Origin of the sequence: Serratia sp. NFX21, from assembly GCF_048517035.1 — a bacterium.
Taxonomy (GTDB): Bacteria; Pseudomonadota; Gammaproteobacteria; order Enterobacterales; family Enterobacteriaceae; genus Serratia; species Serratia quinivorans.
In genome coordinates this window covers 2,115,770-2,231,112 of the sequence record NZ_CP183196.1, presented here as the reverse complement: position 1 = coordinate 2,231,112, position 115,343 = coordinate 2,115,770, and the positions used below count along the sequence as shown (strand labels likewise).

Annotated in this window: 102 protein-coding genes, 3 pseudogenes and 1 other annotated feature (2 of these 106 running past the window's edge); of the genes and pseudogenes, 53 read left to right on the top strand and 52 right to left on the bottom strand. The window is 52.9% G+C overall.

The window, feature by feature from the left end; all coding sequences use genetic code 11:
- On the bottom strand, positions 1 to 123 hold the 5' portion of the coding sequence (gene lrp / locus ACNT1W_RS10550; protein WP_004928318.1) for a leucine-responsive transcriptional regulator Lrp. Its footprint begins 372 nt before the window's first position; 123 of the gene's 495 nt are visible here — the first part of the coding sequence; the start codon lies at positions 121 to 123; its stop codon lies off the left edge, out of view.
- Positions 124 to 789: 666 nt separating this feature from the next.
- Here lrp and trxB point away from each other — a divergent pair.
- From trxB to infA, 7 genes are all read left to right on the top strand, one after another.
- Positions 790 to 1,761, top strand: a complete 972-nt coding sequence (gene trxB, locus ACNT1W_RS10545) for a thioredoxin-disulfide reductase (RefSeq protein ID WP_012006112.1) — start codon at positions 790 to 792, stop codon at positions 1,759 to 1,761.
- A 77-nt stretch (positions 1,762 to 1,838) separates the two neighbouring features.
- Complete coding sequence (locus tag ACNT1W_RS10540) at positions 1,839 to 2,720, top strand: LysR family transcriptional regulator (RefSeq protein ID WP_218215981.1); 882 nt, start codon at positions 1,839 to 1,841, stop codon at positions 2,718 to 2,720.
- 96 nt (positions 2,721 to 2,816) lie between these two features.
- Positions 2,817 to 3,434: a glutathione transferase GstA gene (gene gstA, locus ACNT1W_RS10535; protein ID WP_218215979.1), complete on the top strand. Its 618-nt coding sequence runs from the start codon at positions 2,817 to 2,819 to the stop codon at positions 3,432 to 3,434.
- 176 nt (positions 3,435 to 3,610) lie between these two features.
- On the top strand, positions 3,611 to 5,377 hold the full coding sequence (cydD, locus tag ACNT1W_RS10530; protein ID WP_419246747.1) for a heme ABC transporter permease/ATP-binding protein CydD: 1,767 nt from the start codon (positions 3,611 to 3,613) through the stop codon (positions 5,375 to 5,377).
- A gap of 2 nt (positions 5,378 to 5,379) precedes the next feature.
- Complete coding sequence (gene cydC, locus ACNT1W_RS10525) at positions 5,380 to 7,116, top strand: heme ABC transporter ATP-binding protein/permease CydC (RefSeq protein ID WP_012006108.1); 1,737 nt, start codon at positions 5,380 to 5,382, stop codon at positions 7,114 to 7,116.
- A gap of 30 nt (positions 7,117 to 7,146) precedes the next feature.
- Positions 7,147 to 7,872, top strand: a complete 726-nt coding sequence (gene aat / locus ACNT1W_RS10520) for a leucyl/phenylalanyl-tRNA--protein transferase (protein WP_012006107.1) — start codon at positions 7,147 to 7,149, stop codon at positions 7,870 to 7,872.
- Positions 7,873 to 7,978: 106 nt separating this feature from the next.
- Positions 7,979 to 8,197, top strand: a complete 219-nt coding sequence (gene infA, locus ACNT1W_RS10515) for a translation initiation factor IF-1 (protein WP_002211347.1) — start codon at positions 7,979 to 7,981, stop codon at positions 8,195 to 8,197.
- 212 nt (positions 8,198 to 8,409) lie between these two features.
- On the opposite strand, the gene clpA is transcribed toward infA, so the two are convergent.
- Positions 8,410 to 10,689, bottom strand: coding sequence for an ATP-dependent Clp protease ATP-binding subunit ClpA (gene clpA / locus ACNT1W_RS10510; RefSeq protein WP_012006106.1), 2,280 nt, complete (start codon positions 10,687 to 10,689; stop codon positions 8,410 to 8,412).
- Between the two features lie 27 nt (positions 10,690 to 10,716).
- A complete protein-coding gene (gene clpS / locus ACNT1W_RS10505; RefSeq protein ID WP_004928347.1) occupies positions 10,717 to 11,037 on the bottom strand; it encodes an ATP-dependent Clp protease adapter ClpS in 321 nt (106 codons plus the stop codon).
- A gap of 359 nt (positions 11,038 to 11,396) precedes the next feature.
- Here clpS and cspD point away from each other — a divergent pair, with 359 nt between their 5' ends.
- Positions 11,397 to 11,618: a cold shock-like protein CspD gene (cspD, locus tag ACNT1W_RS10500; RefSeq protein WP_012006105.1), complete on the top strand. Its 222-nt coding sequence runs from the start codon at positions 11,397 to 11,399 to the stop codon at positions 11,616 to 11,618.
- Between the two features lie 76 nt (positions 11,619 to 11,694).
- On the opposite strand, the gene macB is transcribed toward cspD, so the two are convergent.
- The gene (gene macB, locus ACNT1W_RS10495) at positions 11,695 to 13,641 is read right to left on the bottom strand and encodes a macrolide ABC transporter ATP-binding protein/permease MacB (RefSeq protein ID WP_112363528.1); all 1,947 of its coding nucleotides are present in this window, start codon (positions 13,639 to 13,641) and stop codon (positions 11,695 to 11,697) included.
- On the bottom strand, positions 13,641 to 14,756 hold the full coding sequence (macA, locus tag ACNT1W_RS10490; RefSeq protein WP_223272857.1) for a macrolide transporter subunit MacA: 1,116 nt from the start codon (positions 14,754 to 14,756) through the stop codon (positions 13,641 to 13,643). The genes macB and macA overlap by 1 nt, the downstream gene beginning before the upstream one ends.
- A gap of 191 nt (positions 14,757 to 14,947) precedes the next feature.
- On the opposite strand from macA, the gene ACNT1W_RS10485 reads away from it, so the two are divergent.
- Entirely contained in the window at positions 14,948 to 15,916 is a 969-nt protein-coding gene (locus ACNT1W_RS10485; protein WP_419246746.1) for a VirK/YbjX family protein, read from the top strand.
- Here the strand turns inward: ACNT1W_RS10485 and ACNT1W_RS10480 are convergent.
- Positions 15,913 to 17,577, bottom strand: coding sequence for an ATP-dependent endonuclease (locus ACNT1W_RS10480; protein ID WP_419246745.1), 1,665 nt, complete (start codon positions 17,575 to 17,577; stop codon positions 15,913 to 15,915). The genes ACNT1W_RS10485 and ACNT1W_RS10480 overlap by 4 nt on opposite strands.
- Before the next feature lie 192 nt (positions 17,578 to 17,769).
- Between ACNT1W_RS10480 and ACNT1W_RS10475 the strand changes: the two genes are divergently transcribed.
- The 5 genes from ACNT1W_RS10475 (at position 17,770) to ltaE (ending at position 24,586) form a co-directional block, all read left to right on the top strand.
- Entirely contained in the window at positions 17,770 to 18,666 is an 897-nt protein-coding gene (locus ACNT1W_RS10475; RefSeq protein ID WP_012006100.1) for a lysine exporter LysO family protein, read from the top strand.
- 171 nt (positions 18,667 to 18,837) lie between these two features.
- Entirely contained in the window at positions 18,838 to 20,487 is a 1,650-nt protein-coding gene (gene hcp, locus ACNT1W_RS10470) for a hydroxylamine reductase (RefSeq protein ID WP_017892245.1), read from the top strand.
- Positions 20,488 to 20,541: 54 nt separating this feature from the next.
- Positions 20,542 to 21,546, top strand: a complete 1,005-nt coding sequence (hcr, locus tag ACNT1W_RS10465; RefSeq protein ID WP_135344452.1) for an NADH oxidoreductase — start codon at positions 20,542 to 20,544, stop codon at positions 21,544 to 21,546.
- 205 nt (positions 21,547 to 21,751) lie between these two features.
- Positions 21,752 to 23,473 (top strand): ubiquinone-dependent pyruvate dehydrogenase, encoded by a 1,722-nt coding sequence (gene poxB, locus ACNT1W_RS10460; protein ID WP_017892243.1) that lies wholly within the window; start codon positions 21,752 to 21,754, stop codon positions 23,471 to 23,473.
- Between the two features lie 96 nt (positions 23,474 to 23,569).
- On the top strand, positions 23,570 to 24,586 hold the full coding sequence (gene ltaE / locus ACNT1W_RS10455; protein ID WP_419246744.1) for a low-specificity L-threonine aldolase: 1,017 nt from the start codon (positions 23,570 to 23,572) through the stop codon (positions 24,584 to 24,586).
- A 36-nt stretch (positions 24,587 to 24,622) separates the two neighbouring features.
- Here the strand turns inward: ltaE and ACNT1W_RS10450 are convergent, their stop codons facing one another.
- Positions 24,623 to 24,970: a DUF1294 domain-containing protein gene (locus ACNT1W_RS10450; RefSeq protein WP_017892241.1), complete on the bottom strand. Its 348-nt coding sequence runs from the start codon at positions 24,968 to 24,970 to the stop codon at positions 24,623 to 24,625.
- A 153-nt stretch (positions 24,971 to 25,123) separates the two neighbouring features.
- Here ACNT1W_RS10450 and ACNT1W_RS10445 point away from each other — a divergent pair, with 153 nt between their 5' ends.
- Both ACNT1W_RS10445 and ACNT1W_RS10440 read left to right on the top strand, forming a co-directional pair.
- Positions 25,124 to 26,563 (top strand): DUF2867 domain-containing protein, encoded by a 1,440-nt coding sequence (locus ACNT1W_RS10445; protein ID WP_419246743.1) that lies wholly within the window; start codon positions 25,124 to 25,126, stop codon positions 26,561 to 26,563.
- Between the two features lie 157 nt (positions 26,564 to 26,720).
- Positions 26,721 to 27,731 carry an NAD-dependent epimerase/dehydratase family protein gene (locus tag ACNT1W_RS10440; protein ID WP_419246742.1) on the top strand — a complete coding sequence of 337 codons (1,011 nt, stop codon included), beginning with the start codon at positions 26,721 to 26,723 and terminating at the stop codon, positions 27,729 to 27,731.
- Here ACNT1W_RS10440 and ACNT1W_RS10435 read toward each other — a convergent pair whose 3' ends face one another.
- On the bottom strand, positions 27,732 to 28,568 hold the full coding sequence (locus tag ACNT1W_RS10435) for an N-acetylmuramoyl-L-alanine amidase (protein ID WP_419246741.1): 837 nt from the start codon (positions 28,566 to 28,568) through the stop codon (positions 27,732 to 27,734).
- A 153-nt stretch (positions 28,569 to 28,721) separates the two neighbouring features.
- Positions 28,722 to 29,045 (bottom strand): heavy metal-binding domain-containing protein, encoded by a 324-nt coding sequence (locus tag ACNT1W_RS10430; RefSeq protein WP_012006091.1) that lies wholly within the window; start codon positions 29,043 to 29,045, stop codon positions 28,722 to 28,724.
- A 160-nt stretch (positions 29,046 to 29,205) separates the two neighbouring features.
- On the opposite strand from ACNT1W_RS10430, the gene ACNT1W_RS10425 reads away from it, so the two are divergent.
- From ACNT1W_RS10425 to ACNT1W_RS10395, 7 genes are all read left to right on the top strand, one after another.
- Positions 29,206 to 29,754 carry a lipoprotein gene (locus tag ACNT1W_RS10425; protein WP_012006090.1) on the top strand — a complete coding sequence of 183 codons (549 nt, stop codon included), beginning with the start codon at positions 29,206 to 29,208 and terminating at the stop codon, positions 29,752 to 29,754.
- Between the two features lie 261 nt (positions 29,755 to 30,015).
- A complete protein-coding gene (gene artP, locus ACNT1W_RS10420; RefSeq protein ID WP_012006089.1) occupies positions 30,016 to 30,744 on the top strand; it encodes an arginine ABC transporter ATP-binding protein ArtP in 729 nt (242 codons plus the stop codon).
- A gap of 33 nt (positions 30,745 to 30,777) precedes the next feature.
- Entirely contained in the window at positions 30,778 to 31,509 is a 732-nt protein-coding gene (gene artJ / locus ACNT1W_RS10415; RefSeq protein WP_012006088.1) for an arginine ABC transporter substrate-binding protein, read from the top strand.
- Positions 31,510 to 31,517: 8 nt separating this feature from the next.
- Positions 31,518 to 32,234, top strand: coding sequence for an arginine ABC transporter permease ArtQ (gene artQ, locus ACNT1W_RS10410; protein ID WP_017892234.1), 717 nt, complete (start codon positions 31,518 to 31,520; stop codon positions 32,232 to 32,234).
- Positions 32,234 to 32,902: an arginine ABC transporter permease ArtM gene (artM, locus tag ACNT1W_RS10405; protein ID WP_012006086.1), complete on the top strand. Its 669-nt coding sequence runs from the start codon at positions 32,234 to 32,236 to the stop codon at positions 32,900 to 32,902. Before artQ ends, artM begins: the two co-directional genes overlap by 1 nt.
- A gap of 208 nt (positions 32,903 to 33,110) precedes the next feature.
- Positions 33,111 to 33,845 (top strand): arginine ABC transporter substrate-binding protein, encoded by a 735-nt coding sequence (gene artJ / locus ACNT1W_RS10400; protein ID WP_218215966.1) that lies wholly within the window; start codon positions 33,111 to 33,113, stop codon positions 33,843 to 33,845.
- 109 nt (positions 33,846 to 33,954) lie between these two features.
- Positions 33,955 to 34,206: a prevent-host-death protein gene (locus ACNT1W_RS10395; RefSeq protein ID WP_012006084.1), complete on the top strand. Its 252-nt coding sequence runs from the start codon at positions 33,955 to 33,957 to the stop codon at positions 34,204 to 34,206.
- A gap of 3 nt (positions 34,207 to 34,209) precedes the next feature.
- Here ACNT1W_RS10395 and rlmC read toward each other — a convergent pair whose 3' ends face one another.
- The 9 genes from rlmC to ACNT1W_RS10350 form a co-directional block, all read right to left on the bottom strand.
- A complete protein-coding gene (gene rlmC / locus ACNT1W_RS10390; protein ID WP_115182857.1) occupies positions 34,210 to 35,337 on the bottom strand; it encodes a 23S rRNA (uracil(747)-C(5))-methyltransferase RlmC in 1,128 nt (375 codons plus the stop codon).
- 68 nt (positions 35,338 to 35,405) lie between these two features.
- On the bottom strand, positions 35,406 to 35,885 hold the full coding sequence (locus ACNT1W_RS10385) for a YbjO family protein (RefSeq protein ID WP_041418514.1): 480 nt from the start codon (positions 35,883 to 35,885) through the stop codon (positions 35,406 to 35,408).
- Positions 35,886 to 36,081: 196 nt separating this feature from the next.
- Complete coding sequence (gene potI / locus ACNT1W_RS10380) at positions 36,082 to 36,927, bottom strand: putrescine ABC transporter permease PotI (protein WP_012006081.1); 846 nt, start codon at positions 36,925 to 36,927, stop codon at positions 36,082 to 36,084.
- A complete protein-coding gene (gene potH, locus ACNT1W_RS10375; protein ID WP_012006080.1) occupies positions 36,924 to 37,889 on the bottom strand; it encodes a putrescine ABC transporter permease PotH in 966 nt (321 codons plus the stop codon). Before potH ends, potI begins: the two co-directional genes overlap by 4 nt.
- A gap of 25 nt (positions 37,890 to 37,914) precedes the next feature.
- Positions 37,915 to 39,048: a putrescine ABC transporter ATP-binding subunit PotG gene (gene potG, locus ACNT1W_RS10370; protein WP_012006079.1), complete on the bottom strand. Its 1,134-nt coding sequence runs from the start codon at positions 39,046 to 39,048 to the stop codon at positions 37,915 to 37,917.
- Between the two features lie 135 nt (positions 39,049 to 39,183).
- The gene (gene potF, locus ACNT1W_RS10365; protein ID WP_261408174.1) at positions 39,184 to 40,293 is read right to left on the bottom strand and encodes a spermidine/putrescine ABC transporter substrate-binding protein PotF; all 1,110 of its coding nucleotides are present in this window, start codon (positions 40,291 to 40,293) and stop codon (positions 39,184 to 39,186) included.
- A 408-nt stretch (positions 40,294 to 40,701) separates the two neighbouring features.
- Positions 40,702 to 41,181, bottom strand: a complete 480-nt coding sequence (locus ACNT1W_RS10360) for a YbjN domain-containing protein (protein WP_012006077.1) — start codon at positions 41,179 to 41,181, stop codon at positions 40,702 to 40,704.
- Between the two features lie 161 nt (positions 41,182 to 41,342).
- Positions 41,343 to 42,245: a 30S ribosomal protein S6--L-glutamate ligase gene (gene rimK / locus ACNT1W_RS10355; RefSeq protein ID WP_012006076.1), complete on the bottom strand. Its 903-nt coding sequence runs from the start codon at positions 42,243 to 42,245 to the stop codon at positions 41,343 to 41,345.
- A gap of 57 nt (positions 42,246 to 42,302) precedes the next feature.
- Positions 42,303 to 42,608: a YbjC family protein gene (locus tag ACNT1W_RS10350; RefSeq protein WP_017892227.1), complete on the bottom strand. Its 306-nt coding sequence runs from the start codon at positions 42,606 to 42,608 to the stop codon at positions 42,303 to 42,305.
- 241 nt (positions 42,609 to 42,849) lie between these two features.
- Here ACNT1W_RS10350 and ACNT1W_RS10345 point away from each other — a divergent pair, with 241 nt between their 5' ends.
- Positions 42,850 to 43,113 carry a GrxA family glutaredoxin gene (locus ACNT1W_RS10345; RefSeq protein WP_012006074.1) on the top strand — a complete coding sequence of 88 codons (264 nt, stop codon included), beginning with the start codon at positions 42,850 to 42,852 and terminating at the stop codon, positions 43,111 to 43,113.
- Positions 43,114 to 43,164: 51 nt separating this feature from the next.
- Here ACNT1W_RS10345 and ACNT1W_RS10340 read toward each other — a convergent pair whose 3' ends face one another.
- On the bottom strand, positions 43,165 to 43,545 hold the full coding sequence (locus ACNT1W_RS10340) for an inner membrane protein YbjM (protein WP_012006073.1): 381 nt from the start codon (positions 43,543 to 43,545) through the stop codon (positions 43,165 to 43,167).
- A 315-nt stretch (positions 43,546 to 43,860) separates the two neighbouring features.
- Between ACNT1W_RS10340 and ACNT1W_RS10335 the strand changes: the two genes are divergently transcribed.
- Entirely contained in the window at positions 43,861 to 45,549 is a 1,689-nt protein-coding gene (locus tag ACNT1W_RS10335) for an aspartate:alanine antiporter (RefSeq protein ID WP_012006072.1), read from the top strand.
- 203 nt (positions 45,550 to 45,752) lie between these two features.
- On the opposite strand, the gene ACNT1W_RS10330 is transcribed toward ACNT1W_RS10335, so the two are convergent.
- The 3 genes from ACNT1W_RS10330 to ACNT1W_RS10320 form a co-directional block, all read right to left on the bottom strand.
- The gene (locus ACNT1W_RS10330; protein ID WP_419246740.1) at positions 45,753 to 46,721 is read right to left on the bottom strand and encodes a threonine ammonia-lyase; all 969 of its coding nucleotides are present in this window, start codon (positions 46,719 to 46,721) and stop codon (positions 45,753 to 45,755) included.
- A gap of 242 nt (positions 46,722 to 46,963) precedes the next feature.
- Positions 46,964 to 47,476 (bottom strand): serine protease inhibitor ecotin, encoded by a 513-nt coding sequence (gene eco, locus ACNT1W_RS10325; protein ID WP_012006070.1) that lies wholly within the window; start codon positions 47,474 to 47,476, stop codon positions 46,964 to 46,966.
- Between the two features lie 141 nt (positions 47,477 to 47,617).
- Complete coding sequence (locus ACNT1W_RS10320) at positions 47,618 to 48,457, bottom strand: 5'-methylthioadenosine/S-adenosylhomocysteine nucleosidase (protein WP_026142286.1); 840 nt, start codon at positions 48,455 to 48,457, stop codon at positions 47,618 to 47,620.
- Positions 48,458 to 48,593: 136 nt separating this feature from the next.
- On the opposite strand from ACNT1W_RS10320, the gene ACNT1W_RS10315 reads away from it, so the two are divergent.
- Entirely contained in the window at positions 48,594 to 49,346 is a 753-nt protein-coding gene (locus ACNT1W_RS10315; protein ID WP_371257884.1) for a phosphatase PAP2 family protein, read from the top strand.
- 5 nt (positions 49,347 to 49,351) lie between these two features.
- Positions 49,352 to 49,957 (top strand): undecaprenyl-diphosphate phosphatase, encoded by a 606-nt coding sequence (ybjG, locus tag ACNT1W_RS10310; protein WP_419246739.1) that lies wholly within the window; start codon positions 49,352 to 49,354, stop codon positions 49,955 to 49,957.
- 36 nt (positions 49,958 to 49,993) lie between these two features.
- Here the strand turns inward: ybjG and ACNT1W_RS10305 are convergent, their stop codons facing one another.
- On the bottom strand, positions 49,994 to 50,836 hold the full coding sequence (locus ACNT1W_RS10305) for a hypothetical protein (protein WP_115182865.1): 843 nt from the start codon (positions 50,834 to 50,836) through the stop codon (positions 49,994 to 49,996).
- A 215-nt stretch (positions 50,837 to 51,051) separates the two neighbouring features.
- On the opposite strand from ACNT1W_RS10305, the gene deoC reads away from it, so the two are divergent.
- The 4 genes from deoC to ACNT1W_RS10285 all read left to right on the top strand — a co-directional run bounded on the left by deoC (position 51,052) and on the right by ACNT1W_RS10285 (position 56,365).
- Complete coding sequence (gene deoC / locus ACNT1W_RS10300) at positions 51,052 to 51,732, top strand: deoxyribose-phosphate aldolase (protein WP_012006065.1); 681 nt, start codon at positions 51,052 to 51,054, stop codon at positions 51,730 to 51,732.
- A gap of 145 nt (positions 51,733 to 51,877) precedes the next feature.
- Positions 51,878 to 52,642, top strand: a complete 765-nt coding sequence (gene deoR, locus ACNT1W_RS10295) for a DNA-binding transcriptional repressor DeoR (protein WP_041418513.1) — start codon at positions 51,878 to 51,880, stop codon at positions 52,640 to 52,642.
- Between the two features lie 968 nt (positions 52,643 to 53,610).
- Positions 53,611 to 54,906 carry an HAAAP family serine/threonine permease gene (locus tag ACNT1W_RS10290; RefSeq protein WP_012006063.1) on the top strand — a complete coding sequence of 432 codons (1,296 nt, stop codon included), beginning with the start codon at positions 53,611 to 53,613 and terminating at the stop codon, positions 54,904 to 54,906.
- Between the two features lie 91 nt (positions 54,907 to 54,997).
- Positions 54,998 to 56,365, top strand: coding sequence for an L-serine ammonia-lyase (locus ACNT1W_RS10285; protein WP_012006062.1), 1,368 nt, complete (start codon positions 54,998 to 55,000; stop codon positions 56,363 to 56,365).
- A gap of 63 nt (positions 56,366 to 56,428) precedes the next feature.
- Here ACNT1W_RS10285 and ACNT1W_RS10280 read toward each other — a convergent pair whose 3' ends face one another.
- Positions 56,429 to 57,634 carry a serine hydrolase gene (locus ACNT1W_RS10280; protein ID WP_012006061.1) on the bottom strand — a complete coding sequence of 402 codons (1,206 nt, stop codon included), beginning with the start codon at positions 57,632 to 57,634 and terminating at the stop codon, positions 56,429 to 56,431.
- A 465-nt stretch (positions 57,635 to 58,099) separates the two neighbouring features.
- Between ACNT1W_RS10280 and ACNT1W_RS10275 the strand changes: the two genes are divergently transcribed.
- Positions 58,100 to 59,467: a pyridoxal-phosphate dependent enzyme gene (locus tag ACNT1W_RS10275; protein WP_135344463.1), complete on the top strand. Its 1,368-nt coding sequence runs from the start codon at positions 58,100 to 58,102 to the stop codon at positions 59,465 to 59,467.
- A 13-nt stretch (positions 59,468 to 59,480) separates the two neighbouring features.
- Complete coding sequence (locus ACNT1W_RS10270; protein WP_012006059.1) at positions 59,481 to 60,626, top strand: trans-sulfuration enzyme family protein; 1,146 nt, start codon at positions 59,481 to 59,483, stop codon at positions 60,624 to 60,626.
- Between the two features lie 84 nt (positions 60,627 to 60,710).
- On the opposite strand, the gene ACNT1W_RS10265 is transcribed toward ACNT1W_RS10270, so the two are convergent.
- Positions 60,711 to 61,730 carry an isopenicillin N synthase family dioxygenase gene (locus tag ACNT1W_RS10265; protein WP_017892218.1) on the bottom strand — a complete coding sequence of 340 codons (1,020 nt, stop codon included), beginning with the start codon at positions 61,728 to 61,730 and terminating at the stop codon, positions 60,711 to 60,713.
- On the bottom strand, positions 61,675 to 61,911 hold the full coding sequence (locus ACNT1W_RS10260) for a hypothetical protein (RefSeq protein WP_071821351.1): 237 nt from the start codon (positions 61,909 to 61,911) through the stop codon (positions 61,675 to 61,677). The genes ACNT1W_RS10265 and ACNT1W_RS10260 overlap by 56 nt, the downstream gene beginning before the upstream one ends.
- 112 nt (positions 61,912 to 62,023) lie before the next feature.
- Between ACNT1W_RS10260 and ACNT1W_RS10255 the strand changes: the two genes are divergently transcribed.
- The 4 genes from ACNT1W_RS10255 (at position 62,024) to ACNT1W_RS10240 (ending at position 65,000) form a co-directional block, all read left to right on the top strand.
- On the top strand, positions 62,024 to 62,680 hold the full coding sequence (locus tag ACNT1W_RS10255; protein ID WP_012006057.1) for an HAD family hydrolase: 657 nt from the start codon (positions 62,024 to 62,026) through the stop codon (positions 62,678 to 62,680).
- Positions 62,681 to 62,785: 105 nt separating this feature from the next.
- Positions 62,786 to 63,406 carry a glutathione S-transferase family protein gene (locus ACNT1W_RS10250; RefSeq protein ID WP_012006056.1) on the top strand — a complete coding sequence of 207 codons (621 nt, stop codon included), beginning with the start codon at positions 62,786 to 62,788 and terminating at the stop codon, positions 63,404 to 63,406.
- A gap of 182 nt (positions 63,407 to 63,588) precedes the next feature.
- A complete protein-coding gene (locus tag ACNT1W_RS10245; protein ID WP_017892216.1) occupies positions 63,589 to 64,008 on the top strand; it encodes a GNAT family N-acetyltransferase in 420 nt (139 codons plus the stop codon).
- Between the two features lie 11 nt (positions 64,009 to 64,019).
- On the top strand, positions 64,020 to 65,000 hold the full coding sequence (locus tag ACNT1W_RS10240; RefSeq protein ID WP_012006054.1) for a magnesium and cobalt transport protein CorA: 981 nt from the start codon (positions 64,020 to 64,022) through the stop codon (positions 64,998 to 65,000).
- Between the two features lie 40 nt (positions 65,001 to 65,040).
- On the opposite strand, the gene ACNT1W_RS10235 is transcribed toward ACNT1W_RS10240, so the two are convergent.
- Complete coding sequence (locus tag ACNT1W_RS10235; RefSeq protein ID WP_112362344.1) at positions 65,041 to 66,423, bottom strand: sodium:solute symporter; 1,383 nt, start codon at positions 66,421 to 66,423, stop codon at positions 65,041 to 65,043.
- Positions 66,424 to 66,494: 71 nt separating this feature from the next.
- Positions 66,495 to 67,427 (bottom strand): agmatinase, encoded by a 933-nt coding sequence (speB, locus tag ACNT1W_RS10230; protein WP_012006052.1) that lies wholly within the window; start codon positions 67,425 to 67,427, stop codon positions 66,495 to 66,497.
- A 248-nt stretch (positions 67,428 to 67,675) separates the two neighbouring features.
- Between speB and ACNT1W_RS10225 the strand changes: the two genes are divergently transcribed.
- A complete protein-coding gene (locus tag ACNT1W_RS10225; RefSeq protein WP_112362345.1) occupies positions 67,676 to 68,593 on the top strand; it encodes a LysR family transcriptional regulator in 918 nt (305 codons plus the stop codon).
- Between the two features lie 55 nt (positions 68,594 to 68,648).
- Here the strand turns inward: ACNT1W_RS10225 and ACNT1W_RS10220 are convergent, their stop codons facing one another.
- Positions 68,649 to 69,473 carry an SDR family oxidoreductase gene (locus ACNT1W_RS10220; RefSeq protein WP_112362346.1) on the bottom strand — a complete coding sequence of 275 codons (825 nt, stop codon included), beginning with the start codon at positions 69,471 to 69,473 and terminating at the stop codon, positions 68,649 to 68,651.
- 229 nt (positions 69,474 to 69,702) lie between these two features.
- On the opposite strand from ACNT1W_RS10220, the gene hisL reads away from it, so the two are divergent.
- From hisL to hisIE, 9 genes are all read left to right on the top strand, one after another.
- Positions 69,703 to 69,750 carry a his operon leader peptide gene (gene hisL / locus ACNT1W_RS10215; protein WP_101495319.1) on the top strand — a complete coding sequence of 16 codons (48 nt, stop codon included), beginning with the start codon at positions 69,703 to 69,705 and terminating at the stop codon, positions 69,748 to 69,750.
- Positions 69,726 to 69,852, top strand: a sequence feature (His leader region). It overlaps the preceding gene by 25 nt.
- A 70-nt stretch (positions 69,853 to 69,922) precedes the next feature.
- Complete coding sequence (gene hisG / locus ACNT1W_RS10210; RefSeq protein ID WP_012006049.1) at positions 69,923 to 70,822, top strand: ATP phosphoribosyltransferase; 900 nt, start codon at positions 69,923 to 69,925, stop codon at positions 70,820 to 70,822.
- A gap of 4 nt (positions 70,823 to 70,826) precedes the next feature.
- On the top strand, positions 70,827 to 72,134 hold the full coding sequence (hisD, locus tag ACNT1W_RS10205; RefSeq protein WP_261422813.1) for a histidinol dehydrogenase: 1,308 nt from the start codon (positions 70,827 to 70,829) through the stop codon (positions 72,132 to 72,134).
- Complete coding sequence (gene hisC / locus ACNT1W_RS10200) at positions 72,131 to 73,219, top strand: histidinol-phosphate transaminase (RefSeq protein ID WP_112362348.1); 1,089 nt, start codon at positions 72,131 to 72,133, stop codon at positions 73,217 to 73,219. The genes hisD and hisC overlap by 4 nt, the downstream gene beginning before the upstream one ends.
- Positions 73,216 to 74,283, top strand: coding sequence for a bifunctional histidinol-phosphatase/imidazoleglycerol-phosphate dehydratase HisB (hisB, locus tag ACNT1W_RS10195; protein WP_112362349.1), 1,068 nt, complete (start codon positions 73,216 to 73,218; stop codon positions 74,281 to 74,283). Before hisC ends, hisB begins: the two co-directional genes overlap by 4 nt.
- Positions 74,283 to 74,873: an imidazole glycerol phosphate synthase subunit HisH gene (gene hisH / locus ACNT1W_RS10190; protein ID WP_012006045.1), complete on the top strand. Its 591-nt coding sequence runs from the start codon at positions 74,283 to 74,285 to the stop codon at positions 74,871 to 74,873. The genes hisB and hisH overlap by 1 nt, the downstream gene beginning before the upstream one ends.
- Positions 74,874 to 74,878: 5 nt before the next feature.
- Positions 74,879 to 75,616: a 1-(5-phosphoribosyl)-5-[(5-phosphoribosylamino)methylideneamino]imidazole-4-carboxamide isomerase gene (gene hisA, locus ACNT1W_RS10185; RefSeq protein WP_012006044.1), complete on the top strand. Its 738-nt coding sequence runs from the start codon at positions 74,879 to 74,881 to the stop codon at positions 75,614 to 75,616.
- Positions 75,598 to 76,374 (top strand): imidazole glycerol phosphate synthase subunit HisF, encoded by a 777-nt coding sequence (hisF, locus tag ACNT1W_RS10180; protein WP_012006043.1) that lies wholly within the window; start codon positions 75,598 to 75,600, stop codon positions 76,372 to 76,374. The genes hisA and hisF overlap by 19 nt, the downstream gene beginning before the upstream one ends.
- A complete protein-coding gene (gene hisIE / locus ACNT1W_RS10175) occupies positions 76,368 to 76,982 on the top strand; it encodes a bifunctional phosphoribosyl-AMP cyclohydrolase/phosphoribosyl-ATP diphosphatase HisIE (protein WP_112362351.1) in 615 nt (204 codons plus the stop codon). The genes hisF and hisIE overlap by 7 nt, the downstream gene beginning before the upstream one ends.
- A 72-nt stretch (positions 76,983 to 77,054) precedes the next feature.
- Here the strand turns inward: hisIE and gndA are convergent, their stop codons facing one another.
- The gene (gndA, locus tag ACNT1W_RS10170; RefSeq protein WP_012006041.1) at positions 77,055 to 78,461 is read right to left on the bottom strand and encodes an NADP-dependent phosphogluconate dehydrogenase; all 1,407 of its coding nucleotides are present in this window, start codon (positions 78,459 to 78,461) and stop codon (positions 77,055 to 77,057) included.
- A 380-nt stretch (positions 78,462 to 78,841) separates the two neighbouring features.
- Here gndA and ACNT1W_RS10165 point away from each other — a divergent pair, with 380 nt between their 5' ends.
- Genes ACNT1W_RS10165 through ACNT1W_RS10150 form a run of 4 tightly spaced genes read left to right on the top strand, consistent with a single transcriptional unit; the run spans position 78,842 to position 83,335 of the window.
- Complete coding sequence (locus ACNT1W_RS10165) at positions 78,842 to 79,774, top strand: glycosyltransferase family 2 protein (RefSeq protein ID WP_198642267.1); 933 nt, start codon at positions 78,842 to 78,844, stop codon at positions 79,772 to 79,774.
- Positions 79,771 to 80,616, top strand: coding sequence for a glycosyltransferase (locus ACNT1W_RS10160; protein WP_419246738.1), 846 nt, complete (start codon positions 79,771 to 79,773; stop codon positions 80,614 to 80,616). Before ACNT1W_RS10165 ends, ACNT1W_RS10160 begins: the two co-directional genes overlap by 4 nt.
- 3 nt (positions 80,617 to 80,619) lie before the next feature.
- The gene (locus tag ACNT1W_RS10155) at positions 80,620 to 82,086 is read left to right on the top strand and encodes a hypothetical protein (RefSeq protein WP_261129991.1); all 1,467 of its coding nucleotides are present in this window, start codon (positions 80,620 to 80,622) and stop codon (positions 82,084 to 82,086) included.
- Complete coding sequence (locus ACNT1W_RS10150) at positions 82,079 to 83,335, top strand: oligosaccharide flippase family protein (RefSeq protein ID WP_261130001.1); 1,257 nt, start codon at positions 82,079 to 82,081, stop codon at positions 83,333 to 83,335. The genes ACNT1W_RS10155 and ACNT1W_RS10150 overlap by 8 nt, the downstream gene beginning before the upstream one ends.
- Before the next feature lie 82 nt (positions 83,336 to 83,417).
- Here ACNT1W_RS10150 and rfbD (ACNT1W_RS10145) read toward each other — a convergent pair whose 3' ends face one another.
- From rfbD (ACNT1W_RS10145) to ACNT1W_RS10120, 6 genes and pseudogenes are all read right to left on the bottom strand, one after another.
- Positions 83,418 to 84,275, bottom strand: a complete 858-nt coding sequence (rfbD, locus tag ACNT1W_RS10145) for a dTDP-4-dehydrorhamnose reductase (protein WP_261130004.1) — start codon at positions 84,273 to 84,275, stop codon at positions 83,418 to 83,420.
- A complete protein-coding gene (gene rfbC, locus ACNT1W_RS10140; protein WP_413477376.1) occupies positions 84,272 to 84,808 on the bottom strand; it encodes a dTDP-4-dehydrorhamnose 3,5-epimerase in 537 nt (178 codons plus the stop codon). Before rfbC (ACNT1W_RS10140) ends, rfbD (ACNT1W_RS10145) begins: the two co-directional genes overlap by 4 nt.
- A gap of 1 nt (position 84,809) precedes the next feature.
- A complete protein-coding gene (gene rfbA / locus ACNT1W_RS10135) occupies positions 84,810 to 85,679 on the bottom strand; it encodes a glucose-1-phosphate thymidylyltransferase RfbA (RefSeq protein ID WP_261130019.1) in 870 nt (289 codons plus the stop codon).
- Between the two features lie 19 nt (positions 85,680 to 85,698).
- Positions 85,699 to 86,763, bottom strand: a complete 1,065-nt coding sequence (gene rffG / locus ACNT1W_RS10130) for a dTDP-glucose 4,6-dehydratase (RefSeq protein WP_413477377.1) — start codon at positions 86,761 to 86,763, stop codon at positions 85,699 to 85,701.
- A gap of 750 nt (positions 86,764 to 87,513) precedes the next feature.
- Positions 87,514 to 88,551, bottom strand: coding sequence for a UDP-N-acetylglucosamine--undecaprenyl-phosphate N-acetylglucosaminephosphotransferase (wecA, locus tag ACNT1W_RS10125; protein ID WP_419246737.1), 1,038 nt, complete (start codon positions 88,549 to 88,551; stop codon positions 87,514 to 87,516).
- 501 nt (positions 88,552 to 89,052) lie between these two features.
- Positions 89,053 to 89,247: pseudogene (locus ACNT1W_RS10120) on the bottom strand (UDP-glucose 4-epimerase); the annotation flags it as partial.
- Between the two features lie 59 nt (positions 89,248 to 89,306).
- Between ACNT1W_RS10120 and ACNT1W_RS10115 the strand changes: the two are divergent.
- Positions 89,307 to 90,798 (top strand): annotated as a pseudogene (locus tag ACNT1W_RS10115) (IS3 family transposase).
- Positions 90,799 to 91,408: 610 nt separating this feature from the next.
- Here the strand turns inward: ACNT1W_RS10115 and ACNT1W_RS10110 are convergent.
- The 14 genes from ACNT1W_RS10110 to ACNT1W_RS10045 form a co-directional block, all read right to left on the bottom strand.
- The gene (locus tag ACNT1W_RS10110) at positions 91,409 to 92,272 is read right to left on the bottom strand and encodes a glycosyl transferase (protein WP_419246736.1); all 864 of its coding nucleotides are present in this window, start codon (positions 92,270 to 92,272) and stop codon (positions 91,409 to 91,411) included.
- Between the two features lie 128 nt (positions 92,273 to 92,400).
- Positions 92,401 to 93,264, bottom strand: a complete 864-nt coding sequence (gene rfbD / locus ACNT1W_RS10105) for a dTDP-4-dehydrorhamnose reductase (protein ID WP_261130037.1) — start codon at positions 93,262 to 93,264, stop codon at positions 92,401 to 92,403.
- Positions 93,264 to 93,797, bottom strand: a complete 534-nt coding sequence (gene rfbC, locus ACNT1W_RS10100; RefSeq protein ID WP_419246735.1) for a dTDP-4-dehydrorhamnose 3,5-epimerase — start codon at positions 93,795 to 93,797, stop codon at positions 93,264 to 93,266. The genes rfbD (ACNT1W_RS10105) and rfbC (ACNT1W_RS10100) overlap by 1 nt, the downstream gene beginning before the upstream one ends.
- Position 93,798: 1 nt before the next feature.
- Complete coding sequence (gene rfbA / locus ACNT1W_RS10095) at positions 93,799 to 94,668, bottom strand: glucose-1-phosphate thymidylyltransferase RfbA (RefSeq protein WP_261130050.1); 870 nt, start codon at positions 94,666 to 94,668, stop codon at positions 93,799 to 93,801.
- 20 nt (positions 94,669 to 94,688) lie between these two features.
- The gene (gene rfbB, locus ACNT1W_RS10090) at positions 94,689 to 95,753 is read right to left on the bottom strand and encodes a dTDP-glucose 4,6-dehydratase (RefSeq protein WP_419246734.1); all 1,065 of its coding nucleotides are present in this window, start codon (positions 95,751 to 95,753) and stop codon (positions 94,689 to 94,691) included.
- 141 nt (positions 95,754 to 95,894) lie between these two features.
- Complete coding sequence (gene galE / locus ACNT1W_RS10085) at positions 95,895 to 96,908, bottom strand: UDP-glucose 4-epimerase GalE (protein ID WP_419246733.1); 1,014 nt, start codon at positions 96,906 to 96,908, stop codon at positions 95,895 to 95,897.
- A 121-nt stretch (positions 96,909 to 97,029) separates the two neighbouring features.
- The gene (gene cpsG, locus ACNT1W_RS10080; protein WP_419246864.1) at positions 97,030 to 98,439 is read right to left on the bottom strand and encodes a phosphomannomutase CpsG; all 1,410 of its coding nucleotides are present in this window, start codon (positions 98,437 to 98,439) and stop codon (positions 97,030 to 97,032) included.
- 15 nt (positions 98,440 to 98,454) lie between these two features.
- Positions 98,455 to 99,879, bottom strand: coding sequence for a mannose-1-phosphate guanylyltransferase/mannose-6-phosphate isomerase (locus ACNT1W_RS10075; protein ID WP_261130057.1), 1,425 nt, complete (start codon positions 99,877 to 99,879; stop codon positions 98,455 to 98,457).
- A 151-nt stretch (positions 99,880 to 100,030) separates the two neighbouring features.
- Complete coding sequence (locus ACNT1W_RS10070) at positions 100,031 to 101,212, bottom strand: polysaccharide pyruvyl transferase family protein (RefSeq protein ID WP_419246732.1); 1,182 nt, start codon at positions 101,210 to 101,212, stop codon at positions 100,031 to 100,033.
- Between the two features lie 8 nt (positions 101,213 to 101,220).
- Positions 101,221 to 102,537, bottom strand: coding sequence for a flippase (locus tag ACNT1W_RS10065; RefSeq protein WP_419246731.1), 1,317 nt, complete (start codon positions 102,535 to 102,537; stop codon positions 101,221 to 101,223).
- A gap of 414 nt (positions 102,538 to 102,951) precedes the next feature.
- Positions 102,952 to 104,331 (bottom strand): TolC family outer membrane protein, encoded by a 1,380-nt coding sequence (locus tag ACNT1W_RS10060; protein ID WP_419246730.1) that lies wholly within the window; start codon positions 104,329 to 104,331, stop codon positions 102,952 to 102,954.
- A 2-nt stretch (positions 104,332 to 104,333) separates the two neighbouring features.
- Complete coding sequence (locus ACNT1W_RS10055) at positions 104,334 to 105,665, bottom strand: HlyD family type I secretion periplasmic adaptor subunit (protein WP_012006030.1); 1,332 nt, start codon at positions 105,663 to 105,665, stop codon at positions 104,334 to 104,336.
- A 54-nt stretch (positions 105,666 to 105,719) separates the two neighbouring features.
- Entirely contained in the window at positions 105,720 to 107,486 is a 1,767-nt protein-coding gene (locus ACNT1W_RS10050; RefSeq protein WP_012006029.1) for a type I secretion system permease/ATPase, read from the bottom strand.
- A 385-nt stretch (positions 107,487 to 107,871) separates the two neighbouring features.
- A complete protein-coding gene (locus ACNT1W_RS10045; RefSeq protein WP_419246729.1) occupies positions 107,872 to 110,850 on the bottom strand; it encodes a beta strand repeat-containing protein in 2,979 nt (992 codons plus the stop codon).
- A 1,046-nt stretch (positions 110,851 to 111,896) separates the two neighbouring features.
- Between ACNT1W_RS10045 and ACNT1W_RS10040 the strand changes: the two are divergent.
- A pseudogene (locus tag ACNT1W_RS10040) lies at positions 111,897 to 113,105 on the top strand (IS256 family transposase).
- A 42-nt stretch (positions 113,106 to 113,147) separates the two neighbouring features.
- Here ACNT1W_RS10040 and ACNT1W_RS10035 read toward each other — a convergent pair.
- Both ACNT1W_RS10035 and ACNT1W_RS10030 read right to left on the bottom strand, forming a co-directional pair.
- Positions 113,148 to 114,305, bottom strand: coding sequence for a glycosyltransferase family 4 protein (locus ACNT1W_RS10035; protein WP_419246728.1), 1,158 nt, complete (start codon positions 114,303 to 114,305; stop codon positions 113,148 to 113,150).
- Between the two features lie 41 nt (positions 114,306 to 114,346).
- Positions 114,347 to 115,343 carry the 3' portion of a glycosyltransferase family 4 protein gene (locus ACNT1W_RS10030; protein WP_419246727.1) on the bottom strand. 71 nt of this gene lie beyond the right edge of the window, so 997 of the gene's 1,068 nt are visible here — the last part of the coding sequence; its start codon lies off the right edge, out of view; the stop codon is at positions 114,347 to 114,349.

Genomic DNA, 115,343 nt, shown 5'->3' with positions numbered 1-115,343 from the left:
GGATAACCCCACGCGCTTGGAAAGCTCAACGTTCGAAATACGCCCATCCTTCTGCAGTTCGTTCAGGATGTTGCGGTCGATACGGTCGAGATCTTTACCCGGGCGTTTCTTATTGTCTGCCATTATTATTGTCTCTCTTATTTTCTTCCCTGCACTTGCCACACCCCAACCAACGTCAATGTGTAAGGGTTCGTTCCAAGCGAAGACCCAATGCCTGTCATATGCTTCACTACCATCATCACCCCTTGTGCAGCCTGTCTGTCAACTCTGCACCAGGTTTTTAAATGACGTTATCGCAAGAAGAATTCCCCCCGCTTGCACGGTGTCCCCTCACCTGCCACACGAAGCTTCAGCAACGGCGCAAAATTCCGCACCAACGCTGTAAATACGTACGATTTACTGTAGGGACAGGGATAATTTCTTCTTCCTATGATGTTTTCGCAAATGCGCAGCGGATTGTCAAAGTAAAAGAAGCAAAATCAGAAGAACGTACCGTCATGAAAAGTTAGCACCCCGTTTTTAGTTATGAATCGCTGGCTTGAAAAGCCCGCAGTCAAGGCACCCCAAGCCGCTAATGGGCTGTTTCCAGTCAATGGCGCAGGGAGCGGCGCTGAGTGGCTTCCATAAGTTAAATTGCTGCATTTTACGCTCGCTTTAGCAGCAATTTAATAATTAATAGGGAAAGGCTATCAAACAAATCGTTAACAACATCCCCTGACGCTTTTTTTAATGCTGCGTTTTCCCTACAATCGGATCCATTGTCCGCCATTGTGGGAAAAGAGGGTATTCATGGGCACGGCTAAACACAGCAAATTATTGATCCTGGGCTCCGGCCCGGCGGGTTATACCGCCGCAGTTTACGCAGCGCGCGCCAACCTGAGCCCGGTATTGATTACCGGTATGGAGCAAGGGGGTCAGTTGACCACCACCACCGAAGTGGAAAACTGGCCGGGTGATGCCGAAGGCCTGACCGGCCCGGCGTTGATGGAGCGTATGCGCGAGCATGCTGAAAAATTCCAGACAGAGATTGTGTTTGACCACATCAACAGCGTTGACCTGCAGAACCGTCCGTTCCGCCTGTTTGGCGACAGCGGCGAATACACCTGTGATGCACTGATTATCGCCACTGGCGCATCGGCCCGTTACCTTGGCCTGCCTACCGAAGAAGCTTTCAAAGGCAAGGGCGTGTCTGCCTGTGCCACCTGTGACGGTTTCTTCTACCGTAATCAGAAAGTCGCGGTGGTCGGTGGTGGCAACACTGCCGTGGAAGAAGCGCTTTATTTGTCCAACATCGCGGCCGAAGTTCACCTGATTCACCGCCGTGACAGCTTCCGTTCAGAAAAGATCCTGATCAACCGGCTGATGGAGAAAGTGAAAAACGGCAACATCGTGCTGCACACCGACCACACTCTGGACGAAGTGCTGGGCGATCAAATGGGCGTTACCGGCGTACGTATCCGTAGCACCAAAGCGGAAGACCAAACGCAGGAACTGGAACTGGCCGGCGTGTTTATCGCCATCGGCCACAGCCCGAACACCAGCATTTTCGGTGGTCAGCTGGAGCTGGAAAACGGCTACATCAAGGTGCAGTCCGGTATTCACGGTAATGCCACCCAGACCACCATTCCAGGCGTGTTCGCCGCCGGCGACGTGATGGATCACATCTACCGTCAGGCGATCACCTCTGCCGGGACCGGTTGTATGGCAGCGCTGGACGCTGAGCGTTATCTGGACGGCATTGCCGGCGCAGAAGTGCTGTAACCACACACTGTCATTTTGAAAAGCGGCTATCACAGCCGCTTTTTTTGTTCCTGTAAGTTAAGTCGGACGGTGATTCGATGCACAATCTTCTCCATTGGCGTTTATTGGTTGCGGTAGCCGACAGCGGTAAAATCACCCAGGCGGCAAGCCAATGCGGCATGACCCAATCCGCCGCCAGTCAGGCCATCGCTCAGTTGGAAGATGCGCTGAATACCTTGCTGTTGGTTCGCCTGCCGCACAGCGTTGCGCTTACCCAGAGTGGTGAACAAATTGTCGTTCACGCCCGCGCCATGCTGGCCGAGCTGGAGGCAATCCAACACTACGCGCAGCGGGCACAAAGCGCGCACGCCGGAAAGATTCGCCTGGCCAGTTTCCCCTCCGCATTCTCCCTGTTACTGCCGCCGTTATTACGTAAATTCCGCCGTCGCTATCCTGCGATTGAACTGGTTCAATTGGAAGGTACCGACCAGGAAGTGGAAAACTGGTTGGCACTGGAAACCGCCGACGTCGGTGTGGTGTTGAACCCAAATAGAGAACGACAAAGCTACCCATTGGGGCAAGACCTGTGGCTGGCCGTGACCGCCAGTCATCATCCACTGGCCAGGGGGCGGCAACCGGTGGAGTTCAGCACACTGGCCAAACAGCCGTTTGTGCTGGCTACCGGCGGCTGCAATCTCAATGCGCAACTGTTGGCACAGCAGGCCGGGTTGGTATTAACCGATGTACGTATCACCGTCAGTGACTGGAACACCGCCCTGACGCTGGTTCGGGAAGACGCCGGTGTATCGTTGATTCCAGCCTCGGTGATACCGACCGATCTCTCAGGTATTTGCGCGTTGCCTTTGGCTACGCCGCTTTATCGTCATTTTGGCCTGGTCTGTTCGTTTGGCAGCGCGGCTTCAGCGCCGGTACAGACCCTGCTGCAATATCTACAGCAGCACCTGCCCGTCAGTAGCTGAGCTGATAACAGGTTTCTGATATTTTAATTATTCAGTGGGCAGCGCCGACGGCATTCTGACGTTCAAGCAATTTCGCTTCTTAGCGCAGGAACTGCCATGAAACTCTACTTTGCACCCGACACCTGTTCGCTCTCCCCACACATTGTTTTACGCGAGCTGGGATTGCCGTTCGAACTGATCAGAGTCAATAACCGCACCAAACGCAGCGCCGACGGCCGGGACTTTTTTCAGGTGAATCCCAAAGGCTACGTCGCCGCCCTGATGCTGGATGACGGGCGGGTGATTACCGAAGGTGCTGCCATCGTGCAATATTTGGCAGATCTGCGCCCCGACGCCGCACTGGCCCCACCTGGCGAGTCTTTCGAACGGGTGCGTTTACAGGAATGGCTGAACTTCATTACCAGCGAGATCCACTCGGGTTCCAGTCCGTTGTTCAACTCGGCACTGCCGGAAGCAACCAAAACGCTGTTTCGCGACAAACTGCGTCGCCGCCTCGATTACCTTGCCCAGGCGCTGAACGAACAACCTTTCCTGCTGGGTGAATGTTTTAGCGTAGCGGATGCCTATTTATTTACCGTGCTGCGTTGGATGTCCCAGTTTTCCATCGAACTAAAAGACTGGCCATCGTTAACCCGTTATATGGCGTTGATCACCCGCCGCGAATCCGTACAAACCGCCCTGGCCGCGGAAGCAGCAAGTCAGGAGGTGGAATAACCCGGGAGCCGCCGTCTGTTATACCGCTATTTGACCGCTTTATTATTTTCAGTCTGCCGGGTGAAGAGGTAACATTGGCCTTCACTTGTTCGCTTCAGGTTGGGGCAAACACTTTTTTTAACAGTACGTTAACCTTACCTGTAACCACAGGCACCGGCGACGCAGACTAAAAACTGATGAAAAAAACCAGACAGCAACAGTTAACCCGTTGGCTCAAAACTCAGAGCACCCTGGCGCAGCGTTGGTTGCGCCTTTCCATGTTATTGGGGCTGATAAGCGGCATTTTGATTGTCGCACAGGCATGGCTGTTGGCCGCCCTGCTCCACGCCCTGATTATCGAACACGCCCCGCGTGAACAACTACTCCCCTGGTTTATCTGGCTGGCTGCCACCTTCACATTGCGGGCGGTGTTGAGTTGGCTGCGCGAACGCGTCGGTTTTATCTGCGGGCAGGTGATCCGCCAGCGTATGCGCCAACAGGTGTTGGATAAACTGCAACAGCTCGGCCCGGCCTGGATCCAGGGCAAGCCGGCCGGCAGTTGGGCCAGCATCATCGTCGAACAAATCGAAGATATGCAGGATTACTACTCCCGCTATCTGCCGCAGATGTACCTGGCGGTGTTTATCCCGGTGCTGATCCTGATTACCGTCTTCCCGATAAACTGGGCTGCCGGTCTGATCCTGTTGACCACCGCCCCGCTGATCCCGATGTTTATGGCGCTGGTCGGTATGGGGGCCGCCGATGCCAACCGTCGTAACTTTGTAGCGTTGGCACGGCTGAGCGGTAATTTCCTCGACCGCCTGCGCGGGCTGGATACGCTGCGCCTGTTCAACCGGGCTGAGGCAGAAACTGCGCAGATCGCCAAATCGTCCGAGGACTTCCGCAGCCGCACCATGGAAGTGCTGCGGTTGGCGTTTCTATCATCGGCCGTATTGGAGTTCTTTGCCTCTATCTCCATCGCCGTGGTGGCGGTCTATTTTGGTTTCTCTTTCCTTGGCGAACTTAATTTTGGCAGTTACGGCACCGGCGTTACGCTATTCGCCGGTTTTCTGGTGCTGATCCTGGCGCCGGAGTTCTTCCAGCCACTGCGTGACCTGGGGGCCTTCTACCACGCCAAGGCACAGGCGGTGGGCGCAGCAGAAGCGCTGGAAACCTTCCTCAGCGCCGAAGGCGAGCAAATGGGCAGCGGCACGCAACGGCTTGATACCGATGCGCCGCTGGAACTACAGGCGCAGGATCTCGAGATCCTGTCACCGAATGGCGTGCTGCTGGCCGGGCCACTAAGCTTCACCCTGCCCGCGAACCAGCGCATTGCCCTGGTCGGGTTAAGCGGCGCCGGTAAAAGCTCGCTACTAAATCTGCTGCTCGGCTTTCTGCCCTATCGCGGTTCATTAACCGTCAATGGAACCGAACTGCGCGAATTGGCGGCCGAAGGCTGGCGTCAGCAGCTTGGCTGGGTAGGTCAGAACCCGCACCTGCCGGCTCAGACGCTGCGGGCCAATATTCTGCTGGGGAACCCGCAGGCCAGCGAAGATCAGTTGCAACAGGCGGTGGAGCAAGCCTACGTCGGTGAGATACTGCCGCATCTGCCGCAGGGATTAGAGACTGAGGTGGGCGATAACGCCGCCCGCTTATCCGTCGGCCAGGCTCAACGCGTGGCCGTAGCCCGGGCGCTGATCAGTCCGCGTCGTTTGCTGCTGCTGGATGAACCGGCCGCCAGTCTTGACGCCCACAGTGAACGGCGGGTGATGCAGGCGCTGAATGTCGCCTCACACCAGCAAACCACCCTGCTGGTCACCCACCAGTTGGAAGATACCGAAGATTACGACCAGATTTGGGTGATGGAAGGTGGACAGATCGTTCAGCAAGGCGATTACGCCACGCTGAGTGCTCAACCGGGCCTGTTTGCCAATCTGATCGCACACCGCAGCGGGGATCTCTAATCATGCGCGTTTTGCTGCCATTTCTGGCGCTATACCGTCGTCACAGCCTGCTGATTTGTTTAGGCATCGTGCTGGCCATCGTCACGCTGCTGGCCAGCATCGGCCTGCTGGCCCTGTCCGGCTGGTTCCTCGCCGCCTCTGCCCTCGCCGGGCTGGCGGGTTTGTTTACCTTCAACTACATGCTGCCTGCTGCCGGTGTGCGGGGCGCCGCCATTTTCCGCACCGCCGGGCGCTACGCCGAACGCGTGGTCAGCCACGATGCCACTTTCCGCGTGCTGTCCCATCTGCGGGTATTTACCTTTAAAAAGATCCTGCCGCTGTCGCCGGGCGGTATTGCTCGCTTCCGCCAGGCGGATCTGCTTAATCGCCTGGTGGCGGATGTCGATACGCTGGATCATTTGTACCTGCGGGTGATCTCGCCGCTGGTCAGCGCCGCCGCGGTGATTGTGGTGGTGACCTATGGCCTGAGCTGGCTGGACACAACTCTGGCCCTGACACTGGGCGGCATTCTGCTGTTGTTACTGCTGTTGGTGCCACCGGTGTTTTATCGTGCAGGTAAGCCGATTGGCGGTCAGTTGACCGCACTGCGCGGTCAGTACCGTACCGATTTGACCGCCTGGCTGCAGGGCCAGGCCGAGCTGGTGGTGTTCGGTGCCGTTGAAAGCTTCCGTACCCGTCTGGATGCCACCGAGCAGCGCTGGCAGCGCCGTCAATGGCAACAGGCTTCTCTGGGTGGCATGGCACAGGCGCTGATGATTTTGGCCAGTGGCCTGACGGTCACTTTGATGCTGTGGCTCACCGCGGCCGGAATCGGCGGCGACAGCCAACCCGGTGCGCTGATTGCGCTGTTCGTGTTTGCCGCGCTGGCCTCATTTGAAGCGCTGATGCCGGTGGCCGGTGCTTTCCAGCATCTGGGTCAGGTGATCGCTTCCGCCACGCGGGTGAAGCAGGTCATCGACCGACAGCCGGAAGTGACCTTCCCGGCCCATGGTCCGGCGACCGAGAACCTTGCCACACTGAGCCTGCAGCAACTCACTTTCACTTACCCCGACCAGCCGCTGCCGGTATTGCAGGATGTCTCGCTGGAGATTGCCGCCGGTGAACACATTGCGCTGCTCGGGCGTACCGGCTGTGGCAAATCGACCCTGCTGCAGTTGCTAACCCGCGCCTGGAACGCCGACAGCGGCCAGGTGCTGCTCAATGGCCAGCCACTGAGTGCTTACGATGAAACCACGCTGCGCCAGATGACTACCGTGGTCAGCCAGCGGGTGCATATTTTCAGCGATACGCTGCGCGAAAACCTGCGCATCGCCGCGCCTGCAGCGACCGATGAACAATTGCGCGAAGTATTGCAGCAGGTCGGCCTGGACAAGCTGCTGGACAACGAAGGGCTGAACGCCTGGCTGGGAGATGGCGGTCGCCAGCTTTCCGGCGGTGAGCAGCGCCGTCTGGGCATTGCCCGTGCGCTGTTGCATCAGGCGCCGTTGTTGTTGCTCGATGAACCGACCGAAGGCCTGGACGCCGAAACCGAACAGCAGATCCTGGCGCTGCTACGCCGGCACTGTCGGGGTAAAACGCTGATCCTGGTGACCCACCGTCTGTATGGGCTGGAGCACATGGACCGTATCTGCGTGATGGACGGCGGCCAGATTGTTGAGCAAGGCGATCATCTCACCCTGATGCGTCAACAGGGGCGTTATGCCCGGTTCCGCCAACGCATCAGTGGCATACCGCTGTAAAATGGCCTGTAGAGGACGCTGAGACCTTTTATGCGCATAGTTAAGCTGTCACCGCATTCACTGGCGTTCCCCTCTCCTGAGGGCGCGCTGCGCGATCCTAACGGTCTGCTGGCGATTGGCGGTGATTTAACAGCGCCGCGCTTGCTGGCCGCCTATGAACGCGGCATTTTCCCCTGGTTTTCACCGGGGGAAGCCATTCTGTGGTGGTCGCCGGACCCACGCGCGGTGCTGTTCCCGGCCGAGCGCCATATCAGCCGCAGTCTGAAACGCTTTCTGCGCAGTAACCCCTTTCGCGTGACGCTGAATCACGACTTTGCGGCGGTGATCGCCGCCTGCGCCGATCGACCGGAAGAAGGCACCTGGATTGGCCCGGAAGTACAGCGCGCCTATTTGCATCTGCACCGCCTTGGCTTCGCCCATTCAATCGAGGTATGGCAGGGCGACGAACTGGTCGGCGGCATGTACGGCGTGGCTCAGGGTGCGCTGTTTTGTGGCGAATCCATGTTTAGCCGTACCACCAACGCTTCCAAGTGCGCCCTGATGACTTTTTGCCGCCATTTTGCCGCTTATGGCGGAGAATTGATTGACTGTCAGGTGCTTAACGCTCACACTGCCACGCTGGGAGCGAAAGAGATCCCCCGAAGACAATTTTTGCAGCAGCTCAGCCAACTTCAGCGCAAGCCATTAGCGCCAGAATGCTGGGCACCGCAAGTGTTACCCCCACAGCAGGTTGAACCACCCTCCCCAACAAACTAATTTTGCGGAAACGGTGCAATGTTCACCGACACTTCTTTACATAATGTGGGTTTTTCGGCATTATCTTGCCGGTTAAAAACTAAGGTAGTTAGACCTAGAGGATTCGATGGCCAAAGAAGACAATATTGAAATGCAGGGCACCGTTCTTGATACGCTGCCGAACACCATGTTCCGCGTTGAGTTAGAAAACGGGCACGTGGTAACCGCACATATCTCCGGTAAAATGCGCAAGAACTACATCCGCATCCTGACGGGCGACAAAGTCACTGTAGAGCTGACCCCGTACGACCTGAGCAAAGGCCGCATTGTCTTCCGTAGCCGTTAATCGGCTCACTCGTCGCCAGCCGATGGCGGCACCGAGGATGTAATGCCTCCGGAGCCCTTTCCGTTTACCCCCGTAGCAACGTTCAACATCGAGTTGCAGGTGCGCAGGTAAACTGAGAGGGCTCAATCATTTCTGTTGTGGTGATGATTTTCACCCATAAAAAAAGCGATGCCGAAGCATCGCTTTTTCTTTATCTGAATCTGACCCCAGACTTAGTGCACCGCACCCTCGTCCGCCTTGCGCATTGACGCGCTGATAAATTGATAAGTCAGTTTCTGGTTTTCCTTGTCCAACTCGACCTTCACCGAGCCGCCGTCCACCAGCGAGCCGAACAGCAGTTCGTTAGCCAGCGGTTTCTTCAGGTTTTCCTGCATCACACGCGCCATTGGACGAGCGCCCATCGCACGGTCGTAGCCTTTCACTGACAGCCAGTCACGCGCTTCGTCACTCACTTCCAGCGACACGCCCTTCGCATCCAGCTGCGCCTGCAGTTCGACGATAAACTTATCGACAACCTGCTGGATCACCTCGGTCGACAGATGGTTGAACCAAAGAATATTGTCCAGACGGTTACGGAATTCCGGCGTGAACACTTTTTTGATCTCTTCCATCGCGTCGGTGCTGTTGTCCTGCTGGACCAGGCCGATCGATTTACGTTCTGTCTCGCGCACCCCAGCGTTGGTGGTCATCACCAGGATCACGTTGCGGAAGTCCGCCTTACGGCCGTTGTTGTCGGTCAGGGTCCCGTTGTCCATCACCTGCAGCAGCAGGTTGAACACGTCCGGATGCGCCTTCTCGATTTCATCGAGCAGTACGACCGAGTGCGGATGCTTGAGCACCGCGTCGGTCAGCAGACCACCCTGGTCGTAGCCGACATAGCCCGGAGGCGCGCCAATCAGACGGCTAACGGTATGACGTTCCATATACTCGGACATGTCAAAGCGCAGCAGTTTGATATCCATCGCCTTCGCCAGCTGTACCGTAACCTCGGTTTTCCCGACCCCGGTTGGCCCGGCAAACAGGAAGGAACCGACAGGCTTGCGATCGTGGCCCAGACCCGCACGGCTCATCTTGATTGCCTCGGTCAGCGCTTCAATCGCCTGATCCTGGCCAAATACCAGCATTTTCAGACGGTCACCCAGGCTTCTCAACACATCGCGATCGCTCGCCGACACGGTTTTTTCCGGGATACGTGCGATACGCGCCACCACCGACTCAATGTCAGAAACGTTAACGGTTTTCTTGCGCTTGCTGACCGGCATCAACCGGCTGCGAGCCCCCGCCTCGTCGATCACGTCGATAGCCTTGTCCGGCAGATGACGGTCGTTGATGTATTTCACCGACAGCTCAACCGCGGCACGCACCGCTTTCGCGGTATAACGCACATCGTGGTGCGCTTCGTACTTGGTTTTCAGGCCGTTGATGATCTGAATGGTCTCTTCCGGCGTCGGCTCGATAATGTCGATTTTCTGGAAGCGACGGGCCAAGGCGCGATCTTTTTCAAAGATGTTGCTGAATTCCTGATAGGTGGTCGAACCTATGACCCGGATCTTGCCGCTGGAAAGCAGCGGTTTGATCAGGTTGGCGGCATCTACCTGCCCACCGGAAGCCGCTCCGGCACCGATGATGGTGTGGATCTCATCGATAAACAGGATGCTGTTCTTGTCCTGCTCCAACTGTTTCAGCAGGGCCTTGAAGCGTTTCTCGAAATCGCCGCGGTATTTGGTACCGGCCAGCAACGATCCTATATCCAGCGAATACAGCGTACAGTCCGCCATCACTTCCGGGACGTCGCCCTGCACGATGCGCCAGGCCAGCCCTTCGGCAATCGCGGTTTTACCCACGCCGGACTCACCCACCAACAGCGGGTTATTCTTGCGGCGACGGCACAACACCTGAATGGCACGCTCCAGCTCAGGACCACGGCCAATCAAGGGATCGATACCGCCCACCCGGGCCAGTTGGTTGAGGTTGGTGGTGAAGTTTTCCATACGGTCTTCCCCTCCGGACTGCTCTTCATTCACCGGGTTTTCCGCATTCGGCGCTTGGCCCGGCTCGTCTTTACGTGTGCCATGTGAAATGAAGTTCACTACGTCAAGACGACTGACGTCGTGTTTGCGCAGCAGGTAAGCCGCCTGCGACTCCTGCTCGCTGAAAATTGCCACCAGCACGTTGGCGCCGCTGACTTCGCTGCGGCCGGAAGATTGTACATGGAATACCGCACGCTGCAGTACGCGCTGGAAGCTGAGCGTCGGCTGAGTGTCGCGCTCTTCTTCGCTGGCGGGCAGCGTCGGCGTGGTTTGTTCGATAAAGGCTTCGAGTTCCTGGCGTAATGCGGCCAGGTCCACCGTACATGCCTCAAGCGCTTCCCGCGCGGCAGGGTTGCTGAGTAACGCCAGCAACAGGTGCTCCACGGTCATAAACTCGTGTCTGTGCTCACGCGCTCTGGCGAAAGCCATGTTGAGACTGAGTTCCAGTTCTTGATTGAGCATAAGCACCTCCCCAATAGATTGCCTTATTCAGGCTTTTTCCAGCGTACAAAGCAACGGATGCTCGTTCTCCCTGGCATAACGGTTCACATGCACGACTTTGGTTTCCGCCACCTCGGCGGTAAATACACCGCAGATCGCCTTGCCTTGATAGTGGACCGTGAGCATCAGTTGCGTTGCGCGTTCAATATCATAAGAAAAGAACTTTTGCAGAACGTCAATCACAAATTCCATCGGTGTGTAATCGTCGTTGTTAAGTATAACTTTATACATAGACGGCGGTTTTACCGCATCGATTTGTTTTTCTTCGGCCAAGTGTTCAAAATTTAGCCAATCGTTGTTATTGCCCATCGCTGCTCATCTTCTCTGCTCTGTCCTTATATATGGGGACAGGTTCCGGTTATTCAAAGTGGGGTATCCATACTATTTTATCATCTTCGCCAGCATCCCGCCGCACTGGAACGTGCGCAAATATCTCTGACGAATTGTTACCAAACAATGTCAATAGCGTTACCTGCTTCAAACTTTGATGAACTGCTCGCTGCCGACAAAAGCCGATCCCTTGACGTGATAATCATTTGCTCTAGAGTGTAAATTCATGGGCTGGTGGTGTTTTAACCACTTTCAGGCTCATCTGCCGCCTGCCAATGGCGGGTGCGAATTCAGTTATTCATCTCACCGAAAAATAGCGTTGCGAGGGATGTAAAAGCATGGAGACGGGTACTGTTAAATGGTTCAACAACGCCAAAGGGTTTGGGTTTATTTGTCCTGAAGGCGGTGGCGAAGACATATTCGCCCACTATTCTACGATTAAGATGGATGGGTACCGGACGCTAAAAGCTGGCCAGCAGGTCAGTTTTGACGTGCACCAGGGGCCAAAAGGGAATCATGCGAGTCTTATTGTGCCAGTGGAAAGCGAGGCGTTGGCCTAAACGCTTCCACCCAGTCAGTCTGAAACACCGAAAAAAAATGCCAGCCGCCGTATGACTGGCATTTTTTATTGGCTTGCTATTCGCGAGCCAGAGCGTCAATCGGGTTAAGCCGCGCTGCGCTGCGTGCAGGCAGATAGCCAAACACCACGCCAATGGCGGTAGAACAGACAAACGCACTCAACAACGCAGCCGGAGGGAAACTGATCTGCCAGCCCGGTAGCACCAGTTGCACCAGCAGGCCGATGGCAAACGACAGCGTAATGCCCAGGGCACCACCCACCAGGCACACCAGTACCGCTTCAATCAGAAACTGCTGCAGCACGTCCCCGGAGCGAGCACCGACCGCCATACGAATGCCGATCTCGCGAGTACGCTCCGTCACCGACACCAACATGATGTTCATCACGCCGATGCCGCCAACCACCAGTGAAATCACCGCCACCAACGTCAGAAATAGCTGCAGCGTGCGCGTGGTTTTTTCTGCGGTCTGCACCAGGCTGTCCATGTTATAGGTGAAGATGTCTTTCTTGCCATGGCGCAGCGTCAGCAAACGCGTCAACTTCTGCTCCGCTTCCTGGCTATTGTAGCCCTCGCGAATACGTACAGTGATCGAATCAAAATAGGCGTTACCCATCAGCCGGTTGGCCATAGTGCTGTAGGGTACCCAGACGTTCAGCGTCTTGCTGCTGCCGAACATCGACTGTTTCTCCTTCGCCACGCCAACCACCGTCGCCGGCATATTGCCCACCAGGATCACCTGACCGACCACGTCCTTTATATTGGGGAATAACCGGCGCTGAGTATTGGCGTCGATGACCACCGTTTGCGACTGCGATTGCACCTGCAGTTGATCGATACCGACGCCCTGGGTAAAGGTCATGCCGTAGACGCGGAAAAACTGTTCGCTGACCCCGGTAACATTGGCCGCCACATCGACGTTACCCAAGCGCAACCGCATGCTGCTGGCAATCGTGGGCGACAGCGCATTGACATAAGGCTGCTCGCGCAGTGCCTCAAGATCGTCGTATTTCAGCGCCTGCCGGAAGGTCGGATCGTCGTCGCCGAAGTCCTTGCCGGGGTAAATGTCGACCGTATTGGTGCCGATGGACTTGATATCCGCCAGCACCATCTGTTTGGCGGCGTCGCCGATCACCAGGATCGACACCACCGAGGCAATACCGATAATAATGCCCAGCATGGTCAGCGCGGTGCGCATTTTACTTGCCGCCATCGCTCGCCAGGCCATCACCAATGCCTCACGAAAACGGCCGGTCGTTTGCTGCCAGGACGGCGCCGGTGCCACCATCTCCAGCGGTTTGGCGTTCGGGTTGCTCTGCCGTTCCGGGCGTGAATCGGCAATGATCTCTCCGTCGCGAATTTCAATGATCCGCTCAGCCTGCTGAGCCACCGCCGGATCGTGAGTGACGATAATCACCGTATGCCCCTGCTCACGCAGCTGCTTAAGGATGGTCATCACCTCCTCGCCAGAATGGCTATCGAGGGCACCGGTCGGCTCATCCGCCAGGATCACCTGCCCCCCGTTCATCAGCGCACGGGCAATACTGACCCGCTGCTGCTGGCCGCCGGAAAGCTGGCTTGGCCGGTAACCAACGCGTTCACCCAGCCCCAAACGCTGTAACAGCGCAATCGCACGCTCGCGCCGCGCTGCCTTACCCAGTCCGGCATACACCGCCGGGACCTCAACGTTATGCGCCGCGCTCAGATGAGGCAGTAAATGATAACGCTGGAAGATGAAGCCGAAATGCTCACGCCGCAACCGGGCCAGCGCATCCCCATCAAGCGTCGCCACGTCCTGTCCGGCCACCCGATAAACGCCGGCGCTGGGCTTATCCAGGCAGCCAAGAATATTCATCAGCGTCGACTTGCCGGAGCCGGAGGCTCCCATAATCGCCACCATTTCACCGGCATTGATGCTCAGGCTCACGTCCTTCAACACCGCTACGGTCTGGTCGCCCGACTGATAGCTGCGGCTGATGCCGCTCAGTTCCAACAGCGCGGCCATCAGAGAGCCTCCGCGCCGCCACGGCTGACAATCACTTCATCGCCAATGTTCAGTCCGCTGAGAATTTGCACGTCGATATTATTACGCAGGCCAATGGCCACCTCGCGCTTTTCCTCCTTGCCCTGTTTCAATATCGAAACATGGTAGCGATTATCGGCGATTTGATCGCCCAACGCTGCCAGAGGAATGACCTGCACCTGCTTGACGCCCGCCAGTTGAATATGCACCTGCGCCGTCATCTGCAGTCGCAATAATCCCTCGGGATTGGGCACTTCAAAACGCGCATAGTAAAAGATGGCGTTATTGACCTTTTCCGGCGTTGGCTGAATATCTTTCAGCACGCCGTCAAAGCGTCGGTTAGGATCGCCCAGCACGGTAAACCAGGCTTTTTGGCCCGGTTTGAGGCTGATGACGTCCGCTTCCGACACCTGAGCCTTCACCAGCATGGTGCTGAGATCCGCCAGCGTCAAAATGTTCGGTGCCTGCTGCGCGGCTATCACCGTCTGGCCCTGCAGCGTGGTGATTTGCACCACGTCACCGTCCATCGGTGCTTCTATACGGGTAAACGCCAGATTGATCTTGGCGGTATCCAGGCTGGCCTGATTCCTGGCGATCTGCGCCTGAATGGTACCCACCTGCGCCTTCTTCACCGCCAACTGTGTCGCCGCCTGATCCAGATCCTGGCGTGACACCGCCTGCAGTTTGGCCAACGCCTGATTACGCTGCAGCGTTACCGCCGCCAGCTGTTGCTCAGCCTGCGCCTGTTGCAACTGGGCGTGCAGCTCACGCAACGTCGCCTCACCCTCACGGATGCTGTTTTGCGCCTGTTGCGGATCGATTACCCCAAGCAACTGGCCTTTTTTAACCCGATCGCCGATCTCGACATACAGGCTTTCCAACTGCCCACTCACCTGCGCACCCACGTCAACCTTGCGTACCGCGTCAAGCTGGCCGGTTGCCAGTACGTTTTGCTGTAGATCGCCCTTGACCACCTTCACCGTTTTAAATGGAGTCGGGGCCGGGTGGCTGAAGTGCCAGGCCGCCATCGCCACGATCGCCACCAGTACGATCAGCGCCATGACCCAGCGTCGCTTATGTCCTTTAAACCACGTCAAAATAGGTTCCTGCCTGTTGCAATTCATGCTGCCAACAGCGGCAGCGGAGCTAAATTATCACGCACGATGATGAATAACTAAACCTTGGTTCAACACAATGTGGAGACACCCTTGGTTACATTCTGCATTGAACTCCCGTTTAGTGAAGGCTTGGTGAAATAGCGCCATTCAACACAGCCAAGGATTTCATCATGTCTCAGCTCAGCTATCCACTCGTATCTGCACGCCCGCTTAACGGCTGGCAATTGATGACGGCGCTGGCCAATGGCGACAAGGCACCCAGCAAAGCCTGGAAGAAAGCATCATTTCGCCTGAAGTTTATCGGCCGTTCATTATTTCGCTGGCCGACCACCAGCGCTCTGCTCAATACGCTGGCGTCCAACCCTTTGCTGGATGAAATACTGAACGCGCAACCCAATCTGCCGTGCAAGCTGCATCGCCCGTATCTGGCGGCGAACATGAGCAAAATCGAGAGTCTGTTCGCCCTGCGCGATCATTACGATCTCAGCAAGCAACGCATGCCGATGAAAATGCTGCTCGGCCATCTGAACAAGCCCTTTTTGCTGACCCGCGCCTGCGGCAAGAGTGGTGCCGCCGTTTCACTGGAGCTGGCAGCCATCGATCATCTGAATAAGGAAGGGGAAGCCACCCTGCTGCTGCGTAATGGCAACGGGATTATGCTGGCCGAAATCACCTTTGCATTGATGCACTATCAGCAACAGCCCACGCTGTTTATCGGGGGGTTACAGGGAGCCAATCACCAGGTGCCGCACGCCGAAATACAGCAGGCCACCAAAGAGTGTCACGGGTTGTTCCCAAAACGGCTGGTGCTGGAAGGGATTTGCACTCTGGCGCGCCATCTGGGCATTCAGCAAATTGTGGCGGTCGGCAATGCCACACATATCTACCAAAACTGGCGCTATCACAGTAAAAAGAAAGACCAACTGCATGCCGATTACGATCAATTCTGGACATCAATGGGCGGCAAGATGCTGGAAAGCGGCTATTTCCTGCTGCCGGAGCAGATCGCCCGTAAACCGATCGAAGAGGTGGCCAGCAAAAAACGTGCAGAATATCGCCGCCGCTATCAACTGCTGGACGAGCTGGAACAGGGGATGGCCGAGCATTTCAGCAACCAACCCCGTTTTGCCGGGGCCTAGTCGGCCCTGCCGCGCGCCAGCCAGATCACGCGTGAGAACATTTTTTTCAGCAATGGCGGCACCGAATCCGTGCCCCACTCGCCCGCTTGCATCGCCACCTCAATGGCCAGGTCGGGCTTCGACGAGTGATGCACTGCCTTGAGGATCACCTTGCGTACCGGCATTTGAGCATTGCTCGGCACGGAGGCGACCCGGTAATAGACCGGGCTGAAACCTTCACGGAACATAAAGTGTTCCATATCCGGCGCCGGTAACACGGTCAGCCGGTCACGCTCGTTATCCTCATGGTTATCCAGCATGCCGCGGACGGTGCCGGCGTATTTGCGCCCTGCCTCATCGCCATCCACCAACGCATGCCACTCAATGCCCATACGCCGGGCGAACCTCAGCAGCGGCTTCAGGCCGCACTGGGCGAATTCAATTACCCGTACCCCTTCCGCCTCAAAATGATAACCGCACTGGCGAGCCAGCTCGTTGAGCAGCCAGACTTCGGTTTCGCCTTCTACCAGCAGCCAACAACGGGCGAACAGCGACGACGGCCGGTTAAAGCGAATATGAAAAGAAATGCGTCGCCCATCTTCCGGCCCCAGCCCGCGCGGCCCAAGACGATAAGTGGCCACCCGTCCCGACTCACGCACCAACCGACAAACGTGCTCAACCGGCACCAGGGAGACCAGTTCGCTGGAGTTAGTGGTGGTGATGCGCTGCAGCGGCAGTTGGTTAAGCAACCCCCAGGCTACCGAAAGCATGATCGGATGCAGGCGCGTTTCCGGATCCTCCACCAGCAGCAGCGGCCGGGCGTGCGGATCCAATTTGACGCTGCCCTTGGCCTGTAACAGCGTAGAAAACATGCCCAGTAAAATAAGACGCATGCTGCGACTATTGGGTTCGGCCACCATACGGTTGATGCTGTCCAGTGAGCGCCATGCCTGTTGATCCTGATCTTGATCCAGCCGTTTTCGGCGCGGCCGCGTCACCTGTGACCCCTGCTCGGCAAAGTAGTGTTCCAACAGTTGCTGCATAGCCGCCAGCCCCTGGCGTAGTTCGGCGTTGGTCAACTTTTGCGGGTTGCGCACCAGCTCACGCATCAGTTGATCCAACTGCTGGGCCAACGCCTTGTTATCGGCCGGATGTTCATCATTTAACGTGCTGGGCCGCAGGCGGCGGATAAAACGTGCATCGCGCAGGCGCAGTACCGGGTGGATACGGATAATGGCGTGTGCCAGTTGCTCAATATGGTGCAACTGCATCGGATTACCGTCGGCATCCAGGAAACCGCGCCAGGTGCAAACCGTGCCGTCATCGGCCAGTTCACCTTCGCAGCGATAATAAATGCGGTTCAGGTTATCCCCGCCCTTGACCCACAGCGGCGACAGGTGGCGGTAACGCGGTAGATGAGCATGACCAATATCTTTCTCGCAGAAGGTAAATACCACCTGCAGGTGCCGATCTTTGGCCTCTTCCTCACCGGGCGGGAAATGGAAATCGTGCGCTTCAAAACGGTACAGCTTGGGTTCCGGTGCCAACAGCAGGGTCAGCGCGTCAAGCAGGCTGGATTTACCCCAGGCATTTTCGCCGAGCAGCAGCGTGTTGTCGTCCAGCATCAGTGACAGCCGGTTAATGCCGCGGAAACCTACAATCTCGATTCGCTCTAAGAACATCTGTCGCCTCCCGTGCGCGCGGTCACCGTCCTTAATGGGGTGGCCTCCTCAGAGCATGGTCAAAAAACCCCTTGCAGGTCAAGCGGACGACGTCAAATCTGCCGCTTTACTCCGGACGTGGTTTTGGTTAGCGTGTGGAGCCTCGCCGCTCATCCAGGCGCCGCCCTCAGAACAAAGGACGCAAGCTTCACCATGTATTCAGGACTGCTGATTATTCTGTTACCGCTGATTGCCGGTTACCTTATTGCGCTACGTAGCCGGACTTTACTGCAAACCATCAACCGCCTGCTGAGCTGGATGGTCTACGTGATCCTGTTTTTCATGGGTATCAGCCTGGCGTTTCTGGAGGATCTGAGCAGCAACCTGGTGTTGATATTCCAGTATGCTTCGGTGTTCTTCCTGTGCATTCTCGCCGCCAGTTTGCTGATGCTGGCACTGCTGGAACGCAAAATGCCGTGGCACAACAGCCATAAACAGGAAAAACTGCCCTCACGCCTGCATATGGCGCTCGAATCGCTCAAGCTTTGCGGCGTGGTGCTCGGCGGTTTCCTGCTCGGCCTGACGCAGTGGCAATGGCTGCAGTTTGCCAACAAAGGCAGCGAATACGCCCTGATCTTCCTGCTGCTGCTGGTGGGCATCCAACTGCGCAACAGCGGCATGACGCTACGCCAAATAGTGCTTAACCGACGTGGCATGATAGTCGCCGTGGTGGTGGTGATAAGTTCACTGGCCGGCGGTGCGCTGGCGGCGCAACTGCTGGGGCTGCCGATTAAGGCCGGGCTGGCCATGGCGTCCGGTTTTGGCTGGTATTCGCTTTCCGGCATTTTAATCACCGACGCCTATGGCCCGGTGTTAGGCAGCGCGGCCTTCTTTAACGATCTGGCGCGTGAACTGGTAGCCATAGTGCTGATCCCTACTCTGGTACGTCGTAGCCGCTCGTCAGCGCTGGGTCTGTGCGGCGCCACCTCCATGGACTTTACCCTGCCGGTGCTGCAACGCAGCGGGGGGATGGAGATAGTGCCACCGGCCATCGTGCATGGCTTTCTGCTCAGCCTGCTGGCACCGGTACTGATCGCCCTGTTCTCTTGACCCTTCTCCGGGGGTTCGCCCCCGGAAAGCGTAATAATTCCCATCCGCACGGTAAAATTGCGCTAAATCAAACTTGCCCTTGGTAGCATCACAAAAGCCTTTTTAAGCCCCGGTTGCCGATCTATGCTCATAAACAAGCATTATAAATGCAACTTTAAAAAGGAAGCGATTATGTTTTGTGTGCAATGTGAACAAACTATCCGTACCCCGGCAGGCAACGGCTGCTCTTATGCCCAGGGTATGTGCGGCAAAACGGCGGAAACCTCCGACCTGCAAGATCTATTGGTCGCGGCGTTACAGGGGCTTTCCGCCTGGGCGCTGCAAGCCAGGGCGCTCGGGATCGTCGATCATGATATCGACAGCTTTGCCCCGCGTGCTTTCTTCTCTACCCTGACCAACGTCAACTTCGATTCAGATCGCATTATCGGTTACGCACGCGAAACCATCGCCCTGCGCGAATCTCTGGCCACCCGCTGCCGTCTGCTGGACGCCAGCGTCCATGTTGAACACCCATTGGCCAGTCTGCAGCTGGCCGGCGATGATATGCCTTCGCTGCTACAGCAGGCCGCGCAGTTTGCCCTCAATACCGATAAAGCCGAGGTCGGCGACGATGTACACGGCCTGCGCATGCTGTGCCTGTACGGCCTGAAAGGCGCCGCGGCCTATATGGAGCACGCTCACGTACTGGGCCAGTCCGATGACCAGATCTACGCCGACTACCACGCCTTTATGGCCTGGCTCGGCACCCAGCCGCGCGACGTGGATACCCTGCTGAACAACGCCATGGGTATCGGCAAAATGAACTTCAACGTGATGGCGATCCTCGATCACGGCGAAACTCAGGCTTACGGCGATCCGGTGCCAAGTGCGGTGAACGTTCGTCCGGTGGCAGGCAAAGCCATTCTGATCTCCGGCCATGATCTGAAAGATCTGCGCATGTTGCTGGAGCAAACCGAAGGCCAGGACGTGAACGTTTACACCCACGGTGAAATGCTGCCGGCGCACGGCTACCCGGAACTGAAAAAATTCAAGCATCTGGTGGGCAACTACGGCAGCGGCTGGCAGAACCAGCAGACCGAGTTCGCCAAATTCCCCGGCCCGATCCTGATGACCTCTAACTGCATTATCGATCCGAATGTCGGTAACTATGGCGATCGTATCTGGACGCGCAGCATCGTCGGCTGGCCGGGCGTCAACCATCTGGAAGGGGACGATTTCAGCCAGGTGATCGCTCAGGCGCAGGGCATGAGTGGTTTCCCCTATAGCGAAATCGAACATATGATCACCGTCGGCTTCGGCCGCCAGACGCTGCTCAATGCCGCCGATACGGTGATCGACCTGGTGTCACAAAAGAAACTGCGTCACGTCTTTTTGGTCGGCGGCTGTGACGGTAGCCGCGATGAGCGCAGCTATTTCACCGACTTCGCCCGCAGCGTTCCACAAGACTGCCTGATCATGACGCTGGCCTGCGGCAAATACCGCTTCAACAAGCTGGATTTCGGTACTCTGGAAGGGTTGCCACGCCTGTTGGACGTCGGTCAGTGTAACGACGCCTATTCCGCCATCATGCTGGCGGTCAAACTCGCCGACACCCTCGGTTGCTCGGTCAACGAACTGCCACTGAGCCTGGTGCTGTCGTGGTTTGAGCAAAAGGCGATTGTCATCCTGCTGACGCTGTTGTCATTGGGGGTTAAAAACATTGTTACCGGGCCAACCGCGCCGGGCTTCCTGACCGACAACCTGATGGCGATCCTGAACGAAAAATTCGGTATGCGCCCGATCACCACCGTAGATCAGGATCTGCAAGCCCTGCTCGGCTAATGCTGCTGTTTCTCGGGGCCGCAGATGTCGGCCCCTTTGCTTTTGAGGTGCCCAATGACCCAACCCAGCCCACTTTGCCCCAACCGCATGCAGGTGCATTCGATCCAGCAGGAAACCGCCGACGTCTGGACGCTCAACCTGATCTGCGATGTTTTTTACCCTTATCAACCCGGTCAGTTTGCGCTGGTCAGTATCCGTAATAGCGAAGACACTCTACGCGCCTATACGCTCTCCTCTTCGCCCGGCCAGAGCCGTTTTCTCAGCATCAGTGTACGTTGCCTGCCGGACGGCGTGGGTTCGCGCTGGTTAACCGGCGAAGTCAAACCCGGCAACACGCTGTGGCTGTCCGATGCGCAAGGCGAGTTCAGCTGTGAACAACATCCGGCCGATCGTTACCTGATGCTGGCGGCCGGCTGCGGCGTAACGCCGATCATCTCCATGTGTCGCTGGCTGGTGGCCAATCGCCCGACCTGTGATATCGCAGTGATCTTTAACGTACGCACTCCCGCCGATACCATTTTTGCCGAGCAATGGCGCGAGTTATGCGCCACGCACCCGCAACTGCGACTGACGCTGATGGCCGAACAGGACATTCAACCAGGCTATCTCAATGGGCGAATCAGTGCCGAAGTGCTGCGCCAGGCGGCGCCGGATATCACTGAGCGCACCGTGATGACCTGCGGCCCGGCCCCCTATATGGCTCAGGCAGAACGGCTTTGCCTGCAGCTGGGCGTAGCGGCCGACCGTTTCCATAAAGAGCAGTTCCATACCCCGGCAGCCACCGATGGCGAACAGGGCGAAGGATTAACCTTGCGCACCGCCCGCCCGCTGCGTGAGTTCCGCGTACCGGTCGGCAGCACATTGCTGGCGGCAATGGAAGCTCACGCGCTGCCGGTCAACGCCGCCTGCCGCGCTGGGGTGTGTGGTTCATGTAAAACCCGCATCCTCGAAGGTGACTACACCACCACCAGCAGCATGACGCTGACGGCGGCTGAAATCGCCCAGGGCTATGTGCTGGCCTGCAGTTGCCAACTGCAAGGTGACGTCACCCTCGCCTGATGCTTTCTGCCCCGTCGGCCACGATGGGGCATTTATCGGCAAGCAGGCTTTACCTTCCCCTTCTACACTTTCCCGGTTCCATGTTCGTTACTGCGTTTATTTGAGAAAGACTGATAAGTCATACCCAATAGATTTCAAGCCACGGCCAGGCGGCACACGCAGTGGTTTGAAAGATAAAGGGACCTTTACAACGCTTGGGGGAATTATGAAGCAAACTATAGCCACACTGATCGCCAAAACTCTGGAACAGGCCGGTGTGAAACGCATTTGGGGCGTCACCGGCGATTCGCTCAACGGCCTCAGCGACAGCCTGCACCGTATGGGCACCATCGAATGGCTGGGAACCCGCCATGAAGAGGTCGCCGCCTTCGCCGCCGGAGCAGAAGCCCAGTTGACGGGTCAGTTGGCGGTCTGTGCCGGCTCCTGCGGCCCCGGTAACCTGCATCTGATTAACGGTCTGTTCGACTGCCACCGCAATCATGTGCCGGTATTGGCGATTGCCGCACACATTCCCTCCAGCGAGATCGGCAGCGGCTATTTCCAGGAAACCCACCCGCAAGAACTGTTCCGCGAATGCAGCCACTACTGTGAACTGGTCTCTAACCCGGAACAGTTGCCCCGGGTACTGGAAATCGCCATGCGCAAGGCGATCCTCAATCGCGGCGTGTCGGTGATCGTCCTGCCGGGCGACGTGGCGCTGCGGATGGCACCGGAAGACGCCAGCATGGTGTGGCACACCCCGGCACTGCCGCTGGTGCAACCGCCAATGAGCGAACTGAACAGGCTGGCGGAGACCCTGAACAAGGCGAAGAACATTACGCTGATGTGCGGCAGCGGTTGCGCCGGCTCCCATGACGAAGTGGTCAAGTTGGCCGAACTGTTGCAGGCTCCGGTGGTTCATGCACTGCGCGGTAAAGAGCATATCGAATGGGACAACCCCTACAGCGTCGGCATGACCGGGCTGATCGGTTTCTCTTCCGGCTACCACGCCATGATGAACGCCGATACGCTGGTATTGCTTGGTACCCAGTTCCCGTACCGTGCCTTCTATCCGACCAATGCCAATATCATTCAGATCGACATCAACCCCGGCAGCATCGGCGCACACTGCCCGGTCAATATGGCGCTGGTGGGGGATATCCATACCACCCTTACCGCCCTGTTGCCGCAGATAGAACCCAAAAGCGACCGTGCGTTCCTCGACAAGGCGCTGGAGCACTACCGCACTGCGCGCAAGGATCTCGACGGGCTGGCGACGGCCAATGACGATCAGCCGATTCACCCGCAGTATCTGGCGCAACAGCTCAGCCAATACGCCAGCGATGACGCCATCTTCACCTGCGACGTCGGTACGCCAACGGTGTGGGCCGCTCGTTATCTGAAGATGAACGGCAAACGCCGCCTGCTCGGGTCGTTCAACCATGGCTCGATGGCTAACGCCATGCCACAGGCGATTGGCGCACAGGCCACCGAACCGGGCAAACAGGTGATCGCCATGTGCGGCGACGGCGGCTTCACCATGTTGATGGGGGATTTCCTGTCGCTGGCCCAACTGAAACTGCCGGTCAAGATTGTGATTTTCAACAACAGCGTACTGGGCTTCGTGGCGATGGAAATGAAGGCCGGTGGCTACCTGACTGACGGCACCGATCTGCACAATCCTGATTTTGCGGCGATTGCCAACGCCGCCGGCATCAAAGGCATTCGCGTGGAGAAAGCTTCTGATTTGGATGGGGCGCTGCAGGAAATGCTGGCGCATCCCGGCCCGGCACTGCTGGACGTCGTCACCGCCAAACAGGAACTGGCGATGCCGCCGCAGATCAAATTCGAGCAGGCCAAGGGCTTTAGCCTGTATATGCTGCGCGCCATTATCAACGGCCGCGGTGACGAAGTGGTCGAGCTGGCAAAAACCAACTGGTTGCGTTAATAATCGAGTCCTCTTTCAGCTAAAACTATCTCCAACAAATTTCAAGTTGCAGCCAACAACGCTGCGGCTTGAAAGATGAAGGGGAAAAGGATTTTTATGCTTATCGATCTACGCAGTGACACCGTGACCCGCCCCAGCGCCGCGATGCGCGAGGCCATGGCCCAGGCAGAAGTGGGTGATGATGTTTACGGCGATGACCCCACGGTCAACGCTCTGGAGGCAGAAGCGGTCCGTCTGTCCGGTAAAGAGGCGGCGCTGTTCTTGCCAAGCGGCACTCAGGCCAACCTGGTGGCGCTGCTGAGCCATTGCCAGCGCGGTGACGAGTACATTGTCGGCCAGCAGGCGCATAACTATAAATACGAGGCCGGCGGCGCGGCGGTGCTCGGCAGCATCCAGCCACAGCCGATTGAAGCTAACCCGGACGGCACCCTGCCACTCGATAAGGTCGCGGCGGCCATCAAACCCGACGATATCCACTTTGCCAGAACGCGCCTGCTGAGCCTGGAAAACACCATCAGTGGCCGTGTGCTGCCCTTGGCGTACCTGCAGCAGGCCTGGCAATTCAGCCGCGAGCATCAACTGGCATTACACATCGACGGCGCACGTATCTTTAACGCCGCCGTCGCGCTGAATGTGCCGTTGAAAGAGATTGTGCAGTACTGCGACACCTTCACCATTTGCCTGTCGAAAGGGCTGGGCGCGCCGGTGGGTTCGTTGCTGTGCGGCAGCGAAGCCTTTATCCAGCAGGCCCTGCGCTGGCGTAAAATGACCGGCGGTGGCCTGCGGCAGGCCGGTATTCTGGCTGCGGCCGGTCTCTATGCGCTGGAGCACAATGTCGAACGCCTGCGTGAAGATCACGACAATGCCAAATGGCTGGAACAACAACTGCAGCGGATTGGCGTTGAGATCGTTGAACCGGGCGCGCAGACCAACGTACTGTACCTGCGCCAATCACCAGAACAGGCAGCCAGGCTGGGTCCCTGGATGCATGAGCGCGGCGTGCTGATCAGCAGCGGTCCACTGACGCGCATTCTGACTCACCTTGACGTCAGCCGTCAGGATTTGCAGCAAGTGGTCGATTTATGGCAGCAGTTCCTCAGGCAGCACGCCTGAGTGCTTGTCTGTACGGGGCGTCAACGCGCCCCGCATTCAGAGTATCCAGCGGCCATAGACCCAGTACCAAATCGCCAGCGTCGCCACAATATTCAGCACCACGCTGACGATAAACCAGGTTTTGAACGGCTGTTTCTGGGTTTTATGGCGAAAGACCTGCTGCGCAACTATCGCTCCCATCCAACCGCCCACCAGCCCGAACACCAGCAGCGTGCTTTCCGGCACCCGCTGCCAGCTTCTGCGTGCAGCAAACTTATCCGCACCGTAGACCACCAGCGTCAGCAGGTTAGCCAACAACCACCACATCCAGATCGGATGCAAGAAAAACAAACTGGCGATCAGCGCCAGTCCCAACAGGGCATAACAAACAGCATTGAGTTTCATATCTTCCGGCTTAACGCAGACAAACGGCGGGTAGTGTGACGCCCCCCGTCAGCGGATGCAATGCCCGCATAACCACACAAAAAGTGCATTTAAACCACGAGTTTGGCATCCTGTGACTATGCTAAACAGACTTTCACCGCAAAGGCGGCGCTAATGACAGCTCAACGCGTACTGGTTCTTGGGGCCAGCGGCTATATCGGCCAAAACCTGATCCCCCACCTGATTGAACAGGGACATCATATTACCGCCGCCGCGCGTCGTATCGAATGGCTGCAGGAACAGCACTGGCCGCAGGTTAACTGCCAATATGTCGACGTTTACCGGCCGGAAACCCTGGCCGCCGCGCTGTGGGAGATCGACGCGGTTTATTATCTGATCCACGGTATGGGCGACGGCGATGATTTTATTGAAAAGGAACGCCAGGCCGCTGAAAACCTGCGTGATGCGCTGCGCAGTTCCAGCGTCAAACAGGTCATTTTTCTCGGTGCATTGCAACCCGAGGGCGACAGCTCGCCACACCTGGTGGCACGCAAGCTGACCGGGGAGATCCTGCGTCAGAGCGGTGTTCCCGTCACCGAGCTAAGAGCCAGTATTATTGTCGGCCCCGGCTCGGCCGCGTTCGAAATCATGCGCGATATGGTCTACAACCTGCCGGTGCTTACACCGCCGCGCTGGGTACGTTCCAAATCTTCACCGGTGGCGTTGGAAAACCTGCTGGTATATCTGGCCGATCTGCTGGCGCATCCGGCGGAAGAAAACCGCATTTTTGACGTCGCCGGCCCGGAGTACATCAGCTACCAGACCATGTTTGAACGCTTTATTGCCATCAGCGGCAAGAAACGCTGGCTGATCCCGATTCCTCTGCCGACCCGTTTTATCTCGGTCTGGTTTATCAGCATGATCACCTCGGTGCCCACGTCTATCGCCAACGCGCTGATCCAGGGGTTGAACCACGATCTGCCCGCCGACGGCAAACCGCTACAGGCGTTAATCCCGCAGACGCTGCAAACCTTCGATCAGGCGGTGACGGCCACCCTGCAACGTGAAGAAGAAGTGGTCGATTCCGCCGACTGGGGTTACGACCCGGAAGCGCGGGCGCGCTGGCGACCGGGCTATGGTTTTTATCCGAAGCAGGCGGGTTGCTCGATAGAAACCCAGGCATCCAGCCAGGCCCTGTGGCATACGGTGCAGCAACTGGGGGGCAAAGAGGGCTATTTTTACGCCAATATCCTGTGGCAGATCCGCGCACGTATGGACGATATGATTGGCAATCGCGTGGTTTATGGCCGTCCGCTGCGCGACACGCTGGAGGTTGGCGACGTCGTCGACGGCTGGAAGGTGATCACCCTCAAACCACAGCGGCTATTGGCACTGCTGTTTGGCATGAAAGCCCCCGGCCTGGGCCGCCTCGCTTTCACCATCAAGGATCACGGCGACCATCGTACCCTGGACGTACGAGCCTGGTGGCACCCCGCCGGGTTTAGCGGGCTGCTGTATTGGTTCGCTATGATGCCCGCTCATCTGTTTATTTTTCGCGGTATGGCACGGCGTATTGCCAAACTGGCCGAAGAGCATCCGCGCAATATGCCCTGACCATCGCTTATTTGTCGATCAACCGCACACTTTGCTGCTGCGGTTAGGCCCTTTCCGATTGCATAGAGCACGAAATAACGGAAGAATGGCATCTTATTTGCTGGAACGCCGCTGAAGGCCGTCAGCATTCTGATTTTTGGTGAGAATAGAGTTCGTTATGAAGGTATTGGTCACCGGTGCAACCAGTGGGTTAGGCCGTAACGCCGTTGAATATCTGCGCCGTCAGGGCATTAAAGTGCGCGCCACCGGTCGCAACCAGGCGATGGGCAGTCTGCTGGAAAAAATGGGTGCGGAATTCATTCATGCCGATCTCACCAATCTGATCTCATCGCAGGCCAAAGCCATGCTGGCCGATGTGGACGTGCTGTGGCACTGCTCCAGTTTCACTTCCCCCTGGGGTACCGAAGAAGCCTTTGAACTGGCCAACGTGCGCGCCACCCGTCGCCTGGGCGAATGGGCGGCGGCCTACGGCGTTTCGCAGTTTATCCATATCTCTTCGCCGGCTGTTTACTTCGACTATCATCACCATCGCAATGTTACCGAAGACTTCCGCCCTGTACGCTATGCCAACGAGTTTGCCCGCAGCAAGGCCTCCGGTGAACAGGTGATCCAACAGTTGGCGCTGTCCAACCCGCAGACCCACTTCACCATCCTGCGCCCTCAGGGGTTATTCGGACCGCACGACAAGGTGATGCTGCCGCGTCTGTTACAGATGATCAAACGCTATGGCAACCTGCTGCTGCCACGCGGCGGTGCCGCGCTGGTGGACATGACCTATCTGGAAAACGCAGTGCACGCCATGTGGCTGGCGACCCAGAAAGAAAATACCCCGTCGGGCCGCGCCTACAACATCACCAACCAGCAGCCGCGTCAGCTACGCAGCGTGGTGCAGCAGTTGATCGACGAGTTGGGCATGAAGTGTCGGATCCGCTCGGTCCCCTACCCAATGCTCGACATGATGGCGCGTGGCATGGAAAAGCTCGGCAGCAAAAGTGAAAAAGAGCCGGTACTGACCCACTATGGCGTCGCCAAGCTCAATTTTGATCTGACGCTGGACACCACACGTGCCCAGCAAGAGCTGGACTACCGGCCAATTATTTCGCTGGATGAAGGTATCTCGCGTACCGCCCGCTGGCTGAAGGATCACGGCAAGCTGCACGGCCTGTAATTAACGGGCGGCTCCGTATTTCAGCAACAGCGCATCGACAATCGCCTCACTCTCCGCATCCGGCTCACCGCGATAATCGCTGGGCCGGAAATGCATCTGAAACGCCGCCAGCACGTTTTTTTGCTGCCTGACATCCCAGCGCGCATCAATGCCGTAACCGTAACTCGCCAGCTTGGCCATCAACGGTGCCAGCGGCACTTCGGCATGCTTATCCCGCCCGCCCAATAGTTTCTGCACCTGCCCCTCATCCGGCCAGGCACCTATGCCCGCCTGCGCCAGTTGCTGCCAGGGGAATAACGGACCGGGATCCTGCTTGCGCTGCGGCGCAATATCGCTGTGCCCTACCACGTCCGTCGGCTGAATGCCGTATCGCTGAATAATATCGCGGCTCAGTGGGATCAACAGGGCAATTTGCTGTGGCGTATAGGGCTGCCAGTGGGTAAACAGCAGGGTTTGGTTGAACCCGCGATTGACGATCTCAATACCGATCGAGGTGTCATTGAGGTTGGTTCTGCCGCGCCAACTGCTGGCCCCGGCATGCCATGCTCGCAGAGCTTCCGGCACCAGTTGAAATGCCACCGGTTTGCCCTGAGCCAACGGCGGGTGCGCCGGCAACAGATAATGCGCACTGACGTGTTCATCCGTCAGGGTTTTCAATGAGGAGTGGAAGTCTTCGGCGGTGTAATGCATCACCAGAAAACGAATGCGCTGGTCTGCGCCCTGGGCCTGATGCAGCGTTTCTAGCTGATAGCCACCATGATCGACGATGGTGTTCTGCGGCATGCTTTGGCAGCCTGCGAGCAGCGCCACGGCAAATATCCCTGGCCAAATTTTCACGAATCCCTCCTGTGTTAGCTACGCCGAATTTGTTACCCGGATTGATTAACTTGCATCCAATAATCAAGTTATTCAATAAATGATGACAGAGATGCCAGATGCCAGCCTCATCATTATGACGCCCCGGAGATTACCGGGGCGTGAAAGAAGGGATTAACGACTGACTTTCACTGCGGTGCCGCTGACGGTCACCATCAGCATGCTGCTGTCTTTACCCACGGTTTCGTAATCGATATCAATCCCGACCACTGCGTTGGCGCCCAACTCTTTTGCCTGCTCTTCCAGTTCCTTGAAGGCGATCAGACGCGCTTTACGCAGCTCTTTCTCATAGGCCCCGGAACGGCCGCCGACGATGTCACGCACGCCGGCAAAGAAATCACGGAAAATATTGGCACCCAAAATAGCCTCGCCGGTGACAACGCCGCAGTACTCGGTAATAGTAAACCCTTCCAGGGTCGGGGTGGTTGAAAGCTGCATTAAAACTCCTTGCTGATTGATTCATGGCATTTATCTGACCATCGTTTTAGCATTATGTTCTGTATTGAAATGGCACGCACTACGAATGCAAGGCCAGAAATCGCATTTATACTGTAGGCTAGTGGTCTTCATGGTAGAGACTTTCACATAAGGTAATGAGATGAAAACAAAAACGATTGCGGCTGTTTTTCCCTTAGCGCTGTTACTGAGTGCCTGCACCACCGTTGAACCGGCATTCAAGGATATCGGCACCCGTACCGGCGGTTGTGTGGAAGGCGGCCCGGATGCGGTGGCCCAGAAATTTTACGATTTGCGCCTGCAACAAGGTGCCGGTACTACCCTGCCGGACAGCAACCGTCTGGCGCAATTGCAGCCTTACCTGAGTAAAGTGCTGTACCAGGATCTGGTAACTGCTAACCAGAATCCGGGCAAACATCAGGTCACCGGCGATCTGTTTACCGGCAATGCTCAGGGGCCGACCAGCGCCACCGTCGCCAGCGCGTCGACCATTCCTAATACCGATGCCAAAAATATCCCGTTGCGCGTTCAACTCAGCTACCAGAAAGACGGTGGCAGCGCAGTCAACTGGCAGGATGAAGTGCTGATGGTGCGCGAAGGCACCTGTTGGGTCGTGGACGATATCCGCTATCTGAACGTGCCACCGCACGCTGCCAGCGGTACGCTGCGTCAGGTATTGGAAAACCAGTAAGCCAACTCAACCACCGGTGCCCTTGGGTACCGGTAGTTAGATAAATGCCTTGATTACGCGCAATATTTGTTCAATTTGAGAAATTTCGCTACCTGCCTCACAGCATGCACGACAAATCCCCCCTTCGAACCTGACTCGCGGTATCTTGTGCTATTCTTTTACTATTCTGCCGCGCAGTAATAAATTTTAACGCACAAAGATTGCATAAGTATTCTGTGGAAGTTAACATTCGCGGCATCAATATCTATTCAATTCTGGCGCATGAGCATTCAACTTAACGGTATCAATTGCTATTACGGCGCACATCAGGCGCTGTTTGACATCACGCTGGATTGCCCAGCAGGGGAAACCTTAGTGCTGCTGGGTCCAAGCGGCGCGGGGAAAAGCTCGTTATTGCGGGTGTTGAACCTGTTGGAAATGCCGCGTTCGGGCCAGTTGCAGATCGCCGGTAATCAATTCGACTTTAAGCAGGCTCCGGGCGAAAAAGCCATTCGCGAGCTGCGGCAGAACGTCGGCATGGTATTCCAGCAATACAATCTCTGGCCTCACCTCACCGTGGTGCAAAACCTGATCGAAGCGCCTTGCCGCGTGCTGGGCCTGACCAAGGCTCAGGCGATGGAGCGTGCCGACAAGCTGCTCAAGCGCCTGCGTCTGACCGACTTTGCCGATCGTTTCCCGCTGCACCTATCCGGTGGCCAGCAACAGCGTGTGGCCATTGCCCGTGCGCTGATGATGGAACCGCAGGTATTGCTGTTTGATGAACCGACCGCCGCATTGGATCCTGAGATCACCGCGCAAATCGTCAGCATCATTCGCGAATTGGCCGGCACCGGGATCACCCAGGTGATCGTGACCCACGAGGTGGAAGTGGCGCGTAAAACCGCCAGCCGCGTGGTGTACATGGAAAACGGCCACGTGGTGGAACAAGGCGATGCCAGCCACTTCAAGAATCCACAGACCACCGAGTTTGCCAATTACTTATCACACTAACAATTTTACTTGCTGTAATTTGGGGAGTTTGCGATGAAAAAACTAATAATCGCCGCCGTTCTGGCCGGCATCAGCGTTTCCGCCTCTGCAGCCGAAACCATCCGTTTCGCTACCGAAGCTTCTTATCCTCCATTTGAATTTATTGACGCCGGCAACAAGATCCAGGGCTTTGATGTCGATCTGGCCAATGCGCTGTGTAAAGAGATGCAGGCCGAGTGTACCTTCACCAATCAGGCCTTTGACAGCCTGATCCCAAGCCTGAAGTTCAAGCGCTTCGACGCGGTGATGGCCGGTATGGACATCACGCCTGAGCGTGAAAAGCAGGTGCTGTTTACCAAGCCGTATTACGACAACTCCGCGCTGTTTGTTGCCCAGAAAGGCAAAGTGGCTGACGTCGCTGCGCTGAAAGGCAAGAAAGTGGGCGTGCAGAACGGCACCACTCACCAGAAATACCTGACCGATAAGCACCCGGAAATCACCACCGTGCCTTACGACAGCTATCAGAACGCCATTCTGGATCTGAAAAATGGCCGTGTCGATGCGGTATTCGGTGACACTGCGGTGGTTAACGAATGGCTGAAACAAAACGCGGCACTGGCCGCCGTGGGCGACAAAGTGACCGATAAAGACTACTTCGGTACCGGCCTGGGCATTGCCGTTCGCCAGAAAAATACCGATCTGCAGGGCAAATTCAATGCCGCTCTGGACAAGATCAAACAGGATGGGACTTACGAAACCATCTACAAAAAATGGTTCCAGCAGTAATCACTCTGATGAATGAAATCCAACCTTTAGCAAGCGCCGCCGGGATGACCGTCGGCCTTGCCGTTTGTGCCCTTATCCTTGGGCTGATCCTGGCGATGCTGTTTGCCGTCTGGGAGTCATCACGCTGGAAAGTGGTTAGCTGGCTCGGTACCGCCTGGGTCACTCTGTTGCGCGGCCTGCCGGAAATTCTGGTGGTGCTGTTCATCTATTTCGGCTCATCGCAGCTGTTGTTGATGCTGTCCGATGGCTTCACCCTGAACCTTGGTCTGTTCCAACTGCCGATCCAACTGGCGATTGATAACTTTGAAGTCAGCCCGTTCCTGTGCGGCGTCATTGCTCTCGCCCTGCTCTATTCGGCCTATGCGTCGCAAACGCTGCGTGGCGCATTGAAGGCCGTGCCGCAGGGGCAATGGGAATCCGGTCAGGCACTGGGGATGAGCACCGCGGCAATTTTCTTTCGCCTGATCATGCCGCAAATGTGGCGTCACGCGCTACCCGGCCTCGGCAACCAATGGTTGGTGTTACTGAAAGATACCGCGCTGGTGTCACTGATCAGCGTTAACGATCTGATGCTGCAAACCAAAAGCATTGCCACCCGCACCCAGGAGCCTTTTACCTGGTACGTGATTGCGGCGGCGATTTACCTGGTGGTCACCCTGATCAGTCAGTACATCATTAAACGCATCGAACTGCGCACCACGCGTTTTGAGCGGGGGCCAGCCTGATGTTTGAGTTCTTGCCGGAAATTATCAAAGGGCTGCACACCAGCCTGACGCTGACCATCACCGCGCTGATCGTGGCGCTGGTGCTGTCGCTGGTGCTGACGGTGATCCTGACGCTGAAAACGCCGATCCTGACGCCGCTGGTAAAAATCTATATCACCCTGTTCACCGGTACGCCGCTGCTGGTGCAGATCTTCCTGATCTACTACGGCCCCGGTCAGTTCCCGGCGATCCGCGAGTATCCGTGGTTATGGAACTTGCTGTCGCAGCCGTGGCTGTGTGCGATGATCGCATTGGCGCTGAACAGCGCCGCCTATACCACCCAACTGTTTTACGGTGCGGTACGGGCGATACCGGCCGGTCAGTGGCAATCTTGTGAAGCGCTCGGCATGTCGCGTTCGCAGTCGCTGCGTATCCTGCTGCCATTCGCCTTCAAGCGTGCGCTATCGTCTTACTCCAACGAAGTGGTGCTGGTGTTCAAAAGTACCTCGCTGGCCTATACCATCACCCTGATGGAAGTCATGGGCTACAGCCAGCTGATGTATGGCCGTACCTACGACGTGATGGTGTTTGGTGCTGCCGGGTTGGTGTATCTGTGCGTCAACGGCTTGCTGACGCTGCTGATGCGTCTGGTCGAGCGCCGTGCATTGGCGTTTGAACGCCGCAACTGAGTCAGTCGACCGATACTCTCAAAGCCCTGCCATCGTGCGGGGCTTTTTTACACCCAGAACAAATTTTTAATCATTTATATTGCATATTAATTCATTAAATGGCAGGGTTAACACCGACCGACAGCCGCCAAAACCTCTGGGTTATTGTCAGTAAAATCAAGCGGTGAAGAGATAAAAACACGCAGTCTTGCAGACAGGAGCTTTAAGCATGAAAAAACTATTGCTGGCCGCCACGGTATTAGCAGGCATCGCCTTTAACGCCAGCGCAGCCGAGACCATTCGTTTCGCCGCTTCCGCCACCTACCCGCCGTTTGAGTCGCTGGATGCCAACAACAAGATCGTGGGTTTTGATATCGATCTGGCTAACGCGCTGTGCAAACAAATGAAGGCCGAATGTACCTTCACCAACCAGGCGTTCGACAGCCTGATCGCCGCGCTTAAATTCAAGAAATACGACGCGGTGATCTCCGGTATGGACATCACGCCAGAGCGCAGCAAGCAAGTTGCCTTCACTCAGCCCTATTATGCCAACTCGGCAATTGTGATTGCCGAAAAAGGCAAATTCAGTTCGCTGGCGGATCTGAAAGGGAAAAAGGTCGGCATGGAGAACGGCACCACCCACCAGAAATACATGCAGGACAAGCACCCGGAGATTAACACCGTCTCTTACGACAGCTATCAGAACGCCATTCTCGAGTTGAAAAATGGCCGTATTGACGGCGTATTCGGTGATACCGCCGTGGTGAATGAGTGGCTGAAGAACAACCCTCAGTTGGCTCCGGTAGGTGAACACGTTACCGATGCACAATACTTCGGTACCGGTCTGGGTATTGCGGTACGGCCGGACAATCAGGCACTGCTGGCCAGGCTCAACAGTGCGCTGGACGCCATTAAGGCCGACGGCACCTACAAAGCCATTAACGACAAGTGGTTCCCGCAGTAAGCGCTATTCGGGGCGTGGAATGCCACGCCTTGTTTACCAAACCTAAGCATTGTCCACAGTTCCTTTCGGTGCTAAATTTGATACTAAATATAACACCAAAGGAAACATCATGATCGTCCAGCCCATTCTGGCAGATTCAGCAGTCAGCATCAGCGATTTTAAAAAATCACCTAACGCAGCACTCAAAGAAGCCCACGGACAGCCCGTTGCCGTGCTTACCAATGGGAAGATTTCCGGTTATTACGTCTCTCCTGAGACCTGGCAAGCCATTGCTGAATGCCTCGAGGATATTGAACTCGCTGAAATAGTCCGCTCACGGATGAGTGGCAAACGTATTAAGGTCAATCTGGATGACTTATAACCTTTAATTACGAACCAGCAGCGTCAGTACTTCGTAATGGGCGGTATGCGGGAACATATCAAACAGCTGGACGCGCTCGATGCGGTAATCCGGCAACATCTCAATGTCTTTCGCCATGCTCTCGGCGTTACAGCTCGAATACAGAATATAGCCCGGTGCCATCTGGTTCAGATAGTCGCACAGTGCCTTGCCAATACCGCGTCGCGGCGGATTAACCAGCACCAGTTGCGGCACGCTGCCTTCGGCGGTAGCGAACCGGGTAGAATCCAGCGCCTGGAAATCGACGTGTTGCAAACCCAGAGTTTTCGCCGATTGGCGCGCGCAGGCAATCGCCTCGGCGCTAATTTCGATGCCGGTCAGGCGTGTTTCCGGCAGCGCGCAATGCAGGCCAAACCCACCCACACCGCAGAACAGATCCCACATACTGTCGATAGCCAGTGCCCGCACCCAGTCACGGGCAGTGGCGTAAAGCTCGGCGGCCACCTGCGGATTGGTCTGGAAGAAACTTTGCGGGCGGATATACAACGGCACCTGGTTAAATTGCTCTTCCAGCGCCTGTTGCTCGGTCAGCGGGATCTCCCGCTCCCCTTCCATAATCGCCATATGTACCGGCTGAATATTGGCGGAAATCACCCTGAGCTGCGGCAACTGCTGTTGCAGCCACGGCAGTGCGGCACGCAGCTGCGCCAGCTTGCTGTCTGAACGAAGTACAAAGCGCAGCATTACGCCACCACTGTGGGTACTTTCAGTCAGTAACAGGTACTTCAGTTCGCCACGTTTACGCGCCACGTTGTAGGGCGTCAGGCCGGCGCGGGCGATAAAACTTTTCAGCACATCAAACATCGGCGAGAAACTGGCGGGATACAGTGGACAGGCGCTCAGATCCACCGCCGTGCCGTCACGATGCAGCATGCCCAGTAGCGGACGCTCTACGCTGCCGCTGACTACCATTTTGGCTTTATTGCGAAATGCGCTCTGCTCGCCGGCGATCGGCTCTAGCCACTGCGCAACGTCACGGTCACTCAGCAGTGATTGCAGATGATGCTGTTTGTCCGTCAGTTGCTGCGGGTACGGCTTTTCCAACCACTGACAGGAACGGCAGGTGCCCGCCGTATACAAAGCGCAATGCATGAAGATAACCCTGAGTTCGGGGTGAATAATTAAGGGCGCAGAGTTTATCACTCTACGCCGTTAAAATCTCAATTGCGCACGGCGAAATAACGGCGGCTGGTAGCGGGAACAAACAATAATGCCAGAATGACGACATCGGGGATTTTTTGCAGGATCAGCATGTGCAAGATTTGGCCGCTGGTTTCACCTTCAACGGTAAAGACCTCCGGCAGAAAACTGCCAATGGTGGCCAACAGCAGATAACCAACCACCAGGCATTGGCAGGCCACAAAACCCCAACGCCCCCAGTTGCGGCCGCGCATCACCGCAAAACCGCAACTGATTTGCAGGCACAGTAATAACAGGCCAGCCAGAAAGATCAGGGTGGAATCCCAGGCCTGTGCGCTGGTGCTGACGAACTCCTGAGCGCCATCGACCCCCAGTTCCCCCAACAGCAACAGCACGCTGATGCACTTGATAGCCACCATCGCCGTTCCGGCTACCATCACCGGCACTGGCGCATCTGAATTCATTCTTATTCCCTGCCTGCTGTTCAGCATGTCTGACATGTCCATGTTCCGCAACAAAACGCCACCTGTTCAGGTTAAGGATGCACGACGCGTTTAAGTGGGCGTTTCCCTCTCCAGCGGGAGAGGGAACAATATCAACTTAAGTGACCAGCATTAACCTATTCAGGCGGCATATATAAAGTCAGGTAATCAATTGCAATACCAATAATTGCAAAAATAGCAGGTTTAATCAGACTCAGCTACGGGCAGCCTTTTGTAATTCGCGCGATCGCTGTTTTTCCGAGCGCGCCATAAACCACCATGCAATCAGGCCGATAACGCCGACCACCAGCAGGATCAAACTCGCAAGGGCGTTAATTTCCGGATTAACCCCCATACGTACGCTGGAGAACACCAGCATCGGCAAGGTAGTCGCGCCCGGCCCGGCGACGAAACTGGCAATCACCAGGTCATCCAGCGACAGGGTAAAGGCCAGCATCCAACCGGCGATCAGCGCCGGTGCAATCATCGGCAGAGTGATCACAAAAAACACTTTCAGCGGTGTCGCGCCCAGATCCATCGCCGCCTCTTCGATAGAGCGATCCAACTCACGCAGGCGCGAGCTGATCACCACCGAAACATAGGCAGTACAGAAAGTGACGTGCGCCAGCCAGATGGTAAACATCCCCCGTTCCGACGGCCAACCAAAGGCATGCCCCATCGCCACAAACAGCAGCAGCAACGACAGGCCGGTGATCACATCCGGCATAACCAGCGGTGCCGTCAGCATAAAGGCAAAACCGGTTGAACCACGAAAACGGCCAAAACGGACCATCACCACTGCCGCAATCGCTCCCAGCACCACCGCAGCGGTCGCCGAGGCGGCGGCGATAGTCAGGCTGAGCCCGACGGCGCTGATCATCGCCGAATCATGGAACAACTCGGTATACCAGCGCGTGGACCAACCGGCCCACACCGTCACCAGTTTGGAACTGTTGAACGAGTAGATCACCAGCATCAGCATCGGCGCATACAAGAAGGTGAAACCCACTACCAAAATAGCGATACGCCACGGCGAGCGCACTACCGGCAAGTTGTTCATCCCTGCCCCCCTATTTCCTTGTTCTGGTGCTTATGGAACCAGAGAATCGGTACGATCAACAGCAGCAGCATGACGGTGGCCACTGCCGAGGCTACTGGCCAGTCACGGTTATTAAAGAACTCCTGCCACAGTACCCTGCCGATCATAATACTGTCCGGCCCGCCCAGCAGTTCCGGGATCACAAATTCGCCGACAGCCGGGATAAACACCAGCATCGAACCGGCAATAATCCCGCCGCGGGTCAGCGGCATAATCACGCTGAAAAAGGTTTTCAACGGTTTAGCCCCCAGATCCAGCGACGCCTCCACCAATGAATAGTCCAACCGCGTCAGCGCGGTATAAATCGGCAGCACCATAAACGGCAGGTAGGAGTACACCACGCCGATATACACCGCCAGATTGGTGTGCAGGATCACCAACGGCTGATCGATCACCCCGGTCCATAACAAGAAGTTATTGAGGATACCGTTATTTTTCAGAATGCCCATCCAGGCGTAAACGCGGATCAGGAACGAGGTCCACGACGGCAGGATCACCAACAACAGCAAAATATTGCGGGTTGAGGATTTGCTGTGCGCCACCGCCCAGGCCAGCGGATAGCCGATGATCAGACAGCAAACCGTCGATACCGCCGCCACCTGCAGCGATTGCAGATAAGCGTCTATATACAGCGGATCGTCGGTCAGTTGCAGGTAGTTGGCAAAATTGAGCGCGATGTCCAGCTTACCCTCTGCCCAGCTCATCAGGTCAGTGTAGGGCGGGACCGCCAACGCCAGTTCCGCCAGGCTGATCTTGAACACGATCAGGAACGGCAGCAGGAACAGCAGCGTCAACCACAGCAGCGGCACCGCGATCACCAGCTTGCGGCCATGGGCCATCTGCAGGCGCTGGAAAAAGGCTTTTAACGGGCCGGGCCCTTTGGCCGGTGGTTCCGGCGGTGTGTGTTCAGCAAGCATTGTCATAATGATTATTCCTCACCTTCTCGACTCACACCGTCAACACGACACAGCTGTCGGCTTCCCAGCACAGGCGCACTTCGTCGCCCCAGGTCGGCATCCCTTTGCGGAAACGGTGACCGTTTTGCAATTGGGCGCTAATAATCTGGCCGCTGAGCAACTTCACATGGTAGATAGACAGGTCGCCGAGGTAGGCGATATGTGCCACCTCCCCAACCGCAAAGTTGCAACCGTCCTGCGGAACCTCTTCGCACAGCATGATTTTTTCCGGCCGCAGGGCGACCTGGATCGGCACGCCGTCCACTACCGAGGCGTCGGAGTCCACCTTAATCGCATGGCGCAAACCGGGACTTTGCAGGATCAAGCCATCGTCATGGCGCTCTTGCAGCACACAATCAAAAACGTTGACCGAGCCGATAAATTCAGCGCTGAAACGGCTGTTCGGATGCTCGTAGATCTCTTCCGGTTCGCCGATCTGTACAAATTTGCCACGGTTCATGATGGCAATGCGCCCTGCCATGGTCATCGCCTCTTCCTGGTCATGGGTGACCATTACGCAGGTCACGCCAACCCGCTCAAGAATATCCGTCACTTCCAGTTGCATGCGGTCACGCAGTTTTTTATCCAGTGCGCCCATCGGCTCATCCAGCAGCAGCAGTTTCGGCCGTTTGGCCAGGCTGCGTGCCAGTGCCACCCGCTGGCGTTGGCCACCGGATAGCTGATGCGGTTTACGCTTGGCGAATTCCTGCATGTGTACCAGCGACAGCATTTCCGCTACCCGATCGGCGATTTCCGCACGCGGCATTTTGTCCTGTTTCAGACCGAAGGCGATATTTTGCTCTACCGTCATGTGCGGGAACAGCGCGTAGGACTGGAACATCATATTGATCGGCCGCTGGTAAGGCGGCACATGCGACATGTCCTGCCCATCGAGCACAATCTGCCCTTCCGTCGGCTGTTCAAAACCGGCCAGCATGCGTAAAAGCGTCGACTTCCCGCAGCCAGATGGCCCCAGCAAAGCGAATATTTCGCCCTTATAGATGGTCAGGCTGACGTCTTCGACCGCGTTTTGGCCGTCAAAGGTTTTGGTGAGGTTACGGATTTCCAGCAGAGGGGTGAAGACCTTCTGCGACTTGGCTTGAGGACGAGGGATGACGTCGTTCAATCGGGGTGCTCTCCGGTGCAAACAGTACAAAAAACCACGGCGATTGCCATGGCCCAAAATGGCAATGCAGGCGGGGAGCACCCGCCTGCCGGTCAAAACAACCCTGAAACCGGCCCAACGGCCGCCCTCTGAGTATTAGCGTCCGCTTTTAACTTTAGTCCAGGCGCGGGTAATCACACGATCCAGCTTCGGCGACTGCACGTTCAGCGTAAACAGCTTGGCGCGCAGATCGGCCGGTGGGTACACGTTCGGATTGTTGCGGACTTCGGCATTAACCAGCGGTGTAGAGTCCTTCACCGCGTTGGCGTAATACACAAAGTTACTGATCCCCGCCATGACATCAGGCTTCATCAGGAAGTTCAGGAACTGGTAGGCAGCGTCCTTGTTTTTGGCATCCGCCGGCATGGCAAACATGTCAAAATAAGTGAGCGCTCCCTCTTTCGGGATCGCATAGGCCACGTTCACACCGTTCTTCGCTTCTTTGGCGCGATTGGCCGCCTGCATCACGTCGCCGGACCAGCCGATCGCTACGCAGATATCACCGTTTGCCAAATCGTTGATGTACTGGGAAGAGTGGAAATAACGGATGTTCGGCCGCAGCTTGAGCAACAGATCGTTGGCTGCACCGGTGTAATCTGCCGCGTTGGTGCTGTTGGGATCCTTGCCCAGGTAGTGCAGCACGGTGGCATAGACCTCACTTGGCGCATCCAGGAAGGAAACGCCGCAGCTCTTCAACTTCTCGAGATTTTCCGGTTTGAGGATCAGATCCCAGCTGTCAACCGGTGCGTCTTTGCCCAGTACCGCCTTCACCTTGTCGACGTTATAGCCGATGCCGGTGGTCACCATCAGATAAGGGATACCGTACTTGTTGTCCTTGTCATTGTGCGCCACCAGTTGCAGCATCTCGGGATCAAGGTTTTTGTAGTTCGGCATCTTGCTCTTGTCGAGCGGCTCGAAAATGCCGGCCTTCGACTGACGCTCAAGGAAATTGGATGAAGGAACGACCAAATCATAACCGGTGCTGCCCGCCATCAGTTTGCCTTCCAACACTTCGTTGGAGTCAAAGACGTCGTACACCACTTTAATGCCGGTTTCTTTCTGGAATTTGGCTAAGGTGTCCGGCGCAATATAGTCGGACCAGTTATAGATGTGCAGCGTTTTTTCCTCGGCTGACGCCGTGACGCTTGCTGCTATCAGCAGGCCGGCAACCACACCCGATAACCACTTTTTACGTAGGGTGACCATCCGTAACTTCCTCCAAAACAGGGGTGAATCATAGAATTGAACTTGTACCGCCAAACGATACAAAACCTTTCCTGATCGAGCGCAATCGTTGCAACCGCGGATTGAATGTCTATGCAGTTGATTGCATACACCTTTTTCAGTTGCCCAGCCCGCATGGTCACCAGGGGAATCGCAAGCCCTTAGCAGAATCAGCAGCATAACCGCTGTTGCCAAAACGCACCAGCCTCCGGGGATAAAACCGGCTTTTATCGATTTTTTATGCAGTTTGTCTGTATGTGATACGCCATTAATGGCATAAACGAAGAGGAATATCTGGCAGCAAAGGGTAAAACACAGAATATATTATTGCGGAAGGGAATAACGGCAGCATGCCGCCAGAGGGACGGCACGCATCATGTACAGTGGGGATCAGTGCAGCATTGGCAGGCGCTCAGCGGCAGCCGTGTTATCTTCTTCGTCACCCATAAACAGCAGATCGTTCGCCCGCGCCTCGAGGATCACCATCGAGATTTGCTCTTCGCCCTGCTGCATAAAGTGGGTGAACTGCTCCAGCGTGATGCCAACGGCAATGCTCAGCGACTGGCAAACGATCAGCTTCGGCAGATTGTCGTCCTGAATATCAACAAACGCCTTGATGGTCAGCGAACTGGCGTTGATCTGGCTAAGATCGGCCACCAGCGGGATCAGTGCGGTCGGCTTCACTTCGGCCAGGGCGGAGAACAGGATCACGTTGTCGACCAGATCGAGCTTGGCATCAAACACGCCATCGAAATTTTGCATGTGCGGCAGGTGCAGCGCCTGACAGGAATCGCACTCAAAGAATGAAATGCCCGATTGATCCAGCCAGCGTCGCAACAACGCCAAATCAGGGACAATGAGTGAATCCATAATACCAGCCTCACAATATTCAAAACGCGAAAAGGCGCATAGCTTACGGAATATTGCCCCACTACGCCACGATCAATGCGGCTTAATTCGCTATTAGGGTAAATATGGTCGATAAAAAGCCGCAACTCCAGCCACAGAACGGCGAATTTTTTACGGCAAACTTATCCGCCAGATTTCAACCTGAAACCCGGCCTGCCGCGCTGCTCAATATATTCGATCATCCTGCCGGCGATATCCAACCCGGTGGTGCTTTCCACCCCTTCCAACCCCGGTGAAGCATTGACCTCCATCACCAGTGGGCCACGGGCCGCACGCAGGATATCCACCCCGGCGACATCCAGCCCCAGTGTGGTGGCGGCCTTGACCGCAATCGCCCGCTCTTTGGCAGTGATGCTTACCTTGCGGGCGGTGCCACCCCGGTGCAGATTGGAACGAAACTCCCCGGGTTTGGCCTGGCGCTCAATGGCTGCGACAACCTTACTCCCCACCACCAGGCAGCGCACATCACTGCCCTGCGCCTCGCGAATATATTCTTGCACCAAAATATGAGCGTTCAGGCCACGAAAGGCATCAATCACGCTTTCTGCCGCCTGGCGAGTTTCCGCCAGTACTACGCCAATGCCCTGCGTGCCTTCCACCAGTTTGACCACCAGCGGCGCACCGCCAACCAGTTCAATTAAATCGCCGGTGTCGTCGGGCGAATGGGCAAAACCGGTGATCGGCAAATCGATCCCCTGCCGTGCCAGCAACTGCAGCGAGCGCAGCTTGTCACGCGCACGAGTGATCGCCACCGACTCATTAAGCGGATAACTGCCCAACAGTTCAAACTGGCGCAGCACTGCAGTGCCATAAAAGGTCATGGCGGAGCCGATGCGCGGGATCACCGCGTCGTAACGCTCCAATTGGCGGCCGCGGTAGTGGATAGTCGGCGCGGCCGGGTTGATGTTCATATAGCAAGAGAGTGGATCGATAACTTCGATGCTGTGGCCGCGCTGTTCCGCCGCCTCCACCAAGCGTTTACATGAGTACAACGTTCCATCGCGCGAAAGAATGGCAATTTTCACTCGTCACCCCAAAAAGGCAAGCCCCTGTCTGGCAGGTATGTCTCCGGTGGCCATTATTCAGGCACGCGGCTCACTGTCGTTTTTATCTTCAGGCGTATCTGGCTTGCGCCGATCGTTCTGCGGCGGCTGACCACCGCGCATCAATGGGCCAAATCCCTGCACCACCCGCCAAACCAGAAATGCCGCCGCCGGCACCATCAGCGCCACGCCGAGGAAGATCATTCCCACCGCCGCCTGCTGTGAGGCCAACCAGCCGGGTAATTGAACGTGGCTATGTATACTTAGATAAGCCAGCACCAACAACAGCATGCCCAGCCCTTCCAGAACCAGCACGGTACGCGGTAAGTCACCGAATGAACGCATATTTTCTTCTCCAGAAGCTCTGCCTCCAGTGTAGTGAATTCCCATCGGCGGCGACAGCCCCGGCGGCTTAATCGGTTACATGAATCAAATTAACAGGTAATTCCTGCTTTTTTTTCGCCGACCCAACGGGCATAGTAAGCGCCATCAATGCGGGTAATGTTCAGGCTTAAGTCTTTTTCGACCGACAGAATGTCATTGCAGTTGCGATTAAATTATTGAATATCAATCTAAGGAGTGTTGCATGTTTGCAGTTATCTTCGGGCGCCCAGGCTGTCCTTATTGTGTCCGTGCGAAAGAGTTGGCGGAAAAACTGACTGAAGAACGTGACGATTTCAACTTCCGTTATGTTGATATCCACGCTGAAGGCATCACCAAGGCCGACCTGGAAAAAACCGTCGGCAAGCCGGTAGAAACCGTACCGCAGATTTTCCTCGATGAGAAACACATCGGCGGCTGCACCGATTTCGAAGCTTATGCCAAAGAAAACCTGAATCTGTTCCAGTAAGCTTCAGGCACAACGAAAAAAAGGCGCTCATAGCGCCTTTTTTTATTGCCGTTAGCCACGATGACACTGCCGGTAGGCCTGCAACAGGCCGCGCGCAAACAAAGCCAGCAACGCCCCGAACATGCACCAGAACACCGCGCTGGTGGCATAAGCCAATTCCTGCCACACCGAGGCAGACGGCGTTAGCCAGAAATGGCGGATGATCAGACACAGCGGCAACGCATACAACGCCCCCAGTAGCGGGCAGAGAATGCGTTTTTTGCTCGATAAGTAGCTCGCGACCACGCCGGGTATCACAAACAGCAACAGGCCGGTCTCCCCCCGGTGTTCATGATCCGTGCTGCCAAATGCCCCACTCTGCTGGCCGAGATACACCAGGCTGAACAGCAGAAAACAGCTTAATATTCCCCACCAATACCGTTCACTCGCCATGCCCCCTCCCCCTTTAATCTCATTACCACACCGTAGAAATCAGCCGTGCCACAATGCCGGTGACGCCTTGTCGTAAACCGACAACGCTAAACTGAACTTTTTCCTTGGCCTAAAGAGAGTTAAATGCTTTTGGCAGGGCATGAACCCAGCTTTATGCTGGCTGTCACGCGCCATAGCGACTAGAATAAACGCCGCCGATCGATGCTTCGAATCGCCTTTCGCTGGTTAGTTATTTATGAAGTCGCTTTTTGACTGAATTTATATCTTATATTTATCTATATCAAGCACTTACTGGTAAACAATAAGTTATCCTACGTGAACATAAACGTCGCTAGTTTGTTAAACGGTAACTACATCCTGTTACTGTTCGTGGTACTCGCGCTGGGGCTGTGCCTCGGTAAAGTCCGTCTGGGCTCCGTTCAACTCGGTAATTCCATTGGTGTTTTGGTGGTTTCGCTGTTGCTCGGCCAACAACACTTCGCCATTAACACAGAAGCGCTGAACCTCGGCTTTATGCTATTTATTTTCTGCGTTGGCGTGGAAGCCGGACCGAACTTTTTCTCGATATTTTTCCGCGACGGCAAAAATTACCTGATGCTGGCGCTGGTGATGGTCGGTTCCGCGATGGTGATTGCCATCGGTCTGGGCAAACTGTTCCATTGGGATATCGGCCTGACCGCCGGTATGCTCGCGGGCTCAATGACCTCGACCCCGGTTCTGGTCGGCGCCGGTGATACGCTACGTAATACCATCACCAATGGCCCGGCACTGCTGGCAGCGCAGGATCATCTGAGCCTCGGCTACGCCCTGACCTACCTGATTGGTTTGGTGAGCCTGATTTTCGGCGCGCGCTACCTGCCCAAGCTGCAACACCAGGACCTCTCCACCTCCGCCCAACAGATTGCCCGCGAACGCGGCCTGGACACCGACAGCCAACGCAAGGTTTACCTGCCGGTCATCCGCGCCTATCGCGTTGGCCCCGAGCTGGTAGCCTGGGCCGATGGCAAAAATCTGCGTGAGCTGGGTATCTATCGCCAGACCGGTTGCTATATCGAACGTATCCGTCGTAACGGTATTTTGGCCAACCCGGATGGTGACGCGGTATTGCAGGTGGGCGATGAAATTTCCCTGGTCGGCTACCCCGATGCCCATGCACGACTGGACCCCAGCTTCCGCAACGGCAAAGAAGTCTTCGACCGCGACCTGCTGGATATGCGCATCGTCACCGAAGAGATCGTGGTTAAAAACAGCAATGCGGTGAACAAACGCCTGAGTCAGTTGAAGCTGACCGATCACGGCTGCTTCCTCAACCGGGTGATCCGCAGCCAGATTGAAATGCCTATCGACGACAGCATTGTGCTCAATAAAGGCGATGTGCTGCAGGTTAGCGGTGACGCCCGCCGGGTGAAAAGCGTGGCGGAGAAGATTGGCTTTATCTCGATCCACAGCCAGGTGACCGACCTGCTGGCATTCTGCGCCTTCTTTATTATCGGGTTATTGATAGGCCAGATCACCATTCAGTTCAGCAATTTCTCATTCGGCATCGGTAACGCCGCCGGTTTGCTGATGGCCGGCATCATGCTCGGCTTCCTGCGCGCCAACCACCCGACCTTCGGCTACATTCCGCAGGGTGCGCTGAACATGGTCAAAGAGTTCGGCCTGATGGTATTTATGGCCGGTGTCGGTCTGAGCGCCGGTGCCGGTATCGGTAACAGCCTGGGAGCCGTTGGCGGCCAGATGCTGATCGCCGGGTTAATCGTCAGCCTGGTGCCGGTAGTGATTTGCTTCCTGTTCGGTGCCTACGTGCTGCGCATGAACCGCGCCCTGCTGTTCGGCGCAATCATGGGGGCCCGCACCTGCGCGCCGGCGATGGAAATTATCAGTGATACTGCGCGCAGTAACATTCCTGCGCTGGGTTATGCCGGGACCTACGCCATAGCTAACGTATTGTTAACCCTGGCGGGCTCGTTGATAGTGGTGTTGTGGCCGGGGATCCTCGGCTAACCGATAAGCAATAAAGATGAATCAGTGGCAAAAATATTTTGAAATTTTTATCCCCGGTGAGAACTTTCCTTTCGGGGGGTAGTCTTAATTAGTGCCACTGCTTTTCTTTGATGTCCCCATTTTGTGGAGCCCGTTAGTCCCGCCTATTTAGGTTCAAGACTATCGGGTTTTTTATTGCCTGAATAAACTCCGCAGGAGAAAAATCACAGGGTTTGCGAGTAGCTAACCCATTTCGACATGTCCTGATGGGAGATATTTCCACCGCACACTACCATCCCAATGACGGCGTTAGCGGGAAGCTTGGGGGCAATAGCCATAGCCGCAGGTATCAGCGTCCCGGACGCCAGTTCAACCCATAATTTTGCATCTTCGCCAAAGGCCACCATTCCCTCTACCGCTGCCTTATCCGATACCACAACCACTTCCTCGATATAAGCTTGAGCATGGGCCAGCATCATTTCATCAATGACAGGCACGCCGAGGGTAGAGATAATTGAAGTCACCTCAATGTTCACCGGTTTGCCGGCGCGCAATGCCTGGTGCATCGAACTTGCCCCAGAGGTTTCAACCCCCCAAATTCTCATCTCTGGCCTTATGGCTTTTAGCGCAGTAGCCACACCAGCCAGCATACCGCCGCCGCCCACCGCAACCAGGACGTCGGTAAGTTCCGGGCAATCGGCAATGAACTCAAGTGCCAGGGTTCCGTGTCCTTCGGCGATCAGCGAGTCGTTGCAATCATCAATGACTACGTATCCCTGGTCAGCCAAAGCCTTGGCCCGCTCAAACGCAGCGTGAACATCAGATTCCACGATAACAGAGCTGCCCAGTTCCCCCACTCGGTCAATGGCGGTTGCCGGGGCACTTTTCGGCATAATAATAGTGACATCAGCCCCAAAGATCTTCGCCGCCTCGGCTATCGCAATGCCAAAATTACCGCCGCTCACCGCCACAAACCGGTTATCTTTAACATTATCCACCAGGCTCAAAAACTTGTTAAGCACGCCCCTGGCTTTAAAAGAACCCCCCAGCTGAGTATTTTCAAGTTTCAGGAAAACCGGCCTCTGTAGTTTTTCAGTCAGTTTCGGTGCTGGAATAGTGGCGGTGCGAATAACTTTCCCGTTGAGCCGTTCTGCTGCTTCAGTAATGGCGGTAAATTCAATTAATTTTGTCATTTTTGCCCAGTCAGGTGAATTTTATTGTTGCGCATATAAAGCTGACATTTTAATCCTGCAGCCTTTATCGGAATACACGTCAAACTACAGACTTTTACTGCCGTTTTCTATTGCTTCACGCCAGGGTGCGATAAACAAAAAAACCCGTCCGAGGGGCAATGGCCAACGGCGCAATGCACTCTCCAGACGGGTTCATTTTCGGGTAATCACTTAGCCGTGCTAATGGTTAGCACGCATCGGTATTACTTCTGTTCTGCCTTGCTGACGGTGTCTTCGGCTTTCCACACGCGGTATTTCACTTCCACGTCTTTCGGTGCGTAGACCACGATTGGCAGGCGGCTGTTGTAACGTTGCATGGCAGCGTCACCCAGGTTGGCAGCGATAAATTTCTGCTGTTTGGTATTGTCCGGGCAAGCCATCATGGTGGAAGCCGGTTCAGACAGTTTTTCCACTACCAGGTAGTCGTAACCCCAACCGGAAAGGGTTTTGGTTTCCAGCGTACCGCCAATCATGTGGCGGTTACAGTCCACTTCCAGCGTTTTGCCAATCAGCAGTTCAACCTTGAAATTCTCTTCGTGTTCCTGCTTCGGCAGGTAAATCACCTGGCGGCTCATGCCCTTTTCGGCTTTCGGGTAAGGAGCGACCTTTTCCAGCGGTTGCTTGCTGATATCGGTGTCTTCGGACGAGGTAGCAGCAATGGCGCTGGCGGAAACGGCCATCAGCAGGCCGGAAAATACAACGGATGCCTTGTTCATGTTTATATCCCTACAATTTATTAAATGCTCCGGGCATAAGCTAATACACTACCGGCAAGCTCGCCAGTAGTTTAATCTTCTTTACAATATGCAATGGCCAGTGGCAATAACCCACCAATGGCCATTAATTAGGATAAATCATTAACGAGTTGCGTTTTTGGCGATATAAGCTTTCACCACCTGATAGACATAATCCTGGCACGCCAGGCCAGTCTGCGGATCGTATTTACCCTGATTGGTAATATTGTTGGACAGCACGCGGATGCCGACAAAAGGGATGTTGAAGGATGCGGCGATCTGCGCAGCGGAGGCGGTCTCCATCTCTTCAACCGAGGTATGATAGTTTTCGTGGAAGTAACCAATACGGTCCAGTTCACTGTTCCACACATCGGCGGAACCAATAACCCCTTCAACCACCTTGCCCTGGGTATAGCCACTCTTCACACTTTCAGCTATCGCCAACAGTTTGGCGTCAGCCGGAAACTGACGGATGCTGTGGGCATTTTTATCTTCACCGGCACTGCCTTTCGAAGCCAGTAAATCCATCGGCTGCCATTGTCGCGAGTCACTGCCTTCCCCCGCCGCCTTCTTCGGTGTTTTAAACGCGCCCAGGCTGACCGAATACTTGCCCAATACGATGTCGTACACCTTCAGCGCCGGGTCGTGGCCACCGGCAGTTCCCTGATTGATAATTGCTACCGGATGAAATTGGGTTGCGGCAATAGCCGTCGCGGCCGCTGCATTCGACATGCCTTTCAGGGTTTCTGACACCACCACCGGATAGCCATCCACCGTGCCGCGCCAGAAACGCCAACCGCCAATCTGCTCTTCACGCGGGTTTTCCAGGCGTTGGGCAAAACGTTCTGCCTCTACCGGCATCGCGCCCTGCACCACAATCGGCCCGGTAACCTGCGCTGATACCAAAGGGGAAAAAACCGCACTACAGGCTGCCAACAGCGCCAAATTCAATTTTCTTGTCATCACCACATCATTCCAATAAAAAGCAAACGATTACCTTAGCCGAAAGCCAATAATCCGCCTATTGCTTTCTTAAGCTCGGTACTCTGGGCATTAAGGTTTTCTTAAGACAGAATTATTACAGTGGCAACATCCGTTAATGTCACCGAGCCTGCGCGTGAACCCAAAACCTTCATTAAATCAATCCTCAACAACACCCCAAATTAAGACTAACGCCCTTTACTCCCTGCCGGCATCCTTTTACCGTTGGCAGGTTTTGGGATTGGTAGTCAGTGGCTTGCTGTTCCTTTGGCTGTCGCGTAACGAACAATTGGACTGGGCTGTCAGCAATTACTGGTTCGATGCCACCAGCGGACATTTCCCCTGGCAGAACGATCGCTGGCTGGACCTGATTAACCACCGTTTGCTGAAAATTGGCGTTATTACCGGTGCGGTGCTGGCGCTGTTTTGGGGCATTTACCGCCGTAACCCGCGCATGATCGTCAGCATGTTGCTGATCGGCATTGGCCCATTGGTGGTCGGCATTCTTAAAGCCACCAGCGCACATTCCTGCCCATGGGATTTGATCGAATACGGCGGCAAGGCGATGTCCTACCCGCTGTTCGGCACCATTCCGACAGAGCCCGGGCCGGGCCGTTGCTTCCCTGGTGGTCATGCCTCCAGCGGTTTTGCGGTGATGGCGCTGTTTTTCCTGTTTTATCCGCAACGCCCGCGCCTGGCCTACTGGTGCTGGTTCGGCGGTATTGCGCTCGGCATGCTGATGGGTTTTGGTCAGGTGATGCGCGGCGCTCATTTTTTTACCCATAACCTGTGGGCGGGTTGGTGGGTTTGGCTCAGCCAACTGGCTGTTTATTGGATGGTGAGCGGGTATCTCCGCCGCAAGACGAGGTAAATATTATGGAGCAATTGAATTATCTTCTTTTCGCCTGGATCAACGCGACCCCGGCGTCCCCCGAGTGGTTGATTGATACCGCCACCTTTTTGGCGCGCGATCTGATCGCTATCGTACCTATGCTGATCGTTGGGCTATGGCTGTGGGGGCCGCAGAATCAACTGGTGTCGCAGCGTCAAGTGGTGGCCAAGACGACAATTGCTCTGCTGTTCGCCATGCTTGCCTCCGCGACCATTGGCATGCTGCTGCCGCACGAACGGCCGTTTGTGGCCGGTGTCGGTTATACTTTCCTGGCCCATGCGCCGGACAGCTCCTTCCCCAGCGATCACGGTACCGCCATCTTCACTTTCGCTCTGGCCTTTTTGTTCTGGCACCGGGTCTGGTCAGGCATTTTATTGCTGACTGTCGCGGCCGGCATTGCGTGGTCGCGCGTCTATCTGGGCGTACACTGGCCGCTGGATATGGTAGGCGGCTTCCTGCTCGGCCTGGTCGGCTGCCTGTTTGCTCAATTGGTCTGGAACCTGTTTGGCGATAGCATCGCCGACAAACTGACGCGCCTATACCGCTTCCTGTTCGCCTTCCCGATCCGCAAGGGCTGGGTGAAAGAGTAAGCCTGTATTTTGGCCGGGGCGGCACCGCCCCGGTTATCACACCACCCCGGTTGTCACGCAGAACTCCCGCGTTTTCCCCGCCCCGATCATCATTCTCGAGTGTTCACTTTGCCCTTGCGGACTACAGGTGGCCGGCTGAATGAACCTGAACAGGCGCTGATTTCCCTGCTGTGTAATGCGGCGCAGGCCATAATTGAACTGCTCGGTGGAGAAACGCGTAACATATCGCCTCCCCTTCGACGCCAACATATAGAACTCGGCCTGATCAACATACAGTGACAAATCGTCCGAGCACTGTAGCCCTTCTTCGGTGATGCTCCCCGGTGGCGTCAGCGCCGGCGTCGGCAGGTTCTGCCTGAACACCGCTGCGGGAATACAGCCGTAGTTAAGCTGGCAAACATAACTTAGCGGCAGGGGGCGGTCGGCAAGGTTGGTAATTTGCATATCAATGGAGAATTGAGCACTGTCCGCCGTCAAACGGACCGCCGGACGCAACCGACAATGTTGATGGGCAGATTCCCCACGGCCGTACAGCGCCAGCGTATCACCCTCAACCTGCAACCAGACAAGCTGCATGTCTAAGAATGAGCCACCCTGAGGTGACCAGGGGGAATGAAAGGCAACACTGCCGTCCGGTTTGCCCCCGAGAGTTTTGACACTGCGACGGCCCGACTTCAACGAGTAACCATCAAAATCGGCATCCCAAATCGTCAGCGCGCGGTAAGGCAATACTCGCAGTGAGCCACGGCGGTTTGCCAGCGTCAGCATCGGCCCTGCGGCTTCACAGTTAAAAGCGGTGACTACAAAATCCGCATTGCGGAAAACTTCATACGGTTGCGCTCCGAACTGTTCTGGCGCCAAATTTATTATCATATCCATACTTTTCCCCTGGGTGTTCACGCGAGTTATCCCGCGACCAACGCCTAAAATGTTACTTAAATAACATTTATCTCACCCCATGTTATACGTTAAACAGCCAAAAAACGATGATCTGGCATTCATTTTTAAACATCACTATGTTTGCCGCCAGTTAAATGTTATTATTCTAACATTACTCACATCCTGCTTTGATAAAACCTTAATAAGGAATCGAGATGACTACCGAAAACATTGATTACGCCCGCTATGTCGATCACACCCTGCTGGCGATGGATGCCACTGAAGAGCAAATCGCCAAACTGTGTGAAGAAGCGCAACAGCACAACTTCTACGCCGTCTGCGTTAACTCTGGTTACGTGCCATTGGCTGCGCACCTGCTGCAAGAAAGCGAAGTGAAAATCTGCTCGGTGATTGGTTTCCCGCTGGGTGCCGGCCTGACGGTAACCAAAGCTTTCGAAGCTAAAGCGGCAATTGCTGCCGGCGCGCAGGAAATTGACATGGTGATCAACGTGGGTTGGCTGAAAAGCGGCCTGCTGGATGAAGTTAAAGCCGACATCGCCGCAGTGCGCGAGGTTTGCGCGGCGATCCCGTTGAAGGTAATATTGGAAACCTGCCTGCTCAGCGATGCGCAGATCGTTCAGGTTTGTGAAATGTGTCGCGAACTCGATGTGGCCTTCGTTAAAACCTCTACCGGCTTCAGCACCGGCGGTGCTCGTGAAGAGCACGTCAAACTGATGCGCGCGACGGTGGGCAGTGAGATGGGCGTTAAAGCATCCGGCGCCGTGCGCGATCGCGCAACCGCCGAGAAGATGATCAAAGCAGGTGCAACGCGTATCGGCACCAGCTCTGGCGTAGCAATCGTTTCCGGTGATCAGGCCGCTGCCGGCAGCTACTGATAACCTGAGGCGTCTGGGTACCGGGCGCACGCCGTGATAATCTGATGCGGGGTAATAAGTTCAGCCAATGGCTGGGCCGCTATTACCCCGCATTTGTGTGTTCAGCCCTGATGAAACTTTCTTAACCCTGTGGGAAGACAGACAGATGGAAACGCGGCGCGAAGAACGTCTCAATCGATTAGTCCAGGCGTTAAAGCGCTCTGACAAGATCCACTTAAAAGAAGCCGCCGTCCTGTTGGGCGTGTCAGAAATGACCATTCGCCGCGATCTCAGCGCAGAACCGGCGGCCGTGGTTCTGCTGGGCGGTTACGTGGTGGCCGATCCGCGCAGTAACGGCGTGACCCACTATTTTGTTTCCGACCAAAAAGCCAAGCAGGTCACGGAAAAACGCCGTATCGGCCTGCTCGCCGCGCAGCTTATCAGCGAAAACGACACCGTATTTTTCGACTGCGGCACCACTACGCCGGCGATCATCGACGCAATCGCTGACGACCTGGTCTTCACCGCGGTCTGCCACTCACTCAATACCTTCCTGGCGTTACAGGACAAACCGAACTGCAAGGTGATCCTGTGCGGCGGCGAATTCAAGCCGAACAACTATATATTCACCGCCGTCGGCCGCCACAGCGAGCTGGATCATATCTGCCCCAATATCGCCTTTATCTCCGCCGCCGGTTTGAGCCTGCAGCATGGCGCAACCTGCTTTAACTTTGATGAACTGGAGATGAAGCACCGGGCGATAACGATGTCACAACAAAAAATCCTGGTGGCCGACCACAGTAAATTCGGCAAAACCAAACCCGCCTGCATCGGGCCATTGACTCAATTCGACCGGGTGATCACCGATCGCCAGCCTGACCCCGAGTTTGCGGAGTTTTTCAGCGAAAACGCGATCGCCATTCGTTTTTAATCTGCATCCAGCCGTCGACCCCGGTCGGCGGTGCTCTTCACCCCCCTTCTATCCCAGCAAGACTTTGGACAAATAACGTGCAATTGATTCGATTATTTTATTATCCCTACCCGAAAGCAGGTTAATAAATTGAAACAGTTTTGCAGGCTTATTCCTTCTGCGCAGATAAATCTTACGCAATATTACTTTTTCACTCTGCATAACAACGCTTTTATATGATAAATCGCAGTAGCGTCCGCGCGATAAATATCAACAATTACGCAACTAACGCGCTTTAAATATAACCAATCCAGCTTATTTATATGATGAATGATTAAGCAATTCTATCCGCTATCCACTTAACTAGTTTACCCACGTTATTAGCTGGATATTCAAAATAAATAAAATAAAAACAATACGTTAAGACAAATTTCGCTTTAAATCGCAATGTGATCTGTGTCACTAAAACCGCTTAATCCGGGTTTTTAGCTAGATCCAAACTCTCGCTTAAAATATATTGCTCGACTTGCTGACAACGGCAGCGTTTTATCTGGTTACAGATTGCTCATACCAGATAAACCCTGAAACATTGATGAGAGCGTTTTCAGCATGAAATCTTACACAAGCGCGCAACATATGCATGAAAAACCAATATAAACGCATTTAGCCGCACACATTACGCATTTGAGAGCATGATCACGGTTGTTTCTACTGTAAATCGTTATCTTGCCGCCAACGAAAATCGGCAGGCAATGACCTTCCGGCAGCAGTCCCGATACGACGCCCTATATAGGCTAAATATCATTTGATTAGTTATCCGGCACAACTGCCAAGGGTAATTAGACGATTAAACAACCAGGGGGACGCCAACCATCCCCGCAAGCAACATCTGATTCTTACCGATGCCGCCATCTGATATTGCGTCATTCGGATTTAACCTTAAGTTTTGCCTTTAATTTTAAATTAGCGTGTTCACTTCGGAGATATTTATGGACACTACACAGACCGGCACTATAGCCTCTGCGGCTTCTGGCTCTACCAGTACCTGGCGTAAAACCGACACCATGTGGATGTTGGGCCTGTATGGCACCGCGATTGGCGCGGGCGTTTTGTTCCTGCCAATCAACGCCGGTATCGGTGGTTTGATCCCCCTGATCATCATGGCCATCATTGCGTTCCCGATGACCTTCTTTGCGCACCGTGGCCTGTGCCGCTTCGTTCTTTCCGGCAAAAACGCCGGTGAAGACATCACCGAAGTCGTTGAAGAACACTTTGGTATCAGCGCCGGTAAGCTGATCACCCTGCTCTACTTCTTTGCCATTTACCCCATTCTGTTGGTTTACAGCGTCGCCATCACCAACACTGTCGACAGCTTCATTACCCACCAACTGGGGATGGCTTCGCCGCCACGTGCCATTTTGTCGTTGATCCTGATTGTCGGCCTGATGACTATCGTGCGTTTCGGCGAGCAGGCTATCGTGAAGACCATGAGTATCCTGGTGTTCCCGTTTGTCGCCGTATTGATGCTGCTGGCTGTGTACCTGATCCCGAACTGGACCACCGCCATCTTCGATAACGTTTCTCTGTCCGGCGCAGGCACGGGTATGGGTCATGGTCTGGTTATCACACTGTGGCTGGCGATCCCGGTGATGGTGTTCTCCTTCAACCACTCACCAATCATCTCTGCCTTTGCCGTAGCCAAGCGTGAAGAGTACGGTCAGGAAGAAGCCGAGAAGAAATGCTCCCGCATTCTGGGCTTCGCTCACATCATGATGGTGTTGACCGTAATGTTCTTCGTGTTCAGCTGCGTGCTGAGCCTGTCGCCGGAAAACCTGGCGGAAGCCAAGGCGCAGAACATCTCCATTCTGTCTTACCTGGCTAACCACTTTAATAACCCGATGATTGCCTACATCGCACCAGTTATCGCCTTTATCGCCATCACCAAATCGTTCCTCGGTCACTATCTGGGTGCACGTGAAGGCTTTAACGGTCTGATTGCCAAGTCGATGAAAAGCCGCGGTAAAACCATCAGCACCAACAAACTGAACCGCATCACCGCCCTGTTTATGCTGGTGACTACCTGGATTGTTGCGACCCTGAACCCAAGCATCCTCGGCATGATCGAGAATATGGGTGGCCCAATCATCGCCATGCTGCTGTTCCTGATGCCGATGTACGCTATCCGTAAAGTGCCGGCCATGCGCAAATACAGCGGCCACATCAGTAACGTGTTCGTGGTAGTGATGGGCCTGATCGCCATCTCCGCAATCCTGTACAGCTTCTAATCAAGCCCAGCCGGCGCTACCTTGCGCCGGCTTTTCAGCACGGCCCCCTTTCCTGCATTAACGCCTAACACCTGAAGAAGGAGGCGAGACCATGGTCAGCGTTTTCGATATTTTCAAAATTGGTATTGGCCCATCCAGCTCCCACACCGTCGGCCCGATGAAAGCCGGCAAGCTGTTTGTCGATGAATTGATTGCCAGCCAGCAGTTGATGGATACCACTCGCGTGGTGGTGGACGTCTACGGTTCGCTGTCGCTGACCGGCAAAGGTCACCACACCGATATCGCCATTATCATGGGGTTGGCGGGTAACCTGCCGCACGATGTTGATATCGACGGTATCGCCGGTTTTATCCGCGACGTTGAACAACGCGGCCGCCTGTTGCTGGCCAAGGGCCACCACGAGGTTGATTTCCCGCTGCAAACCAGCATGAATTTCAACAGCGATAATTTACCGCTGCACGAAAACGGCATGCGCATCAGCGCCTTCGCCGGTGAACAACTGTTACACAGCAAAACCTATTACTCTACCGGCGGCGGTTTTATCGTCGATGAAGAAAACTTCGGCCTGGCTGCGGCCAATCCGGTTCAGGTGCCCTTCCCGTTCAACTCGGCGCGAGACTTGCAGCAACACTGTAAAGACGCCGGTTTGTCGCTATCCGGCCTGGTGATGCAAAACGAATTGGCGCTGCACAGCAAGGCCGAGATCGACGCGCACTTCGCCGACGTCTGGCAGGTGATGCGCGCGGGCATCGAACGCGGTATGAACACCGAAGGTCTGTTGCCCGGACCGATGAAGGTTCAGCGCCGCGCCGCTGCCCTGCGCCGCCTGTTGGTGACCGGTGACAAGAACAATATCGATCCGATGAACGTGGTCGACTGGATCAACATGTTCGCCTTTGCCGTTAACGAAGAAAATGCTGCCGGTGGCCGTGTGGTCACCGCCCCGACCAACGGCGCCTGTGGCATCATCCCGGCGGTGCTGGCCTATTACGACCAGTTTATCCGCCCGGTAAACCCCAATTCCTACAGCCGTTATTTCCTGACGTCCGGTGTGATCGGTGCGCTGTACAAGATGAACGCTTCAATCTCCGGTGCCGAAGTGGGCTGTCAGGGCGAGGTGGGCGTCGCCTGCTCAATGGCCGCAGCAGGGTTGGCAGAATTGATGGGCGGCAGCCCGGCACAGGTTTGTATCGCGGCGGAGATCGCCATGGAACATCACCTGGGGCTAACCTGCGATCCGCTGGCCGGTCAGGTTCAGGTACCCTGTATCGAACGTAACGCGATTTCCGCGGTGAAGGCGGTCAATGCCGCACGTATGGCGCTACGCCGCACCAGTGAACCGCGCGTGTGCCTGGATAAGGTGATCGAAACCATGTATGAGACGGGCAAAGACATGAACGCCAAGTACCGCGAGACATCGCAAGGTGGATTGGCGATCAAGGTAGTGGCCTGTAACTGATAAAAAATGAGGGCGCAATCATCAATGACGGCGCCCTCTTCTTAAAGCTTATTGCTGTAACCCTTAACCAAACACGCTACCGAACCACTGGGTCAGCTTCATCATCACCATGTCCCAGATACGGCTGAAGAAGTTACCTTCTTTCACTTCCTGCATCGCCACCAGCGGATACTGTTCAATGGTTTTACCGTCAAGCTGGAAATCAATGGTGCCGACCACCTGATTTTTTGCCAGCGGGGCTTCCAGCGTCGGCTGGTTCAGCTTGTAACTGGCCTTCAGGTTTTTCATCTGCCCTTTCGGGATGGTAACGGCTGCGTCTTTCGCTACGCCCAATGGCACTTCGCCGACGTCGCCAAACCACACTTTCTGGGTCACAAACGGCTTGTCAGTTTTAATTGGCGTGGCGGTTTCGTAGAAGCGGAAACCCCAGGTCAGCAGTTTTTCACTTTCACTAAAGCGGATACGGTCGCTTGGCGCCCCCAACACTACCGAAATCAAACGCATTGGCCCGTCGGTAGCGGAGGCTACCAGGTTATGCCCGGCGCCACCGGTATAACCGGTTTTGATGCCATCGACGCTCAGGTTGGTGCTCCACAACAGACGGTTGCGGTTAACCTGACGAATTTTATTGAAGGTGAACTCTTTTTCTTTGTGCAACGCGTACTCATCCGGCACATCGCGGATCAGTGCCTGGCCGAGCAGCGCCATATCGCGTGCGGTGCTGTACTGCCCTTCCGCATCCAGGCCGTGCACCGTCAGGAAATGGGTATTCTGCAGGCCCAGAGATTTGGCGTAGTTGTTCATCAAGCCAACAAACGAATCCTGACTGCCCGCGACATAATCAGCCAACGCGATGCTGGCATCATTACCCGACTGAATAACGATGCCCTTGTTCAGTTCCATTACCGGCACCTGATCGCCCGGCTTGATAAACATCAACGAGGAGCCGCGCAGCGCCGGGTTGCCGGTTGCCCAGGCGTCCTTACCCACGGTCACCATATCCTCAGGTTTAATCTTGCCGGCCTTGATCGCCTGGCCGATCACATAGCTGGACATGATCTTGGTCAGACTGGCGGGGTCAAGACGGGTGTCGGCATTGCCTTCCGCCAGGATTTTTCCGCTGTTGTAATCCATCAGCACGTAGGCCTTGGCGTCAACCTGTGGCGCGGCCGGCGCTTCGGCCGCCTGAACAACAGGTACGGCCAGCAACAGTATGCTGACGCTAAAAGTTAATTTTTTCAGAGTGCTAGGTAAGTTTCTTTTCATCATGACGTCGCCAGAGTATCCATTCAAATCATTGAAATAGCGTTAACTTTCAAACATATTCACGTTTTCAGCCAACCAGCGAGAGTGGCCCGGCACGCATTTACCAACCGCAAACTCCCTGCGGCCCCATGACGGGTGAGCGGCGCACCGAAAATGCCCTTGCTGTGAGTTTATTAGATTCATCTTATTTTTGCAGGGTTTAGCATGAATTTTCATCATTTTTACATAACTGTACGCTGTTACGCGTAATTTGGATAAAAAGCCAGCCGTAAGTGTTTTTTTTATACTACTCACCGCTAAACGGCTGCACATCTAAACTGCTGAACATCTGCGCCTCCATACGTCCAAATAAGATTAATATATTCCAAAAATGCATATTGAACGGTTATTTGTTCTTTTTAATGCGCTTATTGGCAGAGCTATCATCCATATAACGGCTTTTAAACCGCATTATTTTGGAGACACCCCATGGCCATACCTCATTCCGTCATCGATATGATCGGCAACACTCCGATGCTGGAACTGACCGGGTTCGATACCGGCCCCTGTCGGCTGTTCGTCAAACTGGAGAATCAAAACCCCGGCGGTTCGATCAAGGACCGCGTGGCACTATCGATGATCGAACAGGCGGAGCGTGACGGCAGCCTGCAGCCAGGCGGTACCATCATTGAAGCCACCGCCGGCAATACCGGCCTGGGGCTGGCGCTGGTGGCTGCCCTGAAGGGATATAAACTGCTGCTGGTGGTACCGGACAAAATGAGCCGGGAGAAGATTTTCCATTTGCGTGCGCTGGGTGTGGAAGTTTTGCTGACCCGTTCCGACGTGGGCAAGGGCCACCCGGCTTACTATCAGGACTACGCCAAACGCCTGGCGAGCGAGACGCCCGGCGCGTTCTATATCGATCAGTTTAACAACCCTGCCAATCCGGCGGCCCATTCCCGCACCACCGCCCCGGAACTGTGGCAACAGATGGACCATCAGGTGGATGCTATCGTGGTCGGTGTCGGCTCCGGTGGCACGCTGGGCGGTCTTAGCCACTATTTTGCCGAAGTATCGCCGCAGACCGAATTTGTGCTGGCTGACCCGGCCGGTTCGATCCTGGCGGACTATCTTGATAACGGCCAGATAGGCGAGGCCGGCAGTTGGCTGGTGGAAGGCATAGGTGAGGATTTCGTCCCGCCGTTAAGCGATTTCAACCAGGTGCGCAACGCCTACCGCATCGGCGATGCCGAGGCCTTTACCACCGCACGCGACCTGCTGCGTAAAGAAGGTGTGCTGGCCGGCTCGTCTACCGGCACCCTGTTGGCCGCCGCGCTGCGCTATTGCCAGGCGCAGACAGAACCCAAGCGGGTGGTCACCTTCGTGTGCGACAGCGGCAACAAGTACCTGTCTAAAATGTATAACGATCACTGGATGCTGGAACAGGGCCTGTTGAGCAAACCACAACATGGCGATCTGCGCGATCTGATCGCCTACCGCCATGACGAGGGCGCGGCAGTGTCGGTGGCATCGGAAGATACTCTGGCGATCGTCCATGCCCGCATGCGGTTGTATGACATTTCACAGTTGCCGGTGCTGGAGGGCGATCGGGTGATCGGTCTGATCGACGAGTGGGATCTGCTGAATGCCGTGCAGGCAGACGCCAAACACTTCAGCCTGCCGGCCTCCCGCGCCATGACCCATTCGGTCAAAACCTTGCAAAAGGAAGCCAGCTATCAGGATTTGCTCGCCACCTTCAATCACGGCCACGTGGCGGTGGTACTTGACGGTGAGCGTTTCCTCGGTCTGATTACCCGCACAGACGTACTTAACGCCTGGCGCCAAAAATTACGTTAATAAGGATGATTGTATGGCCAAGTTTGATACGTTGACCGTTCACGCCGGCTATACGCCGGACGCTACCGGCGCAGTGATGCCGGCCATTTATGCCACCTCCACCTATGCCCAACCGGCACCGGGGGAGCATACCGGCTATGAATATTCGCGCAGCGCCAATCCAACACGTACCGCGTTGGAGAGTGCCATCGCCGAACTGGAAAGCGGCAGCCGCGGCTACGCTTTCGCTTCTGGCCTGGCGGCCTGCTCGACGGTGCTGGAGCTGCTCGATCAGGGCAGCCACCTGGTGGCGGTTGACGATCTGTACGGCGGGACCTATCGCCTGCTGGAAAAGGTGCGTAGCCGCACCGCCGGATTGCGTGTGACCTATGTTTCACCGGCGGACATTACCGCACTGGAGCAGGCGATCGAACCGGATACCAAAATGATCTGGGTGGAAACGCCGACCAATCCGCTGTTGAAGCTGGCGGACTTGAGTGCGATCGCGGCGATCGCCAAAAAACACGATTTAATCAGCGTGGCGGACAACACCTTCGCCTCACCTTATATTCAACGTCCGCTGGAACTCGGCTTTGACGTGGTGGTGCATTCCGCCACCAAATACCTCAATGGCCATTCCGACGTGGTGGCCGGTGTGGCCGCGGTAGGGAATAACCCGGAGTTGGCCGAACAGCTGGGTTTCCTGCAAAACGCGGTAGGTGGCATTCTCGATCCGTTCAGCAGCTTCCTGACGTTGCGCGGTATCCGCACGCTGGCGCTGCGCATGGAGCGTCACAGTAATAGCGCCTTGCGCATCGCCCAGTGGCTGGAAAGCCAACCGCAGGTGGAAGAAGTCTACTATCCGGGCCTGCCGAGCCATCCACAACACGCGCTGGCGGCGAAGCAGATGAGCAGTTTCGGCGGCATGATTTCGGTGCGCCTAAAAGGTGACGATGCCTTTGCCCGCCGGGTGATCAAGCGTTCAAAACTGTTCACCCTGGCAGAAAGTCTGGGCGGCGTGGAAAGCCTGATTAGCCAACCGTTCAGCATGACCCATGCGTCGATCCCGCTGGAGCAGCGGCTAAAAACCGGCATCACGCCACAGTTACTGCGTCTGTCGGTAGGCATTGAGGATGCGGATGATCTGATCGCCGATCTGCAGCAGGCTCTGGCGGAGTAATCGCGGCCCTGATGTAAAACCGTAGGGTCGAACATGTTCGACCCGATTTAACCCATTGGGCGCTGCATGCGGCGCCCCCTTCCATTAGGCGACAACGTCCTGATAATAGCGCTGCGCCACGTCGGGATGTGAGCGAATGCGTCCTTTCAGGTAGTTAAAGCCCACGTCACGCAACAGCGGATTATGCGGATCGCTGGCTGGACCACGCGCCTCGGCCGCCAAATGCGCAGGGAGCTGATACAGCGGCACCACGGCGTCCAGCCGTGCCCCGAGGAAGAAGGCAATCGACAGGCGCTCGCTGCCTGCCGGCGGCGTCTCTACCCGGTGCACCGTGGCACGCAGATAGCCGTTGGTTGCCAACTCCAGCAGTTCACCGATGTTGACCACAAAGCTTTCTTCAAGCGGTTCGGCGTCAACCCAGCGCCCTTCGTCAACTTCAACCTGCAGGCCTTTCTGCCGGTCCTGCAGCAAAAAACTGAGAAAACCAGAGTCTTTATGGGCGCCCACCCCTTGCCCGCTGTCGGTAGCATCACGCCCCGGGTAGCGGATCAGTTTGATATGTTCATTGGGTTTGTCGCCATAGAGCGAATCAAATGCCTGCTCCGGCAAAGAAAGCGCCAGCGCAAAAGCACGCAACAGCCGTAGCGACATGGCGGTCATCGCCTGCTGCCACTGCAACAGCAGCGGTTTGAGTGCGGGTAGCGCCTCAGGCCATTGATTCGGCCCCTGTAAACGCGCCCATCGCGGAGTCTCATTGGCCAGTTGCAACGCAGGACGCTCCGCGCCGATATCGAACTGTTCGCGCCAGTCCGGCTGTCCGCGCGTCAGTTCGGCCGCCGCTCGGTTATAACCGCGGAAATGCGGCGAATGCACCATCTGCACCGCCAGCTTGTCCGCTTCCGGCAGCGCAAAAAACTGCCGGGCATGCTGCTGCAGTTGAGCATTCAACCTGTTATCCACGCCGTGTCCGCGCAGATAGAAAAAACCTACGTCACGGGCGGCCTCACGCAACCCGTCAAGAAATGCCTGCCGCTGTCGCCGGTCGCCGTCAAGCTGCGAAAGACTCAGTTGCGGCAGCGTCTTCAACGTCAGTGGTGGCGTCATTATCCTGTTCCTCTTCATCTCCGACAAAAACCGGACCGCTATAAAGGCGAATGATCAGCATCGTTAACTCCTGGATGGCCAGTGCATTAGCCCTATAGTTACCACCCCGCCAGAGACGCCAGCCAATATTGTTGCGTTCTAAGTTATGCAAAGATTCAACAAAGCGTCGCAAAACTGTCATCAAGGTTTCTTATGCTCTGCGCAATTTGTTTGCCGCCACTGGCTGGCGGCTTACGCTATCCGCTATTCTGTATACACCCCCATTTCACTCCCTGCCTGCTGGAGAAATACTGATGGATTTAGCCTTATTCGACCTGGATGAAACCCTGATTGATGATGACAGCGCCAGCCTGTGGATGCGCTGGTTAGTCACCGAGGGGTTTGCGCCGGCGGAACTGGAACAGCAGGAACAGCAGCTGATGCAGCTCTATTATCAGGGCAAGCTGTCGATGGAGGATTACATGCAGGCCACGCTGGCCCCATTGGCCGGCCTGAACACCCAGACGGTGGCCGGTTGGGTGCAGCGTTATATCCGCCGCGATATTCTGCCGCGTGTCTACCCCGCCGCTCGTGAACGACTGCTGTGGCACCGCGAGCGCGGTGACTGCATTTTGGTTATTTCCGCCACCGGCGAACATCTGGTCGCGCCGATTGCCGCACAGTTGGGTGCCGACGACGCACTGGCGATTGGCGTTGAGGTGCAAGACGGCCGCTTCACCGGTAACACTTACGGCACCATGACTTACCAACAGGGCAAGGTAACTCGCCTGAAAAAGTGGCTGGCTGAACACCCGGAGCTGAGCTTCGAGCACAGCCACGGTTACAGCGACTCCCTCAACGACAAGGCGATGTTGGAATATGTCGACAGCGCCACGGTGATTAATCCGGACAGAGAGCTCAACGCGCTGGCGGTGGAGCACGGCTGGGAGATTTGCCGCTGGGAGCGCTGAATGTGCCGCCCGGTCGGCAAAAAATGCCTTCCGGTGTGACAACGACTCAATTGTGGCGTACGAATAAGTACTTAGGTTAATTAACCCATATAAAAGAGGCGTTCTATGCTGACCATTTGGGGTCGTGAAAATTCGAACAACGTCAGAAAAGTGCTGTGGTGCGCCGCAGAACTGGAGTTGAACTACAGCCATATCAATGCCGGTGGCGCCTTTGGCAAAGTGAACGATGAGCTCTACCGTTCATTAAACCCGAACGGCCTGGTGCCGTTGCTGCAGGACGATGACTTCGTGCTGTGGGAATCCAACACCATAGTGCGCTATCTGGCGGCAAAATTTGGCAGCGAGCCGTTCTACCCGCAGGATCTGCAGGCACGCGCCAGCGCCGAGAAATGGATGGACTGGACCACCTCCACCATTGTCAGCCACTTTAGCGTAGTGTTCTGGGGCCTGGTGCGCACCAAGCCGGAACTGCGCGACATGGCCAAGATTGAAGCGGCGATCGCCGCGCTGGAAAAGCACTTCGACATCGTGGAAGCAACCCTGGGCCGCCAGCCTTATCTTTCCGGTGAGTCGTTCGGTATCGGTGACATCCCGCTAGGCAGCTTTGCTTACGCCTGGTTCTCAATGCCGATTGAGCGCCAACCCCGCCCGAACATGGAACGTTGGTATCAGCAACTAACCGAACGCCCGGCCTATCAGCGTGGCGTCATGAGTGAGTTAACCTGAGTTTTCTGCGCCCCTGCCGGGGCGCTATTATTTCTCCGCCAGTTGCCGGAACATCCCCCTGAAGTCATCTGGCCCGCCGCCCGTAACGCACCCAGCGTGCTGACCCCATGTTTATATTAAATTTCAACATGTTGCCTTTTCCACGGACTGTGCTTAAGTTAAGGGTTCACCAAGGAGGAAACATGAACATCACCGTTACCGAGATACCTGACGAAGAAACCCTCAACGTGATCCGTTTGGGTTTGCGGGCCCATAATAGCCCGTATATTGACCCTACCCAACGCAAACCCCTTGCCGTCTATAGCCAGGATGAAGCCGGTCGGGTGGTCGCAGGCCTGACCGGTGAAACCTGGGGCAACTGGTTGAGCGTGGAATGGCTGTGGGTGGATGATTCGCAGCGCGGCAGCGGGTTAGGTCGCAAGGTGGTGCTGGCGGCGGAACAGGAAGCGAGGGCGCGGGGTTGTCGTTATGTTCGCCTGGATACCTTCAGTTTTCAGGCACGCCCCTTCTACGAGAAACTCGGTTACCAACTACAGATGACGCTGCAGAATTATCCGGTAGAGCACGAATGTTACGTTCTCACCAAAACTCTTTTTGAATAGCAGGTGGCTTGATGGAAACCGCAACCATGGTTGTGAATTGCGTGGCGTACAAGGCCGGTCAACGGCTGGGTGAAGTGACCATTGATGATATCAGCGAGGTGGTCAAACAGCCGGACACCTTCGTCTGGCTCGGGTTGTGGCAGCCGGAAGACGCCTTTATGCGCAAGGTGCAGGAGGAGTTTGGCCTGCACGATCTGGCGATTGAGGATGCGCTTTGCGCCCACCAGCGGCCCAAGCTGGAAGCCTACGGCGATTCACTGTTTATCGTGGTCAAAACCGCGCAGTGGGGTCAGGGCGAAGTCGAATACGGCGAAACACACTTCTTCGTCGGCAAAAACTTCCTGGTTTCAGTGCGCCACGGCGCATCACCCAGCTACGCGCCGATCCGCGCCAAAGCCGAGGAAAACCACAGGCAAATGTGCCGTGGGCCGGGTTTTGCCTTGTATTCGGTGCTGGACTTTGTGGTGGATAACTACCGTACCGTGGTGGCGAAGTTCGAGCAGACCATCGAAGGCATCGAAGCCAACATGTTTAAATCGGAGTTTGATCAGGCCGCCATTGAGAACGTCTATACCCTGCGCCGTCACCTGCTGGCACTGCGCAATGCCGCGATGCCGATGGACGAAATCTGCAATCAACTGATTCGCCTGCATGAAGAGGTGATCCCGAAAGAGCTGCGCGCCTACGTGCGAGATGTGCAGGACCATGCGCGCCAGGTGGTCAGCAACATCGACGATATGCGCGAAATGCTGACTAACGCCATGCACGTCAACCTGGCGCTGGTCACGGTAAAACAGAACGAAGTGGTAAAACGACTGGCGGGCTGGGGGGCGATCCTGGCGATCCCAACGGTAATATTCAGCCTGTACGGCATGAACTTCGCCAATATGCCGGAACTGAAATTCCCCTGGGCCTATCACACCATCCTCGGGGTGACCGGCGTCGGCTGCTTCTTCCTGTATCAAAAACTGAAGAGATCCGGCTGGCTGTAAGCGGCACTGGGGCTGCGCACGACAGCCCCGTTTTTACCCTTTACTCGGGCTGAACCTGCGGCAGCGGGCCTGGTCGGGTCAGCAAGCTGCCAATCAGAAAGGCCGCCCCGCCCGCCAACAGACCCCCGTAGATTGGGCTGTTGGCCTCAATGCCGTGATAATACATCAGCACCAATACGCTCAGACTGCCGGTCAGCATGCTGGCGATAGCACCGGTGCTGGTGGCGCGTTGCCAGAAAATCGCACCGATCAACGGGATCAACATACCGCCCACCAACAGGTTATAGGCCAGCGTTAGCGCCATCATTACGTCGCGCACCACGAACGCCAGCCCCAACATAATGCAACCCATGACAAACGTCGTGAATCTCCCGGCCGCCAGCCCACCGGAGGGCCGCTTGCGGACAGCCGGCAATACATCTTCCAGCGCGATGGTTGACGATGCCAACAAACAGGCACTGGCCGTCGACATCAGCGCCGCCAACGCCGCCGCAGCCACCAGCCCGCTGACACCCGGCGGCAGCACCGCCTGAGCAATGGCGGCAAAGGCGCCGTCGGTATTGGTCAGTTGCGGCAGTACCAACTTGCCGGCCATACCAATCAGAGCACCGGCCACCCCATACAGCACGCAGTACACCCCAGCCCCCAACCCGGCATAGCGAGCAATATTGGTGCTGCGGGCGGTAAATACCCGCTGCCAGATATCCTGACCAATCAGAATGCCGAAGAAGTAGATCAGGAAGAACACCAGGATGGTATCAAGCCCGATCGACGACAGCTGGTAGTAGCTGTCCGGCAACAGGTGACTGAACGCCGCCCATCCACCCGCCTTGACGATGCTCATCGGCATCAACACCAGCATCATGCCGACGGTCATGATGATAAACTGGATGATGTCGGTTAGCGTCAACGACCACATACCGCCCAGCGTGGAATAAAGCACCACCAAACCGCCGCCGAGCAGAATCGATGCGGTGAACGACAAATCAAACATCACCTGCATCACACTGCCGATAGCAATAATCGAGGTCACGGCCACCATCAGGTCATAAGCCAGCATAATGGCACCGCTGGTGACCCGGGCTGCCGGATGATAGCGCCGCGCCAGCACCTGGCTGACGGTGTAGAGCTTTAGCTTGAGCAAGGGTTTGGCCAACACCAGGCTCAACACCACAATCCCCGCCCCCAGCGCACCACACAGCCACACGCCCGAGATCCCGTAGGTGTAACCCAGCTTAACGCTGCCAATGGTCGACGCCCCGCCAAGCACCACGGCGGACAGCGTGCCCAGGTACAAACAGGGCCCCAGATTGCGGCCGGCCACCAGATAATCTTCCTTGGTGGTGGCCCGGCGAACGCCAAGCCAACCCACCGCCCCTATCACCAAAAAGTAAAACACCACTACCAGCAGGTCGAGATTCATCGGTCACTCCGCATGCTTGTTATTATTCGGTATCAGGCGCAACGGCTCCGCCGATCGGGTTATCGGTCGCCTTATCGCGACGGCAGTACACACAGCATTTCAAACAACAGATTGGCCGCCAGTAGCGCGGTGTTGCCGGAACGATCGTAAGGCGGCGAAACCTCCACCACGTCGCTGCCGACCAGATTCAGTCCCCGGCAGCCTCTGACAATTTCCAGGCCCTGCCAGACCGACAGCCCACCGACCTCCGGCGTGCCGGTGCCCGGTGCAAATGCCGGATCCAGGCCGTCGATGTCGAAACTGAGATAAACCGGCGCATTGCCCATCTGCTCGCGCACTTCCTCCATCAGCGGTGCCAACGAGCGGTACCAGCAGGCTTCTGCCGGTACCACGCGGAACCCCTGCTTGCGCGACCAATCGAAATCATCAGCCTCATAGCCGCTGCCGCGCAGGCCAATCTGAATGACCCGTTGTGGCTGCAATAGCCCCTCTTCAAAGGCTCGCCGGAAAGTTGTTCCGTGTGCCAACTTTTCACCAAACATCTCTTCGTTGGTGTCTGAGTGAGCATCTACGTGAATCAAGCCGACCGGGCCATATCGGCTGGCCATGGCGCGCAGCACAGGCAACGTCAGCGTGTGGTCGCCCCCCAGCGTCAGTGGAATGCAGCCGTGGGCCAGAATGCCGTTATAGGCCAACTCAATGCGACGAACGCTGTCTTCCAGGCTGTAAGGATTGATGGCGATATCCCCCAGGTCGGCCACCTGCAGCCGTTCAAAAGGTGCGGCAGCGGTGCCCATGTTGTAAGGGCGGATCATCACCGATTCCTGGCGGATTTGCCGCGGCCCGTAGCGCGTGCCACTGCGGTTTGAGGTACCAATATCGAGAGGAATACCGACGAAGGCCGCATCCAGCCCCCGCGCATCGTCGGCAACGGGCAGACGCATCATGGTAGGGATACCGGCAAAACGCGGCATATCATTGCCACTCTGGGGTTGATTCAGCATGATCTTTCCTTATTCGGCTGTCAGATAATTTCAACATTTGGATAACAAATACAGGCTACCCGCCCCCTGACAGGGCTACCATTCCATCTTTGGGATGTAAGTATTGAAAACACCGATGTTTGTTAACACATTGAAGCATTGGATTTTATTTAACATTCATGCCATAAAAAGACAGTTTTACGGCCGCCAGCTTCATTTTGGGGATGTTATGAAATGGTTAATTGCGCGCTATTACTGCGGAGGAAAGGATGCTCACCAACCTAAGCGATATTGATCTGCGGCTGCTGCGGGTCTTCGTCGCCGTCGCCGAAGCCCATGGCGTCAGCGCCGCCCAGGAAACGTTGCTGATGAACCAGTCGACCATCAGCACCCATCTCGCCACCCTGGAAACCCGGCTGGGATTTCGCCTCTGTCAGCGAGGCCGCTCCGGTTTTATGCTGACGCCGAAAGGCGAACGCATGCTGATCGCCTGCCGCACCCTGTTCAACGCCGCGCGTGATTTCACCCGCGTCAGTCAGTCGCTGAATGGGCTACTGACCGGTGATTTGCAGATTGGTCTGGTAGATAATCTGGTGTCGCTGCCGGGTAATCCCTTCAGCCATGCCATCAAACAATTTCAACGCCGACACCAGGATGTGCAGTTACAGTGCCGCATTTGCGCCCCCGGCGAAATAGAACAGGGGCTGCTGAATCAGCAACTCGATTTGGGCATCGGCTATTTCGGTCAGCAGTTGGACGAGTTGCAGTATCAGCCCTGGATAGCAGAGACGCAGGCGGTTTATTGCAGCAGCGATCATCCGCTGTTTTCGCTGGAGCAACCGGGGCGTGAACAGATTGAAAATGCACGCTGGGTTAAACGCGGCTATTTGTTGGCACAGCAACTTTGTCCGCTGGCACCGTTAAATCTCGGCGCCGTCGCCCATCATATGGAAGGGGTCGCCCATTTGGTGCTCAGCGGCGAGTACCTCGGTTACCTGCCCACCCATTACGCTGCGCGTTGGGTAGAGCAAGGCGTATTGAAACAGTTAGGGGGGCAAGCGCTGTCTTATCAGGCGGCATTGAGTCTGGTGACCCGGCCGGGGGTGCCGAAGGAGGCCCTGAGCGCATTGCTGGAGGATTTGCAGCGCGCCGGAGAGATTTCAGCCGCTATGGTGTTAATGCAGTAACCCTGCGCGCTGGATAAAAAAATGCCCCGCACTTGGCAGGGCATGTTCGAAATGCTTAGTTGACCGGCATACGCGCCGGATCCGGGTACTGATATTCAAACCCCAGTTCATTGCAGATACGGCTGCCGTCCACCAGACGACCGCCCTGCTCCGTCTCGGCGGCAAACTGCGGCGGCGACAGATTTAACTGTTCGGCCAGAGCCGGGTAGAACTCACGTTTGGTGGGATGGGCCGGGGCGCACAGGTTATAAACGTGGCCGCCTTTCGGCAGTTTCAGCAACAGTTGGATCGCGCCGATCACGTCGTCCTGATGCACCAGATTGACTCCTTGCGAACCGCCTTTGACATCGACTTTGCCCGCCAGGAAACGCCCGGGATGGCGATCGCCCCCCACCAGCCCCGCCAGACGCAAAATATCCACCGAGGTGTTCGGCAGTTCATGCAGCCAACGCTCCAGCTCTGCCAGCACCAGGCCGGAAGGTGAAACCGGCTTCAGCGGCGAATCTTCGCGTACCGTGCCAGTGGTTTCCCCGTACACCGAGGTTGAACTGGTAAACAGAATGCGCGGCACACCGAAGGCCATCGCGCTGTCCACCAGCATGCGCACCGCATTAAAATAGTTTTCGCTGCCTTCGACGGTGCGGCGGGCTGGAAGTGTTACCACCAGCGCATCGACGCGCAGCAGCGCCTCCAGATCCTCCGGCTCGCAAATCAGTTCCGGCGTCAGTTCCAGCTGATAGCATTCGATCCCGCTCATCCGTGCGGCCTCGACGCCATCCGGCGTGGTTTTACTGCCAACAACGTCAAACCCACGGCTCATCAGCGACAGAGCCAGCGGCATACCCAACCAACCCAGGCCAATAATGGCTACCTTTTTCATCAGCTTCCTCTCTTGAAGACTGCAACGCTTTGCCCATTAAGGCTACGCCAGTCGGCGTAGTGATTCAATCCACCGACCTTAAGCTTAGGTAAAGTCGCGTCTTGCTAATAATTCATCCTGTTTCAATAAATTAAATTTATGACGAGAAAAAAGAGTTGCGTGAAAGACAGTGGATAGTTTAGGTTAATTAGCAATTGAGTTTGTAGCGACTTTATACAGAGAAAACATCATGACACGCATTCAGTTCAGCCACCATCATCACCATCACCCTGACTAGTCTTTCAGGCGATGTGTGCTGGAAGACGGTTTTTTAATCTTCCAGTGGCGCGCAGAATGCAAGAGAGAGCCCTCGGAAGATTTCTTCCGAGGGTTTTTTTTTGGCTCCGGACAGACAGATAAAATAATTTTCATAATAAATTCATAAAATTACAGATTAAACAGAGGTTACCATGCTGGATAAAACACGTTTACGGATAGCAATGCAGAAATCGGGCCGCCTGAGTGATGAGTCTCAGGAATTGCTGGCGCGCTGCGGGATCAAAATCAACCTGCAGCAACAACGCCTGATCGCCTTCGCAGAGAATATGCCGATCGATATCCTGCGCGTCCGTGATGACGACATCCCGGGCCTGGTGATGGATGGCGTGGTCGACCTGGGTATTATCGGTGAGAACGTGCTGGAAGAAGAGCTGCTCACCCGCCGCGCTCAAGGCGAAGACCCGCGTTATTTCACCCTGCGTCGCCTGGATTTCGGCGGTTGCCGCCTGTCGCTGGCCACCTCGCTCGACAGTGAATACACCGGCCCGCAAAGCCTGCAAGATGCCCGCATCGCCACCTCTTATCCACACCTGCTCAAGCAATACCTCGACAAACAGGGCGTGCGCTTCAAATCCTGTTTGCTGAACGGTTCGGTTGAAGTCGCGCCACGTGCCGGTTTGGCCGACGCCATCTGTGACCTGGTCTCCACCGGCGCCACGCTGGAAGCCAATGGGCTGCGTGAAGTTGAAGTGATTTACCGCTCGAAAGCCTGCCTTATCCAACGCGATGGCGAAATGCCGGAAGCCAAACAGCAATTGATCGACCGTCTGATGACCCGTATTCAGGGCGTGATCCAGGCGCGTGAATCCAAGTACATCATGCTGCACGCGCCGAGCGAGCGTCTGGACGAAATCGTCGCGCTGCTGCCGGGTGCCGAACGCCCGACCATTCTGCCATTGGCCGGGGCACAGAACCGCGTAGCTATGCACATGGTCAGTAGCGAAACCCTGTTCTGGGAAACCATGGAAAAACTGAAAGCGCTCGGTGCCAGCTCGATTCTGGTATTGCCTATTGAGAAGATGATGGAGTAACGCCATGTCGAACTTCAATACTCTGGTCAACTGGGCAGACTGCAGCGCCGAACAGCGCACGGCACTGCTGATGCGTCCGGCGATCTCCGCCTCGGACAGCATCAGCCGCACGGTGAGCGAAATCCTCGACCACGTGAAGGCCAATGGCGATCAGGCGCTGCGCGAATACAGCGCCAAATTTGATAAAACCGAAGTTGGCGCACTGCGCGTCACCGCAGAGCAAATAACGGCTGCCAGCGCGCGTCTGGGTGATGAGATCAAGCAGGCAATGGCAATTGCAGTCGCCAACGTGGAAACCTTCCACAATGCGCAAAAACTGCCGCCGGTCGATGTGGAAACCCAGCCGGGTGTGCGTTGTCAGCAGGTAACCCGCCCGATCGACTCGGTTGGGCTGTATATTCCCGGCGGTTCTGCCCCGCTGTTTTCTACGGTGTTGATGCTGGCGACACCGGCACGCATCGCCGGTTGCCGCCGCGTAGTGCTGTGTTCACCGCCGCCGATTGCCGATGAGATACTGTATGCCGCGCAACTGTGTGGAGTGGAAGAGGTGTTTCAGGTTGGCGGTGCGCAGGCGATCGCCGCTATGGCATTCGGTACCGACTCGGTACCGCGCGTGGCAAAAATCTTCGGGCCGGGCAATGCCTTTGTCACCGAAGCCAAACGCCAGATCAGCCAACGACTGGACGGCGCCGCCATCGATATGCCGGCCGGCCCTTCCGAAGTGCTGGTGATCGCCGACGCCGGTGCCACTCCGGCATTCGTCGCCTCGGATCTGCTGTCACAGGCGGAGCACGGCCCGGACTCGCAGGTGATTTTGTTGACGCCGGACGCCGCGATGGCGCAGGCGGTACGCGATGCCGTAGAACAGCAACTGGCACAATTACCCCGCGCCGAAACTGCACGTCAGGCGCTGGCCAGTAGCCGACTGATTGTCACCAAAGATTTGGCCGAGTGCGTGGCCATCAGCAATCAGTATGGCCCGGAACACCTGATTATTCAGACCCGCGACGCCCGCGCTCTGGTCGACAGCATCACCAGCGCCGGTTCGGTGTTTCTTGGCGACTGGTCACCGGAGTCTGCCGGTGACTATGCGTCCGGCACCAACCACGTGCTGCCAACCTATGGTTACACCGCCACCTGCTCCAGTTTGGGGCTGGCGGACTTCCAAAAACGCATGACGGTACAAGAGCTGACGCCGCAGGGCTTTATGAATCTGGCCGCCACCATTGAAACCCTGGCCGCCGCCGAGCAGTTGATTGCCCACAAAAACGCCGTGACCCTGCGCGTTGCCGCCCTGAAGGAGCAAGCATGAGCATTGAAAATCTGGCACGCGCCAACGTTCGCGATCTGACCCCTTATCAGTCGGCACGCCGCCTGGGTGGCAACGGCGACGTTTGGCTGAACGCCAACGAATACCCGATCGCCCCAGAGTTCCAACTGACCGCTCAAACCTTTAACCGTTACCCGGAGTGCCAACCGGCACTGGTGATCGAACGCTACGCCGAGTACGCCGGGGTTAAAAAGGAACAGGTGCTGGTCAGCCGTGGGGCAGACGAAGGTATCGAACTGCTGATCCGTGCATTCTGCGAGCCGGGAAAAGACGCCATCCTGTTCTGCCCGCCGACCTACGGTATGTATGCCGTCAGCGCCGAAACCTTTGGCGTGGAGCGTCGTACCGTGGCGGCCAAACAGGACTGGCAGCTGGATTTGCCGGCCATCGCCGACAGCCTGGACAACGTAAAACTGATTTACGTCTGCAGCCCCAACAACCCGACGGGTAACCTGATCGATGCCAACGATCTGCGCAGCCTGCTGGAAATGGCCAAGGGCAAGGCGATCGTTGCGGTCGACGAGGCCTATATTGAATTCTGCCCACAGGCAAGCGTCGCCGGCTGGCTAAATGACTACCCGCACCTGGCTATCTTGCGCACCCTGTCCAAGGCCTTTGCACTGGCTGGGCTGCGCTGCGGTTTTACCCTCGGCAACGAAGATTTAATCGCTCTGCTGCTGAAGGTGATCGCCCCTTACCCGCTCTCCACTCCGGTCGCCGATATCGCCGCTCAGGCGCTCAGCACCGAGGGGATCCGCATCATGCGCCAACGGGTTACCGAGATTGCTGCCAACCGCAGTTGGCTGCTGCAGGCGCTGCAAAACTGCGCCTGCGTTGAACAGGTTTTCACCAGCGACAGCAATTACCTGCTGGCACGATTCACTGCCTCCAGTAATGTGTTTAAAACCCTGTGGGATCAGGGCATCATCTTAAGAGACCAAAATAAACAACCGGGGTTATCCGGCTGCCTGCGCATCACCATAGGCACCCGTGAAGAATGCCAGCGCGTGGTTGATGCGCTGTCTGCCCTGCCCGGTGCAACCAAGACTCGCCAGGAGCCAATGTGAGCCAGAAATTCCTCTTTATTGACCGTGACGGCACGCTGATTGCTGAACCACCAGAAGATTTCCAGGTCGACCGCCTGGATAAACTGGCGCTGGAGCCGGACGTGATCCCTTGTCTGCTGGAGCTGCAGCAGGCGGGTTATCAACTGGTGATGATCACCAACCAGGATGGCCTCGGCACCGCCAGTTTCCCACAGGAAACCTTCGATCCGCCGCATAACCTGATGATGCAAATCCTCAGCTCACAGGGTATTCATTTTGAAGATATTCTGATCTGCCCGCACCTGCCGGCGGACAACTGTGACTGCCGCAAGCCGAAGACCGCGCTGGTCAAAGGCTATCTGGAACCCGGCGTAATGGATACCGTTCACAGCTACGTGATCGGCGATCGTCCGACCGACGTGCAACTAGCTGAGAATATGGGTATTCAGGGGTTGCGTTATCAGCGTGGCGCTCTGGGTTGGAAAGAAATTACTCGCCAACTGACCCAGCGCGATCGTCATGCACAGGTTAACCGCGTGACCAAGGAAACGCAGATTGACGTCAACGTCTGGCTGGATCGCGAAGGCGGCAGCAAGATCAAGACCGGCGTGGGCTTCTTCGATCACATGCTGGATCAGATTGCCACCCACGGCGGCTTCCGCATGGATATCAACGTCAAAGGCGATCTGTATATCGACGATCACCACACGGTGGAAGACACCGGCCTGGCGCTCGGTGAAGCGCTGAACAAGGCACTGGGCGACAAACGCGGCATCGCACGTTTCGGCTTTGTGCTGCCGATGGACGAGTGCCTGGCACGCTGTGCGCTGGATATTTCCGGCCGCCCGCACCTGGAATACAAAGCGGAATTCAACTATCAGCGCGTCGGCGATCTGAGCACCGAAATGGTCGAGCACTTCTTCCGTTCGCTGTCCTACACCATGGGCTGCACCCTGCACCTGAAAACCAAGGGCAAAAACGACCACCACCGTGTCGAAAGCCTGTTCAAAGTGTTTGGCCGCACGCTGCGCCAGGCGATCCGCGTTGAGGGCAACACCCTCCCGAGCTCGAAAGGAGTGCTGTGATGGACGTGGTGATTCTGGACACCGGCTGCGCTAACCTGGCCTCCGTCACCTACGCGGTGCAGCGTTTGGGCTACCGCCCGGAAGTGAGCCGTGACCCGGAGATCGTACTGCGCGCCGACAAGCTTTTTCTGCCAGGCGTGGGTACCGCGCAGGCGGCGATGGATCAACTGGAACAGCGCGAGCTGATTGAGTTGATCAAGGCCTGTACTCAACCGGTGCTGGGGATTTGCCTCGGCATGCAGTTGCTGGCAAAAAGCAGCGAAGAGAACGGCGGCATCGACACGCTGGGCATTATCGATACTCCGGTAACCCAGATGACCGACTTCGGCCTGCCGCTGCCGCACATGGGCTGGAATCAGGTGTCTGCGCAGGCGGGTCATCACCTGTTCCGCGGCATCGAAGACGGTGCCTACTTCTACTTCGTTCACAGCTATGCGATGCCGATATGCCCAAGCACCATCGCCCAGGCGAATTACGGCGAGCCCTTCACCGCCGCCGTGCAAAAAGACAATTTCTTCGGCGTGCAGTTTCATCCAGAGCGATCTGGCGCGGCCGGTGCGCAACTGTTGAAAAACTTTCTGGAGATGTAGGCAGCATGATTATTCCGGCTTTGGATTTGATCGACGGCAACGTAGTGCGTCTGCATCAGGGCGATTACGGCCAGCAGCGCGACTACGGTAACGATCCATTGTTACGCCTGCAGGACTATCAGCAACAGGGCGCACAGGTACTGCATCTGGTCGACCTGACCGGCGCGAAAGACCCGACCGCGCGCCAAATCCCCCTGCTGCGCAAGCTGCTGGCGGGAGTTAACGTACCGGTACAGGTTGGCGGCGGTATTCGCAATGAGCAGGACGTCGCTGCCCTGCTGGAGGCCGGCGCAACCCGCGTGGTGATCGGCTCCACCGCGGTAAAACAGCCGCAGCTGGTACAGGGCTGGTTCGAACGCTATGGCGCCGATGCCATGGTACTGGCGCTGGACGTGCGCATTGACGCAGACGGCACCAAACGCGTGGCGATCAGCGGCTGGCAGGAAAACTCGGATGCCACGCTGGAACAGGTGGTTGAGCAGTTCTTGCCTTATGGCCTCAAACACGTGCTGTGCACCGATATTTCCCGTGACGGGACATTGGCCGGTTCCAACGTGGCGCTGTATCAGGAAATCAGCCAACGATACCCGCAGATCGCCTTCCAGGCCTCTGGCGGTATCGGCAATCTGGATGATATCGCCCAGTTGCGCGGCAGTGGCGTTGAGGGTGTGATTGTGGGGCGTGCCCTGCTGGAAGGTAAGTTTAGCGTTGAGGAGGCGATCGCATGCTGGCAAAACGGATAATCCCGTGCCTGGATGTTAAAGACGGGCAGGTAGTGAAAGGCGTGCAGTTCCGCAACCATGAAATTATCGGTGATATCGTGCCGCTGGCGCAGCGCTATGCGCAGGAAGGCGCAGACGAACTGGTGTTTTACGATATCACCGCGTCAAGCGATGGCCGGGTGGTAGATAAAAGCTGGGTATCACGCGTGGCAGAGGTGATTGATATCCCCTTCTGCGTCGCCGGCGGGATTAAAAGCCCGGAAGACGCCAGCCAGATCCTCTCTTTCGGCGCCGACAAGATTTCCATCAACTCCCCGGCGCTGGCCGATCCGACGCTGATTAGCCGCCTGGCGGATCGCTTTGGCGTACAGTGCATTGTGGTGGGTATTGATACCTGGTTCGAAGCCGAAACCGGCAAGTATCACGTTAACCAGTACACCGGAGACGAAAGCCGCACCCGCGTCACAGAGTGGGAAACCCTGGATTGGGTGAAAGAAGTGCAGAAACGCGGCGCCGGCGAAATTGTGCTGAATATGATGAATCAGGACGGCGTGCGTAACGGCTACGATTTGGAACAGCTACGCCTGGTGCGTGAGGTGTGCAAAGTGCCATTGATCGCCTCCGGCGGCGCAGGCACCATGGAACACTTCCTGGAAGCCTTCCGCGATGTCGATGTCGATGGCGCACTGGCCGCTTCGGTGTTCCACAAACAAATCATTAATATCGGTGACCTGAAAAGGTTCTTGTCCGAACAAGGTGTGGAGATCCGCCTGTGTTAACAGAACAACAAAGAAACCTGCTGGACTGGGAAAAAACTGACCACCTGCTACCGGTAATCGTCCAGCATGCCGTATCCGGCGAAGTGCTGATGCTCGGCTATATGAATCAGGAAGCGCTGGCCGTGACCGAACAGAGCGGCAAGGTCACCTTTTTCTCACGCACCAAACAGCGCCTGTGGACCAAGGGCGAAAGCTCTGGCCACTTCCTTAACGTAGTCAGCATCACCCCGGATTGCGACAACGACACGCTGTTGATTCTGGCCAATCCTATCGGCCCTACCTGCCACCTGGGTAACACCAGTTGCTTCCACCCGGCCAGCAGCGATTGGGGTTTTCTGTATCAGCTGGAGCAACTGCTGGCAGAACGTAAGACGGCCAGCCCTGACAGCTCTTACACTGCCAGCCTGTACGCCAGTGGCACCAAGCGTATCGCGCAGAAAGTCGGGGAAGAAGGCGTGGAGACCGCACTGGCCGCCACGGTGAATGACCGCGAAGAATTGACCAACGAAGCTTCTGATCTGATTTATCACCTGTTGGTGTTGCTGCAGGATCAGGATTTGGACTTGAGCAAAGTGATTGGCCGGTTGCGCGAGCGGCACCAGAAATAACCCTGTTTTTCAGGCAAAAAAAAGCCGCCGGGCGTAAACCTCGGCGGCTTTTTTATACTTCAAACGTCGGGATTATTCCATCCATTCGGTATGGAATACGCCTTCTTTGTCGATACGTTTGTAGGTGTGAGCACCGAAGTAGTCGCGCTGCGCCTGGATCAGGTTGGCAGGCAGAACCGCTGAACGGTAGCTGTCGTAGTAGGCAATCGCTGCAGAGAAGGTCGGCGTAGGGATGCCGTTTTGCACCGCGTAGGACACCACGTCACGCAGCGCCTGCTGGTATTCATCAGCAATCTGCTTGAAGTATGGCGCCAGCAGCAGGTTAGCGATATCCGCGTCGTGTGCATAAGCGTCGGTGATTTTCTGCAGGAACTGTGCGCGGATGATACAGCCGGCGCGGAAGATCTTGGCAATATCGCCGTAGTGCAGATCCCAGTTGTTTTCTTTGGAAGCGGCCTTCAATTGAGAGAAGCCCTGCGCATAAGAAACGATTTTGCCCAGGTACAGTGCACGGCGCACTTTCTCAATAAATTCAGCTTTGTCACCGCTCACTGGCGTCGCCTTAGGACCGGTCAGCACTTTAGATGCTGCCACACGCTGGTCTTTCAGTGAGGACAGGTAGCGAGCGAACACTGACTCAGTGATCAGTGACAGCGGCTCGCCCAGATCCAGAGAGCTCTGGCTGGTCCATTTGCCGGTGCCTTTGTTGGCAGCTTCGTCCAGGATCACATCAACCAGGTATTTACCTTCTTCATCTTTCTTGGTGAAGATATCTTTGGTGATGTCGATCAGGTAGCTGTTCAGTTCGCCTTTGTTCCACTCGGCGAAGGTTTCAGCCAGCTGTTCGTTGCTCAGATTCAACGCCTGTTTCAACAGGGAGTAAGCTTCTGCGATCAGCTGCATGTCGCCGTACTCGATACCGTTGTGTACCATCTTCACATAGTGACCGGCACCGTCAGCACCGATATAGGTCACGCAAGGCTCGCCTTCCGCTACCGCAGCGATTTTCTTCAGGATTGGCGCCACCAGCTCGTAAGCTTCTTTCTGACCGCCAGGCATGATTGAAGGCCCTTTCAGCGCGCCCTCTTCACCACCGGAAACACCGGTACCGATGAAGTTGAAGCCTTGATCAGACAGTTCGCGGTTACGACGGATGGTGTCCTGATAGTAGGTGTTGCCACCGTCGATCAGGATGTCACCTTTATCCAGGTGCGGAGTCAGGGAAGCAATGGTCTTGTCAGTCGCTTCACCCGCTTTCACCATCAGCAAGATGCGGCGTGGTTTTTCCAGCGATTCAACGAACTCTTCGACGGTGTAGTGCGGCACCAGGTTTTTACCTGGATTCTCGGCAATAACTTCATCAGTTTTATCGCCTGAACGGTTAAAGATCGAAACGGTGTAACCACGGCTTTCGATGTTCAGTGCCAGATTGCGGCCCATTACCGCCATGCCGACAACGCCGATTTGTTGCTTGGACATTGAAGAACTCCTGTCTGAGGATGACCCTGTTAACAACTGTGGCCAACAGGTTTGTGATGTGGCACACATGTTAACTCAGGAAGCTGCCGCGTGGGTAGTGATTGGTGCGATAGGCAACTCGTCGAACCGGATCTTTGGCAAAAAAGTGAGAAAACCACACCCCAGGAGTAGAACACCATTTGGATGGAAATAATTACCCAATTAAATTCAATGAATTGGAGGGATTTTTTTTAGAATAAGGTTTATCGACAATTTAGATGTTTCCTGATTGCGCGATTCCTCACGGCTGCTAAAATTGGGGGCATTAATTAATGCTGTGAGTTTTGTCCCAAGGGTAAGAGCCATGCAGGCATTGATATTGTATTTTATTGGAGAATGTAGTGTCTGAGCATCAAGCCATTAGCCATACTTCTGCGACCGTCGATGAAAATATCAACAACCACAAAATCGCAGCAGTGATCATCTCTTATCATCCGGAACTGGGCAATCTCACCACCTTAATAGAAGAACTTAAGCGTCAGCAGGTTCCCAGCGTTCTGGTTGATAACGGCTCACTGGAGCCATCCGTTGTTGAGGAACTCTCTCGGCTGGCCACAGTCGTACGCCTGTGCGAAAACGTCGGCATTGCGAAAGCGCAAAATATCGGCGTTGAACATGCCCGCACGGTGCATGACGCCGAACTGATCGTGTTTTTCGATCAAGACAGCCACATCGACGAAAACTTTATAACCGGCTTGCTCCAAGATTACTACCAGGTCTCTGCAACCGAGCAAGTCGCCGCTATCGGCCCCATCTTTACTGACTCACGCTATGGTTTCCATTACCCTTTAATCCGGGTAAACAAGCTGGGCTGGCGCACCAAAGTACTCCCGCAACTCCAGACGGCGCCATTTGAAGTCAGCATGATCATCTCCTCGGGATCACTGATTCCCATGGCGGTATTGCTCGACGTGGGATATATGGACGAGTCATTGTTTATCGACTACGTTGATACCGAATGGTGTCTGCGCGCCGTTGCCAAAGGTTACAAAATTTATGCGGCAACCTCGGCCAAGATGTCGCATGCCATCGGCGACAGAGCGATGAAAGTACTGGTCTGGCATGTCCCTATGCATTCGGCTTTCCGCCGATACTACCGGCTGCGCAACGGGCTGTTCCTGGCAAGGATGAAACACATTCCGCCATTAATGAAAATACGCGAAAACGTTTTTAACGCCATCCATCAATTATTACTGATCGCTACACAACCGAACAAAAAAACGCATCTGGCAACCTGGTGCCGTGCGGTTAAAGACGGACTTAGCTCAAAATGAGTGCTATTGAAGAAAAAATGCCCATTGTCGCTTCCATTGTCTTGTATAAACACAAACAAGGGGATATCCAACCCACTATCGACTCGCTGTTAGCGGAGCCATTAATAGAAACCATAGTGCTGGTTGACAATGCCAGCAGCGAATGGGCAAGCAATTTAAACAACCCACGCATTGCTTATATCAAGTCAGCCGTCAATGGCGGCTATGGCCACGGCCATAATCAGGCTATGGATAAGTACTTGGATAAATGCAAGTATTTCATTATCTGTAATCCAGACATTGCTTTTGAGCCAGGCACGGTGACGAGTTTATATAACTTCGCCGAAAGTGGCGGCCACCGCTTTATTGCACCAAAAATTATTTATCCAAGCGGTGAAGAGCAGCGTGTCTGCCGTTTGCTGCCGACGCCCGCTCATCTGATCCTGCGTCGCTTTATGCCATTTTTATCAAAGTACCTCGATGAAAACTACGAACTGCAAAACGCCGACTACAATAAGAACTTTTTTGCGCCGACCATTTCCGGCTGCTTTATGTTCGTGGAGTCGGCACTGCTGAAACAGCTGCAAGGTTTTGATTCACGTTACTTTATGTATCTTGAAGATGTCGATCTGTGCCGCAAAGTGCTGCAATATGAAAAACCGATGTTTTGTTCGGAAGCGACGGTGACGCATGCCTTTGCCAAAGGATCGTACAAAAATCTGAAGTTGATGAGTTATCACATCCGTTCGGCAATCACCTATTTCAATAAATGGGGTTGGTTTTTTGATGCGGAGCGCCGGGGTGTGAATAAAAAATGCATAAAGCAGCTACCACGGCTGAAAAAACAGGGCGAGGAAAAGTAGCAAATGGGTAATAACGGGCTCTTGGGGCGATTAACGCTAGCCGTCTTTGGAATTGTTTGTCTGGCAGGCATTCTTTGGCTTCCCGTCAACGGGGTAAGTAAAAGCTTTGCCGTCGCCGCCGTAGCGAACTTTGTGTTCTTCACCTATTTTTTCAAGAACATTTACAACCCGGCTTCGATCTTCATGAGCATGTTCCTGTTGATGATTGGTTGCAGCCAGGCGAAGTTGACGCTCATTGAACAGGATGACTTTAGCCAGTCGACCTGGATGGCATTGTTTGCCGTCATTGCCTGCTTCTATATTGTCGTTGCCGCCTTTATCCTGCGGCGCGGACGCATTGCCCTCAACCGCGATACGACCATCCGCGCCGGCATTTCCGCGCGAACGCTGTTCTGGTCCAACGTGATCTGTGTCGTGGTCGAAGCGTTCCTTTATTGGTATGCCATTCATAAAATCGGCAGCATTCCTTTATTCGACGATAACGCACGCGCGAATATTATGCCTAAAGTGATCAGCAACTATTTGATGACGCTGATGGTTATCCCTACTTTCTTTATTATTTTCAACACCATCTACGTGACTGAGTCGAGAAAGTACGGCTATCTGCTTTTCAGCGCCGCATATTTGGGTTTGCTGATGCTGCTTGGCGGCAGGATAAATATCTTTGTTCCCGTAATTACCAGCCTGTTCTACGTGCTGATTCAATACTATGTCGCCAAAGAGAATAAATCTGCCCTGCTGACAACAGGCGTGATCACGCTGGTCTCCGTCGTACTGTTGATGATCAGTATGCCGTTGATTCGAACCCAAATTTACGTTCAAAACCAACAGCCTGCCGCAGCGGAAAAGGCGCAGACCGGCATGCAGTATTATGAGGCCATTTATAACAGCCCAAATACCGCCTCACAGCAGCATCAGACGGTAAAGGACTTTAAGCCCAGCATGAAGCTGCCACCTCAGATGATGTCCATCTGGATCAACCTGAGCACGGAGATGCACGCCTTTAACAAAATGGTTATTTATCTGGATAAGACCCACGATTTCAGAGATGGCCGCATGTTGATGACCGGGACCTTCCGCTTCGCCAGCAAATATTTCATGCCGGAAGAAACGCTGGATTTGGTTAAAATGGGCGGCTATGACTGGATCAATATCATGACATTTATGCAGAAACCTTATATGGACTTTGGCGTCTATGGCATCGCCGGTTTCATGCTGGTATTTACCTGGGTCGGCATGGCGCTGTATCAGCGCGTGCAGCAAAGGAAAACCCTGGCCAACACCCTGCTCTACAGTTATTTCTGTATGGCCATGCTATTCATGATTTTTGACAACCATTTCTATTACTCAACCGTCATAGTTAACGTCCTCCTGCTCTTGCTGTTCAAAGCATTTATGAGCAGAGACTGGTTGGCAAAACTCCATTTGGCCAAACCACAGCACGGGATCAAGGCAATAGTTCATGATTAAGTATCTTAATCAGCCGTTGGTTAAAAACTACATTTCGTTACTGCTGGTGCAGGGAGGAAATTTTATATTCCCTCTGCTGGTTTTCCCTCTGGTGGGAAGGAACATCGGCGTCAGTGAATTTGGTAATATTCTGTTCTGCTATATGGTCGCGTTTTATTTTTCCATTTTTGTCGATTACGGCTTTAACTTTTCGGCGGTGCGAAGAGTCTCGAAAATGGAAAACCACCATGGCATAGGTGAAAGCTTTTATAGCATCACCTTCTCGAAAGTGATCCTGGCCGCCTGCGCGTTGGCGGCGATGACGCTGATGACCCTGGGTTGGGAGAAACTGTCTCAGCTGAGCGGCTATATGGTTCTCTCCGCTTTGCTGATCGTCGCCTCCATGCTCTCCCCTTACTGGCTATTACAGGGCGTGGGCAAAACCGCCGCGGGAGCATTAATCACATTATTCGCCAGGATAGCAACGCTGGCGATCTTCCTCTGTTTCCCCATGACCCCCTACAGCTCGGTTCTGCTGCTGGTATTTCCTAACTTTCTGGCTGCACTCATCATGCTGCTGTGGGTTTTTCGGCGCTACCGCATCGGCCTGCCGCGATTCTCCCCGTCAGAAATTACCGCAAATCTAAAGGAAGGCTGGCCGGTATTTGTCGCTAACTCCATCACTATGGTGTATGCGGCCAGTAATACCATCCTTCTGGGCATCATTTCCGGGCCGCTGGCTGCAGGTTTGTACGGCGCAGCGGAGAGGCTGGTTCGTTCCGGTCTTGCGGTTATGGCGCCATTATGCCAGGCCGCCTATCCAATCATATGCAGCTACCGCACGGAACAGATAGTCAAGCGGAACAAAATCATTAAGCTGGTTTTAGCCGCCAGTTTCGTGTTCGGCATAGGCGCCTTCCTGGTGCTGAATCTCTTCTCCACGCCTATCATCACCCTGCTGTTTGGTGAAGCATTCATTGCCGCAGCACCGATCCTGGCGGTATTGTCCGTCATGCTGTTGATCATTCCGCCGGCCATAGTATTGGCGCAGCTTTATCTGTTGGCGAATAGCCACGATAAGGTCTTACAGAGGATCTATATTTTCTGCTCCGCGACGCACTGCCTGCACATCTATTTCCTGACCAAGTTCTTTGGCACGATGGGAGCCTCTTACTCATTAATTTTTACCGAACTTCTGGCGACGTTGCTGATTGTTTATATGAGCATGAGAATATTCAAAAGAGAAAAACTGATTAGCTGCGCTTCTTGATCGTTAAAGCATATAAAAAAAGCGAGCATCTCTCTGGGAGATGCTCGCTTTTTGCCGTATAGGCCATTGAAACCAGTGCGGCTTAGCCCAGAGCCGGCATAATGTTTTTCAACGCCTGCCGCCAATCTGAAGGCACAACCTGACATGCTTTGATTTTCTCACAGTCCAGGCTCGAGTAGGCCGGGCGTTTGGCCGGCGTAGGGTACTGTTCGGTCGTTATACCATTTACCTGTGGCGACCTCTCCAGAAGACCTTCGGCCATAGCCGCAGCAAAAATCGCTTCGGCAAACTCACTCCAGGTCACTTCCTTGTCGCCGCAGAAATGATAAACCCCACCTTCTGCCTGACGCTGCAACAGGTCTATAATCGCCTGCGCAATGTCGCCCGCGTAGGTCGGGCAACCGCGTTGATCGGCGACAATGCCCAGCACATCGCGATCTTTAGCCAGCCGCAGCATAGTTTTGACAAAGTTATTGCCGTACTCGCTAAACACCCACGCAGTGCGGATGATGATCGCATCAGGATGGGTGCTGGCGACCGCGATCTCCCCATCAAGCTTGGTTTTACCGTAAGCGCCCAACGGGTTGGTCACATCCGCTTCGCGGTATGGAACCTTCGCCTGACCGTCGAAAACATAGTCGGTAGAAACATGGATCAGACGACAGCCCGCCGCTGCCGCGGCCTCCGCCAGGTTTTTAGGGCCCTGTTCGTTGATCCGCGCCGCCAGTTCGCCCTCGGTTTCCGCCTTATCAACGGCGGTATATGCCGCCGTATTCACTATCGCGTCAGGCCGGTATTCGGCAACCACCTGCTTCACCTTGGCCAAATCGGTGATATCCAGACTGTCACTGTCGGTGGCCAGCATCTCCCACCCCGCCGGCAGGCGATCGCAAAAACAGCTACCCAACTGCCCTCTCGAACCGGTTAACAGCACTTTCATTGCACCAGCTCCCGGAACAGTTTGCCGACCTTGTCTTTCTCCGACAACAGCGGATTATCAATCGGCCATTCGATGCCGACCTGCGGATCGTTCCACAGCAGACAACCTTCATGCGCCGGATTGTAATAATCCGTGCACTTGTATTCAAAATCGGCAATGTCAGAAAGCACCACAAAGCCGTGGGCCAGGCCAGGCGGCACCCAAAACTGGGTTTTGTTTTCCTCGGACAGGAGCACCCCATCCCAGACACCGTACGTCGGCGAGTCAGGACGAATATCGACAACAACATCGAAAACTTCACCGCGGACGACACGTACCAGCTTGCCCTGCGGATTAACCTTCTGAAAATGCAAGCCACGCAGCACGCCGCGCGACGAACGGGAATGGTTGTCCTGGACGAAATCCAAATCAATACCCAGCATCTGCTGATAACGCGTCTTCTCAAAGGTTTCCAGAAAGAAACCACGGGTATCGCCAAATACCTTGGGCTGAATGATTTTCACACCGTCGATTTTAGTCTCTGTGACTTGCATGTTATTTCTCCATAACCAGGTGCGACAGATATTGACCATACAGCGTCTTGCCCAGTAATTTGGCTTCGGCTGCGACCTGTTCACGGTTCAGCCACCCCTTGCGGTAGGCGATCTCCTCCAGGCAGGCCACCTTGAAGCCCTGACGTTTTTCGATAGTGTGAATAAACTGCGAAGCCTCAATCAGGCTGTCGTGAGTACCGGTGTCCAGCCAGGCAAAGCCGCGCCCCAGCAGCTCAACATTGAGTGCGCCTTTATCCAGGTACATCTGGTTCAGCGTGGTGATTTCCAACTCGCCGCGCGGCGACGGTTTTACCTGTTTCGCCATCTCCACGACATCACTGTCGTAGAAATACAGCCCGGTAACTGCCCAGTTGGACTTCGGTACCGCTGGCTTTTCCTCCAGCGACAGTGCGCGGAAATTCTCGTCAAACTCCACCACGCCAAAGCGTTCCGGATCCATCACCTGGTAACCGAAAACCGTTGCCCCCTGGTTGCGTTCAGCCACAGACTCCAGTTTCTTACCAAAACTCTGGCCGAAGTAGATATTGTCTCCCAGCACCAGTGCACAACTGTCGCCATTGATGAACTCTTCACCAATAATGAACGCCTGTGCCAAGCCATCCGGGCTCGGCTGGATTTCATAGCTCAGTGAAATGCCAAAGCGGCTGCCATCACCTAGCAGGCGCTGGAAGGCGGGCATATCTTCTGGGGTAGTGATAATCAAAATGTCGCGGATGCCGGCCAGCATAAGCACCGACAACGGATAATACACCATTGGCTTATCGTAGATCGGCAGCAGTTGCTTGGACACGCCGCGGGTGATAGGGTAAAGGCGTGAGCCTGAACCACCAGCCAAAATAATACCTTTCATTTCAATGCCTTAATATTAATTAACGGGCTAGACCCAGGCGTTCGCCAGCGTAAGAACCGTCTTTCACACGGCTCCACCAGGCCTCATTAGCCAGGTACCATTCGACGGTTTTACGGATGCCACTCTCGAAAGTCTCTTGCGGCTTCCAGCCCAGTTCCGCGTCAATTTTTGAAGCGTCAATCGCATATCGCATGTCATGACCAGGACGATCGGTCACGAAAGTGATCAGATCTTCATACTTGCTCAGATTACCCGGCTTGTTCGGCACCAACTCATCCAACAGGCGGCAAATAGTGCGCACCACATCGATATTCTTGCGCTCGTTATGACCACCAATGTTGTAGGTTTCACCCACTTCCCCCTTGGTCACCACTTTGTACAGCGCACGGGCGTGATCCTCAACATACAGCCAATCGCGCACCTGAGAGCCATTGCCATAAACAGGTAGTGTCTTACCGTCCAACGCATTTAGGATGGTCAGAGGGATCAGTTTCTCCGGGAAGTGATATGGCCCGTAGTTGTTTGAACAGTTGGTCACTATGGTTGGGAAGCCGTAGGTGCGTAGCCAGGCGCGCACCAGATGATCGCTGGACGCCTTAGAGGCAGAGTAAGGACTGCTCGGCGCGTAAGGGGTCGTTTCCGTGAACAGATCGTCGGTACCGTGCAGATCACCGTACACTTCATCGGTAGAAATATGATGGAAGCGGAAGGCTTTCCTCTCTACTTCACCCAGCGTTTGCCAATGCTGACGGGCTGCTTCGAGCAACGTATAGGTGCCGACAATGTTGGTTTCGATGAATGCTGCTGGGCCATCAATAGAGCGGTCGACATGACTTTCCGCCGCAAGGTGCATCACGGCATCCGGTTTGAACTCGGCGAACACGCGGTCCAGCTCCGGACGATTACAAATATCTACCTGCTCAAACGTATAACGATCACTGCCGGCGATCGCTGTTAATGACTCAAGATTACCTGCATAGGTCAGGCTATCCAGCACAAGAATATGGTCATTGGTATCATTAATGATATGTCGTGCGACAGCCGACCCAATAAAGCCTGCACCACCGGTAACAATAATTCTCATAAACCCCTCTAAACAACACCTTAACTTTGTGAAAAAAATTTTAGCACCAGCTACTACCGTCCACAGAGGTACCTGGCGCTGTGCGTAAGATTCCGCGATAACACAGTGAGCTGACAGGCAATATTATCTTTCTGGAGCAATCACCTAATATTGAACATCATACTAAGGATGAGCCGCCCTCGCTACATCTTCACTAAGCAGGCCCCATGAACCTCCAGACATCTATCCTTACAAAAAGCCTACCGTCAAACGCGTCAAAATACCGCCGTCAGCCCGCGCCCGCTGGAACGACAGGCAAAAGCCTCTTGCTGAAAAATAGATGTATCCCCGGAGAACCTTTTATCGGTAGAGAAATAATGCGAAAAACAGCGCCTCACTTAAGCCTGTGCCCATTGCTCGTGCACAAGATAAAAAGCACACATGTTAGTAACATATTTTAAAGAGATGAATATGCATCCGCAACATCGGGTAAAAGCAAGGCCGCGTGAGACGGTTGACAAAGAGGGGGAAAAGCATGTTTTTTCCCCTCTTTGTGGTGAACAGCCGAAAATCAAAAAAAATTGACTTTCCTTGATTTTCTCGTTAGAGAACGCTGACATTCCAGTCTTGTTTTAAGGTTTGTCAGCAGTCTGGCATTTTTCTGAACGTTTTCGACCTGGCGTTTGGCTTCCGGCTGACATTGCTTTTTCATTCTGTTAAGAGAACACAATGCCTAACAACAAAATGAACGCGGCTGGCGTTTTATTCAAACTACTTCAAATAAACGCCACCAGCACGAGCTTGGGCAAGTAAAGTGATAGTCAGGCAATAAAGAATGAATACACAAATAAAGAAGAGTAGTGAAATCACTGCAGGAACATGCAACATTTCTCCAACAATACCAACGGTCGCCAGAAGAGTTGCCAAAAATGCCATAATCATGACAGTTCCGTGAGCAGAGCTGCCTGCACGCATCAGAATATGATGCAAATGTTGACGATCAGGTTTAAAGGGATTATTTCCACATCTAATGCGGCTAATCATGACCCTGACCATATCCATTAATGGTATGGCAATCAACCAGAGGGCAGTTACCGGTTCCATAGCTCTGTTCTCCCCCTGACTTCCCAAAATCAGCACCCAGATAACGGTAAAACCTATCAAAGTACTACCGGCATCCCCCATAAACACCTTGAACTTGCGCCCCCAGATCACACCCAAATTAAGTAAGAGATAGGGTAGGCACGAGACCATGAGGCATAAACACCACAAAGCCATGTCAGTATTACCGTGAATATAGAACACCACAGTTAATGCGCAAAAAGTCACACAGGACAAGGCTCCTAGCAAGCCATCAACCCCATCAACCATATTGAAGGCGTTAATTGCTCCCCATATTGCAAGTACCGTAATAACAGTGCCACCTATCCCTAGAAAAAGTTCGTGTCCGAAAAAGATCTCGCCAAAACTTTTTAGGTACAATCCGTTACAGATCATCAATACAGCGATTGCAGCTTGTAGCGCAACCCTGGGCCATACCGGTAAATCATAACGATCGTCGAGCACTCCAATAGCCAATAGCAATGTGGCGCAGACCATATAAAGAGTGAAGTCCGGCAACCAGGCCGGTTGCATCAAGTAAAGGATCCAAAGTGATAGATAGACAGAAACCCCGCCAACCAAAGGGATATGACCTTGATGAAGTTTTCGACTATTGGGTTTGTCGACTAGCCCAACCCTCCTTGCGACCTTCCTCGCCATAAAAAGAACGGCAAGCGCACTGAAAAAAACGGCCACAATTTCTTGCATATATCAAATACCCCTAGTACTTTTCCTGCTGCTCTACCAGACACGAGCTTTTCCGCAGACAGAGACTAAAAAATGTCGAACTTCTATGTCGTTACATAGCCATCGATATGACAGACTACGTTCTCTGCTACAACAATTAGCCAAGATTATTCTGATTATCCACAATCAACGCACGCTATCAGTATACTGACAAAATAGCGTAAGTTTGTCTAAACAAAGATACAACGAGACAAACATTGATCGGGCCGCAGGCCGCTGCGGACAATTGAGTTAGATGTGCTTGTTAGACTTAAAATGTTTAGCTGTTCAAAAACATTTTGTGTTTATACCTGCTTGCACATCCGAGTGTAAAGCCCTACATCCAGAACCAATGAAAACCCAATAGACTCATTGAAAATTATTGCCCGCGCAATGAAAAGGGGGGCTTTTGGGAAAGAAAAAATGAAGTATGTAAGCCATTACCGCACCTGCCAGCACGGTAATATCAATAAATGCGGTGTGCTACCGGTAACCTTTCGGGTTCTTTTTCTGCCAATTCCAGGTATCGCGCATCATTTCATCGATACCGCGCCGCACTTCCCAACCCAGGTCCTCACGGGCAAGATTCGCGTCAGCCCAGAAAGCGGCTAGATCTCCATCACGGCGCGGTAAGATCTGATACGGTATTTTTACACCTGATACTTTTTCAAAAGCCCTCAGTGTCAGGATAGTTGTCACCCCTTCTGAAATTAATTCCGAGGGCAACGAAGTGACAAATGAAACGCATTTCTTCAGAACATAAAGCCAGCGTGTTGGCAAAACTGCTTCCCCCTTACAACATGACCGTCGCCGCGGTTGCACAGATGGAAGGGATATCGGAAGCTACTCTCTATAATTGGCGCAATCAGGCTAAAGCAGAGGGAAAACCGGTGCCAGGTGCAGATAAAAACAGTGAACAGTGGCCTACCGAAGCGCTGCTGGCTGTTATCGTGGAAACTGCCATGTTGGGTGAGGCACAAATCGCCGAATATTGTCGTAAAAGGGACTCTATCCTGCTCAGATAACCCAGTGGAAACAGGCCTTCTTGCAGGTGTCTTCCGGCGATGACAAAACGAACTCAAGCTCGTTCAAAAAGAAAACAAACAGTTGAAAAAGGAACTGCTGCGCAAAGAAAAGGTCTTGGCGGAGGCGGCAGTGATCCTGGTATTACGAAAAAAACTCAAGGACTATTACGGGGAAACGGACGAGGACGAGTGACGTCGGGTGATGACCGCCAACAGTTTATCCAGTGGATAAATGAAGTGGTGGCCGCAGGCGCACGGCGGGCAGTGGCCTGTCGTGAAGTTAACCTCCGTGTGCGTACCTGGCAACGCTGGCAAACATCGCCGGAAGACCGTAGGACGGATGCGGTTCGCCCTGCCCCGCAGGGAAGAGCAGCAAATACGGGCTGTCTGCCATCAGTCAGAGTATGCCAGCCTGCCGCCATCCCAAATCGTACCGCGACTGGCGGATCAAGGCATTTATCTGGCGAGTGAATCGACCCTTTATCGCGTTCTGCGTCGGCATGGGGAGGTTCATCAGCGTGGACGCAGTCTCCGACCAAGCCGGGTGAAACCGCTGACGACGTTCGCCGCCTCCGGGCCCTGCCAGGTGTGGACCTGGGACATCACGTGGTTGCCTTCGGTGGTGCGGGGCCGTTGGTACTATCTGCACCTGGTGGAGAATGTGTTCAGCCGAAAATCACCGGTGCAGAAGTCCACGAAACCGAGAGTGGAGAGTTGGCCGCAGCACTGATGCAACGAACAGTGCTGCATGAGCGTTGTTATCGTCATCCTCTGGTGCTGCATGCGGATAATGGGGCGGCGATGAAGTCACAAACCCTGCAGGCCAAACTGGTCGAGTTGAATATCTCCCCTTCACACAGCAGACCGAGGGTGAGCAATGATAATTCGTATGTGGAGTCGTTGTTCCGCACGTTGAAATATGTGCCTCAGTGGCCGTCTTTGGGCTTTAAAAACGTGGAGGAGGCACGGGTCTGGGTCGATAAATTATCCGTTGGTATAATCAAGAGAGCCGACACCGTGGCATAGGTTATGTGACGCCCGAGCAACGGCATACGGGTGAAGACAGAGAGTTACTCGCTCGACGTGATACGCTGTATCAAGCGGCCAGGAGCGTGAACCCAAACGGTGGTCAGGGCCGACCCGAAACTGGCAACGGAAGGATGTCATCATGCTCAATCCTGAACGGGAAAAACAGGCTGCATAAATTAACTTGGGGTGACAACTTCATTGACACTTATCGAATACAAATCTAAACGTTATGACTGCCGTTTTCCATTAGTTCACGCTAATACGTGATGAACCAAACTTTTGGCTCTATCAACTTAACACCCGCAACTCTCGTGCCATGTACAATCATTTAAAACTCACCCATGTATGATGCTTAAATCAACGATGCCGTGATAGCCGCACCGCCGCAGATGAAGCTAGCTGTATGCTACCCTATGGCTCTTAAATTAAAGCCAAGCGGAGCAGTCAATCAAACGGCGTAGAGTAGCACTAATAGACAAAACATCCATACAGATACGCGGGTTTAGCTGCTAGATGATGGTATCAACTGTTACCTCCAATTGTGCCTGCTCAATCTTTCTTAGCATAAGAAATGACAGGTTATACATCGTATATTTTATCAAAACATCACGTAACATTTTAGTATGGTATTTATTCTCTTGGATAATTAACTATGAATTCAGGCGGAAGGAAAATTTAAATAAGGAGTATAAATCAGTCAATCGACAGGACAGGTTAAATAGAGAGCATAATAATCACGTTATTAACAGACAACCAAACAACCGTCCTGAAGAATACTTTCCCATTCAAGAGCGACGACGAGAGGATATAGACTTACACCGAGGGTGCATTCCAGATAAATATGCTTTAATGGTTGATAAAACATTATCTAATTTAAAACTGGCAAGATTAATTAAAATCCTCTTCAAAAGATGAACATGCATCCGCAACGTTGGATATCTTCTTGTTGTGATTGCAGTATCAATAAGGCGTTCTTTTATTCGGAATGGACTTTCCTTCCCTTCAGTGCGGGAAAGTGAATGTTTGAGGTGTGAAGAGGTTTTTATTTTAAAACGCTCACCTTTATCCATTAACTGATAAATTCTGCGAAAAATACTTACATCAACACCATACAATGCATAGTTTTCATCGAATAGACTTACATTGTGCTTATGAAATTTTTCGACCAAAGAATGATGAATAACCAAACCCGAACCGATCGAAAATGAGGTTCTAGGATCGAGCTCACGATCGACAGTGACGACTTTTTTCGCCTCAATGGGATAGTAAGTAACATGATCAGTACGAGATATAATACGCGGCAACTCCATATCAGCTTCGTTAGCGTTTATTGCTCGCACGAACTCATTGGTAATTGTAGAATCATCATCTAATATAATAAATTGCTTGGCATTGCGGTTATTATTAATAAATTCATTATACAATATGCTCAATGGAGAATTGGATAAGCAGTTAATTAATTCCACCTCTTTAAATTTATCGTTTAATCTTCTTGCCACATCACCAACTAAGGAGATACTCTTTGGTCCATTATTGTGAATGACAAGCTTACTATTAAGGAAGTCATACTCCACCAGAGTATTTAAAGTAATTGAATCCTCTATATTTTTATTATAAACAACCACAACTATCGCATTATCATATCTCATTACAGCCCCTCTGAAGCAGAACACACGCAACAACCAACGGTGAGTGTTCAACAAAAAACCGTTTATAACTACTCTAAGGAAGTAGCAAACGGTTTTTATATTAGAATATATTTTTAGTTCTTGGTTCGCTATTCACTGTGACAAACAGAAATAACGTCATCGACGCGTTGTTTCCATAAGGAAAGAGTTACACCTTGACTCTTTATTTTTTCACAATCAAGGACAGAATACTTTGGTCGTTTGGCCGGCGTAGGGTACTGTTCTGTGGTGATACCATTTACTATCGGTTTTTTGGCTAACACCCCCTGCCGTAATGCAGATGCAAAGATAACCTCCGCAAATTCGTTCCAAGAAACTATTTCATCACCGCAAAAATGATAAATTCCACCGTCTGATTCTCTCTGCAGGAGTATAATTATTGCTTGTGCGATATCCCCTGCATATGTAGGACACCCAAACTGATCGGAAACCACCCCCAGCGCATCGCGATCTTTTGCCAACCTCAGCATTGTTTTAACAAAATTATTACCGTATTCGCTGAAAACCCAAGCTGTACGAATAATCAAGGCCTCAGGTTGAATATTAAGAACACCAATTTCACCACCCAGTTTTGTCTTACCATACACTCCGAGAGGATTAGTTAACGCTGTTTCAATATAGGGTGTACTGGCTTCGCCATCGAACACATAATCAGTCGAGATATGTACCAAACGAGCACCAACCTCGTTCGCTGCTTGAGCCAGGTTTTTTGGCCCTACTTCATTAATCAGCGTGGAAATTTCATGCTCAGCTTCTGCTTTATCAACTGCAGTGAATGCCGCTGCATTCACAACAAAGTCAGGTTGGTACTCGAGCACAGCACGCCTCACTGTCTCAAAGTCGGTAATATCCAGAACATCGGAATCTGTAGCCCAAACATGCCATCCCTCAGGAAGACGATCCTGGAAACAACTTCCCAATTGCCCTCTTGCACCAGTGAGTAGAACTTTCATTATGCGAGATCCTCAAGCAGCTTCCCGATCTTATCCTTCTCAGACAATAATGGATTTTCGATGGGCCACTCAATGCCGATGGCAGGATCGTTCCATAATAAACAATCTTCATGAACCGGGTTATAATAATCTGTGCACTTATATTCGAAATCAGCCGTCTCAGATAGAACTACAAAACCATGTGCTAAGCCTGGCGGAACCCAAAACTGGGTTTTATTTTCTTCCGACAGTACAACTCCTTCCCAAGCACCGTAGGTTGGTGACCCCTTGCGGATATCTACTACAACATCAAAGACCTCACCACGGACTACACGCACCAGTTTGCCCTGCGGGTTCTGCTTTTGAAAATGCAAGCCTCTCAAAACGCCTTTTGAGGAACGCGAGTGGTTGTCTTGTACGAAATCCAAGTCAATATTTAACATTTCCTGATAACGTTTTTTTTCAAACGTTTCCAGAAAGAACCCACGCGCATCGCCAAAGACTTTCGGTTGAATGATTTTTACACCGTCAATGCGGGTATTGGTGACTTGCATGTTATTTCTCCACCAGTAGCTGAGTTAAATATTGACCATATTGCGTTTTACTGAGGCGGCGAGCTTCTTCTGCCACCTGTTCCCGTGTTAGCCAACCTTTGCGGTAAGCTAATTCTTCTAAACAAGCGATCTTGAATCCCTGTCGATGCTCAATAGTATGAATAAATTGGGCAGCCTCAATCAGACTATCGTGAGTTCCAGTGTCCAACCAAGCGAAACCACGTCCCAAAATCTCAACGTTAAGTTTCCCCCGCTCCAAATACATTTGGTTCAGCGTAGTAATTTCTAACTCGCCGCGGGAAGACGGTTTAACTTGCTTAGCCATTTCAACCACATCGCTATCATAGAAATAGAGACCGGTTACTGCCCAATTGGATTTAGGCGCTGCCGGTTTTTCTTCCAGCGACAAAGCCCGGAAATTCTCATCAAACTCCACAACACCAAAACGTTCGGGATCCATAACCTGGTAACCGAACACGGTAGCACCTTCAGGGCGCTCAGCAACGTTCTCCAACTTTTTGCCAAAGCTTTGACCAAAGTAGATATTATCGCCCAATACCAATGCGCAGCGATCTCCATTGATAAATTCTTCACCAATAATGAATGCCTGTGCCAGCCCGTCCGGATTGGGTTGTACCTCATAGCTTAAATTTATACCGAAACTGCTACCGTCCCCCAATAAGCGCTTGAACGATGGTAAGTCCTCCGGGGTAGTAATCAACAGAATGTCCCTGATCCCCGCAAGCATCAGCACCGAAATTGGATAATATACCATCGGTTTGTCATAAATAGGCAACAGCTGCTTGGATACGCCACGCGTAATCGGATATAGGCGTGTACCTGATCCGCCAGCCAAAACAATACCTTTCATTGTTAATTCCTTAAAATTGTTTAGCTAGTCAACCCCAAACGTTCACCTGCATAAGAACCATCTTTTACGCGGCTCCACCACTGTTCATTTGCCAGATACCACTCAACCGTTTTGCGTATACCGCTCTCAAACGTTTCCTCTGGTGCCCAGCCCAGTTCTTCTTCAATCTTCGTAGCATCAATGGCATAGCGCATATCATGGCCTGGTCGGTCGGCAACATAAGTTATCAATGTTTCGTATTTAACGACTCCCGCAGGTTTTTCTGGCGCCAACTCATCCAAAAGACGACAAATACTTTGAACCACCTCAATATTTTGGCGTTCGTTGTGGCCACCGATATTATAAGTCTCTCCCACAACACCTTTCGTCATCACCGTATATAGAGCACGGGCGTGATCCTCAACATATAGCCAATCTCTAACCTGAGCACCATTGCCATATACCGGTAATGGCTTCCCTTCTAAAGCATTCAATATGATGAGTGGAATCAGCTTTTCAGGGAAATGGTACGGTCCATAGTTGTTAGAGCAGTTGGTGACGATTGTTGGCAAGCCATAAGTACGCAACCAAGCTCGAACTAAATGATCACTGGCGGCTTTCGACGCCGAATATGGGCTGCTTGGAGAATAAGGTGTTGTTTCAGTAAATAAATCGTCGATGCCATGCAGGTCACCATAAACTTCATCTGTTGATATATGATGAAAACGGAAGCCTTGCTTCGCCTGAGCATCTAAGCCTGACCAATATTGACGCGCCGCCTCAAGTAAAGTATAAGTACCAACAATATTCGTTTCAATAAATGCGGCAGGGCCATCAATAGAACGATCAACATGACTTTCGGCTGCCAGATGCATTATAGCATCGGGTTTAAAAGTGAAAAATACGCGATCCAGCTCTTGGCGGTTACAAATATCCACCTGTTCAAATGAATAGCGTTCATTGCCTGTAATACTCACCAAGGATTCTGGGTTTCCGGCATAAGTCAAACTATCCAACACCAAAATATGGTCATTTGTGTCATTAATGATATGCCGGGCAACCGCTGAACCAATAAAACCAGCACCACCAGTAACTATAATTTTCATAGACCCCTCTAGACCACACTAAGCAGTGACAGTCGACTATATTTTTAAACTTTTATGAAGAATATTTTCATCATTTGAAATAGGCGATACGCCAAAACACACTAAATATCACCGGCAATTATTGAAGCCACTTAATGCAATTCAACGATAACCGTTTGGATTTTTACTCTGCCAATTCCAAGTATCACGCATCATTACATCAATATCACGATGAACCGCCCAGCTTAATTCGCGTTTAGCAAGTTCGGCATCAGCCCAAAAAGCAGGTAGGTCACCTTCCCTACGTGGTAAAATTTGGAATGGGATGGTTGTGTTGGACGCTTTTTCAAATGCGGCGATCATTTCCAGCACGGAATACCCTACGCCGGCCCCCAAATTATAAGCCTTGAAACCCTCTGTATTGTTCAGCTGATCCATTGCTGCCAGATGGCCTTCTGCAAGATCCATTACATGGATATAATCACGGACACCTGTGCCATCTTTAGTCGGGTAATCACCGCCAAACACCCCTAATTTTTCCAGTTTACCAATAGCAACCTGGGAAATATAGGGCAGCAGATTGTTAGGGATACCGTTTGGATCCTCACCAATTAAGCCAGACTCATGAGCACCTACTGGATTAAAATAGCGCAACGCAATGATGGAAAACTGAGGTTCGGCCTTGGCGAAATCCTGTAGAATTTGCTCGACCATCAGTTTAGACGTACCGTAAGGGCTGGTTGTTCCGCCAATCGGGGTAGTTTCAACATAGGGCACCGGGGAGTTGGCACCATATACAGTCGCTGAAGAGCTGAAGATAAACTGATACACCCCTGCTTGGCGCATTTCCTCCAACAAGACTAAAGTACCGGTGACATTGTTTTGATAGTACTCAAGGGGTTTACGAGTCGATTCGCCCACAGCCTTCAAGCCAGCAAAATGAATGACAGAAGTAATTTTGTGGCTTGCAAAAATCCGCCCCAAACACTCGCTGTCCTGCACATCTCCAGGATAGAACACCGCAGCCTTACCAGTCAGTTGTTCCACGCGATGGAGGGATTCTTCAGATGAGTTGGTCAGATTATCCAACACCACAACTTCCTCATCACGTTGCAGCAAGGCCAGCACGGTATGTGAGCCAATATAACCAGCACCGCCAGTGACTAAAATCGCCATGAAAACTCCATTTACACCTACCAGGTGTCCTAAGTGGGAAGATGATGTACTTTAAACGGGTAAATACGTGACAAAAATCGAACAAGAAGTAGGGGCTTTCCTGTATTCAGATGCGCCTTCACTATTCCCCTTCAGCAACAACCTTTGGATTATATTCACACAGCGGAATTCGAAGCATATCAAGAATTTCTGCAGTTTTTTCCTGCATTAATGCCACATCTGCACGCGACTCTACGTTTAGGCGAACTACCGGCTCGGTGTTGGACGAACGCAGGTTAAAACGCCAGTTACCAAACTCCATACTGATACCATCGGTGTAATCCACTTCATCAGCCTGAGCCAGATAATGTTGCTTGACGCTTTCAATTGACGCAGCCGGCTGTGTCAGTTTGATGTTGATCTCCCCGGACGAAGGGTAAGCCGCAATGCGGTCCTGCACCAGTTGCCCGAGGGTTTGCCCTTTAACACAGACCAATTCAGCCACCAGCAACCACGGGATCATACCGCTGTCACAATAGGCAAAATCGCGGAAGTAATGGTGCGCACTCATTTCTCCACCATAAATAGCGTCTTCCGCACGCATACGTTCCTTAATAAAAGCATGCCCGGTTTTCGACATTACCGGTACCCCACCCGCTTCGCTCACCACATCAATGGTGTTCCAGCTCAAGCGAGGGTCATGAATGATTTTTGCGCCTGGTTGTTTTTGCAAGAAAGCTTCTGCCAGAAGGCCAACGATATAATATCCTTCAATAAAGTCGCCTTTTTCGTCAAACAGGAAGCAACGGTCAAAATCGCCGTCGAAGGCAATCCCCATATCTGCACCATGCTCGCGCACCGCATTGGCAGTGTCTGCACGACACTCTGGCAATAACGGGTTGGGGATACCATTCGGGAAGGTACCATCCGGTTGGTGATGAACCTTGATAAACTCCAACGGGACGTTCAAAGCTTTCAGGGAGGCCTCAATAGCATCGATCACATGCCCGGCAGCGCCATTACCAGAGTTGATAACCAATTTCAGTGGCTTAAAGTTTACAAAATCTACATAAGACAGCACATGCTGAACATAATCGGCCAACACGTTCTGACGAACATAACTGCCACGAGTCGCGGCCGGCGCTGGAAATTGGTTTTTCTCCGCCAGCTCCTGAATTGCGCGCAAGCCGGTATCACCGCTGATAGGGCGTGAGCCCTCACGAACCAGCTTCATTCCGTTGTAGTCGATCGGGTTATGGCTTGCGGTCACTTCTACACCGCCATCCGCTTTCAGATGGGAGGTGGCAAAATAGACCTCTTCGGTGCCGGTCATACCAATGTCAATCACGTCGGTGCCAGCGTCCTGCAGGCCCTTTGCCAACGACAGCTTCAAGCTTTCGCTGGTTAGGCGTACATCGCTGCCGAGAACGATGGTCTTTGGCTTTAGGAACTCGCCATAAGCGCGCCCAATACGGTAGGCGATATCATCATTCAGTTCCTCACCCAACTTACCGCGCACATCATAAGCTTTAAAACAGGATAACTTTTCCATCACCAAATCCTTTAATTAAACTCGGCCGTACCGATCATGTAAACGCTCAATGTCATCTTCTTCCAGGTAAAATCCTGATCGAACCTCAATGATTTCAAGATCGATTTTGCCTGGGTTCTCCAGGGTGTGGACACTGCCGGCAGGGATGAATGTAGATTGGTTCTCTGATAAGAAGAATTCTTTGTCTTCAACATTCACTTTTGCCGTACCGCTAACGACAACCCAGTGCTCTGCGCGATGAAGGTGGCGCTGCACTGACAATCCCTCACCAGGACGAACAATGATTTTTTTGACCTGGAAATGCTCGCCACTGTCGATATCACAGATCTTGCCCCATGGGCGATAAGAAGAGGAATGCTGACGGAAGTGATGAAGATTGCGTTTTTTGAGCTCATCGACCACTTTTTTGACGTCTTGGACGCGATCTTTCGTCGAAATCAACAATGCATCATTGGTATTTATCACTATCAAGTCATTCAAACCGATGGTGGCAACTAGCGCGGCATCAGATGATATATAGTTATTATTCGAATCGATGGAGATAATCTCACCGACGTTGACATTCCCGCGAGCATCTTTTTCTGAAACCTCCCACAACGATGTCCATGAACCTACATCGCTCCAGCCGGCATCAATGGGGATCACCACTGCATCACGTGTTTTTTCCATCACCGCATAATCGATGGAGTCACTTGGGCAATGCTTAAATATTTCTTGATCAACACGGATAAAATTCATATCACGCTGGCTGTCGACCACAGATTGTTGTGTTGTACTGAAGATCTCAGGGCTGAACTGTTGCAGCTCTTGCAAAAATTTGGCAGTTTTAAACATGAACATGCCACTGTTCCAACTAAACTCGCCACTGGCCAGATATTCAACGGCTTTTTCCAGACAAGGTTTTTCTACAAAAGCGTCGACTTTAAAGCATTCGCCAGAAAGCGCACTGCCGCGTTTGATATAGCCGTAGCCCGTTTCTGGATGCCCTGGAATGATACCGAAAGTCACCAAGTTGTTTTCGGTAGCATGTTGAATAGCCGTTTTTATTGCCGCGTGAAAGTTTTCCACCTTTGTAATCAAATGATCTGCGGCCAGCACCAAAAGCATACTGTCTTCGTCTTCTTCTGCGGCCAGATGTGCTGCCAATGCAACAGCTGGTGCAGTATTGCGTCCAACAGGCTCTAAGATAATATTTGTTGCAAGTTGTTCGATTTCACGCAGTTGTTCCGCGACCAGAAAACGATGATTTTCATTGCAGATGACTAATGGCGCGGCGACTTCGACGCCCTTTAGTCCAGATAAACGCTGCAGAGTTTGTTGCAGCAAACTAAATCCACTGTCATCAATGGATAAAAACTGCTTTGGAAAAGATTCACGAGATAATGGCCAGAGACGGCTTCCAGTTCCACCAGCCATAATTACTGGGATTATTTTAGACATGATTTACCCTTTGCTAACCTGCTACTCTTGAAGTGATGAAAATACTGAGTTCACCACAATATCATTTGGAATTAGTCCGATGGCAGCACTGTGACTTCACGTCAAACCAATAGCCATAAAAACAATAAACTCATGCAATTAATGATATAATTTAAAAAACATCAACGATGTCATCGAGACTTTTAAATATCAATTTTTGCGCATGTTCGACGGCATCTTTAAGACCTTCTGCTGGCCCTGCTATAGCATGCTTTATTGTTCCAGATATTTCATCGACAGATAACGGCTTATGGTAGGGGCCGACACTCCATGTTTCTAAGAATGATACTAATTTTGTAATATCATCATTAATACAGAAATGTGGTATTTGAAATGACATAGCGGTGATCACACCATGTAAACTAGTCCCATAAAAACCAATAGACTTGGCAATGACATACATAATCTCCCAAACATTTAGCTCATTAAGCAATAACAGATTATGTTCAGAGCAAGCTTTTACTTTTTCAAGGAAAATAACATCATCGTGACCGCTGGCATAACCAATAGGCAGTAAAACAGCGTCGATACCATGTTCACGACGAATTTTCCCTAACTCATCGGCCATCTGTTTTGCGCTAAACTTAACCTTATACGGACAAGCTTGAATGGTAATAAACTTGCCTTTACTTAAAACACTCTTGATCTCATCGCGAACTTTTGTTTCAAGATAATCTATATCGACAACTTTTGACATCATCAACACAGAGTCTGGGACCAATTTCACATTTCCTATTTCAGCCACACCTTTATATGTCCGCTCATCACGCACTGATATATAATCGGCTTGTTTTATTTTTTCTAATTGAGACCCGTTAGGTACTGCACCAACGGTGTTATATATCACCTTAACTTTATTGGTGAATGACTCTTTTTGAGGGATGTAAGGGAAGTCCCATACAGCATCATATTTCTTTTTCGCAAGGGTAATAAGTAGGGATGGACTTACTCTACGCAACAGACGAAGGAATCTCACAGCGATCGGGTTTTCCTGAACATGAATATATAATATTCCCACGTCCGCCCCTAGTATCTCACCCCCTACCAGTACAACTGTTGAATTATCAGGTGCATTAAGCAAACCTCTCATTGCCACTGTTCTTTTACAGCCATAGCTTTGGAGGTCAGAATCCTTTATTGATGAAAAAACAAATTCAATATCTTTAACTTTATCTTCATGATACTTATTAAAATACATTTCTAGCAAAATCGGCATTAAGTTATCACCATAATTATACCGATCAAAAGCACCATACAAAATGACCTGACGTTTATCAGAATTAACATTCAACATATTTAAAGTTACCCTTTGATAGCTTTTCTAATTCGAAAGATTGCGCCAAAGACCCACAGTGACTTTGATTTCTGCAAAAATGAAACCCGTGTCTTATGGTTAAAAAAATCAAACAAATAAGATGCAAAGAAATAAGCAACGAGAGTAGCGAACGCTGCCCCCTCTGAACCGAATTTTGGTATGAGGATAAAATTCAGGCTAATAGCTATAGCTAAACCCATAATGTTACGTGTCAATGCATAGACCTGAAGTCCCTCATTGATATACCATCGCCCACTCGCAGAGCTTAGAAAATAAAATATACTTACCCAAGCGTAAATTTTTATCAAGTGTGAAGCTTCAGCATATTGAGAACCATAGAATAAACTGATGATATAATCAGAAAGTATGGTCACAACGATAGCCAAGCTGATACCGGCAACCACCATAATATCATATAAAAACTGCATTCTTTCATTATAGCGTTCCTCACTGATATCCTTTTCTTTAATTATTTTAGGAAATAATGACGACACTATTGCTACTGGGAAGAAATACCAAACCTCGACCATTTTTACAGCCACTGAGTAGATACCGACAGCAGCATTATCGACCATGTTGCCTATCATGATTTGGTCGACACGCATATAAAGCATTAATGCTAGGCCGGATAAAATCAATGGCCAACTTTGTGATAATAATTTTTTTGCTGTCGAGGAATCGAACTGCCAAACTATATTTATTTTTTTTCGACGATACAAGTAAATTAAAAGTAGAGCGACAATAAGAGCCTCAACAGTAACGGTAACAGCTATAATAACATAAGACCCTCCTAACAATATCGCTCCAATCTTCAGAGCTGAACTTGTGACGAAAGCTATGTTTTGTGCAATAACAGTATATTTAGCTGATATGACAGACTCAAACCAATACTTTATAATATCTGTTGATCTTAATAATACTGATGGCACCATTACCAATACTATGAGTAGAACGCTCCACTCATTCGGCCTAAGTATCATGGTACTCATAATAACGAGAAAACTCGCCAATATACTGCCGACAATCTGTAAAACAAATGAGGAACCCATGATAATACTGGCTTGGTCCGGCGTCCTGACTAACTCTCTGACGACAACACCATTCATCCCCAATGAAGCGACCGCGGTATATATCGCAATCATCGCCAGTGCATAATTGAAAATACCAAACTGGTCAGGCCCCATATACCTTGCAAGCCAAACACTTACCAAGAACCCTAGCCCCATTCGTATGATGCTATCACCAGATAGCCACAGCATATTCAATATCGATTTGTTTTGTGAAAATCGAGAAAATAATCCCATAATAAATTTTTTCGCCTAGTCTTCATTTCAAGCTGTTTTATGACACTATTTAGTGCCATCGAGTAGTCGCTTCGGCAGGCCGAGGCGGCTACATTAGAGAAATCAAGCCACGCTACCGCCCTTGGCTTGCAGTTACCAATCACTGTTTTCGCTTTACCGATTTCGATTAATTACCCACTCTTTTGCTTACGGGAACAGCCCGTACAACAACGTTACATAGGTGAGTAACAAATTCATCCCTTGAGCCAGGTATCCAGGGCCTATTCAACGTCTAAAAAACAACATCGAAGCCCCCTCCGATGCATTAGCCAGCTGCTATCCGATAACATAACGTATGAGCGCAAAAAAGAGCAGCTTTCGGCTGCTCTTTCAGATTAATACTTAGAGTGAAATGGCTATTTGTCGCATTATTGTTCAGCGATTGATGGCAAAGTACTGCGCCACGCGTTTTACATCTCTTTCATCAAGGGTTCCCGAATCACTCAGCAGCGTAATCCAGGATTTTATGTAGGTGTACTTTGCCGAGGCCAGATCACGTTGGGCACTGTACAACTGTTGCTCGGCATTAAGCACATCGACGTTGACGCGTTGCCCCGCCAGCACGCTCTGGCGTGTTGCCGTTACCTGAGTGGTCGCCGACTTCACCGCCAACTCGTAAGCCGCCAATTTGGCGCGGCTGCTAATGCACAAATTATACTGTTTACGCAGATCGTTAAGCGTAGTGCCCACCTGCGCATCCATTTCGTACATCGCCTGCCCGTATCGTGATGCAGCCTGGCGAGTCGATGCCGAAACCCCACCGCCGGCGTAGATCGGCATACTCACCTGCACGCCAATACTGTCAGTGCGATATTTTTGGTTAACCGTATTATCGCTGCTGGAGTCATTCTCAGAATGCGAGGCGTAGAGCTGCACCTGCGGCATAAAACCGGCACGATTTCTCTCCACTTCATATTTCGCCGCATCAACCCCGTGGCGAGAGGCCGCCAACATCGGATTATTCTCGAGGGCAATTTTTTGCCACTCTTCAAACTTTGATGGGATCAACGGCGCCACCTGGAATTTGCCAGGGCGTAGCAGCTGTACGTCATCGAGCTGATTGAGTGGCATACCAATAATGACTTCCAACTCGCGCTGAGCCGCGTCCAGCGCATCACGCGCCTCAATTTCCTGCGCCTCTGCCAGGCTGTAGCGCGCCTGAGTCTCGGAAACGTCGGTAATGGTGCCCTCACCCGCGCTCATTAAACGATCGTTCAGCGACAACTGTTCTTTATAGGCTGCTTTTTGCGCTGAGGCTAAAGCGATTTGGTCCTTGGAGTAAGCCACTTCCACATAGGCGGAGATCACCCGTACGGCCAAATCAAGAAACTTGCTGCGGTAGCGCTCATCAGACATCAGCGTCTGCGCCACGCCAGCCTTGTAGCGCGCATAAGCCTCATAATCGAACAGCGGTTGTGTCAGCGTTACCGAGCTGGAATAACTGCGGTACTGCTGCCGCTTGGTGGTTTCACCAAGACTGTTGCCAAAAATGTCACTCGCCGGGTACTTTTGCGTTTGCCAGTTTCTCGGTGAGTTTTGGTAATTAAGCGATACCTTCGGCAGCAGCCCCGCCCTGCCGATATTTTCGTTTTCGTCTCCCGCCTCTTTCTCTTTTATAGCCGCCCTAAAGGTCGGATCTTTTTCAAGTGCCAGCGAATATGCGTCTATAATCCCTATCGAATGAACCGGCGCAGCTATCGCAAACAAGAGGGTACTGATAGCAAGGCCAGCAACCTGTCGTTTAAATTGAATCAAAATTATTCCTCGGTTAATGAAGTATGAGCGCGATCCAAAATAGGTTTAAACAGATAACTCAACAGTGAGCGCGAGCCGGTCTTCACAAACACCTCCACAGGCATCCCCGGTTTGATGTCTTCGCCACTGAGCAATTTCATGCCCTCGGGGGAAACCGTGACCTGCATTTGGTAGTAGGGCTCGCCATTGGCCTTGTCGACCAGACGGTCGGCAGAAACCAACGTCACCGTCCCCGGTATTTTCGGGGTCTTGTTTTGGTTGAAGGCGGTAAACATCAAATCCACCGGCAACCCGTTGTACACTTTATCAATCAGCTCTACCTTGAGGCGTGAATCCACCACCAATGTAGCCTGGCTGGGTACAACGTCCATCAGGTGGTCACCCGCTCCCACGACGCCCCCCTGAGTAAAGATATTTAACCCAACGACAGTCCCATCCACCGGCGAACTGATAGCGGTGTTGCCGAGGTCAAAATTCGCCATTTCCAGCTTGTTTCTAAACTCGCTGGCATCCATCTGCGTTTGCGCCAACTGAGTTCTGACTTCGCGTTGATAGTCGGCAAAGCGTTGGTCGATCCGCTGCTGAGACTCCTGCAACTGTTTTTGTACCTGGCCAATTCGCCCAACGGTTTCATCGATACTGCTGTTCACTTCTGCAAACTGACGCTGGACTTCCAGATAACGGTTGCGCGGTAAATAACCGTCCGCCGCCAGTTGCTTCATGCTGTTCATCTGTTCGCGCAGGCTGGAAAGCTGGATTTGCTTGTTGACCCTTGAGTCCTGCAGGCCCTTCAGTTGGAAACGCATACCGTCCATTGACTGTTTATAGCCGTCAACTTCGCTTTGTAGCCCTATGCGACGGGAAGAGAATAACTGCGTTTGCAATGCGATGATCTCAGCGACCCGCGGCTGAGCCTGGATGGTTTCAAAAACAGGAGAAAAAGTGACTTTGCTTAATCCATCACGTTCAGCCAGCAAACGCCCTTCGCTGGCAAGCGTGGTGTAATATTGGTCACGAAGCGAGTCAACCTGTGCCTGGGCCTGAACCTGGCTCAACTGCACCAGCACCTCGCCCGCTTTAACTTTGTCGCCTTCTTTTACCGTGATACTTTTGATGATGCCGCTGGCCGGGGCCTGTACGGTTTTACGATTGCCGGAAACGGTCACCGAACCTGGTGACGCGACCCCTTTATCCAAAGGTGCAAACGCAGCCCAGGCGAAGAAGCCAAACAGGCCAATCCCAACCACTAACCACCCCATGCGGGTGAAACGCCGTTCATCCTGTGGGATCTGTTCTGAATACGAGTCTTGCGGCTCGCCAATGTGCGTAGACATACCAACTCCTTTGACTGCAGACGGCATTTTGGCGCCGCCCGGCAAGTACACAGCTTAATTAATTTGAGTTTTTGGAATATTGCCTTCGTCCGGCTCGGAGTTGACTGCGCGCACCGCCTGCTGTGGAGTTTGCGCCTTCTGCGCATTGGCCAACGCTTGCAACACCTGCTGAGTTGGGCCAAATGCATTGACGGTACCGTTCACTAACAGCAGCAGCTTGGTGGTCATCGACAACAGATTGGTTCGATGGGTAATCAGGATCACCGTTTTATTACGCTGTTTAAGGAACAGGATCGCCTGATTTAACGCTTTTTCACCGGCATCATCCAGATTGGAATTGGGTTCATCCAATACGATCAAGGAAGGATCGCCATACAGCGCACGGGCCAGGCCAATACGCTGCTTCTGTCCGCCGGATAATCCCGCCCCGCCATTGCCGATGATCGAATCATAGCCATTAGGAAAACGCAGGATCAGCTCATGGACTCCGGCCAACTTGGCGGCTTCAATCACTTTCTCAGAATCGATGTCGTTAAAACGAGCGATGTTCTCGGCAATGCTGCCGGCGAACAGTTCGATATCCTGCGGCAGATAACCGATGAAAGGCCCCAGTTCGTCTTTGTTCCATTGGTAAATGTCGGCGTTATCAAGCCGCACAATACCTTCACTGACCGGCCAGATACCTACCAACAAACGCGCCAACGTGGACTTACCAGAAGCGCTTGGCCCGATAATCCCCAGAACGTCACCCGGCTGGATCGCGAAGCTGACATTATGTAATACCGCATCGCCTTTGGAGCCCGGAGGCGTGGCAGTAACACCTTCAACAGAGATGACCCCTTCCGGCCGCGGCAAAGACATACCCATACCGCGTGGCGGATGTTTATCCAGTAATTTCACCAGGCGCTGATAGGAGAGTTTGGCAGAGCTCCAGCTCTTCCAAACGTTGATCACCTGTTCGATAGGTGCCAGTGTACGTCCCATCAGGATAGAACCAGCAATCATCATGCCGGGGGTAATATGGCCATCTATCGCCAACCAGCCACCCAGTCCCAGCACCAGGGATTGCAACGAAAGACGAACAAACTTGGTTATGGAGGTAACGGTAGTGGCACGCTCGCTGGCGACACGTTGGCTATTCAGAAATCTCTGATGCAAACCGAACCAGCGGCGCTTTAGATTAGGTAGCATGCCCAATGCCTCGATCACTTCGGCATTACGCAAATTGGTACTCGCCAAACTGCTGGACATGATCGATAACTTGCTGGCTTCTCCCAACGGTTTCTTGGAAACCATTTCGTTGACCACCGCCAACGCAACCAGCAGCAGTGAGCCAACCAGAGCGAATAATCCCAACCACGGGTTAAACAGGAAAATCACCAGCAGGTAAATCGGGAACCAGGGCGCATCGAAGAACGCAAACAATGCGCTACCGGTCAGAAACTGCCGTACGGTGGTCAAATCACCCAGCATCTGCCCTGCGTCGGAAGAGCCATTTTGCAGATTGGATTCATAGGCCGCGGTGTAAACACGGGTGTTTAATCGCATATCCAACTGACTGCCGATACGGATTACAACCATGCTACGGACATACTCAAGAAGCGCCATCATGCCGAACAATCCCAGCATAATCAGCGTTAACATCAGCAAAGTGATTTCATTACCTGAAGGAAGTACCCTGTCGTAGACCTGCAACATATAGACAGAGGGAACTAACATTAATAAATTTATAAATGCGGTGAATATGCCAACGGTCCAGAAGATTTTACTGCGTGTCCGTATAACATCCGCAATTTCATTACGCGGTATAAATTGATTCACTTTCTGCCCTTACATCATGTGCACTGTCAGTCCAATCCGCATTGATTTCTTCTAAGGAAATTCTTAAAAATAATTAAAAATAAAGAAAATCCTAAAGAAGCCCCCTCAAACATGCTCGAGACTGCAGATACTTTTTTTAACTATAGGTAGAGAAAGCACATATCAGCAAGGTAGAACGTAAAAAAAACTCTTGTTCTCAAGCCAGACAAATGTGTGAAAAACAACAAGATAAAAGATTTGGGGGGATATGAGGGAGTTATTACAGAAAGGAATAAGTTAGAGATAATGATACAGATCACAAAATAAAAAGCGGGGAGCATAAGCTCCCCGTATTATTTAATGACTAACAGTTTCCATGGAAACTATTTCTCTACTGAGTTTACACTCACGCGTAATGCAGAGTATCCAACAGTTGCTGATGGTTTTGCCCAGTCAGGTAAACCACGCTGTCGTTGGTATCCAATGTGTGGTTATCGTTGTTATCAATAATCACATAAGAACTGGCATTATCACCCGATCCACCGAAGACCACAGACGCGACGCCCACTTTCGCGGTCAACGCGTTGCTGCTGCCCAGGCCAAGGATACCGCCCAACAGGCCGATAACGCCGTTGGTCAGGCCGCCAACCAGAGTCCCCAGCAGTGCATCCAGAGTATCGGAAGCACGGGTGCCGTAATCCGCCACCGCAGTACCGCTGGTATCACCAGAAATGGTCAAAGCAGAAGCAGCGTCAACAATCTTGTCTTTGGCGCTATCAAAGTCGGTAATGGTGACACCGGCCTGCGTAGTACTGGACTTCAATTCATAGGTATTCACACCGTTGCCACCGGCCAAGGTGGTGTTACCCAGAACGTTGAAGCTATCCGTAGTCCCGGTACCCTCAACAGTCAGTTGATAACCATTCAGACCCAAGGCGGTCAGTACTGGTGCCAACAGCCCCGTGGTGACCGCACTCAGTGGCAGAATGTTCAGCAACTGAACGATGATACCGTCACCGGTACCGGCATGGTTCGAGTTCAGATCCAAACCACCAGTATTAGCAGATGCGTTAATATCACGCACGTTGCTAAAACCACTGCCCACAGTCAGATCCAGTAAGTGATCGCCTGTAACAGCAATGTTCTGTACCTGAGCATTTGTGCCAGTCAGTGACAAGATATTGTCAAAACTACCGGTACCGCCAGACGCAATGTTCAGCGTGCTCAGTGCAGTTGGCAACAACAGGCTGCTGCTGCTGTTCAGTGCCAGAGAGCCGGCATTCACATCGGTTGAGCTAACGGCATCGAAAGTGACGTTAAAGTGGTTAGTGGCATTCTGCAGGAAAGTAATTTCCACGCTGCTTGCCGCCGTCGCATTACCGGTCACTTCCAACTGCGCGGAGTTACCGCCTGCAGCATTAATCACCTTCACTGCTTCAGCCAAACCAGACAACACAAAACCTTGTGAGCCAATGTTGGAGGTGGCAGCCTGAACGACGTTGTTGGTCAAACCGGTAGTACTGGATTCAGAAACTGCATTACCGGTTAACAAGCCAAAGTCAAAGGTGTGGTTTGCCGCTGTGGAGCCAGTGTTAACCGTTGCTTTGCCGATGTAACCAGCCAGGTCAATTTTCTCAAAATTGGTGAACTGCGAAGCATTGCTGGTAATCGTCGCGGTGCGGACAATCGCGTTACCTGACATCACCACGTTTTTGGTAATGAAGTTGGCCGAAATGGTATCAATACCATCGCCGCCGTTGCCAGAAATGCCAGCGCCGACGGTGTTGGCACCGCCAACCGCCGCATTACCCAACCATTTCAGTGAGTCATTACCTGCCCCCAGATTAAAATCACCAGTAGCGGTAGCAACAGCTGCCGTAGTGGTGACCAGGACATCATCTGCACCCGAGCTGGCATTCAGAATAACGTTGCCGTTATTGACGGTAATATCGACACCCGGGTTAACACCGTTGTCAGACAGGTTAACCGTCGCCGCGCTGGTGCCGTTAATGGTCAGATTCGCCAGATGATCGGCGAACTTCAGGTTAACAACACTGGCTGCGTTAGCGGCAAGCTGAACATCAGTCAATACCGCAGTTTCGGCATTGCTAATCTGGTGTGAAGCTCCAGTATTAACGGTGCCGGTGGCATTGCCGCCAGCCGCAGTGGTAGTCAGTGATGCCGCTGTTTTGTACAGCAGACTGGTGCCAATATCAAATTCAAAGCCGTGTTGCTGGGTTACGGTAGTCGCATCGGTAGCCGTTGAAGTCCGCAGATCATTGATAATTGCCTGCGTAATAGCAGTTTTGTTTGAACCTAAAGCAGCATAAATAGCTAATTGTGCTGCCGAAGCAGCTGCACCATGTACGTTCGTATAAACATGCTGAATAAAATCATCGCCAGTAAGTTGTGCGCCTTTACGTTGAAACTCTTCAGACCCCAGAAGACGCGTAATCAACCCAGAATTGTCGATGATACCGGCAGCCAGCGGTTTGGTATATCCATCCAAACCCACCGCATCGATTCCACGGCTAGCAACAGCCAAATAAACGGTTGCAACTTGTTCTTGAAGGCTTAATTCTGGCAATTCCCCTGGAGCGTAAGCTTTGGTTCTTGCATCAAACATAGCTTGAGCCGCGGTATCGCCACTACCAACTGTGTCACGTAGCGAATTAATAATGTCAATGATCACTTGAGGGCGAGAAGCTCCACCTGTCAATTCTGACAAATAGCTATTAAGTTCAGCAGTAGTTGGGTCACGTAAAAAACCAGCCTTAAACACGCTAGAAACAAATACACTATCTGTTGCTTTGACTAAGGTTGGCCGATCGTTGTAGTACTTAGCAGCCACTTGTAAAAGTGTTTTAGTACCGTTATTCAACGCTTCACCGAAGCTAGTAATATTTGGCACAGTCGCTTTCAGGCCTAACACATAAGTCAGAGCCAACACGTCACTCGCGCCAGAACCGTTCGATGCTGTACCGTTACTTGGATAAAGAATAGTGTTAACAGTATTTATAAAAGTAGTCTGGTCACCTAGTTCTGCTGTATCGAAACCATTGTAATCCAGCAAGCCATTGATAATTGAAACCAAGTTTTGCGACAGGCTTAACCCATTCCCGAGATAACTATTGAGGATTGCCGTGCTAGGTCCTTCACCATGAACATTACTGTAAATAGTTGATAATATTTGAGAATCAGTTTGCCCCCCATAAAGTGTGATGCCAGAACTGCCACTTAATAAACTTTGGACATAATCAGTAAAGCTTACTTCCCCCCTTTCAATGCTTGCTGCGACCAAATCAAATACAGCAGGCGTCGTTTTTTGCCCCAAGACTGCATACAGTAAAGCCACAGATTTTTGATGAAGTTCTAGAGAAGCCATTATAATCCCCTACGGAAGTAAAGTTGCGTTACATAAAGGCAAAACTTGGCTACCAGCCAAGACCAAGATAAATAAAAACAACAACATAAAAAACTCAACTAAAAAATAAAAATCCCAACAAGATAAATCAGAACTTTTTCTAAGTTAAGTTCAAGTTTTCAAAGTTGTCAATGCAGGGGCAAACTAATTATTTATATGTAACCAGTTGTTTAATATATTCTTTTTAAAAATAGCAAAGATTCGAACTTAATGTTGATAACAACCGAAATTATTTCAATGGTATTAATTGGAAAAATTTAACAACCAACCGCCTTATCATTATAATTAGCATGGTTTTTAATGTACAACAAACAAGCATTATTCACGTGATTAATAAAGAAGATTTCTAACCGAACGGTGAACGCGCATTGCAGGATTAAAATAATGTCATAAGCTGAAGGTGCATTATTAAAGTTGCTTTCAGCGTAGAGTACTAGTTCGCTGAGCCGGTTCTTGGGCTAGGTTAGTAACCGCGTCCGCACGTTGTACAACAATATATATTGGCATCGCCATTGAGTTAGGCTGTTTCCAGCAGACTCAGGATAGACGCAATTAGCTACCCGTCATTCAAGCGCTCCGGTAACTCGAGTCAACCGAAAGGAATTTATCCTCTCAGTAGCTCACAGAGACGTATGTGACGATTTGATCCGGATATAACTTTAGTGCAGAGGGATAGATGAGGTTACTCTCTATAATTGATGTAATCAGGTTAAAGCAGAGAGAGTAGGGAAAACAGTGAACAGTGCCCCATCTAAGCACAACTGACTGTTATCGTGGAAAACCGTAGGGTAAGTGAAGCGGAACTCGCTGAATAAAGCTGAGAAAAGTGACTCTGAGAACTGCCATGGGAAAATGGGCGAAGACGAATAACTCTGGGTGCGGAGTGATAGCAGTTTATCAATGGATTAATGAAACCGTTGCTCGCCTGGAGATGAAGAGACTGTAATTAAAATTGTGTAATTGCCTGTTTTTGATATGTTCACTCCAACAACGGAGGCAGGCAAATTATGGACGAAAAGAAACTCAAAGCCCTTGCGGCTGAACTGGCTAAAGGCCTTAAAACCGAAGCCGATCTCAATGCGTTTTCTCGTATGCTCACGAAGCTTACCGTCGAAACAGCGCTCAATGCAGAGTTAACCGACCACCTCGGACACGAGAAAAATGCCCCTAAAACAGGCTCGAATACCCGTAACGGATACTCGTCAAAAACGTTGTTCTGCGATGATGGCGAGATTGAACTCAACACACCCCGTGACCGCGAAAACACCTTCTAGCCTCAACTGATAAAGAAAAACCAGACGTGTATTACTCAGATGGACAGACAGATTTTGTCCCTGTACGCCAAAGGGATGACGACCCGTGAAATCGTCGCAACATTTAAGGAAATGTACGATGCGGACGTGTCCCCTACGCTGATATCTAAAGTCACCGATACAGTTAAAGAACAGGTAACAGCGTGGCAAAATCGACCTTTGGATGCACTGTATCCCATTGTTTATCTTGACTGTATCATGGTGAAGGTTAGCCAGGGCGGCAGCGTGATTAACAAAGCCGTCTTCCTCGCGCTGGGCATTAATACCGAAGGCCAGAAAAAATTGTTGGACATATGGCTGGCAGAAAACGAAAGGGTAAAGTTCTGGCTTAGTGTGCTGACAGAACTTAAAAACCGAGGTCTTGAGGATATCCTGATTGCCTGCGTGGACGGCCTGAAAGGCTTCCCGGATGCGATAAACAGCGTTTATCCTCAGACACATATCCAGCTCTGCATCATCCATATGGTACGCAACAGCCTGAAATACGTGTCGTGGAAGGACTATAAAGCCGTCACCGGCGGGCTGAAAACGGTGTATCAGTCTCCGACAGAAGAAGCCGCGCTGATGGCACTGGACACGTTCGCGGGTACCTGGGACGATAAATACCCGTAGATCAGCAAAAGCTGGCGCACGCACTGAGAAAATCTAAACACCTTCTTCGGCTACCCGGCAAATATCCGCAAGGCGATCTACACCACGAATGCCATCGAGTCGCTGAACAGCGTGATCCGACAGGCGATAAAGAAACGAAAAGTGTTCCCGACAGATGATTCAGTGCGAAAAGTTATTTATCTGGCGATCAAGGACGCTTCGAAAAAATGGAGTATGCCGATCCAGAACTGGCGGCTGGCGATGAGCCGTTTTATTATCGAGTTCGGTGACCGACTGAGCGATCACCTTTAATTCGGTGGCAGTTACACAGAATTATTTACAGGGTCACTGTAATTAATAAACTATAGTCTTCTCGTTATTAAATACACTCCACTTGGATGCAATATAACTAGCCATTTCCTTTCTAAATCTTTCAGAAGAAAACTTTACCGCATGGTTCCTACAATCAATATATTTAATTTCATCTTTAATATACTCAAACTTCAAAACAGCTTCTTTCAATGAACTTACCGTCTGCTCTTCAAAGAAAACACCGGTAGGATTAGTTACGCCATATGGCCTAACTGTTTCAAGCGAACCACCTTTGCCGTATGCAATTACTGGAGTTCCGCAAGCTTGTGCCTCAACTGGCGTTATCCCAAAATCTTCCTCTGCTGCGAAAACGAACGCTTTAGCCTTTTCCATATACTTTTGTAAAATTTCGTTGCTTTGATATCCCAGAATCTCAATATTTTTCCCAGCTTTAGATTTGATCTTATCGATCTCACTTCCATCACCTATAACAACTAACTTTTTATCGGGCATTGCCGTGAACGCCTCAACAATCAAATCAACTCTCTTATAAGGAACAAGTCGGGAAGCAGTGACATAGTAGTCATCCTTGTCACTTTGGAAATTAAAGCGTTCAACATCAACGGGAGGATAAATCACATCAGCATGTCTACCATATACTTTTTTTACTCTACGCGCTATAAACTGCGAGTTAGCAACAAAGTGATCGACACCGTTTGCTGTTCGATAATCCCACATACGAATCTTATGCAAGATCCATTTAGCAAGCGTACCTTTTATACCTCGATTCAGACCCGACTCTCTAAGATATTGATGCTGAAGATCCCAAGCATAACGAATGGGCGAATGAATGTAACAGATATGTAACTGATCGGGACCAGTTAAAACACCTTTTGCAACAGCATGGCTACTAGAAAGAATAACATTGTGCTGTGACACATCAAGCTGTTCGATTGCTAATGGCATAAAAGGAAGATATTTTTGATAATTCCGTTTTGCTTTAGGTAGCCGTTGTATAAATGTTGTTTTTGCATGGTGACCGTTAAAGTTCTCTCGAATATCATCGGATAGAAAATCCACAACAGAATAAAGGTCTGCATCAGGATAAATACTGAAGAACTCTTTTATAACCTTCTCTGCACCTGCAAATGTGACTAACCAGTCAGCAACAATACCAATATCAATCTTATCTTGATACATCTCCCCTCCTTGAATCATTTAAATTAATTTATTAAAAACCATTAAGCTTTCACGTTTAATTTATTTATAAGAGTATTTAAACTTGAGGCTGAATCCCCCCAGGAAAATCTTTTAATATTATTATAACCTTTTGATATCAGCGTCTCTCTTACGACGGGATTGGCTGCAATATAAGTCATTGCATTTACAATGTCGCTATTTTTATGTGGATCAAAAAATAACGCACTATCAGCCAAAACCTCTGGCATTGATGCCGCATTTGACGATAAAACAGGGCAACCACAGGCTTGAGCTTCCAGAGGCGGGATCCCAAAACCTTCGTAGAATGAGGGAAAAACGAAAGCATATGCATTAGAATAAAGGTCAGAGAGTTCACTATCAGAAACTCTCCCAAGAAACTCAATATTACCACCGGCATTACCGCTATCTATTCTCAAGTCCATGGTATTAAAATTTTTACTTTTTCCACCAATAATTTTTAATTTAAATCCTTCGAGACCTGGAGCACTAGAAAATGCGTTAATTAATCCATGGAAATTCTTATGATAATTTGGCGATGATACAGCCAAAAAATACTTATCCTGCTCATTTTTATTTTCTGATTTTTTACTAAAAACATCACTGGCTGAATTATATATAACATTTATTTTATTTTGATCATAATGATATACATCGCTTATTTCTTTCATGGAGAACTCACTAACCGTTATGAGCGAACGACTGTGCCTGAGCATAATAGGGATTAGCAAGTTATATATAAATCTAAATTTTCGAGAGTAACTTTCAGGATATTTTTTATAGGTAACATCATGGTGTGTCACAACTTGATTATTATAAAAAACAGGTCCCGTATTACCTAAATTAATTAAAAGTTCATTTTTATTTTTTTTTAAAAAACGTGGCAACTCAATCTGCTCCCAATAATGGCCAGAGCGCTCACCTATTTTAACCACATCAAGTTTCGATGCTACATCGTCTCTTAATATTTTATGAGGAGCTAGAAAAACAACATCATCTCGTATTTTTTTTAACTCAAGG

Excerpts from the sequence above, each read along its gene's own strand:
- ACNT1W_RS10155 (WP_261129991.1), top strand. The coding sequence starts at position 80,620 with ATGGGTAATAACGGGCTCTTGGGGCGATTAACGCTAGCCGTCTTTGGA.
- potH (WP_012006080.1), bottom strand. The coding sequence starts at position 37,889 with ATGACAATGCTTGCTGAACACACACCGCCGGAACCACCGGCCAAAGGG.
- artM (WP_012006086.1), top strand. The coding sequence starts at position 32,234 with ATGTTTGAGTTCTTGCCGGAAATTATCAAAGGGCTGCACACCAGCCTG.
- ACNT1W_RS10225 (WP_112362345.1), top strand. The coding sequence starts at position 67,676 with ATGCTCACCAACCTAAGCGATATTGATCTGCGGCTGCTGCGGGTCTTC.
- ACNT1W_RS10540 (WP_218215981.1), top strand. The coding sequence starts at position 1,839 with ATGCACAATCTTCTCCATTGGCGTTTATTGGTTGCGGTAGCCGACAGC.
- rlmC (WP_115182857.1), bottom strand. The coding sequence starts at position 35,337 with ATGCATTGCGCTTTGTATACGGCGGGCACCTGCCGTTCCTGTCAGTGG.
- rfbB (WP_419246734.1), bottom strand. The coding sequence starts at position 95,753 with ATGAAAATTATAGTTACTGGTGGTGCTGGTTTTATTGGTTCAGCGGTT.
- artJ (WP_012006088.1), top strand. The coding sequence starts at position 30,778 with ATGAAAAAACTAATAATCGCCGCCGTTCTGGCCGGCATCAGCGTTTCC.
- ACNT1W_RS10035 (WP_419246728.1), bottom strand. The coding sequence starts at position 114,305 with ATGTATCAAGATAAGATTGATATTGGTATTGTTGCTGACTGGTTAGTC.
- ACNT1W_RS10285 (WP_012006062.1), top strand. The coding sequence starts at position 54,998 with ATGGTCAGCGTTTTCGATATTTTCAAAATTGGTATTGGCCCATCCAGC.
- rfbD (WP_261130037.1), bottom strand. The coding sequence starts at position 93,264 with ATGAAAGTTCTACTCACTGGTGCAAGAGGGCAATTGGGAAGTTGTTTC.
- ACNT1W_RS10265 (WP_017892218.1), bottom strand. The coding sequence starts at position 61,730 with ATGACGCCACCACTGACGTTGAAGACGCTGCCGCAACTGAGTCTTTCG.
- cydD (WP_419246747.1), top strand. The coding sequence starts at position 3,611 with ATGAAAAAAACCAGACAGCAACAGTTAACCCGTTGGCTCAAAACTCAG.
- ACNT1W_RS10110 (WP_419246736.1), bottom strand. The coding sequence starts at position 92,272 with ATGAGATATGATAATGCGATAGTTGTGGTTGTTTATAATAAAAATATA.
- cpsG (WP_419246864.1), bottom strand. The coding sequence starts at position 98,439 with ATGGAAAAGTTATCCTGTTTTAAAGCTTATGATGTGCGCGGTAAGTTG.
- galE (WP_419246733.1), bottom strand. The coding sequence starts at position 96,908 with ATGGCGATTTTAGTCACTGGCGGTGCTGGTTATATTGGCTCACATACC.
- hcp (WP_017892245.1), top strand. The coding sequence starts at position 18,838 with ATGTTTTGTGTGCAATGTGAACAAACTATCCGTACCCCGGCAGGCAAC.
- hcr (WP_135344452.1), top strand. The coding sequence starts at position 20,542 with ATGACCCAACCCAGCCCACTTTGCCCCAACCGCATGCAGGTGCATTCG.
- ACNT1W_RS10240 (WP_012006054.1), top strand. The coding sequence starts at position 64,020 with ATGGAAACCGCAACCATGGTTGTGAATTGCGTGGCGTACAAGGCCGGT.
- artJ (WP_218215966.1), top strand. The coding sequence starts at position 33,111 with ATGAAAAAACTATTGCTGGCCGCCACGGTATTAGCAGGCATCGCCTTT.
- hisC (WP_112362348.1), top strand. The coding sequence starts at position 72,131 with ATGAGCATTGAAAATCTGGCACGCGCCAACGTTCGCGATCTGACCCCT.
- rfbD (WP_261130004.1), bottom strand. The coding sequence starts at position 84,275 with ATGAAAGTGCTGTTAACCGGTTCGAGAGGGCAGTTGGGTAGCTGTTTT.
- ACNT1W_RS10385 (WP_041418514.1), bottom strand. The coding sequence starts at position 35,885 with ATGTCAGACATGCTGAACAGCAGGCAGGGAATAAGAATGAATTCAGAT.
- macB (WP_112363528.1), bottom strand. The coding sequence starts at position 13,641 with ATGGCCGCGCTGTTGGAACTGAGCGGCATCAGCCGCAGCTATCAGTCG.
- hisF (WP_012006043.1), top strand. The coding sequence starts at position 75,598 with ATGCTGGCAAAACGGATAATCCCGTGCCTGGATGTTAAAGACGGGCAG.
- artP (WP_012006089.1), top strand. The coding sequence starts at position 30,016 with ATGAGCATTCAACTTAACGGTATCAATTGCTATTACGGCGCACATCAG.
- ACNT1W_RS10360 (WP_012006077.1), bottom strand. The coding sequence starts at position 41,181 with ATGGATTCACTCATTGTCCCTGATTTGGCGTTGTTGCGACGCTGGCTG.
- rfbC (WP_413477376.1), bottom strand. The coding sequence starts at position 84,808 with ATGCAAGTCACAGAGACTAAAATCGACGGTGTGAAAATCATTCAGCCC.
- cydC (WP_012006108.1), top strand. The coding sequence starts at position 5,380 with ATGCGCGTTTTGCTGCCATTTCTGGCGCTATACCGTCGTCACAGCCTG.
- ACNT1W_RS10245 (WP_017892216.1), top strand. The coding sequence starts at position 63,589 with ATGAACATCACCGTTACCGAGATACCTGACGAAGAAACCCTCAACGTG.
- ybjG (WP_419246739.1), top strand. The coding sequence starts at position 49,352 with ATGGAGCAATTGAATTATCTTCTTTTCGCCTGGATCAACGCGACCCCG.
- ACNT1W_RS10340 (WP_012006073.1), bottom strand. The coding sequence starts at position 43,545 with ATGGCGAGTGAACGGTATTGGTGGGGAATATTAAGCTGTTTTCTGCTG.
- hisG (WP_012006049.1), top strand. The coding sequence starts at position 69,923 with ATGCTGGATAAAACACGTTTACGGATAGCAATGCAGAAATCGGGCCGC.
- ACNT1W_RS10485 (WP_419246746.1), top strand. The coding sequence starts at position 14,948 with ATGTCTCAGCTCAGCTATCCACTCGTATCTGCACGCCCGCTTAACGGC.
- aat (WP_012006107.1), top strand. The coding sequence starts at position 7,147 with ATGCGCATAGTTAAGCTGTCACCGCATTCACTGGCGTTCCCCTCTCCT.
- ACNT1W_RS10290 (WP_012006063.1), top strand. The coding sequence starts at position 53,611 with ATGGACACTACACAGACCGGCACTATAGCCTCTGCGGCTTCTGGCTCT.
- ACNT1W_RS10480 (WP_419246745.1), bottom strand. The coding sequence starts at position 17,577 with ATGTTCTTAGAGCGAATCGAGATTGTAGGTTTCCGCGGCATTAACCGG.
- ACNT1W_RS10440 (WP_419246742.1), top strand. The coding sequence starts at position 26,721 with ATGAAGGTATTGGTCACCGGTGCAACCAGTGGGTTAGGCCGTAACGCC.
- hisA (WP_012006044.1), top strand. The coding sequence starts at position 74,879 with ATGATTATTCCGGCTTTGGATTTGATCGACGGCAACGTAGTGCGTCTG.
- trxB (WP_012006112.1), top strand. The coding sequence starts at position 790 with ATGGGCACGGCTAAACACAGCAAATTATTGATCCTGGGCTCCGGCCCG.
- rfbA (WP_261130050.1), bottom strand. The coding sequence starts at position 94,668 with ATGAAAGGTATTGTTTTGGCTGGCGGATCAGGTACACGCCTATATCCG.
- clpS (WP_004928347.1), bottom strand. The coding sequence starts at position 11,037 with ATGGGCAATAACAACGATTGGCTAAATTTTGAACACTTGGCCGAAGAA.
- ltaE (WP_419246744.1), top strand. The coding sequence starts at position 23,570 with ATGCTTATCGATCTACGCAGTGACACCGTGACCCGCCCCAGCGCCGCG.
- deoR (WP_041418513.1), top strand. The coding sequence starts at position 51,878 with ATGGAAACGCGGCGCGAAGAACGTCTCAATCGATTAGTCCAGGCGTTA.
- ACNT1W_RS10425 (WP_012006090.1), top strand. The coding sequence starts at position 29,206 with ATGAAAACAAAAACGATTGCGGCTGTTTTTCCCTTAGCGCTGTTACTG.
- rffG (WP_413477377.1), bottom strand. The coding sequence starts at position 86,763 with ATGAGAATTATTGTTACCGGTGGTGCAGGCTTTATTGGGTCGGCTGTC.
- ACNT1W_RS10475 (WP_012006100.1), top strand. The coding sequence starts at position 17,770 with ATGTATTCAGGACTGCTGATTATTCTGTTACCGCTGATTGCCGGTTAC.
- wecA (WP_419246737.1), bottom strand. The coding sequence starts at position 88,551 with ATGCAAGAAATTGTGGCCGTTTTTTTCAGTGCGCTTGCCGTTCTTTTT.
- ACNT1W_RS10235 (WP_112362344.1), bottom strand. The coding sequence starts at position 66,423 with ATGAATCTCGACCTGCTGGTAGTGGTGTTTTACTTTTTGGTGATAGGG.
- ACNT1W_RS10065 (WP_419246731.1), bottom strand. The coding sequence starts at position 102,537 with ATGGGATTATTTTCTCGATTTTCACAAAACAAATCGATATTGAATATG.
- ACNT1W_RS10305 (WP_115182865.1), bottom strand. The coding sequence starts at position 50,836 with ATGGATATGATAATAAATTTGGCGCCAGAACAGTTCGGAGCGCAACCG.
- ACNT1W_RS10320 (WP_026142286.1), bottom strand. The coding sequence starts at position 48,457 with ATGACAAGAAAATTGAATTTGGCGCTGTTGGCAGCCTGTAGTGCGGTT.
- ACNT1W_RS10270 (WP_012006059.1), top strand. The coding sequence starts at position 59,481 with ATGGCCAAGTTTGATACGTTGACCGTTCACGCCGGCTATACGCCGGAC.
- potF (WP_261408174.1), bottom strand. The coding sequence starts at position 40,293 with ATGGTCACCCTACGTAAAAAGTGGTTATCGGGTGTGGTTGCCGGCCTG.
- artQ (WP_017892234.1), top strand. The coding sequence starts at position 31,518 with ATGAATGAAATCCAACCTTTAGCAAGCGCCGCCGGGATGACCGTCGGC.
- ACNT1W_RS10045 (WP_419246729.1), bottom strand. The coding sequence starts at position 110,850 with ATGGCTTCTCTAGAACTTCATCAAAAATCTGTGGCTTTACTGTATGCA.
- eco (WP_012006070.1), bottom strand. The coding sequence starts at position 47,476 with ATGAACAAGGCATCCGTTGTATTTTCCGGCCTGCTGATGGCCGTTTCC.
- potI (WP_012006081.1), bottom strand. The coding sequence starts at position 36,927 with ATGAACAACTTGCCGGTAGTGCGCTCGCCGTGGCGTATCGCTATTTTG.
- ACNT1W_RS10260 (WP_071821351.1), bottom strand. The coding sequence starts at position 61,911 with ATGACAGTTTTGCGACGCTTTGTTGAATCTTTGCATAACTTAGAACGC.
- ACNT1W_RS10350 (WP_017892227.1), bottom strand. The coding sequence starts at position 42,608 with ATGCGTTCATTCGGTGACTTACCGCGTACCGTGCTGGTTCTGGAAGGG.
- ACNT1W_RS10445 (WP_419246743.1), top strand. The coding sequence starts at position 25,124 with ATGACAGCTCAACGCGTACTGGTTCTTGGGGCCAGCGGCTATATCGGC.
- ACNT1W_RS10250 (WP_012006056.1), top strand. The coding sequence starts at position 62,786 with ATGCTGACCATTTGGGGTCGTGAAAATTCGAACAACGTCAGAAAAGTG.
- ACNT1W_RS10275 (WP_135344463.1), top strand. The coding sequence starts at position 58,100 with ATGGCCATACCTCATTCCGTCATCGATATGATCGGCAACACTCCGATG.
- rfbC (WP_419246735.1), bottom strand. The coding sequence starts at position 93,797 with ATGCAAGTCACCAATACCCGCATTGACGGTGTAAAAATCATTCAACCG.
- ACNT1W_RS10395 (WP_012006084.1), top strand. The coding sequence starts at position 33,955 with ATGATCGTCCAGCCCATTCTGGCAGATTCAGCAGTCAGCATCAGCGAT.
- clpA (WP_012006106.1), bottom strand. The coding sequence starts at position 10,689 with ATGCTCAATCAAGAACTGGAACTCAGTCTCAACATGGCTTTCGCCAGA.
- gndA (WP_012006041.1), bottom strand. The coding sequence starts at position 78,461 with ATGTCCAAGCAACAAATCGGCGTTGTCGGCATGGCGGTAATGGGCCGC.
- ACNT1W_RS10160 (WP_419246738.1), top strand. The coding sequence starts at position 79,771 with ATGAGTGCTATTGAAGAAAAAATGCCCATTGTCGCTTCCATTGTCTTG.
- hisD (WP_261422813.1), top strand. The coding sequence starts at position 70,827 with ATGTCGAACTTCAATACTCTGGTCAACTGGGCAGACTGCAGCGCCGAA.
- ACNT1W_RS10330 (WP_419246740.1), bottom strand. The coding sequence starts at position 46,721 with ATGACAAAATTAATTGAATTTACCGCCATTACTGAAGCAGCAGAACGG.
- ACNT1W_RS10220 (WP_112362346.1), bottom strand. The coding sequence starts at position 69,473 with ATGAAAAAGGTAGCCATTATTGGCCTGGGTTGGTTGGGTATGCCGCTG.
- ACNT1W_RS10075 (WP_261130057.1), bottom strand. The coding sequence starts at position 99,879 with ATGTCTAAAATAATCCCAGTAATTATGGCTGGTGGAACTGGAAGCCGT.
- poxB (WP_017892243.1), top strand. The coding sequence starts at position 21,752 with ATGAAGCAAACTATAGCCACACTGATCGCCAAAACTCTGGAACAGGCC.
- infA (WP_002211347.1), top strand. The coding sequence starts at position 7,979 with ATGGCCAAAGAAGACAATATTGAAATGCAGGGCACCGTTCTTGATACG.
- gstA (WP_218215979.1), top strand. The coding sequence starts at position 2,817 with ATGAAACTCTACTTTGCACCCGACACCTGTTCGCTCTCCCCACACATT.
- ACNT1W_RS10280 (WP_012006061.1), bottom strand. The coding sequence starts at position 57,634 with ATGATGAAAAGAAACTTACCTAGCACTCTGAAAAAATTAACTTTTAGC.
- cspD (WP_012006105.1), top strand. The coding sequence starts at position 11,397 with ATGGAGACGGGTACTGTTAAATGGTTCAACAACGCCAAAGGGTTTGGG.
- ACNT1W_RS10430 (WP_012006091.1), bottom strand. The coding sequence starts at position 29,045 with ATGCAGCTTTCAACCACCCCGACCCTGGAAGGGTTTACTATTACCGAG.
- rfbA (WP_261130019.1), bottom strand. The coding sequence starts at position 85,679 with ATGAAAGGTATTATTTTGGCTGGTGGTTCAGGCTCACGCCTTTACCCT.
- ACNT1W_RS10345 (WP_012006074.1), top strand. The coding sequence starts at position 42,850 with ATGTTTGCAGTTATCTTCGGGCGCCCAGGCTGTCCTTATTGTGTCCGT.
- deoC (WP_012006065.1), top strand. The coding sequence starts at position 51,052 with ATGACTACCGAAAACATTGATTACGCCCGCTATGTCGATCACACCCTG.
- speB (WP_012006052.1), bottom strand. The coding sequence starts at position 67,427 with ATGCTGAATCAACCCCAGAGTGGCAATGATATGCCGCGTTTTGCCGGT.
- ACNT1W_RS10450 (WP_017892241.1), bottom strand. The coding sequence starts at position 24,970 with ATGAAACTCAATGCTGTTTGTTATGCCCTGTTGGGACTGGCGCTGATC.
- ACNT1W_RS10070 (WP_419246732.1), bottom strand. The coding sequence starts at position 101,212 with ATGTTGAATGTTAATTCTGATAAACGTCAGGTCATTTTGTATGGTGCT.
- ACNT1W_RS10315 (WP_371257884.1), top strand. The coding sequence starts at position 48,594 with ATGTCACCGAGCCTGCGCGTGAACCCAAAACCTTCATTAAATCAATCC.
- ACNT1W_RS10255 (WP_012006057.1), top strand. The coding sequence starts at position 62,024 with ATGGATTTAGCCTTATTCGACCTGGATGAAACCCTGATTGATGATGAC.
- ACNT1W_RS10055 (WP_012006030.1), bottom strand. The coding sequence starts at position 105,665 with ATGTCTACGCACATTGGCGAGCCGCAAGACTCGTATTCAGAACAGATC.
- hisH (WP_012006045.1), top strand. The coding sequence starts at position 74,283 with ATGGACGTGGTGATTCTGGACACCGGCTGCGCTAACCTGGCCTCCGTC.
- ACNT1W_RS10150 (WP_261130001.1), top strand. The coding sequence starts at position 82,079 with ATGATTAAGTATCTTAATCAGCCGTTGGTTAAAAACTACATTTCGTTA.